The 114,144-nt window shown below is 72.0% G+C and carries 100 protein-coding genes, 1 tRNA gene, 1 pseudogene and 1 riboswitch (1 of these 103 only partly in view); of the genes and pseudogenes, 61 read left to right on the top strand and 41 right to left on the bottom strand.

The window, feature by feature from the left end; all coding sequences use genetic code 11:
* Window positions 1–1,653: the 3' portion of a transcription-repair coupling factor gene (gene mfd, locus ACIP2X_RS35205; RefSeq protein ID WP_401681509.1), read on the top strand. Its footprint begins 1,881 nt before the window's first position; only the last 1,653 of its 3,534 coding nucleotides appear in the window; its start codon lies off the left edge, out of view; its stop codon occupies window positions 1,651–1,653.
* Window positions 1,654–1,719: 66 nt separating this feature from the next.
* Here the strand turns inward: mfd and ACIP2X_RS35200 are convergent, their stop codons facing one another.
* Window positions 1,720–1,905 (bottom strand): antitoxin, encoded by a 186-nt coding sequence (locus ACIP2X_RS35200; protein WP_401681506.1) that lies wholly within the window; start codon window positions 1,903–1,905, stop codon window positions 1,720–1,722.
* Between the two features lie 153 nt (window positions 1,906–2,058).
* On the opposite strand from ACIP2X_RS35200, the gene ACIP2X_RS35195 reads away from it, so the two are divergent.
* The 13 genes from ACIP2X_RS35195 (at window position 2,059) to ACIP2X_RS35135 (ending at window position 15,276) form a co-directional block, all read left to right on the top strand.
* A complete protein-coding gene (locus tag ACIP2X_RS35195; RefSeq protein ID WP_401681503.1) occupies window positions 2,059–2,778 on the top strand; it encodes an HNH endonuclease family protein in 720 nt (239 codons plus the stop codon).
* A gap of 66 nt (window positions 2,779–2,844) precedes the next feature.
* On the top strand, window positions 2,845–3,588 hold the full coding sequence (locus tag ACIP2X_RS35190; RefSeq protein WP_401681500.1) for an N-acetyltransferase: 744 nt from the start codon (window positions 2,845–2,847) through the stop codon (window positions 3,586–3,588).
* 177 nt (window positions 3,589–3,765) lie between these two features.
* Window positions 3,766–4,386 carry a hypothetical protein gene (locus tag ACIP2X_RS35185; protein WP_401681497.1) on the top strand — a complete coding sequence of 207 codons (621 nt, stop codon included), beginning with the start codon at window positions 3,766–3,768 and terminating at the stop codon, window positions 4,384–4,386.
* Between the two features lie 38 nt (window positions 4,387–4,424).
* Window positions 4,425–5,909, top strand: a complete 1,485-nt coding sequence (locus tag ACIP2X_RS35180; protein ID WP_401682105.1) for a serine/threonine-protein kinase — start codon at window positions 4,425–4,427, stop codon at window positions 5,907–5,909.
* A 143-nt stretch (window positions 5,910–6,052) separates the two neighbouring features.
* Window positions 6,053–6,694, top strand: coding sequence for a SurA N-terminal domain-containing protein (locus ACIP2X_RS35175; protein ID WP_401681494.1), 642 nt, complete (start codon window positions 6,053–6,055; stop codon window positions 6,692–6,694).
* A 79-nt stretch (window positions 6,695–6,773) separates the two neighbouring features.
* Window positions 6,774–7,739, top strand: coding sequence for a nucleoside triphosphate pyrophosphohydrolase (locus tag ACIP2X_RS35170; protein WP_401681491.1), 966 nt, complete (start codon window positions 6,774–6,776; stop codon window positions 7,737–7,739).
* A gap of 249 nt (window positions 7,740–7,988) precedes the next feature.
* A complete protein-coding gene (locus ACIP2X_RS35165) occupies window positions 7,989–9,278 on the top strand; it encodes a cytochrome P450 (RefSeq protein ID WP_401681488.1) in 1,290 nt (429 codons plus the stop codon).
* A 145-nt stretch (window positions 9,279–9,423) separates the two neighbouring features.
* Window positions 9,424–10,500 (top strand): transglycosylase family protein, encoded by a 1,077-nt coding sequence (locus ACIP2X_RS35160; RefSeq protein ID WP_401681485.1) that lies wholly within the window; start codon window positions 9,424–9,426, stop codon window positions 10,498–10,500.
* Between the two features lie 206 nt (window positions 10,501–10,706).
* A riboswitch (cyclic di-AMP (ydaO/yuaA leader) is annotated at window positions 10,707–10,886 on the top strand.
* 3 nt (window positions 10,887–10,889) lie between these two features.
* Window positions 10,890–11,588 (top strand): transglycosylase family protein, encoded by a 699-nt coding sequence (locus tag ACIP2X_RS35155; RefSeq protein ID WP_401681483.1) that lies wholly within the window; start codon window positions 10,890–10,892, stop codon window positions 11,586–11,588.
* Window positions 11,589–11,884: 296 nt separating this feature from the next.
* Window positions 11,885–13,165 carry a phosphopyruvate hydratase gene (gene eno / locus ACIP2X_RS35150; protein WP_401681480.1) on the top strand — a complete coding sequence of 427 codons (1,281 nt, stop codon included), beginning with the start codon at window positions 11,885–11,887 and terminating at the stop codon, window positions 13,163–13,165.
* Between the two features lie 110 nt (window positions 13,166–13,275).
* On the top strand, window positions 13,276–13,752 hold the full coding sequence (locus ACIP2X_RS35145; protein ID WP_401681477.1) for a septum formation initiator family protein: 477 nt from the start codon (window positions 13,276–13,278) through the stop codon (window positions 13,750–13,752).
* Between the two features lie 40 nt (window positions 13,753–13,792).
* Window positions 13,793–14,326, top strand: coding sequence for a DUF501 domain-containing protein (locus ACIP2X_RS35140; RefSeq protein ID WP_401681474.1), 534 nt, complete (start codon window positions 13,793–13,795; stop codon window positions 14,324–14,326).
* On the top strand, window positions 14,323–15,276 hold the full coding sequence (locus tag ACIP2X_RS35135; protein ID WP_401681471.1) for an exopolyphosphatase: 954 nt from the start codon (window positions 14,323–14,325) through the stop codon (window positions 15,274–15,276). Before ACIP2X_RS35140 ends, ACIP2X_RS35135 begins: the two co-directional genes overlap by 4 nt.
* 84 nt (window positions 15,277–15,360) lie before the next feature.
* Here the strand turns inward: ACIP2X_RS35135 and ACIP2X_RS35130 are convergent, their stop codons facing one another.
* The gene (locus tag ACIP2X_RS35130; protein WP_401681469.1) at window positions 15,361–15,591 is read right to left on the bottom strand and encodes a hypothetical protein; all 231 of its coding nucleotides are present in this window, start codon (window positions 15,589–15,591) and stop codon (window positions 15,361–15,363) included.
* 524 nt (window positions 15,592–16,115) lie between these two features.
* Between ACIP2X_RS35130 and ACIP2X_RS35125 the strand changes: the two genes are divergently transcribed.
* Window positions 16,116–17,516: an NAD(P)/FAD-dependent oxidoreductase gene (locus ACIP2X_RS35125; RefSeq protein ID WP_401681466.1), complete on the top strand. Its 1,401-nt coding sequence runs from the start codon at window positions 16,116–16,118 to the stop codon at window positions 17,514–17,516.
* 182 nt (window positions 17,517–17,698) lie between these two features.
* Window positions 17,699–18,991: a class I SAM-dependent methyltransferase gene (locus ACIP2X_RS35120; protein ID WP_401681464.1), complete on the top strand. Its 1,293-nt coding sequence runs from the start codon at window positions 17,699–17,701 to the stop codon at window positions 18,989–18,991.
* 68 nt (window positions 18,992–19,059) lie between these two features.
* Here ACIP2X_RS35120 and ACIP2X_RS35115 read toward each other — a convergent pair whose 3' ends face one another.
* Together ACIP2X_RS35115 and ACIP2X_RS35110 are read right to left on the bottom strand one after the other, a co-directional pair.
* The gene (locus tag ACIP2X_RS35115) at window positions 19,060–21,594 is read right to left on the bottom strand and encodes an ABC transporter permease (RefSeq protein ID WP_401681461.1); all 2,535 of its coding nucleotides are present in this window, start codon (window positions 21,592–21,594) and stop codon (window positions 19,060–19,062) included.
* The gene (locus tag ACIP2X_RS35110; RefSeq protein ID WP_401681458.1) at window positions 21,594–22,364 is read right to left on the bottom strand and encodes an ABC transporter ATP-binding protein; all 771 of its coding nucleotides are present in this window, start codon (window positions 22,362–22,364) and stop codon (window positions 21,594–21,596) included. Before ACIP2X_RS35110 ends, ACIP2X_RS35115 begins: the two co-directional genes overlap by 1 nt.
* 407 nt (window positions 22,365–22,771) lie before the next feature.
* On the opposite strand from ACIP2X_RS35110, the gene ACIP2X_RS35105 reads away from it, so the two are divergent.
* From ACIP2X_RS35105 to ACIP2X_RS35090, 4 genes are all read left to right on the top strand, one after another.
* Window positions 22,772–22,857 (top strand) — tRNA-Leu (locus ACIP2X_RS35105).
* A gap of 207 nt (window positions 22,858–23,064) precedes the next feature.
* Window positions 23,065–24,213, top strand: coding sequence for a hypothetical protein (locus ACIP2X_RS35100; RefSeq protein ID WP_401681456.1), 1,149 nt, complete (start codon window positions 23,065–23,067; stop codon window positions 24,211–24,213).
* 149 nt (window positions 24,214–24,362) lie between these two features.
* Complete coding sequence (locus tag ACIP2X_RS35095; protein ID WP_401681453.1) at window positions 24,363–25,538, top strand: 4-hydroxybenzoate 3-monooxygenase; 1,176 nt, start codon at window positions 24,363–24,365, stop codon at window positions 25,536–25,538.
* 214 nt (window positions 25,539–25,752) lie between these two features.
* Window positions 25,753–26,637, top strand: coding sequence for a Bax inhibitor-1/YccA family protein (locus ACIP2X_RS35090; protein WP_401681450.1), 885 nt, complete (start codon window positions 25,753–25,755; stop codon window positions 26,635–26,637).
* A gap of 96 nt (window positions 26,638–26,733) precedes the next feature.
* On the opposite strand, the gene ACIP2X_RS35085 is transcribed toward ACIP2X_RS35090, so the two are convergent.
* Entirely contained in the window at window positions 26,734–26,961 is a 228-nt protein-coding gene (locus ACIP2X_RS35085; RefSeq protein ID WP_401681447.1) for a DUF4287 domain-containing protein, read from the bottom strand.
* A 94-nt stretch (window positions 26,962–27,055) separates the two neighbouring features.
* On the opposite strand from ACIP2X_RS35085, the gene ACIP2X_RS35080 reads away from it, so the two are divergent.
* Window positions 27,056–27,367, top strand: a complete 312-nt coding sequence (locus ACIP2X_RS35080) for a hypothetical protein (RefSeq protein WP_401681444.1) — start codon at window positions 27,056–27,058, stop codon at window positions 27,365–27,367.
* Window positions 27,368–27,427: 60 nt separating this feature from the next.
* Here the strand turns inward: ACIP2X_RS35080 and ACIP2X_RS35075 are convergent, their stop codons facing one another.
* The 4 genes from ACIP2X_RS35075 to ACIP2X_RS35060 all read right to left on the bottom strand — a co-directional run bounded on the left by ACIP2X_RS35075 (window position 27,428) and on the right by ACIP2X_RS35060 (window position 32,081).
* Window positions 27,428–28,207 (bottom strand): hypothetical protein, encoded by a 780-nt coding sequence (locus tag ACIP2X_RS35075; RefSeq protein ID WP_401681442.1) that lies wholly within the window; start codon window positions 28,205–28,207, stop codon window positions 27,428–27,430.
* Window positions 28,208–28,486: 279 nt separating this feature from the next.
* Window positions 28,487–29,704, bottom strand: a complete 1,218-nt coding sequence (locus ACIP2X_RS35070; protein WP_401681439.1) for an acetyl-CoA C-acetyltransferase — start codon at window positions 29,702–29,704, stop codon at window positions 28,487–28,489.
* Window positions 29,705–29,742: 38 nt separating this feature from the next.
* A complete protein-coding gene (locus ACIP2X_RS35065; protein ID WP_401681436.1) occupies window positions 29,743–30,879 on the bottom strand; it encodes an acyltransferase family protein in 1,137 nt (378 codons plus the stop codon).
* 161 nt (window positions 30,880–31,040) lie between these two features.
* Window positions 31,041–32,081, bottom strand: a complete 1,041-nt coding sequence (locus ACIP2X_RS35060) for an SGNH/GDSL hydrolase family protein (protein ID WP_401681433.1) — start codon at window positions 32,079–32,081, stop codon at window positions 31,041–31,043.
* Window positions 32,082–32,346: 265 nt separating this feature from the next.
* Between ACIP2X_RS35060 and ACIP2X_RS35055 the strand changes: the two genes are divergently transcribed.
* On the top strand, window positions 32,347–33,735 hold the full coding sequence (locus tag ACIP2X_RS35055; protein WP_401681430.1) for a cystathionine beta-synthase: 1,389 nt from the start codon (window positions 32,347–32,349) through the stop codon (window positions 33,733–33,735).
* Between the two features lie 338 nt (window positions 33,736–34,073).
* Here the strand turns inward: ACIP2X_RS35055 and ACIP2X_RS35050 are convergent, their stop codons facing one another.
* From ACIP2X_RS35050 to ACIP2X_RS35030, 5 genes are all read right to left on the bottom strand, one after another.
* Entirely contained in the window at window positions 34,074–34,502 is a 429-nt protein-coding gene (locus ACIP2X_RS35050) for a hypothetical protein (protein ID WP_401682102.1), read from the bottom strand.
* A 74-nt stretch (window positions 34,503–34,576) separates the two neighbouring features.
* Window positions 34,577–35,518, bottom strand: a complete 942-nt coding sequence (locus ACIP2X_RS35045; RefSeq protein ID WP_401681427.1) for an ABC transporter substrate-binding protein — start codon at window positions 35,516–35,518, stop codon at window positions 34,577–34,579.
* An 11-nt stretch (window positions 35,519–35,529) separates the two neighbouring features.
* Window positions 35,530–36,192, bottom strand: a complete 663-nt coding sequence (locus ACIP2X_RS35040) for an ABC transporter permease (protein ID WP_401682099.1) — start codon at window positions 36,190–36,192, stop codon at window positions 35,530–35,532.
* Between the two features lie 2 nt (window positions 36,193–36,194).
* A complete protein-coding gene (locus tag ACIP2X_RS35035) occupies window positions 36,195–36,836 on the bottom strand; it encodes an ABC transporter permease (RefSeq protein WP_401681424.1) in 642 nt (213 codons plus the stop codon).
* The gene (locus ACIP2X_RS35030) at window positions 36,833–37,864 is read right to left on the bottom strand and encodes an ABC transporter ATP-binding protein (protein ID WP_401681421.1); all 1,032 of its coding nucleotides are present in this window, start codon (window positions 37,862–37,864) and stop codon (window positions 36,833–36,835) included. The genes ACIP2X_RS35035 and ACIP2X_RS35030 overlap by 4 nt, the downstream gene beginning before the upstream one ends.
* A gap of 142 nt (window positions 37,865–38,006) precedes the next feature.
* On the opposite strand from ACIP2X_RS35030, the gene ACIP2X_RS35025 reads away from it, so the two are divergent.
* The 3 genes and pseudogenes from ACIP2X_RS35025 (at window position 38,007) to ACIP2X_RS35015 (ending at window position 40,956) form a co-directional block, all read left to right on the top strand.
* Complete coding sequence (locus tag ACIP2X_RS35025; RefSeq protein WP_401681418.1) at window positions 38,007–39,518, top strand: aromatic amino acid ammonia-lyase; 1,512 nt, start codon at window positions 38,007–38,009, stop codon at window positions 39,516–39,518.
* Window positions 39,515–40,375 (top strand): MurR/RpiR family transcriptional regulator, encoded by an 861-nt coding sequence (locus ACIP2X_RS35020; protein WP_401681415.1) that lies wholly within the window; start codon window positions 39,515–39,517, stop codon window positions 40,373–40,375. The genes ACIP2X_RS35025 and ACIP2X_RS35020 overlap by 4 nt, the downstream gene beginning before the upstream one ends.
* 118 nt (window positions 40,376–40,493) lie before the next feature.
* Window positions 40,494–40,956, top strand: a pseudogene (locus ACIP2X_RS35015) (hypothetical protein).
* A gap of 8 nt (window positions 40,957–40,964) precedes the next feature.
* Here the strand turns inward: ACIP2X_RS35015 and ACIP2X_RS35010 are convergent.
* The 5 genes from ACIP2X_RS35010 to ACIP2X_RS34990 all read right to left on the bottom strand — a co-directional run bounded on the left by ACIP2X_RS35010 (window position 40,965) and on the right by ACIP2X_RS34990 (window position 44,911).
* Window positions 40,965–41,339, bottom strand: a complete 375-nt coding sequence (locus ACIP2X_RS35010) for a hypothetical protein (RefSeq protein ID WP_401681412.1) — start codon at window positions 41,337–41,339, stop codon at window positions 40,965–40,967.
* Between the two features lie 17 nt (window positions 41,340–41,356).
* A complete protein-coding gene (locus ACIP2X_RS35005) occupies window positions 41,357–41,842 on the bottom strand; it encodes a roadblock/LC7 domain-containing protein (protein ID WP_401681409.1) in 486 nt (161 codons plus the stop codon).
* Window positions 41,843–41,969: 127 nt separating this feature from the next.
* Window positions 41,970–42,980 carry a transcriptional regulator gene (locus ACIP2X_RS35000; RefSeq protein ID WP_401681406.1) on the bottom strand — a complete coding sequence of 337 codons (1,011 nt, stop codon included), beginning with the start codon at window positions 42,978–42,980 and terminating at the stop codon, window positions 41,970–41,972.
* Window positions 42,977–43,387 (bottom strand): hypothetical protein, encoded by a 411-nt coding sequence (locus tag ACIP2X_RS34995; protein WP_401681403.1) that lies wholly within the window; start codon window positions 43,385–43,387, stop codon window positions 42,977–42,979. Before ACIP2X_RS34995 ends, ACIP2X_RS35000 begins: the two co-directional genes overlap by 4 nt.
* Window positions 43,388–43,534: 147 nt before the next feature.
* On the bottom strand, window positions 43,535–44,911 hold the full coding sequence (locus tag ACIP2X_RS34990) for a diaminopimelate decarboxylase (protein ID WP_401681400.1): 1,377 nt from the start codon (window positions 44,909–44,911) through the stop codon (window positions 43,535–43,537).
* 192 nt (window positions 44,912–45,103) lie between these two features.
* Between ACIP2X_RS34990 and hutU the strand changes: the two genes are divergently transcribed.
* From hutU to hutI, 4 genes are all read left to right on the top strand, one after another.
* Window positions 45,104–46,768: a urocanate hydratase gene (hutU, locus tag ACIP2X_RS34985; RefSeq protein WP_401681397.1), complete on the top strand. Its 1,665-nt coding sequence runs from the start codon at window positions 45,104–45,106 to the stop codon at window positions 46,766–46,768.
* A 65-nt stretch (window positions 46,769–46,833) separates the two neighbouring features.
* On the top strand, window positions 46,834–48,036 hold the full coding sequence (locus ACIP2X_RS34980; protein ID WP_401682096.1) for an allantoate amidohydrolase: 1,203 nt from the start codon (window positions 46,834–46,836) through the stop codon (window positions 48,034–48,036).
* Window positions 48,033–49,367: a formimidoylglutamate deiminase gene (locus ACIP2X_RS34975; protein WP_401681394.1), complete on the top strand. Its 1,335-nt coding sequence runs from the start codon at window positions 48,033–48,035 to the stop codon at window positions 49,365–49,367. Before ACIP2X_RS34980 ends, ACIP2X_RS34975 begins: the two co-directional genes overlap by 4 nt.
* Window positions 49,368–49,399: 32 nt before the next feature.
* Window positions 49,400–50,647: an imidazolonepropionase gene (hutI, locus tag ACIP2X_RS34970; RefSeq protein ID WP_401681391.1), complete on the top strand. Its 1,248-nt coding sequence runs from the start codon at window positions 49,400–49,402 to the stop codon at window positions 50,645–50,647.
* A gap of 7 nt (window positions 50,648–50,654) precedes the next feature.
* Here hutI and ACIP2X_RS34965 read toward each other — a convergent pair whose 3' ends face one another.
* Together ACIP2X_RS34965 and ACIP2X_RS34960 are read right to left on the bottom strand one after the other, a co-directional pair.
* Window positions 50,655–52,262: a ricin-type beta-trefoil lectin domain protein gene (locus ACIP2X_RS34965; RefSeq protein ID WP_401681388.1), complete on the bottom strand. Its 1,608-nt coding sequence runs from the start codon at window positions 52,260–52,262 to the stop codon at window positions 50,655–50,657.
* 199 nt (window positions 52,263–52,461) lie between these two features.
* Entirely contained in the window at window positions 52,462–53,400 is a 939-nt protein-coding gene (locus tag ACIP2X_RS34960) for an RNA polymerase sigma factor SigF (RefSeq protein WP_401681386.1), read from the bottom strand.
* A 253-nt stretch (window positions 53,401–53,653) separates the two neighbouring features.
* Between ACIP2X_RS34960 and ACIP2X_RS34955 the strand changes: the two genes are divergently transcribed.
* The 6 genes from ACIP2X_RS34955 to ACIP2X_RS34930 all read left to right on the top strand — a co-directional run bounded on the left by ACIP2X_RS34955 (window position 53,654) and on the right by ACIP2X_RS34930 (window position 58,846).
* Window positions 53,654–54,037, top strand: a complete 384-nt coding sequence (locus ACIP2X_RS34955; protein ID WP_365447275.1) for an STAS domain-containing protein — start codon at window positions 53,654–53,656, stop codon at window positions 54,035–54,037.
* Between the two features lie 175 nt (window positions 54,038–54,212).
* Window positions 54,213–54,749 (top strand): ATP-binding protein, encoded by a 537-nt coding sequence (locus ACIP2X_RS34950; protein WP_401681383.1) that lies wholly within the window; start codon window positions 54,213–54,215, stop codon window positions 54,747–54,749.
* A gap of 120 nt (window positions 54,750–54,869) precedes the next feature.
* The gene (locus tag ACIP2X_RS34945; protein WP_401682093.1) at window positions 54,870–55,559 is read left to right on the top strand and encodes an LPXTG cell wall anchor domain-containing protein; all 690 of its coding nucleotides are present in this window, start codon (window positions 54,870–54,872) and stop codon (window positions 55,557–55,559) included.
* 58 nt (window positions 55,560–55,617) lie between these two features.
* Entirely contained in the window at window positions 55,618–56,475 is an 858-nt protein-coding gene (locus ACIP2X_RS34940) for a hypothetical protein (protein ID WP_401681380.1), read from the top strand.
* A 2-nt stretch (window positions 56,476–56,477) separates the two neighbouring features.
* Entirely contained in the window at window positions 56,478–57,527 is a 1,050-nt protein-coding gene (locus ACIP2X_RS34935) for a hypothetical protein (RefSeq protein WP_401682091.1), read from the top strand.
* Between the two features lie 35 nt (window positions 57,528–57,562).
* On the top strand, window positions 57,563–58,846 hold the full coding sequence (locus tag ACIP2X_RS34930) for a hypothetical protein (RefSeq protein ID WP_401682088.1): 1,284 nt from the start codon (window positions 57,563–57,565) through the stop codon (window positions 58,844–58,846).
* Window positions 58,847–58,903: 57 nt separating this feature from the next.
* Here the strand turns inward: ACIP2X_RS34930 and ACIP2X_RS34925 are convergent, their stop codons facing one another.
* The gene (locus ACIP2X_RS34925; RefSeq protein WP_401681378.1) at window positions 58,904–60,415 is read right to left on the bottom strand and encodes a peptide MFS transporter; all 1,512 of its coding nucleotides are present in this window, start codon (window positions 60,413–60,415) and stop codon (window positions 58,904–58,906) included.
* 490 nt (window positions 60,416–60,905) lie between these two features.
* Here ACIP2X_RS34925 and ACIP2X_RS34920 point away from each other — a divergent pair, with 490 nt between their 5' ends.
* A complete protein-coding gene (locus tag ACIP2X_RS34920) occupies window positions 60,906–61,583 on the top strand; it encodes a response regulator transcription factor (protein WP_141311399.1) in 678 nt (225 codons plus the stop codon).
* Window positions 61,584–61,637: 54 nt separating this feature from the next.
* Entirely contained in the window at window positions 61,638–62,906 is a 1,269-nt protein-coding gene (locus ACIP2X_RS34915) for an ATP-binding protein (RefSeq protein WP_401681375.1), read from the top strand.
* A gap of 27 nt (window positions 62,907–62,933) precedes the next feature.
* Here ACIP2X_RS34915 and ACIP2X_RS34910 read toward each other — a convergent pair whose 3' ends face one another.
* Window positions 62,934–63,446, bottom strand: coding sequence for a GtrA family protein (locus ACIP2X_RS34910; protein ID WP_401681372.1), 513 nt, complete (start codon window positions 63,444–63,446; stop codon window positions 62,934–62,936).
* 140 nt (window positions 63,447–63,586) lie between these two features.
* Between ACIP2X_RS34910 and ACIP2X_RS34905 the strand changes: the two genes are divergently transcribed.
* The 4 genes from ACIP2X_RS34905 to ACIP2X_RS34890 all read left to right on the top strand — a co-directional run bounded on the left by ACIP2X_RS34905 (window position 63,587) and on the right by ACIP2X_RS34890 (window position 67,813).
* A complete protein-coding gene (locus ACIP2X_RS34905; RefSeq protein ID WP_401681369.1) occupies window positions 63,587–64,726 on the top strand; it encodes a 5-(carboxyamino)imidazole ribonucleotide synthase in 1,140 nt (379 codons plus the stop codon).
* Window positions 64,723–65,247: a 5-(carboxyamino)imidazole ribonucleotide mutase gene (gene purE, locus ACIP2X_RS34900; protein WP_401681366.1), complete on the top strand. Its 525-nt coding sequence runs from the start codon at window positions 64,723–64,725 to the stop codon at window positions 65,245–65,247. The genes ACIP2X_RS34905 and purE overlap by 4 nt, the downstream gene beginning before the upstream one ends.
* Window positions 65,248–65,319: 72 nt before the next feature.
* A complete protein-coding gene (locus tag ACIP2X_RS34895; RefSeq protein WP_401681364.1) occupies window positions 65,320–66,498 on the top strand; it encodes a dipeptidase in 1,179 nt (392 codons plus the stop codon).
* A 193-nt stretch (window positions 66,499–66,691) separates the two neighbouring features.
* Window positions 66,692–67,813, top strand: coding sequence for a dipeptidase (locus ACIP2X_RS34890; protein WP_401681361.1), 1,122 nt, complete (start codon window positions 66,692–66,694; stop codon window positions 67,811–67,813).
* A gap of 59 nt (window positions 67,814–67,872) precedes the next feature.
* Here the strand turns inward: ACIP2X_RS34890 and ACIP2X_RS34885 are convergent, their stop codons facing one another.
* Both ACIP2X_RS34885 and ACIP2X_RS34880 read right to left on the bottom strand, forming a co-directional pair.
* A complete protein-coding gene (locus ACIP2X_RS34885) occupies window positions 67,873–68,265 on the bottom strand; it encodes a VOC family protein (protein ID WP_401681358.1) in 393 nt (130 codons plus the stop codon).
* 16 nt (window positions 68,266–68,281) lie between these two features.
* Window positions 68,282–68,641, bottom strand: a complete 360-nt coding sequence (locus tag ACIP2X_RS34880; RefSeq protein WP_401681357.1) for a VOC family protein — start codon at window positions 68,639–68,641, stop codon at window positions 68,282–68,284.
* An 84-nt stretch (window positions 68,642–68,725) separates the two neighbouring features.
* Between ACIP2X_RS34880 and ACIP2X_RS34875 the strand changes: the two genes are divergently transcribed.
* Entirely contained in the window at window positions 68,726–69,232 is a 507-nt protein-coding gene (locus tag ACIP2X_RS34875) for a CGNR zinc finger domain-containing protein (RefSeq protein WP_401681355.1), read from the top strand.
* 277 nt (window positions 69,233–69,509) lie between these two features.
* On the opposite strand, the gene ACIP2X_RS34870 is transcribed toward ACIP2X_RS34875, so the two are convergent.
* A complete protein-coding gene (locus ACIP2X_RS34870) occupies window positions 69,510–70,853 on the bottom strand; it encodes a UDP-glucose dehydrogenase family protein (protein ID WP_401681352.1) in 1,344 nt (447 codons plus the stop codon).
* A gap of 185 nt (window positions 70,854–71,038) precedes the next feature.
* Here ACIP2X_RS34870 and ACIP2X_RS34865 point away from each other — a divergent pair, with 185 nt between their 5' ends.
* Together ACIP2X_RS34865 and ACIP2X_RS34860 are read left to right on the top strand one after the other, a co-directional pair.
* Window positions 71,039–72,196, top strand: coding sequence for an acyl-CoA dehydrogenase (locus tag ACIP2X_RS34865; protein ID WP_401681349.1), 1,158 nt, complete (start codon window positions 71,039–71,041; stop codon window positions 72,194–72,196).
* Window positions 72,197–72,427: 231 nt separating this feature from the next.
* On the top strand, window positions 72,428–72,778 hold the full coding sequence (locus tag ACIP2X_RS34860) for a four-helix bundle copper-binding protein (RefSeq protein WP_401681347.1): 351 nt from the start codon (window positions 72,428–72,430) through the stop codon (window positions 72,776–72,778).
* A 26-nt stretch (window positions 72,779–72,804) separates the two neighbouring features.
* Here ACIP2X_RS34860 and ACIP2X_RS34855 read toward each other — a convergent pair whose 3' ends face one another.
* Both ACIP2X_RS34855 and ACIP2X_RS34850 read right to left on the bottom strand, forming a co-directional pair.
* Window positions 72,805–73,428: an HAD family hydrolase gene (locus tag ACIP2X_RS34855; RefSeq protein ID WP_401681344.1), complete on the bottom strand. Its 624-nt coding sequence runs from the start codon at window positions 73,426–73,428 to the stop codon at window positions 72,805–72,807.
* Window positions 73,421–74,719, bottom strand: coding sequence for an LCP family protein (locus ACIP2X_RS34850; RefSeq protein WP_401681341.1), 1,299 nt, complete (start codon window positions 74,717–74,719; stop codon window positions 73,421–73,423). The genes ACIP2X_RS34855 and ACIP2X_RS34850 overlap by 8 nt, the downstream gene beginning before the upstream one ends.
* 119 nt (window positions 74,720–74,838) lie before the next feature.
* Here ACIP2X_RS34850 and ACIP2X_RS34845 point away from each other — a divergent pair, with 119 nt between their 5' ends.
* Complete coding sequence (locus ACIP2X_RS34845; RefSeq protein ID WP_401681338.1) at window positions 74,839–75,405, top strand: acyl-CoA thioesterase; 567 nt, start codon at window positions 74,839–74,841, stop codon at window positions 75,403–75,405.
* Between the two features lie 231 nt (window positions 75,406–75,636).
* Here ACIP2X_RS34845 and ACIP2X_RS34840 read toward each other — a convergent pair whose 3' ends face one another.
* Window positions 75,637–77,100, bottom strand: a complete 1,464-nt coding sequence (locus ACIP2X_RS34840; RefSeq protein WP_401681335.1) for an LCP family protein — start codon at window positions 77,098–77,100, stop codon at window positions 75,637–75,639.
* Window positions 77,101–77,238: 138 nt separating this feature from the next.
* Between ACIP2X_RS34840 and ACIP2X_RS34835 the strand changes: the two genes are divergently transcribed.
* The gene (locus ACIP2X_RS34835; protein ID WP_401681333.1) at window positions 77,239–78,273 is read left to right on the top strand and encodes a glycosyltransferase family 2 protein; all 1,035 of its coding nucleotides are present in this window, start codon (window positions 77,239–77,241) and stop codon (window positions 78,271–78,273) included.
* 40 nt (window positions 78,274–78,313) lie between these two features.
* On the opposite strand, the gene ACIP2X_RS34830 is transcribed toward ACIP2X_RS34835, so the two are convergent.
* From ACIP2X_RS34830 to ACIP2X_RS34815, 4 genes are all read right to left on the bottom strand, one after another.
* On the bottom strand, window positions 78,314–79,990 hold the full coding sequence (locus ACIP2X_RS34830) for an LCP family protein (RefSeq protein WP_401681330.1): 1,677 nt from the start codon (window positions 79,988–79,990) through the stop codon (window positions 78,314–78,316).
* A 94-nt stretch (window positions 79,991–80,084) separates the two neighbouring features.
* Entirely contained in the window at window positions 80,085–81,854 is a 1,770-nt protein-coding gene (locus ACIP2X_RS34825) for an LCP family protein (protein ID WP_401681327.1), read from the bottom strand.
* A gap of 244 nt (window positions 81,855–82,098) precedes the next feature.
* A complete protein-coding gene (locus ACIP2X_RS34820; protein WP_401681325.1) occupies window positions 82,099–83,346 on the bottom strand; it encodes an LCP family protein in 1,248 nt (415 codons plus the stop codon).
* Between the two features lie 231 nt (window positions 83,347–83,577).
* On the bottom strand, window positions 83,578–84,345 hold the full coding sequence (locus tag ACIP2X_RS34815) for a TIGR03089 family protein (protein WP_401681322.1): 768 nt from the start codon (window positions 84,343–84,345) through the stop codon (window positions 83,578–83,580).
* 111 nt (window positions 84,346–84,456) lie between these two features.
* On the opposite strand from ACIP2X_RS34815, the gene ACIP2X_RS34810 reads away from it, so the two are divergent.
* Both ACIP2X_RS34810 and ACIP2X_RS34805 read left to right on the top strand, forming a co-directional pair.
* The gene (locus ACIP2X_RS34810; protein ID WP_401681320.1) at window positions 84,457–85,851 is read left to right on the top strand and encodes an N-acetylmuramoyl-L-alanine amidase; all 1,395 of its coding nucleotides are present in this window, start codon (window positions 84,457–84,459) and stop codon (window positions 85,849–85,851) included.
* A 198-nt stretch (window positions 85,852–86,049) separates the two neighbouring features.
* Complete coding sequence (locus ACIP2X_RS34805; RefSeq protein WP_401681317.1) at window positions 86,050–87,132, top strand: sugar phosphate nucleotidyltransferase; 1,083 nt, start codon at window positions 86,050–86,052, stop codon at window positions 87,130–87,132.
* 354 nt (window positions 87,133–87,486) lie between these two features.
* Here the strand turns inward: ACIP2X_RS34805 and ACIP2X_RS34800 are convergent, their stop codons facing one another.
* The 4 genes from ACIP2X_RS34800 to ACIP2X_RS34785 form a co-directional block, all read right to left on the bottom strand.
* Window positions 87,487–88,491, bottom strand: a complete 1,005-nt coding sequence (locus tag ACIP2X_RS34800; RefSeq protein WP_401681314.1) for a DNA-3-methyladenine glycosylase family protein — start codon at window positions 88,489–88,491, stop codon at window positions 87,487–87,489.
* A 62-nt stretch (window positions 88,492–88,553) separates the two neighbouring features.
* Window positions 88,554–89,849, bottom strand: a complete 1,296-nt coding sequence (locus ACIP2X_RS34795) for a coenzyme F420-0:L-glutamate ligase (protein ID WP_401681312.1) — start codon at window positions 89,847–89,849, stop codon at window positions 88,554–88,556.
* Window positions 89,846–90,805 carry a 2-phospho-L-lactate transferase gene (gene cofD, locus ACIP2X_RS34790; RefSeq protein WP_401681309.1) on the bottom strand — a complete coding sequence of 320 codons (960 nt, stop codon included), beginning with the start codon at window positions 90,803–90,805 and terminating at the stop codon, window positions 89,846–89,848. Before cofD ends, ACIP2X_RS34795 begins: the two co-directional genes overlap by 4 nt.
* Window positions 90,806–90,846: 41 nt before the next feature.
* A complete protein-coding gene (locus ACIP2X_RS34785) occupies window positions 90,847–91,338 on the bottom strand; it encodes a cysteine dioxygenase (protein ID WP_401681307.1) in 492 nt (163 codons plus the stop codon).
* A 715-nt stretch (window positions 91,339–92,053) separates the two neighbouring features.
* Between ACIP2X_RS34785 and ACIP2X_RS34780 the strand changes: the two genes are divergently transcribed.
* The 3 genes from ACIP2X_RS34780 (at window position 92,054) to ACIP2X_RS34770 (ending at window position 97,690) form a co-directional block, all read left to right on the top strand.
* Window positions 92,054–92,317 (top strand): WhiB family transcriptional regulator, encoded by a 264-nt coding sequence (locus ACIP2X_RS34780; protein ID WP_003975777.1) that lies wholly within the window; start codon window positions 92,054–92,056, stop codon window positions 92,315–92,317.
* Between the two features lie 181 nt (window positions 92,318–92,498).
* Window positions 92,499–96,233, top strand: coding sequence for a glycosyltransferase (locus ACIP2X_RS34775; RefSeq protein WP_401681304.1), 3,735 nt, complete (start codon window positions 92,499–92,501; stop codon window positions 96,231–96,233).
* The gene (locus tag ACIP2X_RS34770; protein WP_401681301.1) at window positions 96,230–97,690 is read left to right on the top strand and encodes a DUF5719 family protein; all 1,461 of its coding nucleotides are present in this window, start codon (window positions 96,230–96,232) and stop codon (window positions 97,688–97,690) included. Before ACIP2X_RS34775 ends, ACIP2X_RS34770 begins: the two co-directional genes overlap by 4 nt.
* Window positions 97,691–97,738: 48 nt before the next feature.
* Here ACIP2X_RS34770 and ACIP2X_RS34765 read toward each other — a convergent pair whose 3' ends face one another.
* Entirely contained in the window at window positions 97,739–98,188 is a 450-nt protein-coding gene (locus tag ACIP2X_RS34765) for a metallopeptidase family protein (RefSeq protein ID WP_401681298.1), read from the bottom strand.
* A gap of 294 nt (window positions 98,189–98,482) precedes the next feature.
* Here ACIP2X_RS34765 and ACIP2X_RS34760 point away from each other — a divergent pair, with 294 nt between their 5' ends.
* The 7 genes from ACIP2X_RS34760 (at window position 98,483) to ACIP2X_RS34730 (ending at window position 106,619) form a co-directional block, all read left to right on the top strand.
* Window positions 98,483–98,905: a DUF3499 domain-containing protein gene (locus tag ACIP2X_RS34760; RefSeq protein ID WP_401681295.1), complete on the top strand. Its 423-nt coding sequence runs from the start codon at window positions 98,483–98,485 to the stop codon at window positions 98,903–98,905.
* Between the two features lie 211 nt (window positions 98,906–99,116).
* Window positions 99,117–100,733: an L-lactate permease gene (locus ACIP2X_RS34755; RefSeq protein WP_401681293.1), complete on the top strand. Its 1,617-nt coding sequence runs from the start codon at window positions 99,117–99,119 to the stop codon at window positions 100,731–100,733.
* A gap of 102 nt (window positions 100,734–100,835) precedes the next feature.
* Window positions 100,836–102,200, top strand: coding sequence for a phosphomannomutase/phosphoglucomutase (locus tag ACIP2X_RS34750; RefSeq protein WP_401681290.1), 1,365 nt, complete (start codon window positions 100,836–100,838; stop codon window positions 102,198–102,200).
* A 609-nt stretch (window positions 102,201–102,809) separates the two neighbouring features.
* Window positions 102,810–102,980 (top strand): Trm112 family protein, encoded by a 171-nt coding sequence (locus tag ACIP2X_RS34745; RefSeq protein ID WP_401681287.1) that lies wholly within the window; start codon window positions 102,810–102,812, stop codon window positions 102,978–102,980.
* A 90-nt stretch (window positions 102,981–103,070) separates the two neighbouring features.
* Window positions 103,071–104,201 carry an SIS domain-containing protein gene (locus ACIP2X_RS34740; protein WP_401681284.1) on the top strand — a complete coding sequence of 377 codons (1,131 nt, stop codon included), beginning with the start codon at window positions 103,071–103,073 and terminating at the stop codon, window positions 104,199–104,201.
* A gap of 156 nt (window positions 104,202–104,357) precedes the next feature.
* On the top strand, window positions 104,358–105,509 hold the full coding sequence (gene manA, locus ACIP2X_RS34735; protein WP_401681281.1) for a mannose-6-phosphate isomerase, class I: 1,152 nt from the start codon (window positions 104,358–104,360) through the stop codon (window positions 105,507–105,509).
* Between the two features lie 132 nt (window positions 105,510–105,641).
* Window positions 105,642–106,619, top strand: a complete 978-nt coding sequence (locus ACIP2X_RS34730) for a cation diffusion facilitator family transporter (protein ID WP_401681278.1) — start codon at window positions 105,642–105,644, stop codon at window positions 106,617–106,619.
* 90 nt (window positions 106,620–106,709) lie between these two features.
* Here ACIP2X_RS34730 and ACIP2X_RS34725 read toward each other — a convergent pair whose 3' ends face one another.
* On the bottom strand, window positions 106,710–108,908 hold the full coding sequence (locus ACIP2X_RS34725) for a fructose-specific PTS transporter subunit EIIC (protein ID WP_401681276.1): 2,199 nt from the start codon (window positions 108,906–108,908) through the stop codon (window positions 106,710–106,712).
* A gap of 483 nt (window positions 108,909–109,391) precedes the next feature.
* On the opposite strand from ACIP2X_RS34725, the gene ahcY reads away from it, so the two are divergent.
* Window positions 109,392–110,849, top strand: a complete 1,458-nt coding sequence (ahcY, locus tag ACIP2X_RS34720) for an adenosylhomocysteinase (RefSeq protein WP_401681273.1) — start codon at window positions 109,392–109,394, stop codon at window positions 110,847–110,849.
* 175 nt (window positions 110,850–111,024) lie between these two features.
* Window positions 111,025–111,639: a hypothetical protein gene (locus ACIP2X_RS34715; RefSeq protein ID WP_401681270.1), complete on the top strand. Its 615-nt coding sequence runs from the start codon at window positions 111,025–111,027 to the stop codon at window positions 111,637–111,639.
* A gap of 50 nt (window positions 111,640–111,689) precedes the next feature.
* On the opposite strand, the gene ACIP2X_RS34710 is transcribed toward ACIP2X_RS34715, so the two are convergent.
* Window positions 111,690–112,655, bottom strand: a complete 966-nt coding sequence (locus tag ACIP2X_RS34710; protein ID WP_401681268.1) for an RDD family protein — start codon at window positions 112,653–112,655, stop codon at window positions 111,690–111,692.
* Between the two features lie 131 nt (window positions 112,656–112,786).
* Between ACIP2X_RS34710 and ACIP2X_RS34705 the strand changes: the two genes are divergently transcribed.
* Entirely contained in the window at window positions 112,787–113,794 is a 1,008-nt protein-coding gene (locus ACIP2X_RS34705; RefSeq protein ID WP_401681265.1) for a stage II sporulation protein M, read from the top strand.
* Window positions 113,795–113,923: 129 nt separating this feature from the next.
* Here the strand turns inward: ACIP2X_RS34705 and ACIP2X_RS34700 are convergent.
* On the bottom strand, window positions 113,924–114,144 hold a 221-nt coding region (locus ACIP2X_RS34700; protein WP_401681263.1), incomplete at its 5' end, for a hypothetical protein.

Here is a 114,144-nt window from a genome sequence, read left to right as displayed (position 1 = left end):
ACGCCGGACCAGCTGACGACCATCGCCGAGGTCAAGGAGGACATGGAGAAGTCCATCCCCATGGACCGCCTGATCTGCGGCGACGTCGGCTACGGCAAGACCGAGATCGCGGTACGGGCCGCCTTCAAGGCCGTGCAGGACGGCAAGCAGGTGGCGGTCCTCGTGCCGACCACGCTGCTGGTGCAGCAGCACTTCGGGACGTTCAGCGAGCGGTACGCGCAGTTCCCGGTGAGCGTGAAGGCGCTGTCCCGGTTCCAGACGGACACCGAGGCCAAGGCGGTCCTGGAGGGCCTGCGGGAGGGCTCGGTGGACGTCGTCATCGGCACCCACCGGCTGTTCTCCTCGGAGACCAAGTTCAAGGACCTCGGGCTCGTCATCGTCGACGAGGAGCAGCGGTTCGGCGTCGAGCACAAGGAGCAGCTGAAGAAGCTGCGCGCCAACGTCGACGTGCTGACGATGTCCGCCACCCCGATCCCGCGCACCCTGGAGATGGCGGTCACCGGCATCCGCGAGATGTCGACGATCACCACCCCGCCGGAGGAGCGGCACCCGGTGCTGACCTTCGTCGGCCCCTACGAGGAGCGGCAGATCGGCGCGGCCATCCGCCGTGAACTGCTGCGTGAGGGCCAGGTCTTCTACATCCACAACCGGGTCGAGTCCATCGACCGCGCGGCGGCCCGGCTGCGCGAGTTCGTCCCCGAGGCGCGGATCGCCACCGCGCACGGGCAGATGTCGGAGACGGCGCTGGAGCAGGTCGTCGTCGACTTCTGGGAGAAGAAGTTCGACGTGCTGGTGTCGACGACGATCGTCGAGTCCGGCATCGACATCTCCAACGCCAACACCCTCGTCGTGGAACGCGGTGACACCTTCGGCCTGTCGCAGCTGCACCAGCTGCGCGGGCGCGTCGGCCGCGGCCGCGAGCGCGGCTACGCCTACTTCCTGTACCCGCCGGAGAAGCCGCTGACCGAGACCGCCCACGAGCGGCTCGCCACCATCGCCCAGCACACCGAGATGGGCGCGGGCATGTACGTCGCCATGAAGGACCTGGAGATCCGCGGCGCCGGAAACCTCCTCGGCGGGGAGCAGTCGGGCCACATCGCGGGCGTCGGCTTCGACCTGTACGTCCGGATGGTCGGCGAGGCCGTAGCGGACTACCGGCGGCAGCTGGAGACCGGCGAGATCGAGGAGGAGCCGCCGCTCGAGGTCAAGGTCGAACTGCCCGTCGACGCCCACGTCCCGCACGACTACGCGCCGGGCGAGCGGCTGCGCCTGCAGGCCTACCGCGCGATCGCCTCCGCCAACTCCGAGGAGGACGTCAAGGCCGTACGGGACGAACTCGTCGACCGGTACGGCAAGTTGCCCGAGCCGGTGGAGAACCTGCTCCTGGTGGCCGGTCTGCGCATGCTCGCGCGCGCGTGCGGCGTAGGCGAGATCGTGCTCCAGGGGAACAACATCCGTTTCGCGCCGGTGGAGTTGCGCGAGTCCCAGGAGCTGCGCCTCAAGCGGCTCTACCCGGGGACGGTCATCAAGCCGGCGGTGCACCAGGTGCTGGTGCCGCGTCCGAAGACGGCGAAGGTGGGCGGCAAGCCGCTGGTCGGGCGGGAGCTGCTGGGCTGGGTCGGCGAGTTCCTCGCGTCGGTCCTGGGGTCCTAGCCGCCGGGGCCGGGCATGTGTCGCCGCCCGCGCGTGCTGCGCACCGCGGGCGGCTGCGCACGCCGGCTACGGCTGCTGGGGCCTGTCGCGGTCCATGCCCATCCTGCCCTCGATGTTCTGCTGGGCGCTGTCGACCTGACCCTCGTACTTGTTGCCCGTCCTGTCGTTGGCCTTCTTCTCCGCGGCGTCGGACATCTGCCGGGCCTTGTCGTGTGCTGCCTTGTGGCTCTTGAACCTGTCGAGGATGCCCATCCAGAGCTCCTTCCAGAGGTGTCCCAGATCCGACGATACGCCGGGAAGGGGACGTATGCCGGAAAAGAGGCCCTATGGTCTGGACCTCTCGACGGCTACCGTGTCCTCACGGACTGAGGCCGCGACGAGCACGACAAGGGGTGGGGACGCATCGTGAGGCGTCTGAGGGGTGGGGCGACGGCCGCGGGGATCGCCGCGGCGCTGTTCTTGACGGCGGGGTGCACGGAACAGGGCACCGCCACCGGGGGCCCGCGTGATGCGGCCGCCGGAGGCGCGGCCCTCACGGCGGCGGAGTCGCTGCCGGTGAAGGGCCGCGCGCCCCGCACGGGGTACGACCGGGACCGGTTCGGCTCCCCTTGGGCGGACACCGACTCCAACGACTGCGGCACCCGCGACGACATACTCAAACGGGACCTCGACGACGTGGAGTTCGGCGACGGCGGCTGCGAGGTGTCCTCCGGGACGCTGGACCCCGACCCCTACACCGGCAAGGACGTCGCCTTCGTACGCGGGCGCAGCCAGGTGGACATCGACCATGTGGTCGCCCTCTCGGACGCCTGGCAGAAGGGCGCCCAGCAGTGGGAGCCCGGCAAGCGCATCGCCTTCGCCAACGACCCGCTGAACCTGGTCGCGGTCGACGCCGGCACCAACCGCGCCAAGGGTGACGGCGACACGGCCACCTGGCTTCCGCCCAACCGGGCCTACCGCTGCGCGTACGTCGCCGCGCAGGTCGCCGTGAAGAAGAAGTACGGGCTGTGGGTGACGTCCGCCGAGAAGGCGGCGATGACCGGCGTCCTCGACGACTGCCCCGGGCAGCGGCTGCCCACCGGGGGCAACCCCACCGAGGCGCCGGCCCGCTTCCACGCCGACTGAGGGACCGGGAGCGAGGCCCTGGAAAACGCGTACCGCCCGGCGGGGCCCGCCGCCTAGCGTGATTCCATGGAGCTGAAGACGTGGAGCCTCGCCGACCGGCCCGACAGGACGGAGGCGGTGCTCGCCATGGCCGACAGCTGGCCCGAGTTCGTCGTCAACGACCTCGTCGGCAACGCCCACTACCCGCGGATCGCCGCCGAACTGCCGCAGTTCGTGCAGTTCGCCGAGGACGAGCACGGTGAGATCCTCGCGCACGCCCACAGCGTCCCCTTCGCGCTGCACACCGAAGGCCGGGGCGAACTGCCGGCCCGCGGCTGGGACGAGATGCTCGGGTGGGCCTTCTCCGACCTGCGCCACGCGGTCGACCCCGACACGGTCGGCGCCGTCTCCGTCGTGGTCGCCCCGCACGCCCAGGGCCACGGCCTGTCCGCCCTGATGCTCGCGGCGATGCGCGCCAACGCCGGCCGTCTCGGCTTCCGTGAGGTCGTCGCCCCCGTCCGCCCCAGCGCCAAGCACCTCGAACCCCGTACGCCCATGGCTCGGTACGCCCGCCGGCTGCGCCCCGACGGGCTGCCGCACGACCCCTGGCTGCGCGTGCACGCGCGCGCGGGAGCCACGTTCCACTCCGTGGCCCCGGCCTCGATGACGGTGGTGGCCCCGCCCGCGGACTGGCGCCGCTGGACCGGACTGCCCTTCGACACCGCGGGCGAGATCGAGGTTCCCGGAGCACTGGTACCGGTGCGGTGCGAGCCGGAGCGCGGCTACGCGGTGTACGTCGAGCCCAACGTGTGGATGCGGCACTCCCTTTGAGCCACGCGCGCCCGCGGGGACGCCCGTGGCCCGGGAAGTGATCAGTGTGGCAACGGTTCGGTACAACCCGTGACGGGTTGTCGGTCTCGGGCTATACGCTCGAAGCGACCCTCGAACGACCGGTGTCGGCCGACGCCGGCCGACTCCGTCACCGCACTTCAGGCACCAGGAGCAGCCATGCATGGCCACGGCTACACGCAGCCGGTGAAGCAACCGCCCCCGACGGCGTGGCTCGTGCTCGTGCGTGTGCTGTTCGTTGCGATCTCCGTCCTCAGCCTCGGCTTCCTGACCTGGACGATGCTGCTGCGCCTGGCCGTCGTCACCCGCAGGTCGCTGGACTGGGGCCTGTTCGTGGCCGTGCTGGCCGTCGACATCCTCGCGGTGGTCCTCCTCGGTACCGAACCCGGCGACGAGATCCACACGCCGGGCGGCTGGACCGGCCTCTTCCTGCTCCTGGGCACGCTGGTGGCGGTGCTGGCGTACTACCTCGCCGCCGAGGTACGCCACTTCCACCAGCTCCGCCTCGGCGGCGGGCACACACCCCTGCCCGGCTACGGCTACCCGCAGCCGCCGTACACCCATGCGACGACGGTGCCGCAGACACAGGCCCGGACCACGCCGCCCCGCCCCTCGCACGGCCCGAACCCCTCGCACACCCCGCCTCCGATACCCACCACGCCCCCGCAGCGCCCGGCGCCCGCGCGCATCGACCAGGTCCGGGCCGAGCTGGACGAGCTCAGCGACTACCTCCGCAAGCAGGACGGCCGGCGCGACGGTGAGCACGAGGGCGGCAGGTGACCGTGACGACAGGACGTGTCGTCGCCGACCGCTACGAACTGGCCACGCTCATCGGTCAGGGCGGCATGGGCCAGGTCTGGACGGCGTACGACCGTCGGCTGGACCGGCGCGTGGCGGTGAAGCTGCTGCGCCCCGACAAGGTGGCCGGACAGGAGGCCGACGAGCTGCGCCGGCGGTTCGTGCGGGAGTGCCGGGTGACCGCGCAGGTCGACCACCCCGGCCTGGTCACGGTGCACGACGCGGGCAGTGAGGCCGAGGAGCTGTTCCTCGTCATGCAGTACGTCGACGGCGTCGACCTCTCCGGCCATCTCGCCGGGCGCGACCCGTACCCCTGGCAGTGGGCGGTGGCGGTCGCCGCGCAACTGTGCGCGGTGCTGAGCGCGGTGCACGCCGTGCCGATCGTGCACCGCGACCTGAAGCCGCGCAACGTGATGGTGAAGCAGGACGGCACGGTCACGGTCCTCGACCTCGGCGTCGCCTCCGTCATGGACACCGACACCACGCGCCTGACGCACACCGGCTCGCCGATCGGCTCGCCCGCCTACATGGCGCCCGAGCAGGCGATGAGCGGCGCGGTCGGCCCGTACACGGACCTGTACGCGCTCGGCGTGGTGCTGCACGAACTCCTCAGCGGCGAGGTCCCCTTCGCGGGCTCCACGGCGCTCGGGGTGCTCCACCGCCACCTGTACGAGGCCCCGGTACCCGTGCGCCGGCTCCGCCCCGAGGTCCCCGAGGCCCTCGAAGCCCTGGTGCTGCGCCTGCTCGCCAAGGACCCGCAGCACCGGCCGGGCTCCGCGCAGGAGGTCTACGAGGACCTGTCGCCGCTGCTGCCGGCGCGCGGCACCCCCAGCGGGGCGGCCCTCGACCCGACGCGCCCCTTCGTCCGCCCGCACGCCCCCTGGCCGGACCGCGCCCGCACGCCCGCCCCGCAGCCCGCCCCCGTGCCGCCGGCCACCGGCAGGACGGACGTCGCGCGCGCCGTCGACGAGGTCAAGCAGCTGCTCGGCGAGGGCCGCATCACCCAGGCCGTCGACATCCTCGGGGCGATCCTGCCGACCGCGGCCGAGCAGCACGGCGAGCACTCCCCGGTCGTGCGCACCCTGCGCAAGCAGTACGCCGCGACGCTCATGGACGACGGCCAGTACCGGCGCGCCCTGCCCGAGCTGCGCCGCCTCGCCGACGAGCGTGCCGCGGAGGCCGGGCAGGCCGACCCGCAGTCCCTGCGGTTCCGCTACGAGGCCGCGCAGTGCCTCGAACAGCTCGGTGACCCGGCGGCGGCGCTCGCCGCGTACCGGGCCCTGCTGCCGTACTACGAGAACCAGTACGTCTCCGGCGACCCCCAGCTCGCCCACGACGTCCGCCGCCGCATCGGCCACCTGCTGCTGGCCCTCGGCGACCGCGCGGCCGCGCACGACACCCTGGCGCGGCTGCTGCACGACGTCGAACGCACGAGCGGTGTCGGACACCCGCTGGCGGCGGAGGTGCGCCGGACGCTGCAGTGGCTGGGACAGGTGCGCGGATAGTCCCCCGGGAGCCGGATGGCGCGGCGGTGCCCGAAGTCCTGGTGAATCGTTGGTCGAATGGGTTGGCCAAAGCCGGACTGCTGCCTACCATCGATCACCGCAAGACTTTGTGCACCGCCGCACAATCTCCTCGGGAGGTTTCCTTGCACCGCCGTCGTCGCCGCACCGCGCTTCTCCTCTCCGCCGCGATCGCCTCGGCGCCCGCCCTCGCCGCCTGCGGGAACGACGCGCATCCCGGCGCGGCCGCCGTCGTCGGCGGTCAGCGGATCACCGTGTCCCAGCTGGAGACCCGGGTCAACGAGGTGCGCGAGGCGCAGCGGGCGGCGGTGAGCGACGAGGCGCAGTACGCGCAGGTGATCGCCAAGACCGGCACCCTGACCCGCGACACCCTGCACGGCATGGTCCTCGACCGGGTGCTGCACCGCGCCGCCCAGGACGCCGGCATCTCCGTCAGCCGCAAGGAGGTCCAGGAGATGCGGGGCGGCCTGCAGGAGCAGGTCGGCGGCGCGAAGGCGCTGGAGACGACCTGGCTTCAGCAGTACGGGGTGGCGCCGGAGCGCCTGGAGGAGAACCTCCGCCTCCAGCTGGAGGCCCAGAAACTCGCCGCGAAGCTCGGCACCGACACCAGCCAGCCCGCCTTCTGGAAGGCCCTCTCGGACGCCTCCGAGAAGCTGAACGTCGACCTCAACCCGCGCTACGGCGACTGGGACGTCCAGAAGAGCAGCCGGGTGGACGCGAAGACGCCGTGGGTACGGGAGATCACCGCCGGGCAGCAGCCCGCCTAGGCCCTGTCGCCGACGGGCGGCGGACGGCCGCCCGCGGGCGGCTCACGGGCCTGTCGGTGAGGTGGGTTACGTTCGGATCGTGAACGCAACCAGCTCCGGCCGCATCGTCCTGCTCACCACCAGCCACCGCGTGGCCCCGGGTCTGCTCTCCTGGCCCGCGTGGCAGGCGCTGCACGCCGCGGACCGCGTGCTGTGCGCCGACGGGGCGCATCCGCAGCTGCCGTATCTGCGGGAGGCGGGCATACCGGTGGAGGAGGCGGCCCCGACCGCCGAGGACCTGATCGACGCGTGCGCCGGCGGGCGGACCGTGGTCGTCGTCGCCACCGGCGAGGGCGAGCCGGCCCTCACGGACGGTCTGGCGCGGCTCGCCGGCAGCGGGCGCTTCCACATGCCCGAGCTGGAACTGCTCCCCGCCTCCTACGACCTGCCCGGCGCCCGCCTGCTCGACCTCGTCCAGGTCATGGACCGGATCCGCACAGAGTGCCCCTGGTCGTCCCGGCAGACCCACCAGGGCCTGGTGAAGTACGGCATCGAGGAGGCGTACGAACTCGTCGAGGCGATCGAGGAGGGCGACCGCGACGAGCTCCGGGAGGAGCTCGGCGACGTGCTCCTGCAGGTGGTCTTCCACGCCCGGATCGCGGAGGAGGACCCCGAGGCCCCGTTCTCCGTCGACGACGTCGCGGGCACCCTCGTGGACAAGCTCGTCCACCGCCACCCGCACGTCTTCGGCGAGGAGAGCGCGGCCACCCCCGAGGAGGTCAAGGCGCACTGGCTGCGCACCAAGGCCGAGGAGAAGCGGCGGACCTCGGTGACCGAGGGCATCCCGCTGCACCAGCCCGGCCTGGCCCTCGCGGCGAAGCTGGCGTCCCGGGTGCGCACGGCAGGGCTGGACGTGCCCCCGCCGGCGGGCGAGGGCATCGGGTACGAGCTGCTGGCCCTCGCGATCCGCGCCGAGGCCGAGGGTACGGACCCGGAGACGGCCCTGCGCGCGGCGGCCCGCGCCTACCGCGACGCGGTACGCGCGACCGAAGGCGCCGACGCCTAGGGCCCGTCCGAGGATCCCAGTCCACCGCACGACGCCTTGCCCGCCGTGCGACGCCGCACGATGCCTTGCCCGCCGTGCGACGCCGTGCCCGCCGTGTCTGCCGTGCGACGCTGTGCCCGCCGTGTCCGCTGTGCGACGCCGTGCCCGCCGTGTCCGCCGCCCGACGCCGTGCCCGCCGGGACTGCTGCGGGGCGGGCCCGGCGGGCGGCTGTGCGGTGTGTGGTCCGGTGTGGCGGATACCGTCGGGGAGTGACCGACCAGCACCACCCCGACGCGCCCGCGCCCGCCCCGGCGCCCGAACTCTTCACCTGGGAGTTCGCGACCGACCCCTACCCCGCGTACGCCTGGCTGCGGGAGCACGCCCCCGTGCACCGCACGAGGCTGCCCAGCGGGGTGGAGGCGTGGCTGGTCACCCGGTACGCGGACGCCAAGCAGGCCCTCGCCGACCAGCGGCTGTCCAAGAACCCGGCGCACCACGACGAGCCCGCGCACGCCAAGGGGAAGACAGGTATCCCCGGTGAGCGCAAGGCCGAGCTGATGACGCATCTGCTCAACATCGACCCGCCGGACCACACCCGGCTGCGGCGGCTGGTCGCGAAGGCGTTCACCCCGCGCCGCGTCGCCGAGTTCGCCCCGCGCGTGCAGCGGCTCACCGACGACCTCATCGGCCGGTTCGCCGGCAACGGCTCCGCCGACCTCATCCACGAGTTCGCCTTCCCGCTCCCCATCTACGCCATCTGCGACCTGCTCGGCGTCCCGCCCGAGGACCAGGACGACTTCCGGGACTGGGCGGGCATGATGATCCGGCACGGCAAGGGCCCCCGCGGCGGGGTGGCGCGCTCGGTGAAGAGGATGCGCGGCTATCTCGCCGAGCTGATCCACCGCAAGCGCGAGTCCCTCCCCGCCGAGCCCGCCCCCGGCGAGGACCTCATCTCCGGCCTCATCCGCGCCTCCGACCACGGCGAGCACCTCACCGAGAACGAGGCCGCGGCGATGGCCTTCATCCTTCTGTTCGCCGGCTTCGAGACGACCGTGAACCTCATCGGCAACGGCACCTTCGCCCTTCTCACCCACCCCGCCCAACGCGCCCTGCTCCAGGAGTCGTTGGCCCGCGGCGAACAGGCCCTGCTGGAGACCGGTGTCGAGGAACTCCTGCGCTACGACGGCCCCGTCGAACTCGCCACCTGGCGGTTCGCCACCCAGCCGCTCACCATCGGCGGCCAGGACATCGCACCCGGCGACCCGGTCCTCGTCGTGCTTGCCGCCGCCGACCGGGATCCGGAGCGGTTCGCGGACCCGGACACGCTCGATCTCGCCCGCCGTGACAACCAGCACCTCGGTTACGGCCACGGCCTCCACTACTGCCTCGGGGCGCCGCTGGCCCGTCTGGAGGGCCGGACCGCGCTGGCCACCCTCCTGACCCGCCTCCCCGACCTGCGGCTCGCCGCGGATCCCGCCGAACTGCGCTGGCGGGGCGGGCTCATCATGCGAGGTCTGCGGACGCTGCCGGTGGAGTTCACGCCTGTGCGGGAAAAGTGACGGTCTTTCAACTATGTGATCTTCACGTGATCTGCGCGGCATGAACTTGTGACAAGTGATCGTCTGCCTATACCTTCACCCCTCAGCACGGCCTCTCGGTTTCACCGGCCGCGCAGGTCCCCGCTGTCACGCGAAAGGTCCCCGCATGCTCTCCGGGAACGGTCGTCACCGTCGCCCCCGTCAGGCGCCCGCACTCGTCGTCGCGGCCGGCGTGACCGGCTCCGCCATCGCCCTCCCCCTCCTCGCCGCCACCGGTGCGAGCGCGGCCAGCGGGACGACCTGGGACCGGGTCGCCGAGTGCGAGACCGGCGGCTCCTGGAGCGCCGACACGGGCAACGGCTCCTACGGCGGCCTCCAACTCTCCCAGCGGGACTGGGAGAAGTACGGCGGCCTCACCTATGCCGCGAGCGCGGATCTGGCCAGCCGTTCGCAGCAGATCGCCGTCGCCGAGAAGGTCCTCGAGGACCAGGGCGTCGGCGCCTGGGCTACCTGCGGCCCGCTGGTGGGGCTGGAGGCGGACTCCGAGTCGGCCACCGTCGACACGGGTGTGGTCGGTGACGCGTCCAGTACGCCGTCGTACACGAGAAGCAGCGATACGGGCAGTCTGTCCAACTCGCTCGGATTGTCCAACTCGTCCGGTCACACCTCCTCCGGTGCCTCCGACCGGGACGGTGACGCGAAGGGGTCCGGCAGCTCCCGGGGTGCCGGGGAGTCCCGCACGCCCACGAACTCCGCGAACCCTTCGGAATCCGGCGAATCCACCCCGTCCGGCGGCTCCAGCTCCCCGGGTGCCGAGGGCTCGACCTCGCCCGGCTCCGGCGAGTCCACCGGTTCCAGCGAATCCCCCGAATCGGGCGAATCCCCCTCAAGTTCCTCGCCTTCGGGCGTGCCTTCGAGCACCCCGAGCGCCTCGGACCTCACCGACACGGGCCTCCTCGGCACCGGCAAGCACCGGGGAGGCAGTGCGGACGAGGACGGCGAGCGCGCCGGCGGCTCCTCGGGGCGGCACGCCTCGCGGGACGGTGCCGCCGGGCGTCCGGGCCTCGACGACGCGTACACGGTCCGGGACGGCGACACCCTCTGGGACATCGCCGACTCCCTTGGCGTGCAGGGTGGATGGGCCGCGCTGTACGTCGTCAACCAGGACGCCCTCGGTGGCGACCCCGACCACATCGTCCCCGGTCAGTCGCTGGATGTCGGCGCGGAGTCGGCCGGCAGGTAGGGGCGGGAAACGGCCCGGGAACAGCGGGAGTTCACGTCACACTTCGAGTCGAATGTCCGATTTGGCGAAAGTGTGGGATGAGTCTCAGAAGCCCTGATCGTCTTTGAAATTCCGTCGATCGCCTGTCTACGGTCATGACCGCTCGTCACCACGAGCCCCGGGTGCCGCAACGCCGAATCCTGCCAGCGGCCCTCCGGGAACAGTCGTCGCGTCAAGCGCCGTAGGCAGGAGCGGGGGACCCAAGGTAGGTGCCGGACCCGGCAGTTGAGGAGACTCAGCGCCGGAACCGGCTTGGGGTGAAGCCACGCCTCCCAGTGAGGTGTGGCCGGGCAACTCAACCGGCCCGAACCCGACAGCTCACCTCGCAGGCGTCGGTGAGGGGATCAACCATGCTGTTTTCCAGCAAGGGCAAGCACCGTCGTGCGTCCAGGACCGTTCGCGCCATCGCCGCCGTCGGCGTCACCGGCGCCGCCGCCGTCGCCGCCCCGCTGATGGCGGCCGGCAGCGCCTCCGCCGCCACGGCCTCCGAGTGGGACGCCGTCGCCCAGTGCGAGTCCGGCGGCAACTGGTCCATCAACACCGGCAACGGTTACTACGGCGGTCTGCAGTTCTCCGCCTCCACCTGGGCCGCGTACGGCGGCACGCAGTTCGCCGGCACGGCCGACCAGGCCTCCAAGGAGCAGCAGATCCAGATCGCCGAGAAGGTGCTCGCGGGTCAGGGCAAGGGCGCCTGGCCGGTCTGCGGCACCGGCCTGTCGAACGCCACCTACACCGGCGGCGGCTCCGCCGGCAGCGGCTCCGCCGCCGACGAGTCGCAGAGCACCGGCACCGAGACGCGCGCGACCGAGGAGCAGCCGGCTTCGCGTTCCGCGGAGCGTCCGGCCGCGAAGGAGACCGTCACCACGCCGACCGGCGACAAGGTGAAGAAGGGCGACGGCGAGTACAAGGTCGTCGAGGGTGACACCCTCAGCACCATCGCCGCCGACCACGACGTCAAGGGTGGCTGGGAGAAGCTGTTCCAGCTGAACAAGGACATCGTCGAGGACGCCGACCTCATCTTCCCGGGTCAGCAGCTGCACCTGAAGTAGAACGGTCCGCCGCCGACCCGCCGGAGGCCCCCTGGCTCCCGTGAGGGTCACCCCCCCCCGTCCCCACGGGCTCCCCGCCCCGGTGCGTCTTCCCCCGTACGCACCGGGGCGGGGCTTTTTCGTGTGCCGCTCGCCGTGCGGTGCACCCCCGTCTTTGTTTCGTTCGGAAACAATTTACTCTCGGTTCGGTCCATGAGAGGGGCGACCGGCTGGCCGATCGCACGGAGCCGGTTAGGCTCGTCTCGCAGAGCCGCCGCGGTCCTGCTCATCGCGTCACATCCACGAAGGAGATGCTCGTGCCGTCCATCGACGTCGTCGTAGCCCGGGAAATCCTGGACTCCCGAGGCAACCCCACGGTCGAGGTCGAGGTCGGCCTCGACGACGGCAGCACGGGTCGTGCCGCCGTTCCGTCCGGCGCTTCCACCGGCGCCTTCGAGGCCATCGAACTCCGCGACGGCGACCCCAACCGCTACCTCGGCAAGGGCGTCGAGAAGGCCGTCCTGGCCGTCATCGAGCAGATCGGCCCGGAGCTCGTCGGCTACGACGCCACCGAGCAGCGCCTGATCGACCAGGCGATGTTCGACCTGGACGCCACCGACAACAAGGGCTCCCTCGGCGCCAACGCCATCCTCGGCGTCTCGCTCGCCGTCGCCCACGCCGCCTCCGAGGCCAGCGACCTGCCGCTCTTCCGCTACCTGGGCGGCCCCAACGCGCACCTGCTGCCGGTGCCGATGATGAACATCCTGAACGGCGGCTCGCACGCCGACTCCAACGTGGACATCCAGGAGTTCATGATCGCCCCGATCGGCGCGGAGTCCTTCTCCGAGGCCCTGCGCTGGGGCACCGAGGTCTACCACACCCTCAAGAAGGTGCTGAAGGGCAAGGGCCTGGCCACCGGCCTCGGCGACGAGGGCGGCTTCGCCCCGAACCTCGGCTCCAACCGTGAGGCCCTCGACCTCATCCTCGAGGCCATCAAGGAGGCCGGCTACACCCCGGGCGAGCAGATCGCCCTCGCCCTCGACGTCGCCGCGTCCGAGTTCTACAAGGACGGCGTCTACACCTTCGAGGGCAAGGACCGCTCGGCCGCCGAGATGACCGAGTACTACGCGGAGCTCGTCGACGCGTACCCGCTGGTCTCCATCGAGGACCCGCTGTTCGAGGACGACTGGGAGGGCTGGAAGACCATCACCGAGAAGCTCGGTGACAAGGTCCAGCTCGTCGGCGACGACCTGTTCGTCACCAACCCGGAGCGCCTGGCCCGTGGCATCGAGGACGGGGCCGCCAACGCCCTGCTCGTCAAGGTCAACCAGATCGGCTCCCTGACCGAGACCCTGGACGCCGTCGAGCTCGCCCAGCGCAGCGGCTTCAAGTGCATGATGTCGCACCGCTCCGGTGAGACCGAGGACGTCACCATCGCCGACCTCGCCGTCGCCACCAACTGCGGTCAGATCAAGACCGGCGCCCCGGCCCGCTCCGAGCGCGTGGCCAAGTACAACCAGCTGCTGCGCATCGAGGAGATCCTCGACGACGCCGCGGTGTACGCCGGCCGCAGCGCCTTCCCCCGCTTCAAGGGCTGAGCGACGCCCTCGTAGGAGGCGTCGTCCGTACGTCCCCGCACCCGGTCCCGTACCGTGTGCGGGGACGTACGCGCGTGTGCACCACGCAGGCATGGGGAGGCGAGAGCCAGATGGCCGTGAAGGAACGGGACCGTTTCTCCACCGCGACCAGGCTCAGGCTGCTGGGCGAGCAGACCGCGGCCCGGGTCTACCGGTCGCAGACCCGCCGCCAGGCCCGCCGCTCCCGGCTCACCGGCCGCGCCGCCCTGCTCGCCCTCGTCGTCTGCTCCCTCGTCGTCGCGCTCGCCTACCCGATAAGGCAGTACGTCGCCCAGCGGGCCGAGATCGCCGACCTGCGGGAGCAGCGGCAGCAGGCCGAGGCGCGGGTCGAGGAACTGCGCGACCTCAAGGCACGCTGGCAGGACGACGCGTACGCGGAGCAGCAGATCCGGCAGCGGCTGCACTACGTGATGCCGGGCGAGACCGGCTACGTCGTGATCGACCCGGAAGCCGCCCGGCAGTCGCGCACCGACCAGGGCACGACCGACCGCCCCTGGTACGCGAACGTCTGGGACGGGGTCGACAAGGCCGACGCCGCCCACCATTGAGCCGGACGCCTCCGGCCGGTGAACGCATAGAGAGACAGGTATGGAAACGCCCCCGCCGCCCACCCCGCGCACCGAGCCCACCGACGCCGACGTCGAGGCCTTCAAGCAGCAGCTCGGGCGGCCGCCGCGCGGACTGCGCGCGATCGCGCACCGGTGCCCGTGCGGGCAGCCGGACGTCGTGGAGACGGCCCCCCGGCTGCCAGACGGCACGCCCTTCCCGACGCTGTACTACCTGACGTGCCCGCGGGCCTCGTCGGCCATCGGCACGCTGGAGGCCGAGGGCGTGATGAAGGAGATGACGGCCCGGCTGGAGACCGACCCGGAGCTGGCCGCCGCGTACCGCGCCGCGCACGAGGACTACGTCCGGCGCCGGGACGAGATCGAGGAGCTCAAGGACTTCCCGAGCGCGGGTGGCATGCCGGACCGGGTGAAGTGCCTGCACGTGCTCGTCGCGCACAGCCTGGCCGCCGGACCGGGCGTCAACCCGCTCGGTGACGAGGCCCTGGCGATGCTGCCGCAGTGGTGGCGCAAGGGCGCGTGCGTGACCGCGGCGAACGAGGAGGACGTCACGTGACGCGCGTGGCCGCCGTGGACTGCGGTACGAACTCGATCCGGCTCCTCGTGGCCGACGTGGACGCGGCGAGCGGTGAACTGGCCGAGCTGGACCGGCGGATGACCATCGTGCGGCTCGGCCAGGGCGTCGACCGCACCGGGCGGCTGGCCCCCGAGGCGCTGGAGCGCACCTTCGCGGCCTGCCGTGAGTACGCCCGGATCATCAAGGAGCACGGCGCCGAGCGGGTCCGCTTCGTCGCCACCTCCGCCTCCCGGGACGCGGAGAACCGGGACGACTTCGTGCGCGGGGTGGTGGACATCCTCGGCGTCGAGCCCGAGGTGGTCACCGGCGACGAGGAGGCCGAGTTCTCCTTCGTCGGGGCGACCAGGGAACTGGCGGGGCGCGCGGATGTGCAACGGCCCTACCTGGTGGTGGACATCGGCGGCGGCTCGACCGAGTTCGTGGTCGGCGAGGACCACGTCCGCGCGGCCCGCTCGGTCGACGTCGGCTGCGTCCGGATGACGGAGCGGCACCTGGTCGTCGACGGGGTCGTCTCCGACCCGCCGGCCGAGGAGCAGATCGCGGCGATGCGGGCGGACATCGAGGCCGCCCTCGACCTGGCCGAGGAGACGGTGCCGCTGCGCGAGGCCAGGACGCTGGTGGGGCTGGCGGGGTCGGTCACCACGGTGGCGGCGATCGCCCTCGACCTGCCCGAGTACGACTCGGCGCGCATCCACCACGCGAGGATCGGCCGGGACCGGGTCCGCGAGATCACCGAGTGGCTGCTGCGCTCCACCCACGCCGAGCGCGCGGCCGTCGCGTCCATGCACCCCGGGCGTGTCGACGTGATCGCCGCGGGCGCCCTCGTACTGTTGTCGATCATGGAGCGGTCCGGCGCCGAGGAGGTCGTGGTCAGCGAGCACGACATCCTCGACGGCATCGCCTTCCACACGGCGGGCGAGAAGTTCTAGGCGGCGGCGGCGACGTGGAACGGCCCCGGTTCCTCTTGGCCAGGAACCGGGGCCGTTCGTGTGCGGCCCGCGGGGGCCGGGCGTTCAGTTGCAGAGCAGGACGATGACTCCGCTGCACTCCTCGTCGCCGCCCCCGCCGTAGCGGTGGTGGGCCGAGGCCGGCTGGACGGCCGAGGCCTCGGTGGCGACGTGGTGGGCGGGCGTGGCGGCCGCGGCGGAGCCGGCCGTCACCGCCCCCAGGGCGATACCCAGGGCAGCGCCGACCGGGATTATGCGCGAGGCGGCCCGCATGAGGGCCCTCTGTGAAGTGATCATGCTTGCACGCTATGGGCAGTTCCGGCCGTTTTCTCTCGGAGTGTGGCCGACCGGGTGACGGGCTTCCGGGCCGCCGCGCGCTACCGTCCGGTAGTCGTCGCTTGAGCAGGTCGACCGGCGTTTGAGCGTGGCGTGAGGGGTCCGTCGCCCCTGTGCCGGGGCCTTCGGGGCACCCGCCCGGGAAAGTTCGTGAAGTTCTTCACAAGGAATTCGGCCCGGTGGGAGCACGGAGGGGGGCCGACTGACCCTTCCGAGGGGTGAACAGGGTCTTGAACATGTTCAGATGGACCGTGTAAGGAGGGGCGTGCAGGCCTTCCGCGCGAGGGCTCCGGGTCGCCTCACGAAGGGCTCCAGCGGAAAGAGAGGCAGCTCACGCGGCATTGACAACGGGACGTAAGGGCGGCCGGTTCCTGATCGTGACCATGATCTGGCTCACGTGGGCCGGGGAGTGTAGCACGGGCCCTGTTAGTGCTTGTGAAGGGGCGCACGAGCTACCCCTCCGCACTGGGTGGATACTCGATGGCATGAGCACCACGGAGCGTCCCAGGATCCTCGTAGTAGGCGGTGGGTACGTAGGCCTGTACGCGGCTCGGCGCATCCTCAAGAAGATGCGCTACGGCGAGGCGACCGTCACGGTCGTCGACCCCCGGTCGTACATGACCTACCAGCCCTTCCTCCCCGAAACCGCCGCCGGCAACATCTCCCCGCGCCATGTCGTCGTCCCGCTGCGACGCGTGCTGCCCAAGGCGGAGGTCCTCACCGGCCGGGTCACCACGATCGACCAGGACCGCAAGGTCGCCACGATCGCGCCGCTGGTCGGCGAGGCGTACGAGCTGCCGTTCGACTACCTGGTCGTCGCGCTCGGCGCGGTCTCCCGCACCTTCCCGATCCCCGGCCTCGCCGAGCAGGGCATCGGCATGAAGGGCGTCGAGGAGGCCATCGGCCTGCGCAACCACGTCCTGGAGCAGCTCGACAAGGCCGACTCCACCACCGACGAGGAGATCCGCCGCAAGGCGCTCACCTTCGTCTTCGTCGGCGGCGGCTTCGCCGGCGCCGAGACCATCGGTGAGGTCGAGGACATGGCCCGGGACGCGGCCAAGTACTACAACAACGTGTCCCGTGAGGACATGCGCTTCATCCTCGTCGACGCCGCCGACAAGATCCTTCCCGAGGTCGGGCCCAAGCTCGGCAAGTACGGCAAGGAGCACCTGGAGAGCCGTGGCGTGGAGGTCTACCTCTCGACGTCCATGGACTCCTGCGTCGACGGTCACGTGGTGCTGAAGAACGGCCTCGAGGTCGACGCCAACACCATCGTGTGGACGGCCGGCGTCAAGCCCAACCCGGCCCTGGCCCGCTACGGCCTCCCGCTCGGCCCCCGCGGTCACATCGACTGCGAGCCCTCCCTCCAGGTCAAGGGCACCGACTACATCTGGGCCGCGGGCGACAACGCCCAGGTGCCCGACCTCGCCGCCCGCAAGGCCGGCGTGGAGAACGCCTGGTGCCCGCCGAACGCCCAGCACGCGCTGCGCCAGGCCAAGGTCCTCGGCGACAACGTGGTCTCCGGCATGCGGGGCTTCCCGCAGCAGGACTACAGCCACGCCAACAAGGGCGCGGTGGCGGGTCTCGGCCTGCACAAGGGCGTGGCCATGATCGTCATGGGCAAGATGAAGATCAAGGTCAAGGGCCGTCTCGCCTGGTACATGCACCGTGGCTACCACGGCATGGCGATGCCGACCTGGAACCGCAAGATCCGCGTCTTCGCCGACTGGACGCTCGGCATGTTCCTCAAGCGTGAGGTCGTCGCCCTCGGCGCGCTGGAGTCCCCGCGCGAGGAGTTCTACGAGGCCGCGAAGCCCGCGCCGGTCGCGGCGGCCGCCAAGACCGGGGAAGCTGCCAAGACCGAGGAAAAGGCCAAGGCCTCCTGACGCCTCAGCCCGGCCGAACCCCCGAAGGACCCCCTGCCATCCGTGGTGCAGGGGGTCCTTCGCCGTTCCCGCACGACGGGACCGGCCGAGGGTTTTGCCCAGACATAACGCGAACAGGGGACTGCGTTCGAGGCCTGTAGGTGTTTACGTGGTGTTGGATCACCGTCACGGAGGTGTGCGCCATGGCTGACGCCGCGTCGCGGCTGAAGGGGCTGCTCGAGCAGGTGGTGGGGAGTCCGCTCCCGGTGCGTATTCGCGCCTGGGACGGTTCGCAGGCGGGTCCGCCGGACACGCCGGTCGTCGTCGTACGCAACCGGCGTGCCCTGCGCCGGCTGCTGTGGAAGCCCGGCGAACTGGGCCTCGCCCGCGCCTGGGTGGCCGGGGACCTGGAGATCGAGGGCGATCTGTACGCGGTCCTCGGTCTGCTCGCCGGCCTGATCTGGGAGCGCGGCGAGGACGCCCGCGGTCTCACCGAGGCACTGCGCGATCCGGAGGTGCGCGCCGGCGTCCGCGGTCTGGTACGGCTCGCCAGTCTCGCGCCGCCGCCCGCCCCGCCCCGCGAGGAGGTGCGCAGGCCCCGCCGGAACCTGCACACCAGGCGCAGCGACAAGCGCGCCATCAGCCACCACTACGACGTCGGCAACGACTTCTACGAGCTCGTCCTCGGGCCGTCCATGGTGTACTCCTGCGCCTACTGGCCCAGCCCGGACAGCACTCTGGAGACCGCCCAGCACGACAAGCTCGAACTCATCTGCCGCAAGCTCGCCCTGACTCCCGGTCAGCGCCTGCTCGACGTCGGCTGCGGCTGGGGCTCCATGGCGATCCACGCCGCCCGCGAGCACGGCGTGGGCGTCGTGGGGATCACGCTCTCCCAGGAACAGGCCGCCTACGCCCGTAAGCGCGTCGCGGACGAGGGTCTGACCGACCGGGTGGAGATCAGGGTGCAGGACTACCGGGACGTCACCGACGGGCCGTACGACGCGATCTCGTCGATCGGGATGGCCGAGCACGTGGGCGCCGAGCGCTACCGGGAGTACGCCGAGGACCTGCACGCCCTGCTGCGACCGGGCGGGCGGCTGCTCAACCACCAGATCGCCCGGCGACCGCGGCGGGACGAATCCGCCTACCAGGTGGACGGCTTCATCGACGCCTACGTCTTCCCCGACGGCGAGCTCGCCCCCCTCGGCACCACCGTCACCCAGCTGGAGCGCGCCGGCTTCGAGGTGCGGGACGTGGAGTCGATCCGTGAGCACTACGCCCTCACCCTGCGCCGCTGGGTCGCCAACCTGGAGGCCGGGTGGACCGAGGCGGTCAAGCTGACCAGCCCCGGCAGGGCCCGCGTCTGGCGGCTGTACATGGCCGCCTCGGCGCTGGCCTTCGAGCGCAACCGCATCGGCGTCAACCAGGTCCTGGCGGTGCGGACCCCCGACTCCGGAGCCTCCGGAGTGCCGCTGCGCGCCCGTACCTGGGGCTGAGAGGCCGAGCCGCCGCAACAGGACGGGCCCCGCTCCCTCCCGGGAACGGGACCCGTCCGCTCGTACGGCTATTCCGTCTTGATCGCGTTCAGCATGTTCAGCCTCGCGGCGTTGCGGGCCGGCCACAGCGCGGCCAGCACGCCCACCAGTCCGGCCAGCACCAGGAAGATGCCGATCCGGTCCCAGGGGATGACCAGCACGTAGCCCGGGATCTGCTCCGCGATGGTCTCGCCGATCGCCCAGCCGAGGAACGAGCCGAGGCCGATGCCGACCACCGCGCCGAACACCGAGATGACCACGGCCTCCAGCCGGACCATCCGCTTCACCCGGCGCCGGTCGAGACCGATCGCCCGCAGCATGCCGATCTCCTGCTGCCGCTCGAAGACCGACATCGCGAGGGTGTTGACGACGCCCAGCACCGCGATGATCAGGGCCATCGCCAGCAGGCCGTACATGATGTTCAGCAGGGTGTTGATGGCGCCGCCGAACTCGTCCCGGATGTCCTGCCGGTCCATGACGGTGATGGCGGGGTTGTCGCCCAGCGCGTCGATGAGGACCTTCTCGTTCGCCGGGGACTGGCCGCCGTCCACCTTCACGAAGATCTGCCGGATGGACGGATTCACCTCGTGCGCGTCGACGATCTTCCTGTCGACGAGGACGGGCGAGAGGAACTCGCTGTCCTTGTAGAGCGCGCCGACCGTCAGCGTGGCCTTCTTGTCGTCACCGAAGGTGACCGGGACGGTGTCACCGGGCTTCCAGCCCTTGCTCCTGGCCGTCTTGTCGGCGACCGCGATCCGGCCCTGGGCGAGCGAGCCGATGTCGCCGCTGACGACGTCGACGGCGAGGACCTTCTCGATGTCGCCCGGGGTGACCGCCGAGGCCGACACGTAGTCTTCCTTGCCGGTCATGAAGTAGGCGTCCTGCTGCGGGGAGACGGCCGACACGCCCTTGGCCTTCTCCAGCGCGGTCAGCGCGGACCGGTCGAGATCCCCGCCGTTCGCCATCGAGACCATGTAGTCGGCCTTGATGTTGTCCGTGGTCATCTTGTCGATGGCCGTGCCGACCGTGATGCCGAGCACCGACAGGCCGGTCACCAGCGTCAGTCCGATGGCCAGCGCCGAGGCGGTGGCTCCGGTACGGCGCGGGTTGCGGACCGCGTTCTGGCCGGCCAGCTTGCCGGCCACCCCGAACGGGCCGACGAGCAGCGGACGGACGAGCGCGATCACCGGCCGGGACAGCAGCGGGATCAGAATGATCACGCCGATCAGCGCGAAGAACGCGCCCGCCCCGATGTACATCCGGCCGTCGTCGCCGCCGGTCGAGGCACCCGCCACGATGCCGGCCGCGCCGATGGCGGTGATGGCCGCGCCGATGGAGTTGCGTACCACCAGCGACTTGGTGGTCGCCGCCGCGTGGACGCTGTTCATGGCGGCCACCGGCGGGATCTTCGCGGCCCGGCGGCCGGGCAGCCAGGCGGCGAACATCGTGATCAGCACACCGACGCCGACCGCGGCGAGCACCGGGGTGGCGGACAGGACCAGCGGGCCGTCCGGGGTCTTCATCTCGAACGCGGCCATGCCGGAGCGCAGTCCGACCGCGAGACCGACGCCGAGGACGAAGCCGATCACCGAGGCGACCAGGCCCACCACCGCGGCCTCGGCGAGCACCGAGCGGGTGATCTGCTTGCGCGACGCACCGACGGCCCGCATCAGGGCGATCTCCTTGGTGCGCTGGGCGACCAGCATGGTGAAGGTGTTGGAGATCAGGAAGATGCCGACGAACAGCGCGATGCCCGCGAAGCCGAGCAGGACCTGCTTGAGGTTGCCCATGCCCTGCTCGATCTGCTTGGCCTGCTCGTCCGCGAGCGCCTTGCCCGTCTGGGCCTCCGCGGACTTCGGCAGCAGCGGCTTGACCGCGTCAAGGATCTTCGCGTCGTCCGCGCCGGAGGCGGCGGTGACGGTGGCGCTTTCGAAGTAGCCCGGCTTGAGGTACTGCTTCTGGGCGACCGCGGTGTCGAAGAGGACGAGGCTGCCGCCGGCGTTGACGGCGCCGTCCTCGGTGGTGAAGACGCCGCTGAGGGTGAACTCCTTCACCGGCCCGTTGGTCGCGACCCGGACCCGGTCGCCGACCCGGTACTCGCCCTTGGCCGCGGACTCCTCGTCGAGGGCGATCTGATCGTCCTTCAGCGGGCCGGTGCCGTCGGTGAACGTGTAGGCGGGGTCCTTGCCGTCCTTGCCGGGGGCGAAGTTGGAGCCCTTGTTGGACCAGCCGACGCCGATCAGCTTTCCGTCGGGGTCGGCGACCCCGGCGAAGCCGTCGACGCGGCCGTAGGTGGCGGCGACGCCGTCCACCGTGGAGATCTTGTCGAGGGTCTTCCCGGTGAGACCGGGCTCCTCCTTCGGGTCGTCCGGGTCGGCGTAGGAGGTGACCGAGACGGCGACGTCGTCGTAGCTCTTCGCCGACTGGTTGCGGAAGGCGTTGGAGAGGGTGTCGGCGAAGACCAGGGTGCCGGAGACGAACGCGACGCCGAGCATCACGGCGAGCACGGTCATCAGCAGCCGGGCCTTGTGCGCGAGTACGTTGCGCAGGGCGGTGCGGAACATCAGCTGGTGCGGCCCTTCGCGTCGAACTGCTTCATGAAGTCGAGCACGTTGTCCGCGGTCGGCCCGTACATCTCGTCGACGATCCGGCCGTCCGCCAGGAACACCACGCGGTCCGCGTAGGCCGCGGCCACCGGGTCATGGGTCACCATCACCACGGTCTGCCCCAACTCCCGTACGGAGTTACGCAGAAAGCCCAGCACCTCGGCGCCGGAGCGCGAGTCGAGGTTTCCGGTCGGCTCGTCGCCGAAGATGATCTCGGGCTTGGAGGCCAGCGCGCGGGCCACGGCGACGCGCTGCTGCTGGCCGCCGGAGAGCTGGGCGGGGCGGTGGCCGAGCCGGTCGGCGAGGCCGACCATCCCGATGACCGATTCCACCCACTGCTTGTCGGCCTTGCGGCCCGCGATGTCCATCGGGAGGGTGATGTTCTCCAGGGCGGTCAGGGTCGGCAGCAGGTTGAACGCCTGGAAGATGAAGCCGATCTTGTCGCGGCGCAACTTGGTGAGCTGCTTGTCCTTCAGGGAGCCCAGCTCGGTCTCGCCGATGCGCACCGAGCCGGAGGAGAAGGTGTCCAGGCCGGCCACGCAGTGCATCAGCGTGGACTTGCCGGAGCCGGAGGGACCCATGATCGCGGTGAACTCGGCCTGCCGGAACTCGACGGAGACCCGGTCCAGGGCGACCACCTGGGTCTCGCCCTGTCCGTAGATCTTCGACAGATCCGTGGCGCGCGCGGCCACGGCGGTGGTCCGGCCGGCGACGGGTGTGGTGGTCACGGGGTGGCGCTCCTGTGGGACGACGGGGGTGGTTCTCGGGACGTGCTCCATCGTCCCGGCCGAACGGCGCCGTGTAGTCAGCCGCTGTTCCGGTTCCTGGGGCAGTCTCCAGTCGCACTACGGGTGCCCGTCTCATACCTGGGGATGACGGCCGGGCCCTACGGGATCCGTCGGGGGGACCATCTGCCGGGAACAGGTGGAGCGCCCTCGTCCGGGCGGTGAAATTCCGTCATTCCGCATACGCGGCCGAGACTCGCACGCAAGGCTGTTGGCAAGTGCGGACGGCCTGTTCCGAGTGCTGATGCACCCTCAGACATCAATAAAATAAGACAACATGGGGCCGACCTGCCGCTGTCCGGGGGACGCGTCCCGATAGGCTCGGGGCCTCGACGCGGAGCCCACGGCCTGCCCGGATGGTGGAATGCAGACACGGCGAGCTTAAACCTCGCTGCCCCTCGCGGGCGTACCGGTTCAAGTCCGGTTCCGGGCACCACCCCGCCCGCCCGACCCCCGTCCCCTCTGCTGGGGAGCCGGGGGTCTGTTCGTTTACCTCTGCTGCGTGGCGCTGTCAAGCCCCGAATTCCCGGAACGTGACCCTGCGGGGCGATTCCGGCGTACTTGAAGTGCGGGCCTCACCGGGACCACCCGGAATTACGGCCGACATTCCCCACCGATATCCCGATCGTGCAGGAGCAGAGAAATGACTAAGAACATCAGCAGCAACGAGAAGGCGACCCGCAGGCGCCGGATGATCATCGGCACGACGGTCGTGTCGGCCGCGGCGGTCGCCGGGGGCGTGTTCCTGCCCGCCGCGGCGGCTTCGGCCGCGCCCATGCACGAGACCGCGGCGGTGTCCCTGGTGGACGGCGACCACAGGGACAAGCACAAGGGCAAGCACAAGAAGAAGGGCAAGAGCAAGGTCAAGGTGTACTGCTGGAAGAAGAAGAGCAAGCGGGCCTGGGATGCGAAGCACAAGCAGTGGTACTGCTGGGGCAAGTCCAAGGTCAAGTTCTATTGGGACGAGCATTTCGAGGTCTACTACGTCTGGAAGGAGCACAAGCGGTACTTCTGCTGGGAGACGCGTAACGACTACTACTTCTGGGAGCGCCACCAGGTGTCGGACAAGTTCTGGCACCCCGACAACCACGACCACTGGAAGCCGGGCAAGCACGAGTGGCCGGAGCACCCGGACGACCCGAAGCACCCGGACGAGGGCAAGCACGAGGGCAAGCACCCTGACGAGGGCAAGCCGGAGGACGGCAAGACCGAGGAGGGCAAGACCGAGGAGGGCAAGCCGGAGGAAGGCAAGGCCGAGGAGGGCAAGACGGAGGACGGCAAGCCGGAGGAGGGCAAGCCGGAGGAGGGCAAGACCGAGGAGGGCAAGACCGAGGAGGGCAAGCCGGAGGAAGGCAAGACCGAGGAGGGCAAGACGGAGGACGGCAAGCCGGAGGAAGGCAAGACCGAGGAGGGCAAGGCCGAAGAGGGTGAGCAGGCGGGCGGAGACAAGCTCGCTGAGGAGGAGCCCGCCGACGAGGCCCCGGCCGAGGAGACCCGGCCGCAGGAGGAGCCCGCGCAGGAGGCCCCGGCCGAGGAGGCCCCCGCCGAAGAGGCTCCGGCCGAGGGGACCGAGCCGCAAGGTGTCCAGCCCGAGGAGGACCCGGCGGAGGAAGCTCCCGCCGAGGAGGCCCCCGTCGAGGAGGCCCGGCCTGAGGAGGCGCCGGCCGAAGAGGCGCAGCCGGAAGAGGCACCCGCCGAGGAGGCGCAGCCCGAGGAGGCCCAGCCCGAGGAGGTCCAGCCGCAGGAGGCCCCCGCCGACGAGGCGGCGTCCGACGAGGCCATGGCCGAATGAGGACCGGCGAGGCCCCGTCACCGAGAGGTGGCGGGGCCTCGTGCCGTGCGTGCACGGCCGTTGACACCGCCGACTCCGCGGAAGCAGACTGACGGTCGGTCGATATGTGAAAGAAATTTCACCTGACGAACAAACGAAGGGACCGCCCGATGCGTACCACCGTCGGCATCATCGGAGCCGGCCCCGCCGGCCTGCTCCTCGCGCGACTGCTGCACCGGGCCGGCATCGACTCGGTCGTCCTGGAGAGCCGCGACCGGGCCTACGTCGAACGCCGGCAGCGGGCCGGGATCCTGGAGCAGGGGACGGTGGACGTGCTCCGTGCGGCCGGGGCCGCCGAGCGGATGGACCGGGAGGGGCTGCGGCACGACGGCGTCGAGCTGCGCTTCGACCGGCGCCGCCACCGGGTCGACTTCCCCGCCCTGACCGGTGGCCGCTCCGTGATGGTGTACGCGCAGACCGAGGTGTGCAAGGACCTCATCGCACTCCAGTTGAAGGAGGGCGGCCCCCTGCTGTTCGAGGCCGAGGCGCTCGCCGTCGAGGACCCCGCGGGCGCGCGTCCCCGGGTGCGCTTCCGGCACGAGGGGGACGAGGCCGTGCTGGAGTGCGACTACGTCGTCGGCTGCGACGGCTACTGGGGCGTGGCCCGCACGGCGGTGCCGGCGTCGCTCTCCCGCACCTTCGAGCGGACGTACCCGTTCGGGTGGCTCGGCATCCTCGCCGACGTACCGCCCTCGCACGACGAGCTGGTCTACGCCCGGCACGACCGCGGCTTCGCCCTGCTGTCCATGCGGTCGCCTTCGGTCTCGCGCCTCTACCTCCAGGTGCCGGACGGCACGGACGCCGACGCGTGGGACGACGAGGAGATCTGGGCGGAACTGGAACGCCGCACGGAGACCGCCGACGGCCGGCGGCTGCGCCGCGGGCCCGTCACCCAGAAGTCGGTGACCCCGATGCGTTCCTTCGTGCACGAGCCGATGCGCCACGGGCGGCTCTTCCTGGCCGGTGACGCCGCGCACATCGTGCCGCCGACCGGCGCCAAGGGGCTCAACCTCGCCGTCGGCGACGTCGTCACCTTCGCGCGGGCCCTGGTGCACCAGCGGGAGACGGGCTCCGCACGCCTGCTCGACACCTACTCGGAGACCTGCCTGCGCCGCGTCTGGCAGGCCGAGCGGTTCTCGTACGACATGACAACTCTCCTGCACCGGGCCCCCGGCGCCACGCCCTTCGAGGACCGGCTCCAGCTGGCCCGGCTGGAACGGATCGCCTCCTCGCGGTCCGCGGAGACCGACCTCGCCGAGGCGTACACGGGCCTGCCCTTCCCGTGACCTCGCGCACCGGCCGGCGGCATTGATCACCGCCCGGTTCCGGGCATGTACCGAGTTCGTCAGGAATGACGCCCTCCGCTGGCGGGAATCACGCACCCGGCTAGCGTGTTGCGCAGCACGAGGGGGGAAGATCCTCCCCAAGCACTAGGGTCATTCCTTTGCCTGTCCATTACCCTTGAGCCAAGGCTACGCAGGGTGGCCATGGAGGAGTGAAATGAGGAGCAGCAACCCGGTCTTCTCGCGACGGGGGTTCAGCCGCGACAACGGCTACGCGGGCTTCAACACCGCGCCGCAGGCCGGGGGCGCAGCTGTGGGCACCCAGGGCAACCCGTACGCCCAGCCGGGCGCCGGCAACCCCTACGCCCAGAACCCCTACGCGCAGCAGGACCTGCAGCACGGCGCGCCGCCGCAGGCCCCCGCCGGCACCGGCCGGATGACGATGGACGACGTCGTCATGCGTTCGGCGATGACGCTCGGCACGGTCGTCGTCGGTGCCGTCCTCGCCTGGGCGCTGCTGCCGGTGTCGTCCAGCAGCTACGGCCTGGCGATCGGCGCGGCGCTCATCGCCTTCGTCCTGGCGATGGTCCAGTCGTTCAAGCGCAAGGCCTCGCCCGCGCTGATCCTGTCGTACGCCGCGTTCGAGGGTGTCTTCCTCGGCGTGTTCAGCGAGATGTTCAACGCCCGGTGGTCCGGCGCGCCCTTCCAGGCGGTGCTCGGCACGATGGCGGTGGCCGGCGCCACGCTGCTCATCTACAAGGCCGGCTGGATCCGTGTCACGGCGCGGTACGCCCGCATCGGCATGGCGATCGCCATCGCCTTCGTCCTGGTCACGGCGGTCAATCTGCTGCTGGTCGTCTTCGGCGTCGCCGAGAACGGCGGTCTGCGCAGCATGGGCCCGCTCGGTGCGATCGTCGGCATCATCGCGATCATCCTCGGCGCCTTCTTCCTGACCCTCGACTTCAAGCAGATCCAGGACGGCATCGCCTACGGCGCGCCGCGCGAGGAGTCGTGGCTGGCCGCGTTCGGCCTGACCATGACGCTGGTGTGGATCTACGTCGAGATGCTGCGTCTGGTCGCCATCTTCAGCGGCGACGACTAGTCGCCGAGCGGCACCGCGCGGCTGACGCCGACGGGTGACGACGGATGAAGGGGCCCCGGGTTCTCCCGGGGCCCCTTTCGCTGTCCTCGTGCGCGCTCACACCAGTTTGCGCGCGGCCCTCCTCAGGTCGTACTCATGGATGATCGCTTTGGCGTGGCCGTACGCGAGGTCGTATTCGTGGCGCAGCCAGCTGACCTTCTCCTCGAAGCGGAGAGCAGGGCCTTCTTCGACGGTCCGCAGCCAGTCGGCGACTTCACGACCGGTGCAATGGGGGATGCGGGCGAGCAGATTGCGATGGGTCTCCTCGGAGAAGACTTGGGACATCGGCGCCTCCGGGTGCAATCGGGTGTAAGCCGGTCCTTCAGGTCACCGTGCCTGAGCGTTCGTCTGTTGGCAACAGTGCGGGTAGCCTGCCGCCGTGGTGGATACGACGCGTCTGATCAGTGCGGTTGATCAATTTGCCGATCGATTGAGGGCGGCACCGCAGAGCCGGTTGCAGCGTGGGGCCGCGGCCGAGGCGTTGGCGCTGGCCAGGGAGCTGGCCCGCTGGACGCAGTCGGTGGAGGAGCCGGGCAGCGAGCCTCGGGAGATGCCGGACGCCGGGATGTTCGCGGCGGCCGATCAGATCGGCGTCGCGGCGCGCGATCTGGCCGTCGTACTGACGAGCGAGGCCGAGGTCGAGGAGGCCGTACGGGTGGTGGGGGAGGCGCAGAAGCGGGCCGGGGTGTGACCCGGAGGCAGGCGCACCCCTCGACCCGGCACCGTCCCGCGGGGCCGGGTCGCCGTGCGTCTAGAGCGACGCGATGACCCGGTCCGCCAGGATGTACACCGTCTCCTCGCCGCAGGTGAACGTCAGCGTGTAGGCGCCCGAGATGCCCGAGCCGCCGAGGAGGGTCGGGGTCTCGCCGGAGCGCAGGGCGGCGGCGAGGCGCTCGGCCGTCTCGCGGTGACCGGGGGTCATGCACAGGGTGGTGCCGTCGGCGAAGACGTAGACGTCGAGGGTGCCCAGGGGGCCGGGGCGGACGTCGGTCAGTTCGACGTGGGAGTCGGCCAGCTCCTCCAGCACGGACACCGTGCGCTCGTGGTCGCCGACGACCGGTGACGGGTTCGGGGTGAAGTCCGGGTGGGACGGGTGACGGCGGCGGGCGGCGGCCAGTTCGGGCGAGTCGCCGGCGAACTCCTCGGGCTCCGCGCCGGGCTCGGACACCGGCTCCAGGCCCGCGAAATCGGCCTGCCGCGGCAGGAACAGGTCGTTCTCGGTCAGGCCCAGCAGCGATGGCGCGTCGGAGACGTCACGGGCTTCCTGGGCGGCCCAGAAGGCGCGCGCCTCGGCCAGCTCCCGCTCCCGCTCCTCGGCCAGCGCCTCGGCGACGGCGCTCCGTATCTCCTCGGCGTCGGCCGCGGTGCGAGCCGCCGGCACCAGGGCGGGGGCGGCGGTGCGGCCTGCGGCAAGCTCGCGGTGCAGGGCCGCGACCTGGCGGCGCAACTGCATCAGGGTGCGCAGGACGGCAACGCCCACGGCGCCTGTGGCGGCCGTGGTGACCAGCAGGGCGATCGGCATGGCGCTCACTGACGTACTCCCGGTTCAAGGTCGACCCCCGACTTCCTACATCAGCTTGATGGGTGAACTAACCAGCTGTCAGTGCGTAACGTCACGAAACGGACAGGTCTTTGGGTCAAATGTTTCGCCTGGAACTGCCCTGACCTGCGGTTCTCCCTGTGGCGAGGGAGATAGGTCACATCCTGGGGGAGATCGGGTCACAAAACGGCCCAGAACCCCGCTGGTTGCGGGGTTCTGGGCCAATGCATGACGCCGGGTGCCGTGCCCGTCACGCAGGGGGTCCGAGGATCAGCTGAGGCGCTCGATCACCATCGCCATGCCCTGGCCGCCGCCGACGCACATCGTCTCCAGGCCGAACTGCTTGTCGTGCCACTGGAGGGAGTTGATCAGCGTGCCGGTGATCCGGGCGCCGGTCATGCCGAAGGGGTGGCCGACGGCGATGGCGCCACCGTTGACGTTCAGCTTTTCCAGCGGGATGTCCAGGTCGCGGTAGGAGGGGATCACCTGGGCGGCGAACGCCTCGTTGATCTCGACCAGGTCGATGTCGCCGATCGTCAGGCCGGCGCGGGCCAGGGCCTGCCGCGACGCCTCGACGGGGCCGTATCCCATGATCTCGGGGGACAGGCCCGAGACGCCGGTGGAGACGATGCGGGCCAGCGGGGTCAGGCCGAGCTCGCGGGCCTTGGTGTCCGACATGATGATCAGGGCCGCGGCGCCGTCGTTGAGCGGGCAGCAGTTGCCGGCGGTGATCATGCCGTCGGGGCGGAAGACCGGCTTCAGGCCGGCGACGCCCTCCAGGGTGACGCCGGCGCGCGGGCCGTCGTCCTTGCTGACGACCGTGCCGTCGGGGAGCGTCACGGGCGTGATCTCGCGCTCCCAGAAGCCGTTCTTGATGGCTTCCTCGGCGAGGTTCTGCGAGCGGACGCCGAACTCGTCCATGTCCTGGCGGGTCACGCCCCACTGTCGGGCGAGGTTCTCGGCGGTCTGGCCCATCGCGATGTACGGGTCGGGGACCAGGCCGTCCTCGCGCGGGTCGTGCCAGGTCGAGCCCTCGGACTCGGCGACCGCGGCCGTACGGGCCTCGGCGTCGGCGAAGAGCGGGTTGCGCGCGGTCGCGATGTCGGAGCTGCCGTTCGCGAAGCGGGAGACCGTCTCGACGCCGGCCGAGATGAAGACGTCGCCCTCGCCGGCCTTGATGGCGTGCAGGGCCATGCGGGAGGTCTGGAGCGACGAGGAGCAGTAGCGGGTGATCGTGCAGCCCGGCAGGTGGTCCATGCCCATCTGCACGGCGACGATCCGGCCGAGGTTGTGGCCCTGCTCGCCGCCGGGCAGACCGCAGCCGAGCATCAGGTCGTCGATGTCCTTCGGGTCCAGCTCGGGGACCTTGGCGAGGGCGGCCTGGATGATCGTGGCGGTGAGGTCGTCGGGCCGCAGGTCCTTGAGGGAGCCCTTGACGGCGCGGCCGATGGGGGAGCGGGCGGCAGAGACGATCACGGCTTCGGGCATCACGGCTCCAGACGACGAGGGAAGGGCTACGGGGGAAGTTACCCGTACGTAGGCTGCCGGTCACCGGCATCCTCGTGTGACGCGGAACTCTTTTCCAAGCGCTTGCTTAGCGTAGCGGACGCGTCCGTCGCCGTCTGCTGGGCGGGCTGCCGGGCGAAGAGCCACTTCACCGGCGGCCGGGTCAGCGGCTGCGCCAGCCGCCGTACGAACGGGGAGCCCAGTACCGCCGCGAGCAGCACGCCGCCCAGCATCAGGGCGGCCAGCTCCAGGCGGGTGTCGGCGCGCTGGATCCAGCCCATCTCCCGCACCGGCAGGATGACCAGCGGGTGCAGCAGATAGATGGTGAAGCCGCCGGAGCCGAGCGCGGAGATCAGGGGGAGCCGCTTCCTCGGCATGATGCGCAGCAGGCACAGGGCGAGACCCAGGGCGATGGCCAGGATGGCCAGCCGGATCAGCCAGGCGCCTTCGAGGCCCAGCCGGGTGTCGGCGACGTAGGGGTGGCGCATCGACGTCCAGTTGCCCTTGACGTCGGCGTGCCACAGCCAGGACACCACGCCCCAGGTGAGAATTCCGGCGACGGCCACCGGCAGGCTCCAGCGGCTGTCGAACCACTCCCGCAGCGCGCCCTGGCCGAGCCGCCAGCCGACGTAGAACAGCGGCATGTACACGAGGGTCCGGCTGGCCGAGTACATCAGGCCGAACTCCTCCAGGTACCCCACCCCCAGCGACACGAGCGTGGTGATCAGCAGCGGGTGGCGCAGCTGGACGACCAGGGGCAGGAGCAGCCGCCAGAAGAAGAGCGACATCAGGAACCACAGCGTCCACGGCAGCTGGGCGATGTGCAGCTTGAAGGGGCTGCCGAGCGCGTACACCTCCAGGGAGAACAGCAGGCTGCACAGGAGGGCGGGTATCGCGATGTTGCGTATGAGCGTGCGCAGATGGCGTGCGCCGAGCGGGCCCGCGCTGCTGAAGACGCCGGCCAGCACGACGAACATCGGCACGCGGAAGGCCCAGGTCGCCACGTTGAAGACGTGCAGCGAGTCATGACGGCTCATGATGCTGCCGATGGTGTGAAGGACCACGATCAGGGCGGCGGAGACGAACCGGGTGTTGTCCCACCAGGGGTCTCGGGACCGGCTCTGGGAGCCTTCGGTTCTCGGAAGCGGCTTTTCCATCGCGGCGTTGTGCTCCTGACAGGCGCATGACGGTGAAGGGGGGAGTGAAAACGTCACCTTCGCCCCGGCCGGAAGTGCTGAGGTTACGTCAGGAGACTCGTGTGGTGAACGCTGCGTGTACGGAAGGGGGTGCGGCCCAGGCTGGGCCGCACCCCCTTCCGTCAGGGCCCTGACGTGTGGCTCGTCGGCTCCGTCGGGGCCGTCTCCGGCTCCTGCACCCGGCGCCGGCGGCGCCGCTTCAGCAGGGCCCACGGTCCCCTGGGTCCCGTCGGCAGCGCCGCCGTGACCTCCGTGCCCGCCTCGGAGGCCGCTTCGGCGGCGGCCCGGGCCACGGGCAGGAAGCCCTCGCGGCGGGAGACGTCCGGGCGCTCCTCCTCCTCCGGCCACAGGCCGAGCGCGGCGCAGAGCGTGGGGAGCACGGCCATCGCGGCCGTCGCGTAACCCTCGGCGGAGGGGTGGTAGTTGTCGGGCCCGAACAGCTCACGCGGGTTGGCCGCGAACTCGGGGCCCAGCAGGTCGCCCAGCGACACGGTGCGGCCGCCCTGCTCGACCACTCCGATCGTCTGGGCGGCCGCCAGCTGGCGGGAGGCGCGTCTGGCCAGCCAGCGCAGCGGCTGCTGCACCGGCTCGATCGTGCCGAGGTCCGGGCAGGTGCCGACGACCACCTCGGCGCCGGCGGTGCGCAGGCGCCGTACCGCCGACGAGAGGTGGCGCACCGAGCGGGTGGCCGGGATGCGATGGGTGACGTCGTTCGCGCCGACCATGATCACGCAGATGTCGGGGATCCGGCCCTGGTCCGCGAGGGCCAGCGTCACCTGGCGGTCCAGGTCGTCGGACATCGCGCCGGGCAGCGCGACGTTTCGCAGGTCGACCGGGCGTTCGGCGACCGCCGCGAGGCCCGAGGCGAGCAGCGCGCCCGGGGTCTGGCCGGCCCGGTGGACGCCCTGGCCGGCCGCGGTGGAGTCGCCCAGTATGGTCAGCCGCAGGGGCGGGCCGCCCGGGTTGTCGTACGTCCGTCCGTACCGCCCTTCCGCGTTCGGCACGTACGGCGTGGAGCCGTTGCCCACCTGGCGCCGGGCCAACTGCACCTCCGCCAGCACCAGGCCGACGGCCGCCGCACCGGCCAGGCCGATGCCACCACCGCCGTATGCCGCACCGGCCGCGATGCGCCGGGCCACCCTCGCCCTAGACATCCTGGTCATCCGTCGCCGCCACCTCCTCGCACCCGTACATCCACTCCTTGCCCCGAAGCGAGCCCCCGCCAATCTCAACGAGGAGTGAACGCCGGTGACGGACCGCGGCCGGCGCCCGGCGCGGGTGCGGCCGTCGCACGCGCGTTCCGGCCCGCCGGACCCCGCTCACCTGCGTGATCACCGGCTCCGCCGTTCCTGAGGCCCGATCAGCCGGGCAGGCCCTAGGCTGGCCGCATCACCCAGACCACTACTTCTGCGGCATCCGGAGACAACGGTGCAGTTCCACGACTCGATGATCAGTCTCGTCGGCAACACCCCGCTGGTGAGGCTCAACAACGTGACCAAGGGCATCAGGGCGACCGTCCTGGCCAAGGTCGAGTACTTCAACCCCGGCGGTTCCGTGAAGGACCGCATCGCGCTGCGCATGATCGAGGCCGCCGAGGACAGCGGCGCGCTCAAGCCCGGCGGCACGATCGTGGAGCCGACCAGCGGCAACACCGGGGTGGGGCTGGCGATCGTGGCGCAGCAGAAGGGGTACAAGTGCATCTTCGTCTGCCCGGACAAGGTGTCCACGGACAAGATCAACGTGCTGCGGGCGTACGGCGCCGAGGTCGTGGTCTGCCCGACGGCCGTCGCTCCCGAGCACCCCGACTCGTACTACAACGTCTCCGACCGGCTGGTGCGTGAGACGCCGGGCGCCTGGAAGCCGGACCAGTACTCCAACCCGCACAACCCGCTGTCCCACTACCACTCGACCGGCCCCGAGCTGTGGGAGCAGACCGAGGGGCGGATCACCCACTTCGTGGCCGGCGTCGGCACCGGCGGCACCATCTCCGGGACCGGCCGCTACCTGAAGGAGATCAGCGACGGCGCGGTCAAGGTGGTCGGCGCCGACCCCGAGGGCTCGGTGTACTCCGGCGGGTCCGGGCGGCCGTACCTCGTCGAGGGCGTCGGCGAGGACTTCTGGCCGACGGCCTACGACCGCACCGTCGCCGACGAGATCGTCGCCGTGTCCGACAAGGACTCCTTCCAGATGACCCGGCGCCTCGCCAAGGAGGAGGGCCTGCTGGTGGGCGGCTCCTGCGGCATGGCCGTGGTCGCGGCGCTGCGGGTGGCCGAGCGGCTCGGCGAGGACGACGTGGTGGTGGTGCTCCTCCCGGACAGCGGCCGCGGCTACCTCAGCAAGATCTTCAACGACGAGTGGATGGCCGACTACGGCTTCCTGGAGGACGCCGGCCCGAGCGCCCGCGTGGGCGACGTGCTCAGCGACAAGGCGGGCGGCGCCATCCCCTCCCTGGTCCACATGCACCCGGACGAGACGGTCGGACAGGCCATCGACGTGCTGCGCGAGTACGGCGTCTCGCAGATGCCGATCGTCAAGCCGGGCGCCGGGCACCCGGACGTGATGGCCGCCGAGGTCGTCGGCTCGGTCGTGGAACGGGAGCTGCTGGACGCGCTGTTCACCAAGAGCGCCTCGCTCGACGACCCGCTGGAGAAGCACATGTCGGCGCCGCTGCCGCAGGTCGGCTCCGGCGAGCCGGTCGCGGACCTGATGTCCGTGCTGGGTTCGGCGGACGCGGCGATCGTCCTCGTCGAGGGCAAGCCGACCGGTGTGGTCAGCCGGCAGGACCTGCTCGCCTTCCTCGCCAAGGGCGCGAAGTAGCGGCGAAGTGGCGGTGAACGGGCCGTGTCGGCGGCGAACGCACGATGACGTGCGCGTTTGTGGTCTTCTCGGAAGTGGTACGAGCGCGTCACGTCGTCGCAGCACCCGCTTAACACGGCTCCGGCACAGTGGTGGGTGTCGGCAGGGCGGGAGCGGCTCCCCGCCCCGGCCGGCCCGTACGGCGCCAGGGAACCTCCGGAGCGGCTCCCGGACCTCCATGGACGCCACGGACGCGCGCGTCCGGCCTGACCGGCCCGCGTCCTTCGCGGGGACCGCCGTCGTCCCGCCCCCCGGCAACGGGGGTGCGGCGGTCCCCGCGCACACCCTTCCCCCGGAGGTCAGTCCTCCCAGTCGCTGTCCTGCCCGGACCTGCGGCGCCGCCATCCGAACAGTCCCGGGTTGACCCGGGACGCCTGGAAGGCGTTGACGCCGACGATGCCGGCCCAGGCGACCAGCAGTCCGGGCAGGTCGGCCACGCCGCCGCCGATCGCGGACAGCGGCACCGCGAGCACCAGCGAGACGATCCCGAAGCCGAAGCGCTCGCCCCAGGAGTCCGTCGGCCTCGGGGACCGCGAGTCCCGGGCCGCGACCATCTGCTGCTCGGCCAATTGGCGCCGCACCCGGCGGTCCACGGCCCCGTCGATGCGCTGCTCGACCTTCTCCAGGAACGAGTCGACCAGCGCGGAGTCGTACTCCTCGCCCAGTTCCCTGCGCGCCTGCAGGGTGGCGTCGAGTTCCTTCTTCAGCTCGGTGTCCCGCGCGTCCATTCCGCTCATGCGCCTCACGGTAGGGAGCGCGGACGACGGCCGCACTGGGGTTAGCCCCCCTGTCGCGGGCGGGGTCAGCCGGTGGCCGCGAGGCCCTTGCGCGCCGCGTAGTCGTCGGCCACGTCCTGGGGGTCCTTCTTGTCCTTGTCGACCAGGCGGTTGAGCTCGGTGAGGTCGGCCGTCGTGAGGACGTTGCCGAGTTCGGCGAGCGCCTTGCGGACCGTGGCGTCGGCCTTGCGGTCGGCGACGAGGGGGACGACGTGCTGGCCGGGTATCAGGTTCTTGGGGTCGGTGAGCACCACCCAGCCGTTCTCCTTGATGTCCGTGTCGGTGGTGAAGAGGTTCGCCACGTCGACGTCACCCTTCTTCAGGGCGCCCTTGACCAGCGGCCCGGAGGAGTCGAGCGACTTGAACTCCTTGAACTCGACGCCGTAGACGTCCTTGAGGCCGACGGCCCCGACCTGCCGCTTCTTCACCTCCGGTGCGGCGCCGATGACCAGCTTGCCGTTGTGCCTGCGCAGGTCGGCCAGGGAGGCAAGCCCGTACTTCTCGGCCGTCTGCCGGGTGACCGCGAAGGCGTCGGAGTCCTCCGCCCTGCCGTACGGCAGCACCTGGAGGCCGGCCGGGAGGGCCATGGTGAGGGCGTTCTGCATCTCGCCCTCCTCGGTCGCCGTCGCCTTGGGGTCGACGTAGTGCAGGAGGGCGCCCTGGTACTCGGGGAGCAGGTCGATGTCGCCGCCGCGCAGGGCGGGGATGAGGATCTCGCGGGTGCCCAGGTTGGGGCGGACGGTGACCTCGACGCCGGCCGCCGAGAGCACCGCCGCGTACAGGTACCCGAGCACCTGGTTCTCGGTGAAGTTGGCGGTGCCGATGGTGAGGCCGCCCTTGCTGGAGCCGCCGCCCGGGCCCGCGGCGCCGCCCTCGCCTTCGAGGGAGGTGATGCCGCCGGAGCAGGCGGAGAGGGCGGTGACGGAGCCTGCTGCGAACAGGCCGCCGAGAAGCGTACGACGGTTCATGTCAGGGGTCCCTAAGCGGTGCGGTGTCGGAAGAGGGCGCGCTGGAGGGCGGACAGGGCGAGGTCGAGGGCGACGGCGATCAGGGCGACCAGCACCGCGCCGCCGAGCACCTGCACGAGGTCGCGCTGGGCGAGGCCGTCGAAGACGTACCGGCCGAGGCCGCCGAAGGAGACGTACGCGGCGATGGTCGCCGTGGCCACGACCTGGATGAGGGCCAGGCGCAGGCCGGTCATGATCAGCGGAAGGGCCAGCGGCAGCTCGACCTGGAGCAGCACCTGGTGTCCGCGCATGCCCTGGCCGCGGGCGGCGTCGCGGACGTCCGGATCCACCGCCGTCATCCCGGCGTAGGTGTTGGTGACGATCGCCGGGACCGCGAGGGCGACCAGGGCGACGTAGACCGGCCACATCGACAGGCCGCTGGCCAGGAAGACCAGCACGACCAGGCCGACGGTGGGCAGGGCGCGGCCGAAGGAGGCGAGGTTGATGGCGAGGAAGGCGCCCCGGCCGGTGTGGCCGATGAGCAGGCCCAGCGGGAGACCGATCGCCGCGGCGATGAGGGTGGCCAGGAGCGAGTACTGGAGGTGCTCGGCCAGGCGGTGGGCGATGCCGTCCGGGCCGGACCACTGCTCGCCGCTGGTCAGCCAGGAGCCGAGGTCGGTGAGGAGTTCGTACATCGTCAGGCTCGCCGCCTCGTCCATGGGGTGAGTACGTACTGGACGGCGACCAGCAGCGCGTCCGCCACGACCGCGAGCAGCAGCGTGAGGACCACGCCGGCGATCACCGGGGTCGGGAAGTTGCGCTGGAAGCCGTCGGTGAAGAGCTGGCCGAGGCCGCCGTCGCCGATGTAGGTGGCGACCGAGACCAGGGAGATCGACATGACCGTGGCGATGCGGACGCCCGCCATGATCACGGGCAGGGCCAGCGGGAGTTCGACCGTGAGGAGGGTGCGCAGTGGGCGGGTGCCCATCGCCCGCGCCGCCTCCTTGGTCTTCACCGGGACCGAGTCCAGGCCCTCGACCGTGTTCCGGAGCAGCACGACCAGGGTGTAGATCGTCAGGCCGATGACGGTGGTGGTGCGGGTGAGGCCGCTGACCGGGAGCAGCAGCACGAACACCGCGATCGAGGGGATGGTGAACAGGACGTTCGACATCCCGAGCAGGAAGCCGCGCAGCGGCCGTACCCGGTGCGCCACGACGGCCAGCGGGAGCGAGATCAGCAGGCCGAACAGGACCGCCGACAGGGCCGCCTGGAGGTGGGAGACGGTCAGGGCGGTGAGGTCGTCGGTGTGGTCGGATATCCACGACCAGTCGATGGTCATGCCGCCCGCACCTCGCCGTGGGCCCGGTTCGCGTGCTCGTGGATGTCGTCCCGGGACGTGACGCCGGTGAGGACGCCGTCCGCGTCGACGCGGGCGACGAGGCCGGTGGGGGAGGCGACCGACTCGTTGAGCGCGGACAGCAGCGAGTCCTCGTCCTTGAGCGGCCGCACGGGCAGGGTCGTGTCGTCCGCCGCCCAATGCAGCGGCCTGCGCGCCTCGTCGAGGGCGAGGGTCCAGGTGCCGCCCTCGGGGGCCCGGCCCTGCGGGACGGCCGCGAGGGTCCGGAGCGAGAGCAGCTTCAGGCCGCGCTCGGCGCCGAGGAAGTCCGCCACGAAGTCGTCGGCGGGGCGGGCGAGGAGTTCGGCGGGCGGGGCGCACTGCACGAGGTGGCCGCCGGTGCGGAAGATAGCGATCCGGTCGCCCAGGCGGACGGCCTCGTCGATGTCGTGGGTGACGAAGACGATGGTCTTGTTCAGCTCCCGCTGGAGGCGCAGCAGTTCCTGCTGGAGCTGGTTGCGGACCACCGGGTCGACCGCGCCGAACGGTTCGTCCATCAGCAGCACCGGCGGATCCGCGGCGAGCGCGCGGGCGACGCCGACGCGCTGCTGCTGGCCGCCGGAGAGCTGGTGGGGGTAGCGGCGGCCGGTCTCGGCGGGCAGGCCGACGGTCTCCAGCAGTTCGGCCGCCTTCGTCCGGGCCTTGCGCCGGCCCCAGCCGAGCAGCAGCGGGACGGTGGCGATGTTGTCCAGCACCGTGCGGTGCGGGAAGAGCCCCGACTGCTGGATGACGTAGCCGATGGAGCGGCGCAGTTCGGCGGCGTCCTGCTGCTGGACGTCCTTGCCGCCGACCCGGATGGTCCCGGCGGTCGGTTCGACCATCCGGTTGATCATCCTCAGGGTGGTCGTCTTGCCGCAACCGGAGGATCCGACGAGGACGGTCACGCCGCCTTCCGGCATCCGGAGGGTGAGGTCGTGGACTGCGGTGGTGCCGTTCGGGAAGCGCTTGTGGACCGCGTCGAACTGGATCATGAGATGTCCCTTGCCCGGCCTGTATAACGTCATGCAGAGTTCTTGGTGTCTGAATAGGTTGTCAATGCTCCGGCGGTAATCCGCGGTGGCGGATGGCCGGTAGGCAAGACGAGCTGTCCGGTTTGAGGAGGGTTTGCGCGTGATGTCGTCTCGGATCGTGGACGCCCCCGAGGGCGCGATGACCGCCCTCGTGGTGCTGGACGGACGCGGGATGGGCGTCGCCGACGTCGTCCGGCTCGCCGACGGGGCCGCGCGGCCGGTGCCGGGGACCGAGGCGATGAAGCGCGCGGAGGAGTCCTGGGACGCCGCCCGCATGATCGCCGCGACCGGGCGGGTCTACGGCCGCTCCACCGGGGTCGGCGCCAACCGGAACGAAGACGTCCCCACCGAGGCCGCCGCCGCGCACGGGTTGCGGCTGCTGCGCAGTCACGCCGGCGCCATCGGCGAGGAACTGCCCGCGCGCCAGGTGCGGGCGATGCTCGCCGTGCGGGCAAACCAGTTGCTCGCGGGCGGCGCCGGGCTGCGTCCCTCCGTCGTCACCGCGCTGTGCGAGGCACTGGAGGCCGGGGCGCACCCGCAGGTCAACGAGTTCGGCTCGGTCGGCACCGGCGACATCGCCGCGCTGGCCCAGATGGGACTCGCGCTGGCCGGCGAACACCCCTGGCGGGGCACGGGCGGCGCCCCCCAGCCGCAGCCGCTGGACAACAACGACGCCCTCGCGCTGATCAGCAGCAACGCCCTCACCCTCGGCCAGGCGGCGCTCGCCCTGCACGAACTGCGCGGCCTGCTCGCCGCCACCCAGGTCGTCGCCGCGCTGTCCCTGCTGGCCGTCGACGGCTCGCACGAGGCGTACGCCGCCCCTGTGCACACCGCCCGCCCGCACCGGGGCTCGGCCGACGTCGCCCGCCGGATGCGGCAGCTGATCGGCGCCGCCGACCGGCCGCACCCGCCGCTCGGCCGGCTCCAGGACCCCTACGGCTTCCGCTGCCTGCCGCAGATCCACGGCCCCGCCCAGGACGCCGCCGACGCCCTGGAGGACGTCCTCACCGTCGAGATCAACGCGGCCGCCGAGAACCCGCTGATCTCCCCCGAGGACATGGCGGCCTACCACCACGGCGGCTTCTACCAGGCCCAACTCGCCCTCGCCCTGGACCACTTCCGGCTGGCCATAACCCAGGTGGCGCGCCTGTCCACGTCCCGGCTGTCGACGCTCAACGAGCCCGCCTACACCCGGCTGCGCCCCTTCCTCGCCGACCACGAGGCCGCCTCCTCCGGCGTGATGATCCTGGAGTACGCCGCCGGGGCCGCCCTCGGTGATCTGCGGGCCTTCTCCGCGCCCGCTTCGCTCGGCCACGCTGTACTCTCCCGGGGCGTCGAGGAACAGGCCAGTTTCGCCTCGCTCGCCGCACGTCAGACACTGCGCCTCGGCGACGCGTACCGTCTGGTCGTCGGCTGCGAACTCGTCGCCGCCGTCCGGGCGTTGCGCCAGCGCGGACTGCGCCCCGAACCGGACCTGCCGGCCGGCCGGGCGCTGGAGCTCGCCGAGTCGGTGCTGGACGCGGACCCGGCCGACCGGCCGCTCACGCACGACGTGACGGCGGCGGCCGGGCTGCTGAGCCGGTTCACGGACATCTGGAGGGGGAGTACGTCATGACCGGCGACACGAACACGGGAGTGCCGGACAGCCCGGCCGCACGGCTGCAGGCGCTGTTCGAGGGGCACCGGCTGACGCCGACCCAGCGGCGCATCGCGCACAGCATGGTGCGGCGCGCCGCCGACGTGCCGTTCCTGTCCAGCGTGGAGCTGGCCGAACTCGCCGGGGTCAGCCAGCCCTCGGTCACCCGCTTCGCCGTCGCCCTCGGTTTCGACGGCTACCCCGCGCTGCGCCGGCACCTGCGCGAGGTCGCGCCCGCCGAACAACCGGCCGACGCGGCCTCGTACAACGAGTACCAGCAGGCCGTCGAGGCCGAGATCGAGAACCTCAGGCACCTCGCCGAACTGCTCGCCGATCCCCGGCCCGTGCACGCGGCCGGGCGGCTGCTGGCCGCCTCCCGTCCGCTGCCGGTGCTGGGACTGCGCGCGGCGGCCTCCCAGGCGTACGGCTTCGCCTACTTCGCCGCCAAGGTCCATCCCGACGTCCGGCTGCTCCACGAGGGCGGCACGATGATCCACGACCGGATCGACGGGACCGTACGGGCGGGCGCCTCGGCGCTGCTCTGCTTCGCGCTGCCCCGGCATCCACGGGAGGTCGTGGACACGCTGGCCTACGCCAAGGAGGCCGGGCTGACCGTGGTGACCGTCGCCGACTCGGCGTTCGCGCCCGTCGCCAAGGTGTCCGACCTGCTGCTGCCCGCCGCCGTCGGCACGGGGCTCGCCTTCGACACGGCGTGCGCGCCCATGCTGCTGGGGCGGGTGCTGCTGGAGGCGATGTGCGACGACCTCCCGGACGCGCAGGCGCGCCTGGAGGAGTTCGACGCGCGGGCGGTGGCGCGGGGGCTGTTCGTGGAGTGAGCGGGCGGCCCCGCCCGCCGTCGCTCACTGCTTCTCGGACTCGTCTCAGCTTCCCTCGCCAGCCTGCCCGTTCCCGGAACGGGGCACGACAGGGGACAGGCGGGACGGGAGGCGGGACATGGTGCGCGCAGAACGCGGAGGGCGGGGCGAACGCGGAGAACGCGGAGAACACGGAGAACACGGAGGCGTGGGTCCGGCCCGGGTGGCCTGCGTCGTGCGGGCGGGGGCCGCGCTCTTCGTCCTCGCCGTGGCCCTCGTGGCCGGCACCCGCCGCGCGCGGTACACCGCCCTCGCCCGCGACGCCGCCCGCGCCGCCAGGCACGACGTCCTCCAGGACCGCGCTGTGACCGTGCGCAACTGGCGGCGCGCCCGCCGGGTGCGGTGCGGGCCTGTGGCTGAAGGCGGCCTGGCTCGGGCGGCGCGAACGCGCCGGCGAGACGCTGCTGTGGGTGCCCGTCGACCGGCTGCGCGGCGGCGGCCGCCCGGCCGGCAAGGCGGTCGAGGCGTACCGCGGTACGGGTGTCGCGGCGGGCGACGCGGCACCTGGTGGGTCGCGTCGCCGTACCGCCACGCCGGTCTGAGCCGTGGCTCAGACCTCGAGGTCCTCCTCGATCCGCCGCAACTGGTGGCGGGCCATCGCCAGGTTGGAGCGCTTGGCGTCCAGCACGAGGTAGAGGAAGAGCCCGTTGCCGCTGCGGCCGCTCAGCAGGCGGATCAGGTGGTACTGGTCCGACAGCGTGATCAGGATGTCCTCGATCTGACCCTTGAGCCCGAGGTGCTCCATGGTGCGCATCTTGGCGCGGACCACGTCCGTGTTGCCGGCGGCGGCGACGTTCAGGTCGAAGGTCTTGCCGCCGCCCATCGTGCCCAGCGCCATGCCGGTGGTGTAGTCGACGAGGGCGACTCCGGTGGCGCCCTCGATCGAGGCGAGGGCTTCCTTCAGGGTGGTCTCGGTGTTCGCCATGGTGGTGGTGTTTCCTCTCAACTTTCCGTGGTGGTGGATGTGTTCGTGGGGGTGCGGGGAGTCCGGCGGACGGGCTTCTGGCGCGTCGTGGGGGCCGTCTCCGGTTTCACGGGCAGTACGGGCGGGGCCGGTGGCAGGGCGTCGACGAGCTCGCCGATGCGGGCTCCGGTGCGGCGGCCCTCCAGGTGCAGCCGGCCGACGTTGACACGATCCTCGGCGAGCAGCGTCAGTACGGCGGTGTCGCCCGCGGCGTACGTCGCCACATAGCCGCGCATGCCGCGCACCAGCAGCTCGCGCAGTTCGCCCCGGCCGGTCGCGTCCGTGATCCGTACCGCGACGCCGAGCGCGGCGGCGGTCAGCGCGGCGAGGCCCTCCGGCTCGACGCCGGGGGTGTCGTGCGCGATGACCAGGCCGTCCACGCTGGCGGCGAGGGCGCCGGTCAGCTGGGGGACGCGGGCTCTGAGCCGGTGCAGTTCGTCGAGGATCGGGGGTTCCACCGCCATCAGGGCTCTCCTCTCGGCGGGCGGGCGAGGCGGTTGCCGCGGCGTCGCTTGTCGTGGTGCGAGCTGTCCTTGCGCGGGCTGTCCCTGCGCGGGCTGTCCCTGCGCGGACAGTCGCGGTTGCTGCCGTTCAAAGGGCCTCCAGCGCATCCCTGACCCTTTTCAGCAGTGCGATGTCGGGGTGGTCGAGGGTGCCCGGCCCGAGCGAGGTGCCGGGCAGCGTGCCGCCGGGGGTGCGAGGCGTGAGCGCGTCGGCTGGTGCGGGGCCGACGGGGGGAACGGGAGCGGCGTGGCCGAGGGCGGCGGGGTCGTCGGCGGCTGGATGTCCGAGGGCGCCGGGGTCGTCTGGGACCGGGTGTTCTGTGCCGGTGGGGGCGGCCGGGGCCGCGTGCGCGGGCCGGGGGCGGCCTTTTGCGCCCGGCGGGCGCGTGCGCGGTGCCACCAGACCGGCCGCCGCCAGCCGGCGTATGGACACCAGGGTGTGGAAGGCCGGTCTGCCCAGGTCGCGGGCTATGTCCGTGGCCGTGCGCAGTCCGTCCACGCGGGCCAGCACCGCGCTCTGCCGGGGCGGGACCGCCGGGGCGGCGGCGGTGTCGAGGCGTTCCAGGGGCGCGCTGTCGGTCGCCGGGTCCGGCCAGATGCGGTGCAGCAGGGCGCGGCGGCGCAGCGTCTCCTGCTCCACGGAGCCGACCGGCACCGGGTGCACCGAACCGAGCCAGTGCGTGGGGCCGTACCGGAAGCGCCCCGGGGTGCTGCTGGGCGCGAGGGCGAAGTAGGCGGCGTCGTAGAGCGCGCTCAGATGGCACAGCTCCAGCGCGCCCGGCGCGAGCCGCCCGCCGTCCAGGAGGGCCCGGTCGGCGCCCCGCGGCTCGTCGGCCCGCTCGACGGCGTCCTGCCAGTCCCGGGCGTCCAGGGTGCCGTGCGCCGTGAGGAGGATGTCGAGGCCCGGCGCGTACGGGCTCTCGGCGTGCACCACCCGGCCCTCGGCGAGGTACAGGGTGCCGCTCGCGCGGACCAGGACGCCGGTGGCGTGCTCGGCGGCCAGCCGGGTCAGCATCGGGGAGACGCCACCGGTCCGGTGCCGGGCCACCTTGTCCCGTATCGGCAGTCTGGGAGGCGGTGTGGTGCCGACCATCGTCATCCCAGCACCAGCCGTCCGGCCATCTCGCCCAGCCGGATCCGGGCCAGCGCGAGGTTGCCGTCCGCCCGGCCGAGCCACAGATGCAGGAACACGCTGCTGTCGAACGACGTCCGCACGAACCGCAGCACGTGGTAGCTGTCCCGGTTGCTGAGGATCAGGTCCTCGACCGGGGGGTCGGCGGCGTCCGGCGCGTCCTCGCCGGCGCCGCCGCCGGCCGGCGCGAACGCCCGCTGCTCGGCGGCCAGCCGGGCCAGCTCCGCGGCCTCGGCGGCCGCCGCCTCGTGGTCACCGCCCGGCGCCTCGCCGACGGTGCCCAGTGCCAGTCCGCTCGTCCAGTCGACCAGCGCGGCCCCCCGGGCGCCGGGCAGCCGCATGGCTTCCAGTAAGCACTCGTCGATTCCGGGCACCCTGGACTCCCCTCCTGCCTGGGTTCGGCTGAGTGACCCAGAGACTACGCAACGTGTGTGCGGCAGGTGAGCGTTCTGGCATTTTCCGGTGGAACATGCGACGAGTGGCTAGTGTGGGTCAACTGTCGCCGTTTCCGGGCAAGTTGATCACTCCTTCGCGGGCGCCGGAAGCGCGCTCAGCGTGCCCGCGTGCGCCCCGCCCGACTCGGCCACGATCTCGTCGAGCGGCTGGGGAGTGCGCACGGTCGCGAAGGACACGCCCCCCGCGCCGTCCGGCACGAAACCGTAGACGCCCGGCCGGGCCAGGGAGTTGTACGCGTAGTGGTGGGCGAAGTAGTACGCGCCCGTGTCGAGCGCCGCCGCGTAGTCCCCCTGCTCCAGCAGCGGCAGCTCGCGGCCCTCGGCCAGCAGATCGCCCGCGAAACACGCCGGTCCCGCCACGTCCTGCGGCACGGCCGTCCCCTCCTTGGGGCGCCCCTTGCCGTCGTACGCGGCGATCCGCAGCGGCCACAGCTCCGGCGCGTACACCGTCCGCGTGGCCACCTGCACGCCCGCGTGCGTCACCGCCACCGGGCGGCCGCCCGCGCTCTTGGCGTACTCCACCCGCGCCACCACCGTCCCGTGCTTGGCCAGCAGCGACCGCCCGAACTCCGTCACCAGCCCGTACCGGCCGTCGAACAGCCCCGGCACCGCCTCCTTCAGTGTCCGCGCGTACTGCGCGTACGTGGGAGTCGTGACCTCCGAGGCGAAGTTCACCGGCAGTCCGCCGCCGATGTCGAGCGTGTCGACCTGGGGCCGCCCGATCCGCCGGTTGATCTCCTCCGCCAGCGCGTACGTCGCCGCCACGCCCTCGGCCATCCGGGACAGCGCGATGCCCTGCGACCCGGTGTGCGCGTGCAGCCGGGTCAGCCAGGGACGCTCGGCGTACGCCCGTATCACCCACTCGCGGGCCCCCTCGTCCCGCAGCGCCACGCCGAACTTGGAGGTCGCCGTGGCCGTGGAGAGCGCCTCGATGGAACCGCCGCCGACCTGCGGGTTCACCCGGAGCCCGAGAGGGGAGCGGCTCGGCGCGGACCGCATCAGGGCGTCGAGGCGGTCCAGCTCCTGCGGGTTGTCCGCGTTGACGGCGACGCCCAGGGCCAGCGCCTCCCGAAGTTCCGCCGGGGTCTTGGCGGGCGAGTCCAGCACCGTCCGCTCCGGCGTCACGCCGGCGGCCCGGGCCAGCGCCAGCTCGCCGGGGCTCGCCACCTCAGCGCCGACGCCCTCGTCGCGGAGCAGCCGCAACACCGGGACCAGTGGGGACGCCTTCACCGCGAAGGCGTGCAGCACGGGCGTGCCGGGTGCCACCACGGCGTCGAACGCCGCCCGCAGCTCCGCCGCCGACTCCCGGATGCCGGTGACGTCGAGCAGTCCGGCGAGAGGGGCGTCGGGCCCCAGCAGCCCCTGCTCCACGGCGGCCCGTACCGCCTCGTCGCGTCGCATCGACCGCTCCCGGCCCGCCTGGGCCTCCTGGGTGTCGTCCATGTGTTCCCCCGTCTCCTCGGTCGTCCTGTCGCTTCGCCGCTGCGCGTGGTCCATACATCCAGCCAAACATCCGTCCCGGCGCCGTGTCGGGCCACCCCCTATTGACTAGCTCTATTCATGTCGCCAGGATGTGAATAACGGCAGCACATTCCGCAGGGAGCTCCGAGCGAGCAGTCACCCAGGAGGCAGACCATGTCAGGACCCCGCCCCGTCCGAGCGCCGCGCGGTACGCAGCCGAGCGCCCTGGGCTGGCAGCAGGAAGCCGCCCTGCGGATGCTGCAGAACAACCTCGACCCGGAGGTCGCCGAGCACCCCGACAAGCTCGTCGTCTACGGCGGCACCGGCAAGGCGGCCCGTGACTGGCGGTCCTTCGACGCGATGGTCCGCACCCTCCAGGGGCTGAAGCAGGACGAGACGATGCTGGTCCAGTCCGGCCGCCCCGTCGGTGTCATGCAGACCCACGAGTGGGCGCCCCGGGTCCTCATCGCCAACTCCAACCTCGTCGGCGACTGGGCCAACTGGGAGGAGTTCCGCCGCCTGGAGGCCCTCGGCCTGACCATGTACGGGCAGATGACCGCCGGTTCCTGGATCTACATCGGCACCCAGGGCATCCTCCAGGGCACCTACGAGACCTTCGCCGCCGTCGCCGCGAAGAAGTTCGGCGGCACGCTCGCCGGGACGATCACCCTCACCGCCGGGCTCGGCGGCATGGGCGGCGCCCAGCCGCTCGCCGTGACCATGAACGACGGCGTCGCGATCTGCATCGACTGCGACCCGCGGGCCATCGACCGGCGCATCGAGCACCGCTACCTCGACGTCCGGGCCGACTCCCTCGACCACGCCCTCCAGCTCGCCACCGAGGCCCGCGACGCCCGCCGCCCGCTGTCCGTCGGCGTCCTCGGCAACGCCGCCGAACTCGTCCCGCAGCTGCTCGCCATGGGCGCCCCGATCGACATCGTCACCGACCAGACCTCGGCGCACGACCCGCTGGCGTACCTGCCGGTCGGCGTCGCCTTCGACGAGATGGCGGCCTACGCGGCCAAGGACCCGGCCGGCTTCACGACGCGGGCCCGCGAGTCCATGGCCCGGCACGTCGAGGCGATGGTGGGCTTCATGGACGCCGGCGCCGAGGTGTTCGACTACGGCAACTCCATCCGCGGCGAGGCCCGGCTCGCCGGATACGACCGGGCCTTCGCCTTCCCCGGCTTCGTCCCCGCCTACATCCGCCCGCTGTTCTGCGAGGGCAAGGGCCCCTTCCGCTGGGCGGCCCTGTCCGGCGACCCGGCCGACATCGCCAGGACCGACAAGGCGATCCTCGACCTCTTCCCCGAGAACGAGTCCCTCGCCCGCTGGATCAAGATGGCCGGCGAGCGGGTCCACTTCCAGGGCCTGCCCGCCCGGATCTGCTGGCTCGGCTACGGGGAGCGGGACAAGGCCGGAGAGCGGTTCAACGACATGGTGGCGAGCGGGGAGCTGGCCGCGCCGATCGTCATCGGGCGCGACCACCTCGACTGCGGCTCCGTCGCCTCCCCCTACCGCGAGACCGAGGCGATGCTCGACGGCTCCGACGCGATCGCCGACTGGCCGCTGCTGAACGCCATGGTGAACGTGGCGTCGGGCGCCTCCTGGGTCTCCCTGCACCACGGCGGTGGCGTCGGCATGGGCCGCTCGATCCACGCCGGCCAGGTGACGGTGGCAGACGGCACGGCGCTGGCCGGCGAGAAGATCCGGCGCGTCCTCACCAACGATCCCGGGATGGGCGTCATCCGGCACGTCGACGCGGGCTACGACATCGCCGAGTCGGTGGCCTCCGACCGGGGCGTGCGGGTCCCGATGCGCGAGGGTGACCAGGCGTGACGCGCACCGAGGACGGCCAGGCGGACGGCACGGCCGCCGCCCGGCACGGCGCCTCCTTCCACGAGATGTGGCGGGAACTGCTCCCCGTCGGACGGCACCCCGGCACCCGCGGCTACCGCCGCTTCGCCTGGACCGGGGCCGACGCCGAGTGCCGGGACTGGTTCCGGGCGCAGGCCGAGGCGCGGGGGCTGCGCTACGAGCTGGACCGCAACGGCAACCAGTGGGCCTGGCTCGGGGACCCCGCCCAGGGGGACGCCGTCGTCACCGGGTCGCACCTCGACTCCGTGCCCGACGGCGGGGCCTTCGACGGGCCCCTCGGGGTCGTGTCGTCGTTCGCCGCGCTCGACGAACTCCGCGGCCGCGGGGTGCGCTTCGCCAGGCCCCTGGGCGTCGTCAACTTCGGTGACGAGGAGGGCGCCCGCTTCGGGCTGGCCTGCGTCGGCTCCCGGCTCGCAGCCGGACAGCTCACCGTCGAGCAGGCGCACCGTCTGACCGACGGCGAGGGGACCACGCTGCCGCAGGCCATGGAGGCCGCCGGGTACGACCCCGACGCCATCGGACCGGACCCGGAGCGGCTCGCCCGCATCGGTGCCTTCGTCGAGCTGCACGTCGAACAGGGCCGCGCCCTGGACCTGTCCGGCGACCGGGTGGGCATCGCCAGCGCCATCTGGCCGCACGGCCGCTGGCGGTTCGACTTCCGGGGCGAGGCCAACCACGCCGGCACCACCCGGCTCGTGGACCGGCGCGACCCGATGCTGCCGTACGCCGAGACCGTCCTCGCCGCCCGCCGCGAGGCCCACCTCGCACAGGCCGTCGCGACCTTCGGCAAGATCGCCGTCGAGCCCAACGGTGTCAACGCCGTGCCGTCCCTGGTGCGCGGCTGGCTCGACTCCCGCGCCGCCGAGCAGGAGACCCTCGACACCGTCGTGACCGGCATCGAGCGGGCGGCCCGCGAGTACGCCGACGCGCACGGCGTCGATCTGGACGTCGTACGCGAGTCGTTCACCCCGGTCGTCGAGTTCGACCACGCGCTGCGTGACGAACTCGCCCGCATCCTCGGCAAGGACGCCGGCCTCACGGTGCCGGTCCTCGGCACCGGCGCCGGACACGACGCCGGAATCCTGTCCGGGACGATCCCGACCGCCATGCTGTTCGTGCGCAACCCCACCGGTGTCTCGCACTCCCCGGCCGAGTTCGCCGCCGAGGACGACTGCGTGGCCGGAGTGAGCGCACTCGCCGACGTACTGGAAGGGCTGGCCCGCGCGTGACACGGACGTACTGGCTGGAGCACGCCTGGCTCGGCACCCACGTCGAGCCGGGCGTCGCCGTCGACACGAAGGACGGCCGGATCACCGCCGTCCACCAGGACACCGGGACCCCGCCGCCCGGCGCGGAGATCCTGCGCGGGCTCACCCTCCCCGGCCTCGCCAACGCCCACAGCCACGCCTTCCACCGCGCCCTGCGCGGCGTCGTGCAGGTCGGCTCCGGGACCTTCTGGACCTGGCGCGAGGTCATGTACGCCACCGCCGACCGGCTCACCCCGGACACCTACCACGCGCTGGCCAGGGCGGCGTACGCCGAGATGGCCCTCGCGGGGATCACGGCCGTCGGCGAGTTCCACTACGTCCACCACGCCCACGGCGGCACCCCCTACGCCGACCCCAACGCCATGGGTGAGGCGCTCGTCGCGGCGGCCGCCGAGGCCGGGATCCGCATCACCCTCCTCGACACCTGCTACCTCTCCGCCGGCTTCGGGCAGCCGCCCAACGCACACCAGCTCCGTTTCTCCGATCGGACGGCGCAGGAGTGGGCCGAACGCTGTGCACTTCTCAAGGAACGGGATCACGCACGGATCGGCGCGGCGATCCACTCCGTACGGGCCGTGCCCGCCGACCAGTTGGCGACCGTCGCCCGGTGGGCCGAGGAGCGGCGGGCCCCGCTGCATGTGCACCTGTCCGAGCAGACCGCGGAGAACGACGCCAGCCGGCGGGCGCACGGCCGCACCCCCACCCAGCTCCTCGCCGACCACGGCGTGCTCGGCCCCCGCACCACGGGCGTCCACAACACGCACCTCACCGACGAGGACATCGCCCTGATCGGCGGCAGCGGCACCGGCACCTGCATGTGCCCCACCACCGAGCGCGATCTCGCCGACGGCATCGGCCCGGCCGTGGCCCTCCAGAGGGCGGGCTCCCCCCTCAGCCTCGGCTCCGACAGCCACGCCGTCGTCGACCTGCTCGAAGAGGCGCGCGCGATGGAGCTGAACGAGCGGCTGCGCACCCGCACCCGCGGCCACTGGACGGCCGCCGCCCTGCTGCGGGCCGCGTCGGCGGACGGGCATGCCGCGCTCGGCTGGGCGGACGCGGGCACCCTGGAGCCCGGCGCGCTCGCCGACTTCACGACGGTCGCGCTCGACTCGGTCAGAACCGCGGGGCCGCTGCCCAGGCTCGGCGCCGAGACGGCCGTATTCGCCGCGACGGCAGCGGACGTGCGCCATACCGTCGTGGGCGGGCGGCATGTCGTACGCGACGGGGCGCACACCCTCGTACCCGATGTGCCGCAGGCACTCGCGCGGGCCGTCGACGCCCTGCGTGCCTGACGACCGCCGAACCGAGCCCCCACGAGGACGCCATGAACAGCAGCACCAGCGCCACTCCCGGCGCCACCCCCGGCACCGCTTCGCGGACCAGTCCCAGCGCCACCCCCGGCACGACCACCGCCATCACCAACATCGCCGCACTGGTCACCAACGACCCCTCCCTCGGTGACGGTTCCCCTCTGGGCCTGATCCGGGACGCGGCCGTCGTCATCGACGGCGACCGCGTCGTGTGGACCGGTGAATCAAGCAAAGCACCCGCCACTGACAACCGGGTTGACGCCGGCGGCCGCGCGGTGATCCCCGGCTTCGTCGACTCGCACTCCCACCTGGTGTTCGCGGGCGACCGCACCGAGGAGTTCAACGCCCGTATGTCGGGCCGCGCGTACAGCGCGGGCGGCATCAGGACCACGGTCGCCGCCACCCGCGCCGCGACCGACGCCGCGCTGGAGGCCAACCTCACCCGGCACCTCGCCGAAGCCCTCCGCCAGGGCACCACGACCTTCGAGACCAAGTCGGGCTACGGCCTCACCGTCGAGGACGAGTCCCGGGCCCTGCACATCGCCGCCGCCCACACCGACGAGGTCACCTACCTCGGCGCCCACATCGTCTCCCCCGACTACGCCGAGGACCCGGCGGCCTACGTCGCCCTCGTCACCGGCGAGATGCTGGACGCCTGCGCCCCGTACGCCCGGTGGATCGACGTCTTCTGCGAGAAGGGCGCCTTCGACGGCGACCAGGCCCGCGCGATCCTCACGGCGGGCAAGGCCAAGGGCCTGCACCCGCGCGTCCACGCCAACCAGCTGACCTACGGCCCCGGCGTCCAGCTCGCCGTCGAACTCGACGCCGCCAGCGCCGACCACTGCACCCACCTCACCGACGCGGACGTCGACGCGCTCGCCGGCGGCTCCACCGTCGCCACGCTGCTGCCCGGCGCCGAGTTCTCCACGCGCGCCGAGTGGCCCGACGCCCGCCGGCTCCTCGACGCGGGCGTCACCGTGGCGCTGTCCACGGACTGCAACCCGGGCTCGTCGTACACCTCGTCGGTGCCGTTCTGCGTCGCGCTCGCCGTGCGGGACATGGGGATGACCCCGGACGAGGCGCTCTGGTCCGCCACGGCGGGCGGCGCCCGGGCCCTGCGCCGCGACGACGTCGGCCGGCTGAGCCCCGGCGCCCACGCCGACCTCGCCGTGCTCGATGCCCCGAGCCATGTGCACCTGGCCTACCGGCCGGGGGTCCCTCTGGTGACCGAGGTGTGGCGGCGCGGCGTACGCGTGGCCTGACGCCCGCTCAGGCCGCTCCCGCCCGCCACCGCTGGGCGGGGGTCCCGTCGGTGTCGTCCAGCCACCGGAACCCGAGCCCGCCCTCGCCGTCCGGCGTCACCGCCGTGCCCGGGTCGACGGCGGGCCGGATGAGCCCGGCGTCGTCGACCGCGAACATGAGGTTCTCCGCGTTCCTGCCCTCCACGGACGAGCAGGTCCAGATGCCCACGCCCCGGTCGGTGGAGCCCCGGCTGTCCAGGCAGAAGTCCGGGTCGGCGGCCGACTGGAGCACGCCCCGGCCGTCGTCGACCCGCCAGCGCTGGGTGGCGGCGCCCGAGCAGGGGGCCGTGACGACGTCCACGCCCTTGTCCAGGTCGCCGTCCCGGATGTCCAGGCACAGCCCCGAGGCGACGTTGACGACCTGCGCGTAGGCGCTGCCCGGCGGGTGTACGGGCGGCGGCGCGGTCACGGACGGCTTCGGGGGGTGGGTGGCGCGGGACGGGGAGGGACTCGCCGTCGGGGAAGCGGACGCGGACGGCTTCGGGGACTTCGAGGGCTCCGACGGCGTGGCCGAGGGCGACGCGGGGGTTCCCGGCACGGTCGCCGTCACCGTCACCGCGGGCGGCGGCGTGGCGCCGACCTGCTGCGAGGCGTTCCCGCCGGGGGAGTCGGCCGGGGAGAGCAGGAAGAACAGCAGCGGAGCGAGGGCCACCCCCAGCCCCGCCGAGGTCAGCGCGACCCGCCGGGACGGCGCCCAGGCCCGCTCCCGCGCGGCACGGCCGTCCGCGCCCGGTGCGCCCGCAAGCCGCGTCGCGTGCCCGGCGTCCGGTGCGCCGCCGGTCCGCGCCGCGTATGCCGCGCCCGCCCACGGCATCAACCCCTCCGCAAGCGCGGTGCGGGGCGTGTCGCGCAGGGCGGTCAGTTCCTCATGGGCGGTCGTGCAGTGCGGGCAGTGCGTCATGTGGGCGGCCAGGTCGGGACTGTGCCGGGGCGACCGCGGCCGTACCGACTCCTCGATCAGCCGCCGGAAGTCCTGGCAGTCCGGGTCGTCGGAGGCGGCCAGCCGGGAACGCAGCAGGGACCGGCCGAGCGCGCCCAGCGCGGGCTCGGTGCCGTACGTCACGTCCTCGCGGGTGATGCCGAGCAGAACGGCGGTCCGCTCGGCGCTCTCCCGCTCCACAAGGCTGTACCAGATCAGGCCGCGGGTGCGTTCGGGCAGCGTCCGGTAGGCGCCGAGCATGGGCGGCAGGGGCCCGTCGGGTCCGGCCGTGTTGAGGACGAGCAGCAGTCCCGCGTCGAGTGCCGCCGAGCGGTCGCCCTCGGCCCAGCTCGCGGCCACCCGGCCGGTCAGCAGCAGGAGTTGGTGCCGCCACGGGGCGGCCGGATCGGTGCCGCGTGCCGTCCTGCGGGCCGCCAGGGTGAAGGCCTGCGCCGCCAGTTGGCGGGCCGCCGCGTCGCCGGTGGTGCACAGCCGGGCGTAGGTGAGGACCGGCGCCTGGTGACGGGCGCGCAGTTCCTGGAGCGCGGGGTAGGCGGCGGCCGTGCCGGCGCGCAGCAGTTCGGTCAGCCGCGCGTCGGACGCGTCGGAGTGCGCCTCGTGCGCCGCGTCGTTGTCGGTCCCCTCGGGCCGGGCCATCCACCCGCCTCCTCGCGTTCCCGCCGGAGCCGGCCAAGTCACTGACGTACCGGCCAGTTTGGAGGTTGACCATAGTGGTGGAGCGAGGCCTGTGGGGAAAGGTGTTACCGAGGGTAATGAGGTGGCTGGCGCGGTGGAGTCGCACAGGCGCGTCCGGCGCCCGAAGGCGCCGGACGGAAAGCCTGTGGGTGGGCCGGTCTCAGTCCTCGACCGTCAGCCCCTTGCGCAGCCGCCCCAGCGTCCGGGACAGCAGCCGCGACACGTGCATCTGCGAGATGCCCAGTTCCTCGCCGATCTCGGACTGGGTCATGTTGGCGACGAAACGCAGGGACAGGATCTTCCGGTCCCGGTGCGGGAGTTCCGCGATCAGCGGCCGCAGGGACTCGACGTACTCGATGCCCTCGATGCCGTGGTCCTCGTACCCGATGCGGTCCGCGAGGGCGCCCTCGCCGTCGTCCTCCTCGGGCTGCGCGTCCAGCGAGGAGGCGGTGTAGGCGTTGGAGGCGGCCATGCCCTCGACGACCTCGTCGCGGGAGAGCCCGAGCCGCTCGGCCAGTTCCGCCACCGTGGGCGCGCGGTCGAGCTGCTGGGCCAGCTCGTCGCCGGCCTTGGCCAGGTCGAGCCGGAGCTCCTGCAGCCGGCGCGGGACGCGCACGGACCACGAGGTGTCACGGAAGAAGCGCTTGATCTCGCCGATGATGGTTGGCATGGCGAAGGTGGGGAACTCGACGCCCCGGCTGAGTTCGAAGCGGTCGATCGCCTTGATGAGGCCGATGGTGCCGACCTGGATGATGTCCTCCATCGGCTCGCTGCGGGAGCGGAACCGGGAGGCGGCGAACTTGACCAGCGCGAGGTTGAGTTCGACGAGCGTGTTGCGCACGTAGGAGTACTCGTGCGTGCCTTCCTCGAGCGATTCCAGCCGCTCGAAGAGGGTCTTGGACAGGGCCCGCGCATCCACGGGACCGACCTCGTCGTACGGGGGGATCTCCGGAAGTCCGGCCAGTACGTCGTCCTGGACGCCGAGGGCGTCCTCCTGGACGGCGAACGTCTCGCTGTCCGGTGCGATGGGATCCAGATGTTCCGAAGGGAGTGTCGACGTCGCCGTCCGGGTATGCGATGCGTCGAGCCGGGGTGACATGATGTCCTCCATCGTTCTCGGCATATGGCTGCCGAAGCCAGTTACGTGCACTGCGGTGTGCGGCGCCTCCAAAGCCGGCCGTGTCGGTTTACGTGTCTCTACTAGCCCTACCCGCTTTGCCGAACGCTTCGCAAGTGCGTTCTGTGTGTATATGTCCGTTTCTGGGCGGATGTTCGGCTGTCGAAGGGCGTAGGGAAGGCGTAGTGTTCGTGGGCGACAGTCAGCAGCCACGACCTCGGGAGAGAGAGACGGCATGGACCACGGGACGGTCGGCAGCGCACAGTCGGGCCGGCTTCTGGTGGAGGTGCGGGAAGAGGGTTCCAGTGCCGTGGTGACACCGGCGGGTGAGCTCGATCACCACACCGCCGACCTGTTGCGCGAACCACTGGACGCGTGCCTCGCCAAGGGTTTCAGCCGTTTGGTCGTCGACTGCTCACGGCTGGAGTTCTGCGACTCCACGGGGCTGAACGTGCTGCTCGGCGCCCGCCTGAAGGCGGAGGACGCCGGGGGCGGAGTGCATCTGGCGGGCATGCAGCCCGTGGTGGCTCGGGTGTTCGAGATCACGGGAGCGGATGCGGTCTTCACCGTGCACGACACGGTCGAGGCGGCCCTGTCCGGCGAGGGCGATGCCGACTGAGCATCCCGGTCGTCCCGAAGTAAGGGGTGTTCTCCCGGATCGGTCGGGCAGGAGACATCCTGAACATGTCGCCGGCAAACATGATCGAGCGTGCGGACTGTGAGTACTGAGCACCGACCTATTCGTAACTGAAATCTTGAAACGTGAACTGGTGAATCGGTGAGGTGAAGCGCTGATGAGCACCACCCGGCCCTACTCGCCGGGCGACCGCGGCCCGGAGCCCAGCGGCGCTTCCGGGGCGTCCGAGGGGGGCGTGCCAGGGACCGGGGCGTCCGCAGGGGGCGCGACCGTGTCGCCGGGGGCAGGTCAGGTACGCAGGCTGACGTTCGAGGGCGAGAGCGGCGTCGTGCCGCTGGCCCGTGATTTCGCCCGTCAGGCGCTGTACGCGTGGGGCTGGCTGCCGGCCGCCACCGCGGATCAGCGGGCGGCCGCCGAGGACGTACTGCTCGTCGTCTCGGAGCTGGTCACCAACGCGTGCCTGCACGCGGAGGGGCCGGACGAGATGTTCCTCACGTGCGACAACAAGGTGATCCGGATCGAGGTCGCCGACCGCGGGACGGGGCAGCCCTCGCCGCGGACGCCGCACCGGGCCGGACGGCCGGGCGGGCACGGCATGTTCATCGTGCAGCGCCTCTGCCTGGACTGGGGCGTCGTACGGGCCCCCGGCGTCGCCGGCAAGAAGGTGTGGGCGGAGCTGGGAGCGCCCGCCTAGGGCGTCGCGCATCCCCACACTTCCGACACGCCTCACGTCTTCCTTCCTCAACCCCTCGGGCGTACCTTGACGGCCCGATCTGATGTGCCGTCAGGAAATGAGGGGGCGACGATGTCCACCGTGTCGTACCGGAGACGAACCGCGGCGCTCGCGTCCGCCGCTGCCCTGGCCGGCTCCGCCGTGCTGCTCGCCGCCCCGGCGGCCCACGCCGAGGTCGTCGACGTCGACTACCGGTGCAAGACGCCGATCGGCGACAAGAGCGCCGTCTCGCCCATCGACATCAAGGGCGTCAGGAGCGGATCCGGCTACCGGATCACCATGTCCTGGCAGAAGGGCGTCTCCTCCAGCCCCGTCGAACTCGGCAAGGGCGCGATGAACCCGAGCGCCACCGTCGCGCTCGGCGGCGCCGACAGCGGCACGCTGACCGTGACCGGCCCCGCCAACCAGGCCGCCATCCCCGCCGACACCCCCATCAAGATCAACGACCTGTCGGGCACCTACACGCCGAAGAAGACCGGCAAGGTCACCTTCACGGCGGGCGTCCTCACCATCAAGGCCCTCGGCACGACGACGACCTGCACCCCGAACAACGACCCGGGGCCGTCGCTCACCTTGGACGTCACCGTCCCGGCCGGCGGGGGAGCGCCCCAGCAGGGCGGCGGCGGCGACTCCGGCGCGGAACTCCCGCAGACCGGCCCCGAGGACTCCGCGATCGCCCTCGGCACGCTCGGCGGAACGGTCCTGCTGGCGGGCGCGGCGGGCGCGCTGTGGCTGACCCGGCGAAGCCAGGCGGCACGCGTGCGCCGTTGAGCCGCCGGAACCGGGCGGTACGCCGCCGACCCACCGGAGTACGACCGCTGGAGCCGCCGTGTCGTGTCCCACCCGTGCCGTGCAGGCCGTCTACCTCTCGCTCCTCGCCCTGCTGGGCGCCGCCCCGGCGGCGGCCGCGGCGGGCGGGGGCTGGTCCGTCGCGCCCGCCGGGGGCGGCCGTCCCTCCTTCTACGCCGAGGGCGCTCCTGGCACGGTGCTGCGCGACACGGTCTCCGTGACCAACCGCACACGGCACCCGGTCACCGTCCGCCTGACCGGGACCGGGGTGCAGGTCACTTTCGCCGAGGCCGAGATACGCGTGCCCGCCCGGACCCGCGCGGACGTCCCCCTCACCGTGACCGTGCCCGAGGGAGCCGCGCCCGGTGACCGCACCGGGACGCTCTTGGCGCGGGACGGCGACGGCGGGTCGATGTCCGTCCCCGTACTGCTCCGGATCGGCGGCCCCGAGTTGTCCGCGCTCACCGTCGAGCGGGTCGCCGTACGCGGTGACCGCATCGGCTACGACCTCGTCAACCGAGGCACCACCGCTCTCGTCCCCACCCTCTCCGTGCGCGCCGAGGGCGTCTTCGGCACCCTTCTCGACCGCGCCCCGCGCACCCTGCCCGTCGAACTCGCCCCCGGCCGCCGCCTGCACCTGAGCGAACCCTGGCCCGGCCGGCCCGCGCTGGACGCGGTCGACGTGCGGTTGACGGTGACCGCGGCGGGCGGGGCAGGGGACACCGCGACGGCCTCGGCGCGGTTCGTGCCGTGGGGCGGGGTGGCGGCGGGCGGAGCCGCCCTGGCTCTCGGCGCGGCGGCACCGACGCTCGTCCGGCGGCGCAGGCGCCGCGCGACACCCGGGCCCTCGCCCGAACCGGTCCGTGAACCGGCCGAGTTGACGGGAGTGGCGAGGTGAGGATGCGTTTCCTGGTGCCGGCCTTCGCGGCGCTGCTGCTGCTCGTGCCGCCGCCCGCCGCCGTCGCCGCCGACGGACCCGGCGTGAAACTGTCCACGTCGCAGGCGGGGACCGGGGGTTCGGTCACCGTGACCGGCAGCGGGTGGCGCGGGCGGGCGCTGCTGATGATCCTCATCTGCGGGCAGTCCGTGCCCTCGCGCGGCGTCGTCGGGGGCACCAACTCCTGCGCCAACGCCGACGGACGGGCCGTCACCACCGACGCCGAGGGCCGCTTCCGCAAGGAACTGCCGGTCGCCGAACCGCCCGTGCCCTGTCCGTGCGTCGTGCACGTCGCCACCGTCACCGGGCCCGAGGCAGGGGCCGACGCGATCTTCCAGGTGGCCGGGCACAGCGTCGAACCGCTGCCGGCACAACCGGCGGGCGGGCGCCTGTCGGTGCTCGACGACACCCGGCTGGAGGGCTCCGGCGGCCTGCTGACCTGGTTCGGCGCGCCGCCCGCCCGCACCCTCGTCCTCACCGTCGGCAACGTGGGCACCTCCGCCGTCGTCGACCCCGTCTTCCAGGTCGGTACCGCGCACGGCGTGTTCGCGCCCGAGTGGCAGGAACAGCGGTGGCGCGGCACGATCGCGCCGGGCCGCAAGGCGCGGATCCGGCTGCCGGCCGAACTGGCGGCCGGGGCGCACGGCGACTACACCGTCTCCCTCAAGTACGGCGGGAAGGTCCTCGCCGAGCAGCCCTGGGCCGTGGGCCGGCCCTGGGGCGTGACGCTGTTCTGGATCCTGGCCTGCCTGGTGGTGCCGGCGGCGGTGTTCCGCGCCGGGATGGCCGTGGTGGACCGGGTACGGCCGCGCCGGCCGGGCGGCGTACGCCATCGCGGACTCCCCTTGCGGCTGCCCGCCCCGAGCGCCCGCCGATCCCCCCGGCCCTCCTCCGACTCGACCCTGCCGTGGTTCACCCCGGACGCGGATCCGGGCACGGCCGGTCGGCTCTCCGCACCGCACGACGACAGCCCGCCGAGTCGTACGACTCCGTTCAGAAAGGGACCCACGTGAGAACGCGAAGGAGAGTCACACCGGCCGCCCTGGCGATGCTGGTGGGCGGTGCCGGGGTGCTGCTCGGCGTGGCCGCGGTGCCCGCGCAGGCCGCCGAGGTGTCGTACCGCACGGAGTGCGTCCCGCCGCCCATCTCGGGGCTGCCGCCCGTGCAGGGCACCACGACGGTGGCGGTGACCGCGCCGGCGGCGGCGAAGGTGGGGGAGGAGGTGGAGGTGGTCTGGACGTTCGTGCAGGCGGCCTCCAAGAACCCCGACCTCGTCGACCTGCCCGCCAACTCGGTGCAGCCGAGCGGCACCCTCAAGGCGGCCGGTGCCCAGGCCGCGGACATCGCGATGCGGGGGCCGCGGGAGAACCCGCCGATCCCCAAGGGCGGCGCCATGGTGCTGTCCGCGATGAAGGGCACGCTGAAGCTGACGACTCCCGGCGCGGTGACGCTCACGCCCGGCGCCTACGCCATCAACGCGATGTCGACGGACACGAAGTGCGCCCCGCAGGAGGCCGTGCAGGCGGCGGCGACCATCAATGTGACGCCGGCCGACGGCGGCTCGGGCACGAGCAGCCCCACACCGGGGCCCACGGGCAGCGGATCGCCGTCCCCGTCGCCGACGGGCGGTCCGGGGCCCTCCGGCAGTCCTGCGCCCTCCGGTACCCCGGCACCCACGACGAGCGGGCAGACCGACTTCACCGGCAAGGAGGTCCAGGTCCCCTACAAGTGCAAGACGCCCATCGGTGACAAGGAGGCCACCTCGCCGGTGCAGATCGACGCCCGCAGGAACGGCGGGAGCTTCGACCTCACCGTGCGGTTCAAGGAGTCGGTGATGGACAGCCCGGCCGAGATCCCCGCGGACTCGGTGAAGCCGTCGATGGAGGTGGTGCTCGGCGGGGCCGACACGGGCACGGTCCATGTCGAGGGGCCCACCAACGCCGAGCCGATCAAGGCGGGCGACCCGATCGAGATCCCCGATCTGACGGGTACCTACAAGCCGGGCGCGAGCGGTGAGTCGACCCTGTCGCCGGGTGTGCTGACGGTGGAGGCCCTGGGCACGACCACGACGTGCACCCCGGCGAAGACCGAGGTGTCGCTCACCCTGGACACCACCCAGCAGCCGGGCGGCGCGGCGGGCGGCTCCTCCTCGGGCGGTTCGTCCTCGGGTGGCTCCGCGGCGGGCGGTTCGGCGGGCGGTTCGGCCTCCGGCGGCGGCCTCGCCGAGACGGGCGCCGAGGACGACGCCACGCTCAAGGCCCTCGCCCTGGTCGCCGGCACGGCGGTCCTCCTGGGCGGCGCGGTCTTCACGTTCCTGCCCCGCAGGCCCTGACACACGAGAGGGCCGCCGCACCCGGGAAGGATGCGGCGGCCCCCAAGGCCGGCGGGACTACCTCACGTCGCCCATCAGGGCGCGGATCTTGCGGCCGGCCATCATGAAGGCCAGTCCGGCGGCGACGGCGACGACGGCCCACATCGTGTAGTAGACGGCGTCGCCCAGCGGCGCGTTGAGCTTGGTGGTCCAGCCGTTGAGGGCGTTGCCCGTCGCGGTGGCCAGGAACCACAGACCCATGATCTGGCCCACGAACTGCTTCGGCGCGAGCTTCGTCGACAGGGACAGGCCCACCGGCGACAGGCACATCTCGCCGAGGGTCTGCACCAGGTAGACGCTCAGCAGCCAGAAGACGGTGACCTTGCCCGTCTCGCTGTTCGCGGCGGCGGCGCCGGCCAGCCCCATGATGCCGAAGGAACCACCGATGAGGAGCATCGCCAGGGCGAACTTCATCGGCGTGCTGGGCTCACGGTCGCGCTTGGCCAGCTTCACCCAGAGCGCGGCGAAGATCGGGGCGAGCACGATGACCATGGCCGGGTTCACGGACTGGTACCAGGAGGCCGGGAACTCCCAGCCGCCGATCGTGCGGTCGGTCTTGCCGTCGGCGAAGATCGTCAGCAGCGAGCCGGACTGGTCGTAGATCATCCAGAACAGCACGGCGGTGGCGAAGAACCAGGCGAAGGCCTTGATCTTGGGCTTGTCCTGGCTGCTCAGGGCCGGGTTCCGGTACATCGTCACGAAGTAGACGATCGGCACGACGATGCCGAGGACCGCGAGCACGTTGACGATGTGCTCTATGTCGTACGTGCCCAGCGCGATGTCCAGGACCAGCGCGGCCAGGGCGGCACCGCTCCACAGCACGACCTTGCGCAGCGCGGACCGCTTCTCCTCCGGGGAGGCCGGGGTGCCGGGGTGCTTGCCGATGTCACCCAGGTGACGGCCGCCGAGGACGTACTGGATCACGGCGAGGGTCATGCCGACGCCGGCGACACCGAAGCCGAGGTGCCAGTTGACGTTCTCACCGAGGTAGCCGACGACCAGCGGGGCGAGCATGCCGCCGATGTTGATCGCCATGTAGAAGAGCGTGAAGCCGGCGTCCCGGCGGGCGCTGGACTGACCCTCGTAGAGGCCACCGACCATCGCGGAGATGTTCGGCTTGAGCAGACCGGTGCCGATCGCGATCAGACCGAGACCGCAGAAGAAGGCGATGTCGGAGGGGATCGCCAGGGTGAAGTGACCGAGGGCGATGACGATGCCGCCGACCAGCACGGCCTTGCGGGCGCCCCAGAGGCGGTCGGCGACCCAGCCGCCGGGCATGGCGGCCATGTACACGACCGCGTTGTACACGCCGTAGATCGAGGCGGCCAGGGCCTCGCGGCCCTCCAGGGGGCCGTCGAGGACGCCCGCGATCAGATAGAGAACGAGGATGCCGCGCATTCCGTACCAGGAGAAGCGCTCCCACATCTCCGTCATGAAAAGCGTGGCCATACCGCGGGGGTGGCCGAAGAAGGTCTTCTCGGAGCCGGGGGTGCCCGGGGAGGCCGAGTCCTTCGTCAGGCTGGACGCCATGGTCGATCCTTGCTGGTCGGGACGCGCTCATAGAGCGATGCGCGCCCGGTGGGGGTACGGCCGGCACCGGCGGATCGGTCGTCCACCCCACGCCCACGGGGAGTCCGCCCCGGATCTCGGAGCGGTGGACGACGCCCACCGGGATCCACGCCGCGGGTGCCTCGATGCGCGCGCGGCCCGGCCACAGGTCATTCCTTTCGCGGCCGGCGGGAAGCCGGCCCGCACACAAAAGTGACCTTTGGCGACAGACGTTCGCCAAAGGTCCCCGCGGTGCTACAGGCGTTCAATCACCATACGACAGGACACTGCCGGAAATGGAAGGACTTGAGACACGGATCACAGGTGTCGCGGGAACCGCGCTCGCCCTTTCCAAGGTCTTCAGCCGGATCCCACGCTACAGACCCAGGTTCGTACCAAAGCACGGCCGGGTAAGAATCCCGGCCTCGCCGTCGCGCCCCGGCCCAGGCCACAGGCGGACTACCATCAGCTCATGACCCGTGTACTGCTCGCCGAGGACGACGCGTCCATCTCGGAGCCGCTGGCGCGCGCACTGCGCCGGGAGGGTTACGAGGTCGAGGTGCGTGAGGACGGACCCACCGCGCTCGACGCGGGCATCCAGGGCGGCGTCGACCTGGTCGTCCTGGACCTCGGGCTGCCCGGCATGGACGGCCTGGAGGTGGCCCGCCGACTGCGTGCCGAGGGCCACACCGTGCCCATCCTGATCCTCACGGCGCGCGCCGACGAGGTGGACACCGTCGTGGGGCTCGACGCCGGCGCCGACGACTACGTCACCAAGCCCTTCCGGCTCGCCGAGCTGCTCGCCCGGGTCCGGGCCCTGCTGCGGCGCGGCGCGGCCGAGCCCCAGCAGCCGCCCGCCACCCACGGGGTGCGGATCGACGTCGAGTCGCACCGCGCCTGGATGGGCGACGAGGAGCTCCAGCTCACCGCGAAGGAGTTCGACCTGTTGCGGGTCCTGGTGCGCGACGCCGGCCGGGTCGTCACCCGCGACCAGCTGATGCGCGAGGTCTGGGACACCACGTGGTGGTCGTCCACGAAGACCCTCGACATGCACATCTCCTGGCTGCGCAAGAAGCTGGGCGACGACGCGGCGAACCCCCGCTACATCGCGACCGTACGCGGCGTGGGCTTCCGCTTCGAGAAGAGCTGATCCCGCGCCGGGCTCCCCGGGGTAAGCCGCGGGTAACACACGGGTAAGAGGGACATGCGCCGCCGACTGATCCAGTCCACGCTCGCCGTGGTGCTCGTCGTGATCGCCGTCTTCGGCGTCTCCCTCGTCGTGGTGGAGACCCGCACGATCAGCACCAGCGCCCAGGAGCGGGTCGAGTCCGAGGCGGTGCGGCTGACCGGCATCGTCGACAGCCGGATCCTCGGCGACGAGCAGATCACCTCCGAGATCCTCGTCGACCAGGTCGGCGACGAGCGGTACGCGGTGGTCCACATCCCGGGCCAGCCGCCGATCGAGATCGGCCAGAAGCCGTCCGGCGACGTCATCGAGTCGACCCGGCAGGGCGAGGAGGGCGAGACGGTCACCGTCCAGGAGCCGCGCTCCGCGGTGACCCGGGAGGTCGGCCGCACCCTGCTGATGATCGGCGCGGTGGCCCTGCTGGCCGTGATCGCCGCGGTGCTGCTCGCGCTGCGGCAGGCCAACCGCCTCGCCTCCCCGCTCACCGACCTCGCGGAGACCGCCGAGCGGCTCGGCTCCGGGGACCCTCGCCCCCGCCGCAAGCGCTACGGCGTCCCCGAGCTGGACCGCGTCGCCGACGTCCTGGACGCCTCCGCCGAACGCATCGCCCGGATGCTCACCGCCGAGCGCCGCCTCGCCGCCGACGCCTCCCACCAGCTGCGCACCCCGCTGACCGCGTTGTCCATGCGGCTGGAGGAGATCACCCTCACCGACGACCCGGCCACCGTGAAGGAGGAGGCGACCATCGCGCTCACGCAGGTGGAACGCCTGACGGACGTCGTCGAGCGGCTGCTCACCAACAGCCGCGACCCGCGCACCGGCTCCGCGGTCACGTTCGACCTCGACGAGGTGATCCAGCAGCAGCTCGCCGAGTGGCGCCCGGCCTACCGCAGCGTGGGCCGCGCGATCGTCAGCTCCGGCAAGCGGCATCTGGAGGCGGTGGGCACACCGGGGGCGGTCGCGCAGGTGCTGGCGGCGCTGATCGAGAACTCCCTGATGCACGGGGGAGGCACGGTGGCCCTGCGCACCCGCGTCACCGGCAACCAGGCCGTGATCGAGGTCACGGACGAGGGCACCGGCGTCCCGGCCGACCTCGGCGCCCGCATCTTCGAGCGGGCGATCAGCGGCCGCAACTCCACCGGCATCGGGCTGGCCGTCGCCCGTGACCTGGCGGAGGCCGACGGGGGCCGCCTGGAGATGCTCCAGACCCAGCCGCCCGTCTTCGGGCTGTTCCTGTCGCGTACGCCGCTGGCCAAGTCCTCGGACGAGGAGCGGACGGTCCGCTGAGGCGGGCGTGGCCCGCGCTCCCGGAGGTCACACCCGGGCGCGCTGCGGCGGCCGTACCGGCTCGGGGGTCTCCAGGAACGATTCGGCGTCGGCAAGGGCCTCCACCGGCTCCCGTGCGGGCAGCGCCCGGAACACCCAGGAGCGGTAGGACCAGAACCGGAAGAGCGTGGCGACGCCGATGCCGAGGAACTTGAAGACGTTGCTCTGCAGCGGGCTGTCCCAGCCGAAGCCGTACGTCGCGGCGTAGAGCACACCGTTCTCGATCACCAGGCCGACCGCGCTGAACAGCAGGAACAGGGTCAGTTCCCTGGTACGGCCGCTCTTGTCGCGGTCGCGGTAGGCGAAGTAGCGAAAGCCCACGTAGTTGAAGGCGATCGCGACCACCGTCGCGATCACACTGGCGCGCACCACCTGGAGGTCGGTCACATGCCGTACCAGGTTGAACACGAGGAGGTTGACGAGGAGGCCCGCGCCGCCCACCGCCCCGAATCTCGCGACCTCCCGTACGAGCCTGCGCAGCCCTGCGGAACCACGTCCCATGGTCGTACAGGCCCCCAGTCGGTCGGTTTCGTGAACTCCGCCATGCTAACCACCGCCTTCCCGTGATCGCCTGTGTATGTCCTCACGCCCGTCGAAGAGGCGGAAACCGGCCGACCTGGCGTGGCCGATACCCTGGGGGCGTGACGTTCCCGGTAGTCGGCATGGTCGGCGGGGGTCAGCTCGCGCGTATGACGCACGAAGCAGGCATCCCGCTGGGCATCAGGTTCAAGCTCCTCAGTGACACCCCTCAGGATTCCGCGGCGCAGGTGGTGAGCGATGTCGTGATCGGCGACTATCGCGACCTCGACACGCTGCGTGACTTCGCGCGCGGGTGCGACGTGATCACGTTCGATCACGAGCACGTACCCACCGAGCATCTCCGGGCCCTGGAGGCGGACGGCATCCCCGTGCGCCCCGGCCCCGAGGCGCTCCAGCACGCCCAGGACAAGGGCGTGATGCGGGCGAGGCTCGAAGCGATCGGCGTGCCGTGCCCGCGCCACCGCCTCGTGAGCGACCCGCAGGACGTGGCCGCCTTCGCGGCCGAGGGCGAGGGCTTTCCCGTCGTCCTCAAGACCGTCCGCGGTGGCTACGACGGCAAGGGCGTGTGGGTCGTGGACTCCGTCGAGGAGGCCGCCGAGCCCTTCCGCGCCGGCGTGCCCGTGCTCGCCGAGGAGAAGGTCGACTTCGTACGGGAACTCGCGGCGAACGTCGTCCGCTCCCCGCACGGCCAGGCCGTCGCCTACCCGGTGGTCGAGTCCCAGCAGGTCGGCGGCGTCTGCGACACGGTGATCGCGCCCGCCCCCGGCCTCGACCAGGCGCTCGCCCTGCGCGCCGAGGAGATGGCGCTGACCATCGCCAAGGAACTCGGCGTCGTCGGCCACCTCGCCGTCGAGCTGTTCCAGACCCGCGACGGGCGGATCCTGGTCAACGAACTGGCGATGCGCCCGCACAACTCCGGCCACTGGTCGATGGACGGCGCCGTCACCTCCCAGTTCGCCAACCATCTGCGGGCCGTCCTCGACCTCCCGCTCGGCGACCCTCGCCCACGCGCCAAGTGGACCGTGATGGTCAACGTCCTCGGCGGCGACTACCCCGACATGTACTCCGCGTTCCTGCACTGCATGGCCCGGGACCCCAAGCTGAAGATCCACATGTACGGCAAGGACGTGAAGCCCGGCCGCAAGGTCGGTCATGTCAACACCTACGGCGACGACCTCGACGACGTGCTGGAACGCGCCCGTCACGCTGCCGGCTACCTGAGAGGCACGATCACCGAATGAGCCCTGTTGTAGGCATCGTCATGGGGTCGGACTCCGACTGGCCCGTCATGGAGGCCGCCGCCAAGGCGCTCGACGAGTTCGAGATCGCCTACGAGGTCGACGTCGTCTCCGCGCACCGGATGCCGCGCGAGATGGTCACGTACGGCGAGCGGGCCGCGGACCGGGGCCTGAAGGTGATCATCGCCGGTGCGGGCGGCGCCGCCCATCTGCCGGGCATGCTCGCGTCCGTGACGCCGCTGCCGGTGATCGGTGTCCCGGTGCCGCTGAAGTACCTGGACGGCATGGACAGCCTCCTGTCCATCGTCCAGATGCCGGCCGGCGTGCCGGTCGCGACGGTCTCGGTCGCGGGTGCCCGCAACGCCGGACTGCTCGCGGCCCGCATCCTCGCCACCCACGACGAGGACCTCCTGGGCCGGATGCGGGACTTCCAGCAGGAGCTGAACGACCAGGCCACCGAGAAGGGCAAGCGGCTGCGCGCCAAGGTCGACGGCGCGGGCGGCGGCTTCGGTTTCGGCACCTGACGGCGAAGGCCCGTTCGGCACCTCACACGAAGGACGTTTCGGCAACTGATGGCGACAGACAGGGGGGCGGCCATGACCGCACTGGACGAGGCTCGGGAACTGCTGCGCGAGTTCCCGGTGGCCGACGGGCACAACGACCTGCCCTGGGCGCTGCGTGAGCAGGTCCGCTACGACCTCGACGCCCGGGACATCGCCGCTCCCCAGGGCGCCCATCTCCACACCGACCTGCCGCGGCTGCGCGAGGGCGGGGTCGGAGCGCAGTTCTGGTCGGTCTACGTCCGCTCGGACCTGCCCGACGCGGTGCCCGCGACCCTGGAACAGATCGACTGCGTACGGCAGTTGCTCGTGCGCTACCCCAAGGTGCTCGCGCCCGCGCTGACGGCCGGCGACATGGAGGCGGCGCGCGCGCAGGGCCGTATCGCCTCCCTCATGGGGGCCGAGGGCGGCCACTCCATCGCCAACTCCCTCGCGACGCTGCGCTCGTTGTACGCGCTCGGCGTCCGCTATCTGACCCTCACCCACAACGACAACGTGGCCTGGGCGGACTCCGCGACCGACGAGCCCGGCGTCGGCGGCCTGTCGGCCTTCGGCCGCGAGGTGGTGCGGGAGATGAACCGCGAGGGCATGCTGGTCGACCTCTCGCACGTGGCCGCCACCACCATGCGGGACGCGCTGGAGACCACCGCCGCGCCGGTGATCTTCTCGCACTCCTCCGCCCGTGCCGTCTGCGACCATCCGCGCAACATCCCCGACGACGTCCTGGAGCGCCTGCCCGCCAACGGGGGCGTCGCGATGGTGACGTTCGTGCCGAAGTTCGTGCTCCAGGCGGCCGTCGACTGGACGGCCGAGGCGGACGCCAACATGCGCGCGCACGGCTTCCACCCTCTCGACGGCACCGCCGAGGCGATGCGGGTGCACCGGGAGTTCGAGGAGCGCACCCCGCGCCCGGTGGCGACCGTGGCCACCGTCGCCGACCACCTGGACCACATGCGGGAGGTGGCCGGCGTCGACCACCTGGGCATCGGCGGCGACTACGACGGCACCCCGTTCACCCCCGAGGGCCTCGACGACGTCTCCGGTTACCCGAACCTCGTCGCGGAACTCCTTGAGCGCGGCTGGTCCCGGTCCGACCTGGCCAAGCTGACCTGGCGGAACGCCGTACGGGTCCTCGGCGCGGCGGAGGACGTGGCCCGCGACCTCCAGTCCACGCGAGGCCCGTCGAACGCGACGATCGAGTCGCTGGACGGCTGAACCGCGAGGCGGGGGAGCGGCCCCGGCCGGCCGGGGCCGACGCCCGGTCCCGGCGGGGCCGGGACCGGTCTCATCGGGGGCGCCCGGCGGCTGTCGCCGCGGCTCCCCCGAACGCCGCGCCCACCAGGAGCCCTCCGGTGGCCCGTGCGACGGTGGCCGTACAGCGATCGCCCGCGCACGTACGGAGCCCGCCATGGCCGATCTCCAGAACGACCTGCACACCACCGCTGAGATCGGCGACCTCGACGCCCTGACCCTGGACCCCCCGTTCCCGCCGGATCCGTACACCGGCGCGGACGAGCCGGACGCCGACCTGCTGGGCCGGGCGCACGCCCTGCTCGCCGCCCACCCCGTCGCCGACGGCTACAGCGGACTGCCGTGGGCGCTGCGCCATCTGCCCTGGTACGACCTGGAGCTGGGCGAGGTCGCCGTAGACACCGACGTCCCGCGGATGCGGCGGGGCCACGTCGGCGCGCTGCTCTGCTCGCTGCACCTGCCGGAGGGCCTGGCCGCCGACCGGGCCGTCGCCGCCACCCTGGAGCAGCTCGACCTGGTCCGCACGGTGATCGGCAACCACCCCGAGGGTCTGCGGCTGGCCCGCACCGCGGGACAGGTCATCGACGCCCGCCACTGCGGACGCACCGCCGTGCTGCTAGGTCCGGCCACCGCCGCCGCGCTGGACGACTCCGTGAGCCTGCTGCGCGTGCTGCACACCCTCGGCCTGCGCATCGTCACCCTCACCGGCACCTCCTGGGCGAGCGAGGCGGGGCTGACCCGGTTCGGCGAGGAGGTCGTGCGCGAGATGAACCGCCTCGGTGTGCTCGCCGATCTCTCCGGCGCCTCCGAGCGGACCGTCGAACGCGTCCTCGCCGCCTCCAAGTCGCCGGTCCTGTGCACCCGCTCCGGTGCCCGCGCCCTGCGACCCCACCCCGCCAACCTCCCCGACGAGCTGCTCGCCGCGCTGGGCGGGGCGAAGGGCCTGTGCATGGTGCCGCTGACCGCGGAGCAGACCGGGCCGACCATCCGGGACGTCGCCGACCATCTCGACCATGTCCGTGCGGTCGCCGGGCCCGGCAGCGTGGCCCTGTCCGGCACCTACGACGCCGGCTGCGCCCATCCGCGGGAGCTGTCCGACGCCTCCTGCTATCCGCACCTCGTCGCCGAGCTGCTGCGCCGTGGCTGGCCGGAGTCCGATCTGGCCCTGCTCACCTGGGGAAATCTCCAGAGGGTGCTGCGCACGGCCGAATCCACCGCCCGCGCGGCCCAGGAGCGACGCGCGCCCTCGACCGCCCGGATCGCCGAGCTGGACGCCTGAGCGGGCGAGGGAAGGGACCGCCGATGTCAGGGTCGCCCGCCGGAAACCGGCGCCCGGTGTCAGTCGTGCTCGATCCGGCAGAGACAGAAGGGGTGCCCCGCCGGGTCGGCGTAGACCCGGAAGTCCTTGGTCTCGTAGTCCTCGGCGTCCAGCACCCGGGCGCCCAACTCCAGCACCCGCTTCTCGGCCTCGTCCACCTCTTCCCAGGTCGACCCGGCGTCGAAGTCGATGTGGAACTGCTGCGGATTGCGGTCCGCGCGCGGCCACTCCGGCGGGGTGTAGCCGTCCACGCGCTGGAAGGCGAGCCCCGGGCCGCCGGGCACTCGCAGGACGACCCACTCGTCGTCCTGCTCCTGCGGGGTGCCGCCCAGGAGCCCGGCGTAGAAGCGCGCGAGCGGAAGGGGTTCGGGACAGTCGAGGACGACGAAGCGGAAACGGATTCCGGGTGCCATGGGGTTGCCTTCCGGGTCAGCAGGCGCAGAGGCAGAACGGGTGCCCCGCCGGGTCCGCGTACACACGCCACGTGCGTGAACGGTCCTCGGCGTCCAGCACCCGGGCGCCCAGCGCCAGCACGCCCGCCTCGGCCGCGTCCAGGTCCTCGACCGTGAGGTCCAGATGGAACTGCTGGGAGTCCTCGGCCGACGGCCACTTCGGTGCCGTGAAGCCGGGCGCGGCCTGGAAGGCCAGTCGCGCTCCGCCCGGGACCTTCAGATCCGTCCATTCCCCGTCGCCCTCGACGGTGCCGCCGAGCAGTTCGGCGTAGAAACCGGCCAGTGCGCTGGGGTCGGGGCAGTCCAGGACGACGACGCCGAGCTGTGCGAGAGCCATGACCACTCCTCGGGGGTTACCCGTAGATGGGTTCAAGCGGTAACGGTTACCTCATGGTCCCGCAATGGCGGTAACGTCGCAAGCATGAATGCCAGATCGCCCGCGCCCGGTGGCCTCGCCCTGGTGGAGGCCCTGGTCAACAGCGTCGACCTGGAGTCGGGCGCCGACGCCCTCGACTCGGCCGAGGGGCGGGCCACGTTCGGGATCGGAGAGCGGGACCTGCCGGAGGTGCGCGCACTGCGCGAGTCGCTGCGTGCCACCTGTCTCGCGCACGCCGGGCACCCGCCGCACCGCGCGGTGACACCCCTCGGCGAACTGCTGGCGCGGGCGCCGCTGTACGTCGCGGTCGACGAGCGGGACGGGTCGGCGCGCCTCGCTCCCCTCGACGGGGAACCGCTGCTGTCGCGGGTGGCGGCGGCGGTGGCGCAGGCGCTGACCGAGGGCACCTGGCAGCGGCTCAAGGCCTGTGAACTGCCCGACTGCCACTGGGCGTACTACGACCGCAGCCCGGCCGGCCGGGGCCGCTGGTGCTCCATGTCGGTGTGCGGGGCGCGCGCGAAGATGCGGCGGTACCGGGCGAAGGGCGCCTGAGCGACGGGGCCGTGGTGCAGAATGCGTGAAGGCGCCGGTTCGGCCGACTGAGCCTCGGCCGAACCGGCGTCGCCTTCCGATCCGGCCCGCGCTGGGTCCGACCCCGGGTCGCCTTCCGGTTCGGCTCGCGCTGGGTCCGACCCCGGGTCGCCTTCCGGTTCGGCTCGCGCTGGGTCCGACCCCGACCCCGACCTTGCGTCGCCTGGCGGTTCGGCTCGCGCCGGGCCCGACCTCGCAGGCCTCGGGTCGCCGTCAGGGTTCGGCTCGTGCCGGGGGCTCAGGCGGTCGGCCGGCCCATCGCGCGGTAGGTCCAGCCCGCCCGCCGCCACAGCTCGGGGTCGAGGGCGTTGCGGCCGTCCAGGATGACGCGGGACGTCACGGCCTCGCCCAGCGCCGCCGGGTCCAGCTCGCGGAACTCGCGCCACTCGGTCAGGTGCAGCACCACGTCGGCCCCCTGCACCGCCGCCCGCGCGGAGTCGGCGTACCCCAGCGTCGGGAAGAGCCGGCGGGCGTTGGCCATGCCCTTCGGGTCGTACACCGTCACCTGGCCGCCCTGGAGGTGGATCTGCCCGGCGACGTTCAGCGCGGGCGAGTCACGGACGTCGTCGGAGTCGGGCTTGAACGCGGCGCCGAGCACGGCCACCCGCCTGCCCAGGAAGGAGCCGCCGCCGAGCGCCTCGCGCGCCATTTCGACCATCTGTCCGCGCCGGCGCATGTTGATGGAGTCGATCTCGCGCAGGAAGGTCAGCGCCTGGTCGGCCCCCAGCTCGCCGGCGCGTGCCATGAACGCCCTGATGTCCTTGGGCAGACAGCCGCCGCCGAAGCCGATCCCGGCCCGCAGGAACTTCCTTCCGATCCGGTCGTCGTACCCGATCGCCTCCGCCAGCTTCAGCACGTCGCCGCCCGCGGCCTCGCACACCTCCGCCATCGCGTTGATGAAGGAGATCTTGGTGGCCAGGAAGGAGTTCGCGGAGGTCTTCACCAGCTCGGCCGTCGGGAAGTCGGTCACCACGAACGGCGATCCCGCGGCGACCGGCGAGGCGTACACCTCGCGCAGCAGCTTCTCGGCCCGGTCGCTGCGCACCCCGACCACGATGCGGTCCGGGTGCAGGGTGTCCTGGACGGCGAAGCCCTCGCGCAGGAACTCCGGGTTCCAGGCCAGCTCGGCGTCCCCGCCGGCCGGCGCGTGCTCGGCGAGGTAGGCGGCGAGTCGCTCGGCGGAGCCCACGGGCACGGTGGACTTGCCGACGACCAGGGCCGGACCGGTCAGATGGGGTGCGAGGGAGGCGAAGGCGGAGTCGACGTAGCTCATGTCGCAGGCGTACTCGCCGTGCTTCTGCGGGGTGTTCACGCAGACGAAGTGGACGTCGCCGAACGCCGCCACCTCGGCCCAGTCCGTGGTGAACCGCAGCCGTCCGCTGGATCCCTCGATCCCGGCGACGTGCTTGCGCAGCAGGTCCTCGAGGCCGGGCTCGTACATCGGGACCTCGCCCCGGCGGAGCATCTCGATCTTCTCGGGGACCACGTCGAGCCCCAGCACCTCGAACCCGAGCTCGGCCATCGCCGCGGCGTGGGTGGCGCCGAGGTAACCGGTACCGATCACGGTGATCTTGAGGGCCATGGGGGACTCCACTGGGTAGCGTCGGTAGTGCGGGGCCGAGCATAGCTGTCGGTGTCGACGGGCAGTTTTCCCGCTGTCGTCAAGCTCACGTACCCCTGGGCGTGGGCGGACCTCTAAAATTTGGGTTACTTAACGGTAATTAGCGCCAGCAGCATCACAGCGTCTTCCTTGGAGCGTGAGAGACCTTGGCCGGATCGGCTGACTTCGACCTGTACCGCCCGTCCGAGGAGCACGAGATGCTCCGCGACACCGTTCGTGCGCTGGCCGAGGCGAAGATCGCGCCCCACGCCGCCGCGGTCGACGAGGACGCCCGCTTCCCGCAGGAGGCCCTGGACGCGCTGGTGTCGAGCGACCTGCACGCGGTCCACGTGCCCGAGTCGTACGGCGGCGCGGGCGCGGACGCGCTCGCCACGGTGATCGTCATCGAGGAGGTGGCGCGGGTCTGCGCCTCGTCCTCCCTGATCCCCGCGGTGAACAAGCTGGGCTCCCTGCCGGTCATCCTGTCCGGCTCCGAGGCGCTGAAGAAGAAGTACATGACGCCGCTCGCCAAGGGCGACGGGATGTTCTCGTACTGCCTCTCCGAGCCCGACGCCGGCTCCGACGCGGCCGGCATGAAGACGCGCGCGGTCCGCGACGGCGACTTCTACGTCCTCAACGGCGTGAAGCGCTGGATCACCAACGCCGGCGTCTCCGACTTCTACACGGTGATGGCCGTGACGGACCCCGAGAAGCGCTCCAAGGGCATCTCGGCCTTCGTCGTCGAGAAGTCGGACGAGGGCGTCTCCTTCGGCGCCCCCGAGAAGAAGCTCGGCATCAAGGGCTCGCCGACCCGCGAGGTCTACCTCGACAACGTGCGCATCCCCGCCGACCGCATGATCGGCGAGGAGGGCACCGGCTTCGCGACGGCGATGAAGACCCTGGACCACACCCGGATCACCATCGCCGCGCAGGCCCTCGGCATCGCCCAAGGCGCCCTCGACTACGCCAAGGGCTACGTCAAGGAGCGCAAGCAGTTCGGCAAGCCGATCGCCGACTTCCAGGGCATCCAGTTCATGCTCGCCGACATGGCCATGAAGATCTCGGCCGCCCGCGCCCTGACCTACCAGGCCGCCGCGGCCTCCGAGCGCGGCGACGCCGACCTCACCTACCTGGGCGCCGCCGCCAAGTGCTTCGCCTCCGACGTGGCCATGGAGGTCACCACGGACGCCGTGCAGCTCCTCGGCGGCTACGGCTACACCCGCGACTACCCGGTGGAGCGCATGATGCGCGACGCCAAGATCACCCAGATCTACGAGGGCACCAACCAGGTCCAGCGCATCGTCATGGCGCGCAACCTGCCGTAGCCGCGCTTTCGCCCACGGCGTCGGTCGTTCGGCGTATCGGCACACGAGCCCCCGGAGCGAATCCGGGGGCTTTTGTCGCTTTGCGGGGGCTTCGTCCTGTTCTGGCGGCGTCGTATTCGTGGCGAATCGGGGTCGTTCGCCCGATGGCGCGCGATGGCCGGGAGGCGTACGACGGAAGGGCACGGGGTCCCTCCGGGACCCCTCCCGCCCTCACCCACCCCAGGAGGAGCCATGACCCAGCCCGGAACCATCACGGCGATGAGCAAGGCGATGCAGGACTGCGTCGACGCGTGCATGTCCTGCCACTCGGTGTGCGAGGAGACCATGAGCTCCTGCATGCAGAAGGGCGGTCAGGCGCAGATGCAGATCATGCGCGCGCTGATCGACTGCTCCGAGATGACCCGCATGTGCGCCGACATGATGATGCGCCGCTCACCGCTGTCGGCCGAGATGTGCGCGATGTGCGCCAAGGCCTGCGACATGTGCGCCGAGGCGTGCATGTCCATGCCCGACGACCCGCAGATGATGCGCTGCGCCGAGTCCTGTCGTCGCTGCGCCGACATGTGCCGCGCGATGGCGTAGGCCGCAGTGGCGGGCCCGGGCGCCGCTCAGAGCAGCGGCGCCAGGGCCCGTTCGAGATCGGCCGCTTCCCGGAAGTGCACGGGCGTCATGCCGAGGGCGGCCGCCGCCTCCACGTTCTCCAGGCCGTCGTCCACGAAGAGGCACCGGTCGAGCGGAACGCCCGCCAGGTCGGCGGCGATGCGGTAGATCCGCGGGTCCGGCTTGACCAGCCCGACCCTGGCGCTGCTGACGACGTGGTCGGCGAGATCGGACAGGCCGAGCGTGTCCAGGTCCGCCTCCAGGGTCACCGAAGCGTTGCTGACCAGGACCAGCGGCATGTGGGCCCGGACCCGGCGCAACAGCGACACCACGTTCGCGTCGGCGTGGAAGGGTGCCTCGGCGAGCGCCTGGCCGAGGCCGTACGCCACCTGACCCGGCGCGATCCCGGCGAAGCCGGCCACGATCTGCTCGACCCACTCGCACATGTCGATCCGGCCCAGCATCAGGGGCAGGTCGGTCTCCGGAGCGAACGCCACCTTCATCGTGATGCCCTCGGAGAGCCCCGCGGCGCGCTCCAGCGCGGTCACCCGGGAGGCGTCGTAGAAGCGGATCACGTTGTCGACGTCGCAGAGCACCGCGTCGAAGGGCCGCCGCCCACGGGTGTCAGTCACCGGAGACAGTGACCTTCTCGTCGTTCTTCAGCTGCTCCACCAGCGTCTTCACCTTGTCCTTGTCCCACAGCAGGTTGCCGCCGGAGCTGCCCGCGAGGGGCATGTTCATCGACTTGCCGTCGCCGCCGCTGACGCCCTTCATCGCCCAGAACATGTCGGCCAGTCCGAACAGGCTCATGTCCTTGTCGACGACGAGCGAGTCCAGTCCGGCGCCCATGGTCGGGTACAGCTTGAAGGGGTTGAGGACCGTGCTCGGCGTGGCCACCTGGCCGGCGAGCGCGGAGAGGAACTTCTGCTGGTTCTTGGTGCGGTCCAGGTCGGAGCCGGCCAGCGCGTAGCGGGTGCGGACGAAGGCGAGGGCCTGCTGGCCGTCGAGGACCTGCTTGCCCTTCTTCAGGTCCGCGCCGGACTTGCTGTCCTTGATGTCCTGCGGGATGTCGATCTCGACACCGCCGACCGCGTCCACGATGTTCGCGAAGCCCGCGAAACCGATCTCGACGTAGTGGTCGATGTGCAGCCCGGTGTTGAACTCGACGGTGCGCACGAGCAGTTCGGGGCCGTCCTCGGCGTACGCCGCGTTCAGCTTCACATGCCGCCCGGTGCCCTGGTACGTCTTGCCGGACTCGGAGCCGACGAAGGTCGGGATCTCCACGTCCGAGTCACGCGGCAGCGAGATCAGCGTCGGGGCGCCGCCGCCGGTGTGCAGGATCATCATCGAGTCCGTGCGCTTGCCCTCGGCGGAACCGGTGTGCAGGTTCTTCTTCTGCTCGTCGGTCATGCCCGCACGGCTGTCGGAGCCGACGATGAGGTAGTTCGTGCCCTCGCCCGCCTCCGGCCGGTCGATCACCTTGGAGAGGTCGACCTCGCGGTTGAGCTTGGAGTCGGCCCAGAAGTAGGTGCCGACCAGGGTGACGACCAGCACGGTGACCAGGGTGATCGATGTCACCTTGATCCGGCGCCGCCAGTTCGGCGCGGGCCGCGGGGCACCGCCGCCGTAACCGTCGCCGGGGCCGCCGGGACCCCGGCCGCCCGGAGTGCCGTAGACCTGGCCGGTGTTGTAGCCGCTGTCGTAACCGTTGTCGTAGGGGTCCTGGGGGTCGTGCCCCTGCCCGTCGAGGTACGACGGCTGCTGCGGGACTCCGTAGGGCGGTGCCTGGCCGCCGGGCGGTGCCGCCGGGCCGCGCCGGACCTGGCGCATCACGCGGGCGCTCTCAGGCTGCGCGCCTGCGCTGCCGCGTCCGTACCGGTTGCCGCGGGCGTCGTCGGACCATCCTTGGGGCCAGTCATTCATGCGCCCCAGTGTGCAGGGCAGGGACATGTGCCTTACAAGGTTCGGCGGAAAATCACAGCGGTGCTGTTGCCAAGCTGACACAAATTCCGCGCCTCCGACCTCGGCATAAGGTGGAGGCCATGACAGACCAGGCCAGCGCCCCGGAGCCGGAGACCCCGGACACTGCGGACATTCCGGGCAAGCCCACCTCGGCGTCCCGGACCACTCTCAGCCACATCATGACCCACAGCGACACCAACCTGCTGGGCACGGTGCACGGCGGTGTGATCATGAAACTCGTGGACGACGCGGCGGGCGCGGTGGCCGGCCGGCACAGCGGCGGCCCCGCCGTCACCGCGTCCATGGACGAGATGGCCTTCCTGGAGCCGGTCCGCGTCGGCGACCTGGTCCACGTCAAGGCCCAGGTCAACTGGACCGGCCGGACCTCGATGGAGGTCGGCGTCCGGGTCCTCGCCGAACGCTGGAACGAGTCCGCGCCGGCCACCCAGGTCGGCTCCGCCTACCTGGTCTTCGCCGCCGTCGACGCCGACGGCAAGCCCCGCCGGGTGCCGCCGGTCCTGCCGGAGACGGAGCGCGACAAGCGCCGTTACCAGGAGGCCCAGATCCGCCGCACCCACCGGCTGGCCCGCCGCCGGGCCATCATGGACCTGCGTGCCAAGCGCGCCGCGGACGGCATAGCGGACTGACGGGCCACAAGGCCCGACGGGACACCGCCCCCGGGCGACGACGCCAAGCGCCGGACGGGCCCTCAGGGTCGGTGGCGAATGCGGCGTCTGCGGCGCGCCCGGCACGCCCCTCTCGCCGCACCGCCCGACAGCCCGAGTACGCCCCGTACGAGGACTTCCGGACGGCAAGCCGGACGCGCCGGACCGCGCGCTGCCGTCCTTCGGGCGGCGACGCAACGTTCGCGACGGGCCCTAGGAGCACTTCACCTCGTCGCCGCGCACCACCCCGAACTCGCCCTCGCGCACGTCCGCCGCCTTCACCTTCCGCACCTGCCGGTAGTCCGTTCCGACGATCACCTTGAGCGTGGCCCCCTGCCCCCTGACCGCCCGCAGTTCGCTGCCCGGCAGGGCGGCGGCGAGCGACTTCGCGGAGCGGTCCCAGCGGGGGTCGTAGGCGACGATCGTCCGACGCACCGACTGCGTGGCGGAGTTCGTCGGCCGGCGGGTGGTGCCGAAGCCCGTCGCGGCGAGCGCGGCGTCGGCGCGGCGGCCGAGGCCCGGGGTGCTCGTGCCGTTCTCCACCTGGACCCGGATCTGCTGGGGCGCCACGTCCACGCGCAGCGTGGTGTCCCTCGGCCGGTCCGCGGCCAGCGGCTTGTCGTCGCGCAGGGCGGTGAAGAGGCGGCCGGACTTCACCGGGTCCCACTTCAGCGTCGAGCCGATGCCCTTCACCGCGTATCCCATCCGGCCGATGGGGACCGTCGTGAACTCCGAGGAGGACGGGGAGAAGTTGCGCATCGCCCGCCCCAGGTCGAGCAGTTCGTCCGTGCCGAAGCCCTTGTCCGCGCGCACCGAGCCCAGCACCGCCCGGGTCACGTCCCGGAACTTCATCGGGTTGAGGAGCACCCCCGAGGACGTCGACTGGTCGATCAGCCCGGCCAGGAAGTGCTGCTGGCGCTGCATCCGGCCGAGGTCGGAGGCCCCGTCGACGTAGCGGGCGCGGACGTACTGCAGGGCCTCGCCGCCCGAGAGCCGGTGCGTGCCGGCCGTGAGGTCCAGGCCGGTGTGGGAGTCCTTCAGCGGGCGGGCGGTGCAGACCTTCACCCCGCCCAGGACGTCCACGGTCCGCATGAAGGTGGTGAAGTCGATCTCCAGATAGTGGTCGATCTTCAGCCGCGTCATGTGCTCGACCGTCCGCACGGTCAGCTGCGGCCCGCCCTCCGCGTAGGCCGCGTTCAGCTTCACCGGGTGCGCCGCGTGCGGTTTGCCGCTGTTGCGGTCCGTATGCGGGGGCAGTTCGGCGTACGAGTCGCGCGGCAGGCTCACCACGCTGGCCCGCTCCCGGTCCTCCGAGATGTGCACGATCATGATCGTGTCCGTGCAGTGGCAGGGCGCCCCGCCGAGGCGGTATCTGCGCCGCTCGGCCTCGGAGATCTTGTCCCGGCCGTCGGTGCCGACCAGCAGCACGTTCATCCCGTGCCCGGCACGCGGCCGGTTCTTCATGTCCTTGAACGGGTCGACCCGGGCGATCCCCGCGTCCAGGCTGCTGACCACCGCGTGCCCGATCCCGGCCGAGGCGAGAATCACCACCGAGAGCGTGGTCACCGCCCGCATGGCCCAACGCGGCTTCCTGCGCCGTACGGGTGGCCGCACCGCACGGCGCGGCTGCGGACGGTGCTGCGGGCGGGCAGGGGACCGAGGCGGCGAGGCGGGCATGCGAAAACCTCCGCTGGAGCGGGCGCTACGGCCGTACGTGGGATCATCAGCACCGTAGGCCCATACGATCTGTGGACCGGTGCACCGCCACGGGCGGGGCGGCTCGCTGTCCCCCGTTCGCGGTAACGTGAGCCCCCTATGAACGCGAAGCCCGACGTGCAGCTCCCCGCCGTGTCCGTGATCATGCCCGTCCTCAACGAGGAGCGGCATCTGCGCGGCGCCGTCCACGCGATCCTCGCCCAGGAGTACGCCGGCGAGATGGAGGTCGTGATCGCCCTCGGTCCCTCCGCGGACCGCACGGACGAGATCGCCGCCGAGCTGGTCGCCGAGGACCCCCGTGTGCACACGGTCCCGAACCCGACCGGCCGCACCCCCGCCGCGCTGAACGCCGCGATCAAGGCCTCCCGGCACCCGGTCGTGGTCCGCGTCGACGGCCACGGCATCCTCTCCCCGAACTACATCGCGACCGCCGTACGGCTCCTGGAGGAGACCGGCGCGCAGAACGTCGGCGGCATCATGCACGCCGAGGGCGAGAACGACTGGGAGCACGCCGTCGCCGCCGCGATGACCTCGAAGATCGGCGTCGGCAACGCCGCGTTCCACACCGGCGGGCAGGCGGGCCCCGCCGAGACGGTGTACCTCGGCGTCTTCCGCCGTGCGGCCCTCGAACAGCAGGGCGGGTACAACGAGGAGTTCATCCGCGCGCAGGACTGGGAGCTCAACTTCCGTATACGCGAGGCCGGCGGGCTGATCTGGTTCTCGCCCGAGCTCAAGGTGTCCTACCGGCCGCGGCCCAGCGTCCGGGCACTGGCCAAGCAGTACAAGGACTACGGCCGCTGGCGGCACGTCGTCGCCCGCTACCACTCCGGCTCCATCAACCTGCGCTACCTCGCGCCGCCGACCGCCGTCTGCGCGATCGCCGCGGGCCTGGTCGTGGGCGCCGCCCTGACGCCGTGGGGGTTCCTGATCCCCGGCGGCTACCTCGCGGCGATCGCGCTGGGCTCCGTACCGGCGGGCAAGGGCCTGCCCCTGAAGGCCCGGCTCCAGATCCCCCTCGCCCTCGCCACGATGCACATGTCGTGGGGGTACGGCTTCCTGACCAGCCCCAGGTCCCTGGCCAAGCGGGTCATCGCGTCCCGCCGCCCGGCCGTGCGGGACTCCGCCACCGCGTGACCGTCGGGGGGCGTGCCCGCGGGCCCGCCCCCGGCCACGGCTACCAGCGGTAGGGCGCGTAGACGTCCATGCACTGGCTGCGGTCCGACCCGTTGACCGCGTCCGCCGACTCGGGCAGGTCCCCCGCCTCGGGCTTGCGCTGCTTCGGGTACGTCGTGCCCTCGCGCCAGTCGGCGCCCACGACGAGCGTGACCCCGCTGACGTCGGTCGACTTCTGCACCGAACCCGGGGGGATGCCGAGGGACTCGGCGACCCGCGCGGCGTCGCCCGCCAACTCGGCGCTCGGATACCGCACGACGGTCTTCTCCACGGACAGCCCGCCCGTCATGTCCGCCGACGCCCGGGTGAAGCCCTCGGCCACCAGCGCCGCCGCGAGCGTGCCGGCCCGCCCGTCGACCGCGCCCCCGGACGTGGACCGGGTCGCGTTCTGCACCAGGACGCCGATCTCGGCGTCGTCGGCGGCCGGGTCGCCGGACGGCTCGGCGGAGCTCCCGCCCTTGTCCGCGGGCTTCTTCGCGGTCGGCTTGCCGTGCTTGTCGAAGGGCACGTCGTCGCGGACCATCGACCAGATCTGCTCGGCGTCCGCCCCGGCCGGCACCAGATGGTTGGCGTCCTGCGGGTCGGTGACGGTCGGCATGGTCGTCATGGTGATGCGGTTGGTCGGCACCGTCTTCAGTTGCATGCCGAGGTCGTACAGGTCCTTGACCGTGCCGATCTCCTCCGAGACCTTGAGCGCCTTCGTGGCCGTCTCGGCGAGGTTCATCAGCCGGCCCGTGTCAGTGAAGACGTTCTGCTGCTTCAGGGTGCGGATCATCGAGTTCATGTACATGTGCTGGGCCTTGGAGCGGCCCAGGTCGCTGTAGAAGGCGTGCCGGGTGCGCAGCCACTGCAGGGCCTGCTTGCCCTGCACCTTCTGCGTGCCCTTCTCCAGCTTCAGTCCGGAGCCGCCGGGCACGCCCGGCAGCGGGCGGTCCCACACGTTCTGCTCCACGCAGACCTCGACGCCGCCGACCGCGTCGGCCATGTCCACCACGCCCGCGAAGTCGATCGTCATCCAGTGGTCGATGTAGACCCCGGTGAGGTTCTCCCAGGTGGTCAGCGTGCAGCCGGGGCCACCGCGGGCGAGGGACTCGTTGATGATCCGGTTGGTCGCCTGGTAGGTCTCGCCGGTCTCCGGGTCCGTGCACGCGGGGATGTCGACCCGGGTGTCACGCGGGATGCTCACGACCGACGCGTTCTTGCGGTCCGCCGAGAGGTGCACCAGCATCTGCACGTCCGCGAGCGGCTTGCCCCCGACGCTGCTCCTCGAACCGCCGAGCTTCAGGTTCTCCGCCGTGTTCCGGCTGTCGGAGCCGATCAGCAGGATGTTCAGCGGCGTCTGTCCCGCGGCGTTCGGCCGGGGCCGCTCGGCCTTCGAGTCGCCGCCGCTGCGGCGGCCGGTCTCCAGGTTGTCGTTGAGATGCCGGTAGTAGAGATATCCCGCGCCCGCGGTCGCGAGTATGACCACCGACAGCACTGTCGCCGACCAGCGCAGCACCCGCCGTCTGCGAGGCCGCCGCGGGGTGCCGCGGCGCCCCCCGCGCCCTCCGCCCCCGCCGCGCTTCCCCTGGCCGTCCGCCCCCGGCGGGGTCGTGGTCTCCTCGTCCCGCGTGGCGAGGGCCCCCGTGCCCGTGCCCTCCACCGCCGGCACGTCCTTGCGCACGCTGCTCTGCGCCACTTGCCTGCCCTCCCACCCCTGCGCCCATCGAGAACGGGTCCGCCCCGCGCCAAGTCAGACGCACGACGGACCCGTTGGGTTACCCCTCAATTTTCTATTCGGCGCACTTGACCTTGTCCGCCGTGGACTTCTCGACGTCCGGCGCCTTGGCCGGACCGGAGACGGGGGTGCCCGCGCCCTTGAAGTCCTTGCCGAGCGTCAGCGTCATCGCCGGGAGGCCCTGGGCGTTGGTCACGCTCTCCCCGGGCTTCATCGCCGAGCCGGACAGCCCCAGGATCTCGGCCAGCCTGCGCGCCTGGTCGGCCTGGTCCGGCGCGTACTCCAGAGTGGTCCTGCCCAGCTCCTGCTCGGCGTTCCCGGCGTTCTCGGACTTGGACACGCCCTCCTCCAGCTGCAACCAGCTGAGGGTCTCCGAGGCGCTGCCCGAGGGGGCGCCGCCGTTGAGGATGCGCACGCGCACCTCGGACGGTTCGGACTTGCTGCCCTTGAGCCGGGCTGCCACGGCGGCCTTCTCCTTGGCCTTCTGCTGCTTCACCGCGGTGAAGGAGACGTCGTTGTCGATGGCGTCGAAGACGGCGGGCGCCTTCGACTCGTCGACCACGACGGTCGCCTTCACCGTCTCGGCCGGGTTGTCGACGACCGGCACCGTGGTGAACGTCAGGTTCTTGGTGTCGAGCTTGCCCAGCTCCAGACCGAGGTCCTTGAGCTTGCCGATGCTGTCCAGCTGGGAGTCGACGGTCAGCGCCTTGGTGCCCGTCTCGGCCAGCTTCAGCATCTTCGACGGATTGGTGAGCGTGTCGTTGGACTTCAGCTTGCGCATCAGCGCGCTGAGGAACTGCTGCTGGAGGTTGATGCGGCTCAGGTCGCCGCCGGTGCCGACGGAGTGCCGGGTGCGGACGAAGGCGAGTGCCTGCTCGCCCTGGATCGTGTGATTGCCTTCCGACAGCTTGAGCTTGGAGTCCGGGTCGTCGATGTCCTTGGCCAGACACACCTCGACGCCGTCGACCGCCGTCGTCAGCGTCTTGACCGCGTTGAAGTCGGCGACCATGAAGTTGTCCGGCGTGATCCCGGTCAGCTCGGTCACCGTGCGCATGGTGCAGGACGGCGTACGACCGCTCTGGCCGAGGCTCGTGTTGAAGCGGACGCCCTGGGTGCCCGGGATCACCTCGGAGCTGCCGTCCTCCTGGGTGGTCGGGCAGTCCGGCACGTCCACGATCAGGTCACGGGGGATGCTCAGCGCGGTGGCGTTCGAGCGGTCCTTGGAGACGTGCAGCAGGATCGTGGTGTCCGCGTGGCCGGGGCTGCCCGAGTCGCCGTAGGCCTCGTTGCCCGCGCCGGTGCGCTTGTCGGTGCCGATCAGCAGAATGTTGATGGCCTTGTCCTTCTGGAAGCCACCGGTGCTGGCACCGTCGTCGGCGACGGAGGTGATGTTGCCGTTGAGGTGCTCGATGTAGAGGTATCCGGCACCTGCCCCCGCGACGAGCAGGAAGGCCAGGACGCCGCCGGTCCACAGCATGGCCTTCCGCGTCCTGGTCTTCTTCGCGGGCCGGCGTCCGCGCCGCCCGGCCGCCGGCTCGGGAGCCGGGGTGCGGCGTCTGCGCTGCCCCGGCACCTCACCGCGGTCCGGCGCGTTCTGCTTCTCGGCTCCGGCCTGCTCCCGCGCGCTCTTCTCCCGCCCGGCGGGCGACGTCCGGGCGCGGGGTGCTCCGCCGGAACCGCGGGTGCCTGCTCGGCGCGGGCCGGGAACCGTCGACTGCGGTGCGGAAGGGCTCAGTCGCAGTTCGTATTCGCCGGTGTTCGGATTGAGTACCCACTGGTCTGCGGGATCGATGTTCTCCGCCCGCCCACGGCCTTGCGCGTCCACGGTTGCCTGAATCCTCCGTCGGGGCCACGCGGCGCCCTCCCCCTTGAGGCGCTCGGTCTCGTACAAACCTCGTACACAGTGCGCGACCCCGGAATGACTGCGTGGCCGGGGGCCGGGTGCACCGAAGCGCTCACACTATCCGCCCAGTTCAACGTCGAGCGACGACGGTGACAAATTCCACGTCCCTACAACTGGGCAATCCGCCCATTTCCCGGAACTAATGTCCTACGGCACTGCCCTCGCCTTACCGGCAGTCGTCCTCGGCGGCGGTCTTCCCGCTGAACGTGGGTGCCGGAGAAACGGGAGAAAGGACGGAATCGGCGTACGCACCGTAACCGTTCGACTGCGAAACCGTACCGCCGTTCCCCTCGTACGTGCTTCCGGCGAAATCCAGGACGGTTTTTCCGGAGACCTGCACCGGCGCGTCGGAACGGAGCCGCTCGAAGAGGCGCTCGGCCGCGGGCTCCATCAACTGGTCGCGATTGGCATTGCCCTCGTACGACTCCCGCGGCACCGTGAGGAACTGCACCTGTTCCGTGGGGATGTCGCGCAGACCCCGGACAAGGTCGTACAAACCACGCAGACTTGCCAGCCCCGGGTCCGTGGTGAGCGCCGACGTGGCCGCGTCCAGGACGGGATACAGCTTCACGGGGTTCAGCAGCACGTCGTTGCCGCGCAGCTTCTGCACCAGGGCCGCGAGGAATTGCTGCTGGCGCTCCATGCGATCGGTGTCGCTGCCGTTGCCGAGCGACTTGCGCACCCGGACGTAACCGAGGGCCTGCTCGCCGTCGAGCGTCACGAGGCCGGCCGGCAGCCGCAGCTTGGCCTCCTTGTCGACGATCGGCTCGGCCACACAGATCCGTACGCCGCCCACGGCGTCGACCAGCTTCTTGAACCCGGCGAAGTCGACGACCACGTGGTGATCGATCCGGATGTCCGTCATCTGCTCGACGGTGCGGATGGTGCAGGCCGACCCGCCCGTCTCGAAGGCGTAGTTGAACATCGCGAACATCGGCTCGCTGCGTTTGCCGTCCGGGCGCCGGCAACCGGGCACGTCCACCATCAGATCGCGGGGGATGGACACCGCGGTGGCGCTGCTCCGCCCGGCCGACAGGTGCAGCAGGATGGTGGTGTCCGAGCGCTCGGTCCCGGTGTCCCGGCCGTACGCGCCGTTCTCCTCGCCCGCCCGCGAGTCCGATCCGATGAGCAGGATGTTCTGCGCGCCCCGCACCAGCGCGGTCGGCCGCTCCCGCTCGTAGCGCGCGAGCTCGGCGGCCGCGGCCTCGTCGGGTGTGATGTTGCCGTCGAGCTTCGTGTAGACGATCCAGCCGGCGACCAGCGCGCCGGTCAGGATCCCCACCATCCCCACCGTCCCCCCGCAGGTCCAGCGCCGTCGGCGCCTGCGTATGAGCCCGTCGCCGCTCGCGGAGGCCCCGGCGCCCGGCCCCAGGGACACCGCCGGCGTGTTGTCGTCCGGGCCCCCGGATGGCATGCCTGCGGTGTCCCTCACGACGGAAGCCACCCCTCATGGAGTACGAGCGTGTACGAACGGTCCAGCGTGTCGTGCTGCCCTTACTGCTCCTACGACCATGACCCGGATGGGGTGGGGACGCGGGTGGTGGTGGGCCGATCGGGTGACGCCCGCCTGCCCGGGGAGAGCGCCGCGAGGAGGTGGCGGAAGGGTCGTTCCCGCAGGTGGCGTGAGGGGTGCGCGCCCGGCCCGCTAGGGCTTGTCCTGGCGGGCGGTCGCCGTGACGCGTTCGGCCTCGATGCGCTTGGCCAGGGGCTCGCCGTCCAGCCGGTCGAGATTCCTGCAGAGCACCAGGGACCCCCCGGCCGAGAGCGGGGCGTACAGCCCGGCGCTCAGTCCCTCCCAGGTGTCGTACGGCAGGGCGGACAGGATCCGCGAACCGGGCCCCGTCAGATCCAGCCCGGGTGCGTCGGCGGACGCCCGCTCCACGACCTCGGCCCCGGTGTACTCCGCCCCGGCCACGATCAGCGCGGGCGCCTCCGGGTCGACCGGCGCGTACGGCGCGAACCGGTCGCCGTGGCTCGGCACGTCCACGGCGTAGTCGGCGTACCCCTCGGGCGGCGAGGGGAAGCGCCGGCCCAGCGGGGCCAGCGACAGCGCGTACCGCTCGCCGCGGCAGGCGAGACCGTCCTCGAACCGGCCGGGGCCGGCCACCACGAAGTCCGCCCGCGACGGATCGCCGTCCATGTCCGCGAGCACGCCCGCCGACGAACACGCCAGCAGCCACACGGCCGTCTGCCAGTGCGCGGGCAGCAGCAGCGCGATCCGGTCGCCGGGCTCCGCCGACAGCCCGTCCTGGATGAGGTTCGCCGTCTTGGCCACCCAATTGGCGAAGGTGGCCACGGACAATTCGACCCGTTCTCCGGTGGCGTCGTCGTAGAAGGTGACCAGGGGGCGCGCGGGGTCCGCGGCGAGCGCGGAACGCAGCAGGTCGGCAGGGGTGCGATCGGTGGCGTTCACCCGCGCAAGCGTACGCGCGCGGCCGGGCGAGGATCGAGTGGCGGGGCCACCGGATCGGGCGAATGACTTCCGACGGCGTGTCAATTCCGCGATGGACAGATTTGTAGGGCTATGTCCAGGATCAGGAGCATGCGTGGACTCCTTGCTTCCTCCATCGGCGTGACGTGTGCCGCCGCCCTCTCCCTTCCTCTGACCCTGCCCGCCACCGCCGTTGCGGCGCCGGGCACCGAGCCCGGCCGACTCGTCGGCCGGTCCGTGCAGCCCGGAGCGCCGGGCAGCACCCAGTCCCTGCCCCTCGCCCCCCTGACCGATGAGCGTGCCCCCGGCGCGCCCGCCGCACAGGGTCTGCCCCGCCAGGACGTACGGCGGTTCTCCCTCGTCGGCGTCGTCTGGGACGACCCGGGCGCCGCACTCCAGGGCCGCGTCCAGGTCCGTACCCGGGCGGCCGGAACCGGCGCCTGGTCCGGCTGGCAGGACATCGAGACCCACACCGGCGAGCACGCCCCCGACCCGGGCAGCCCCGAAGCCACCTCCGGCCGCCTGCGCGGCGCCACGGCACCGCTGTGGGTCGGCGACTCCGACGGTGTCGAGGTGCGCGTCCGGCCCGAGGCCCCGGCCGGGCGCACGGCCGCCGCGCTCCCCACCGGCCTGCGCCTCGAACTCGTCGACCCCGGCCGGGCGGAGAGCGCCGGCACCACGGCCCCGCGCACCGACACCGACGACGACCCCCCGCTCACCGGGCCCCTCAGCGCGGAGACCGCCGCGTCCGCGGAGCCCAACGCCCTGCTCGCCCCGCTCGGCGCCACCGAGATCCCGGCGCTCGGCCGGGCGGACACCGAGGACGAGCTGTTCGTGCTGCGCGCCAACGAGATGACGCAGGAACAGCTGGCCCAGCCCTACATCGGCCCGCGTCCGCGCATCACCACCCGGCACGGCTGGGGCGCGGACGAGAAGGTGCGCGAGAAGGGGTTCCTCTACACCAAGACGGTCAAGGCGGCCTTCGTGCACCACACGGCCACCGGGAACAACTACACCTGCGCACAGGCCCCGTCCGTCATTCGCGGTATCTACCGCTACCACGTCGTGAGCATGGGCTGGCGGGACCTCGGCTACAACTTCCTCGTCGACAAGTGCGGAAACATCTACGAGGGACGCGCCGGGGGCGTGGCGAAGGCGGTCATGGGAGCTCACACCCTCGGGTTCAACAACGACAGCACGGGCATCGCCGTTCTCGGCACGTTCAACACCGCTTCACCGTCTGCGACGACGGTGAAGGCCGTGGGGCAGTTGGCGGCCTGGAAGCTCGGGCTCTTCGGAGCCAATCCGGGAGGGAAGACATCTCTGAAGTCCGGGGGTGGCAACCTCTACAAAAAAGGTACGAACGTACGACTGAACGTCATCTCGGGGCACAGGGACGGTTTCGCGACGGACTGCCCTGGAGGGGTTCTGTACGGCAAGCTCGGATCCATCCGTGAGCAGGCGTCACGTCTCCAGGGGCGGCCGTGAGGGTCGGGAGGCGTGTCGCGGGGTTTCACGGATCTCACGGATCTCACGGATCCAAGGGACCAAGACATGGGGCGGACGTGTTCTCAGGGGGGCTTTCGGTGAGGGCGTACGGCCGTCGAAGGCACCGGACATCGGTCTGCATACACTGGCCGGCCGAAAGACAGTTCGGCCGGTCCCGGCAGGAAGCAGAGACGACAGGTGACAGAAGCGATCCTCCTGGTCGGCGGCAAGGGCACCCGGTTGCGCCCGCTCACGGTGCACACGCCCAAGCCCATGGTCAGGGCGGCGGGGGTGCCGTTCCTCACGCACCAGCTGGCGCGGGCGAGGGCGGCGGGCGTGGAGCACATAGTGCTCGCCACGTCCTATCTGGCGGAGGTCTTCGAACCGCACTTCGGGGACGGCTCGTCGCTGGGGCTGCACATCGAGTACGTCACGGAGGACGAGCCGCTCGGCACGGGCGGCGCGATCCGGAACGTGGCGTCACGGCTGCACTCCGGTCCTGACGATCCGGTCCTCGTCTTCAACGGCGACATCCTGACCGGGCTGAACATCAGGGCGCTGGTGCGCACGCACGAGACGACCGGCGCGGACGTGTCCCTGCACCTGACGCAGGTGACGGACCCGCGGGCCTACGGGCTGGTGCCGACGGACGAGACGGGGCGGGTGACGGCGTTCCTGGAGAAGCCGCAGACGCCGGAGGAGATCGTCACCGACCAGATCAACGCGGGGGCGTACGTCTTCCGCCGGTCGGTCATCGACACGATCCCGGCGGGTCGGCCGGTGTCGGTGGAACGCGAGACCTTCCCCGGCCTGTTGTCGGCGGGCGCGCATCTGCAGGGGATGGTCGACTCCACGTACTGGCTCGACCTCGGCACGCCGGCGGCGTTCGTACGGGGCTCGGCGGACCTGGTGCTGGGGCGGGCGCCCTCGCCGGCGGTGCCCGGGCGCTGCGGCGACCGGCTCGTCCTGCCCACGGCGCGGGTGGCGCCGGACGCGAAGCTGGCCGGCGGGACGGTGGTGGGCGAGGGGGCGTTCGTCGCGGAGGGCGCGCGCGTCTTCGGCAGCACGATCCTGCCGGGCGCGGTGATCGAGCCCGGCGCCGTTATCACCGACTCCCTCATCGGGAACCGCGCCCGCGTCGGCCGCCGCTCCGTCCTGACCGGCGCGGTCATCGGCGACGGCGCGGTGGTCGGCCCCGACAACGAACTCCGCGAGGGCGCACGCGTGTGGTGCGACGTGCGGATCCCGCGGGGGGCGGTGCGCTTCTCCTCGGACCAGTAGACGCGCCGGCGCCGTCCGTTTGGGGGTGGGTCGGGGGCGGGCCGGGGGGTGTCCGTCCACGGAACGGCGCGGAATCGGTCACTTACCGACGCACCCCTGTCGACGCGCCAACCGCTGCGGTCGGACCCCCCCCGACCCACCCCCTTCGCGCCGCGAGCGGGTACCGGCCCGTGCACGACGGTGAGTGAACCGCGGGCGGCGGCGCCGTCCTGCCCGTGCGCGACTGTGCGTGATCCGCGGGCAGGCGTGCCGCCTGGGGCGGCACGGGTGGGCGCGGGCGGCACCCCGTCGCGCCGGGCTGCGCCACGCCCCGGCCCCGCACCGGTGCCGGGGCACGCCTCAGGTCCGCGCCCGCTACAACCGGCCGATGTCGACGCGAGGCATCTTCGGTGCTCGCCTCGGAGGCACCCTGCCGCTCAGCAGGATGAGCCGGGCGGCCCGGTGCCGTTGCCCGGCGTAGGGCTCCAGCAGGGACAGCATCACGGAGTCGTCGGCGTCCCGGTCACCCGCAAGCGCCCAGCCGACGATCCCCGGCAGGTGCAGATCCCCGACGGTCACCTCGTCCGGCGCTCCATGGCTGCGCTGCACGGTCTCCGCCGACGTCCACGGCCCCACCCCGGGGACGACCTCCAGACGGGCCCGCGCGGCCGCCGGTTCCATGCCCGTCGCCTGTTCCAGCCGCGCGGCGACCCGTACCGACCGCAGGATCGTGGACGCCCGCTTGTCGTCGACCCCGGCCCGGTGCCACTCCCAGGAGGGGATCAGCGCCCACGTCCGCGGCGCCGGCATCACATGCATGCCCCCGGGCACCGGCCCCGGCGCGGGCTCGCCGAACTTGCGGACGAGCAACCGCCACGCCCGGTACGCCTCGTCGGTCGTGACCTTCTGTTCCAGGATCGACGGGATCAACGACTCCAGCACCAGCCCGCTCCGCCCCAGCCGCAGCCCGGGCCGCCGGTGCCGGGAGACGGCGACGATCCGGTGCCGCGGCGCGAAGAGGGACGGGTCGTCCGAGGCGCCGAGGAGGTCGGGCAACTGGTCGAGGAGCCAGTCCGCACCGGGGCCCCACGCCTCGCCGCGCACCTGGCCGTCGCGCGCCGACACCCGCAGCGTCCCCGGCCCGGCCGGCGTGCGGCATGCCCGCCACACCGACCCGTCGGGCGTCGTGCGGAACGTCGGGTCGCCGGGGCCCCGCCGCAGCGGTCCCAGGGCCAGCCCCAGTTCCAGCGGCCCGTCGGGCGTCCAGGTCCGGACCCGGGCGCTCGCCCGCGCCGCCTGCCGCGGCACGCCCGCGGGCACGGCGACCTCCCCGCCGCGCACTGTCGTACGCGTGGGACGAGGAGCGAAGCGGCCGGCCACGGATGATCCCAGGGGAGAAGGGGACTAGGTGCCCTATGAGGGTAGGCGCCCGAGGGGCATGGTCACCGCACCTCGATGAACCCGCCCGCGTCCCGGTCCGGTCGCGGGCGCGGCGCCTGCGCCGGATGGCCGACCGCCACCGCACCCATCGGGTCCCAGTCGCCGGGCAGCCCCAGCACCTCGCGGACCACGTCCCGGCAGAACATCGTCGACGACACCCAGGCCGAACCCAGCCGCTCCCCGGCCAGCGCCACCAGGAAGTTCTGTACGCCCGCCCCGGCGGCGACGACGAACATCTCCCGCTCGGCGCCGTCCCGCCGCGGATCCCCGTAGGTGTGCGAGCCGTCCATGACCAGACACGGGACCACGAGGTAGGGCGCGTTGCGCAGGACGTCCCCGCGCTTGACGCGCTTGGCGACGGACTCCTCGCTCTTGCCGTCCCGCCGCAGGTCCGCGATCCAGGCGTCCCGCATGGCGTCCAGCAGTCCGGCCCGAGCGCCGGGGGACTCCAGCAGCACGAAACGCCACGGCGTCGTGTGGTGCGGCGCCGGTGCCGTCACGGCCGCGGCGACCGCCCGGCGTACCGCGCCGGGGTCCACGGGCTCGTCCGTGAACGACCGGACCGTACGCCGCTGGGTCACGGCCTCGCGCACCGCTTCCGAGGTGCCCAGCCGGAACATGTCGTCGCGTGCGCCGCGCACCAGGGCCCGCGCCCCCTCGCCGTCCTCCTCGGACACGGTGTGCGCCAGGCCGCGGACGACGGCGACCGGCAGCCCGGCCGCCTTGCCCTTGACCAGGTCGCCCGCGGCGGCGAGTTCGTCCGCGGTGGCGACGACGGTGGCGTTGAGCGGATTGCCGTGCGTGTCCACGCCGCCGCGCAGGTCGTCGAGCACCCGCACACCGGCGGCGCCGATCGCCACGTCCGTGAGCCCCGCGCGCCAGGGCCGCCCGGAGGTGTCGGTGACGACCACGCCGACGTCGACACCGAGCGCGTCCCGCAGGCCCTCGCGGATCTCCCGCGCCGAGGCGTCCGGGTCCTCCGGGAGCAGCAGCACCGTCCCGCCGGGGGTGTTGGAGGCGTCGACGCCGGCGGCCGCCATGACCAGGCCCTGCCGGTTCTCCACGATGCGCAGCGGTCCGCGCCGGGCCACCACCCGCACCGTCTCCGCGTCGATCGCGGCCTCCCGGTCGTCCGCCTGGACGATCCGGCCCTCCGCCTTGGAGACGATTTTCGAGGTGACCAGGAGCACGTCCCCGTCGGCCAGGGACGGTTCGGCGGCGGCGATCAGTTTGGCGAGGTCGTCGCCCGGCGCCACCTCGGGCAGGCCGGGCACCGCCCAGACCCGGTAGCCGGTCATGGGGTCCGCACCTCCTGGGCCAGCGCCAGCGCGTCCCGCGCCATCTGCGCGGCCGCCTCCTCGTCGGTCATCATCAGCGGTACGGCCCGGCAGCGGATGCCCGCCGTCTCGACCCGCTCCACGACGCCCGCGTCCACGGTGTCCACCAGCCAGCCGTCGAGCAGCCCGGAGCCGTAGTGCTCGGCGACCGCCGCCGCCGTGGCCTCCACGCCGACCGCGGCGAGCACCTTGTCGGCCATCCCGCGCACCGGCGCGTCCCCGACGATGGGGGACAGGCCGACCACCGGCACGCCCGCGTCGGCGATGGCCTCCCGGATGCCGGGCACGGCCAGGATCGTGCCGATCGAGACGACCGGGTTGGACGGCGGGAAGAGGATGACGTTCGCCTCCGCGATCGCCTCCAGCACGCCCGGCGCCGGCTTGGACTGCTCGGCGCCGACGGGCACGACGGCGTGGGCGGGGACCGAGGCCCGCAGCCGGACCCAGTACTCCTGGAAGTGGATCGCCTTGCGCTCGCCGTCGAGTTCCACGGCGACGTGCGTCTCGACACGGTCGTCCGTCATCGGGACGAGCCGTACGCCGGGCTGCCAGCGGTCGCACAGGGCCTCGGTGACCGCGCTGAGCGGGTATCCGGCGCCGATCATCTGCGTCCGCACGATGTGCGTGGCGAAGTCCCGGTCGCCGAGGCCGAACCACTCCGGCCCCACGCCGTACGCCGCGAGCTCCTCCTTGAGATGGAAGGTCTCGTCCGCCCGCCCCCAGCCCTGCTCCTCGTTTATCCCGCCGCCGAGCGTGTACATCACCGTGTCGAGGTCCGGGCAGACCTTCAGCCCGAAGAGGTGGATGTCGTCACCGGTGTTGCCGATGACGGTGATGTCCGCGTCCGGCACGGCCCGCTTCAGACCGCGCAGGAACCGGGCACCGCCGATGCCGCCTGCCAGAACCACAATCCGCATGGAGCAAGTGTTGCAGGCGGGTACGACAGCGTGGCACGCGGTTACGGGAGCTCGGCGAGGGCCGTGCACTGCGGGGTGTGCATCGGCATCGCGGTGAGGCCCGGGTGATAGACGTGCAGGCTGACCGCCGGTTCGAGGGCGTCGTTCAGCACCTCGTGCACATAGCCGGGCGCGAACACCCGCTGCGCCCCCGGCTCCCACGCGCGCGCGGTGTGCTCGGTCCGCTCGGTGAGGGTGCCCTCCAGGACGGTCAGGACGCCGGAGGAGGAGCCGTGGTCGTGCAGTCCGCTGCGCTGGCCGGGCAGCCAGGACAGCAGCCAGACCTCGTATCCCGGGCCGGTGCGCAGCCGGTGGTACCAGCGGCTGGTGGCGTCGTACCGGACGAGGTGCTCCCACTGGGCGCGGTCGGCCGCGACGGAACGGGCCAGGCCGACGAAGTCGGCGACGGTGGCCGGGTGCTCGCGCGGGGCCTGGAGCAGGTGCGGGACTTCGAGGATGTCGCCGGCGATCTGGAGGTCGCTGTCGCTGTTCATGGATGCGGTGGTTCCTCGGCGGGGGAGAGGTGCGGGGGCTGGATGTCACGACCGTCCGCCCGGGTCACGGGCGGGAGGGGGCGCCCGGGTGCGGGCGTGGGGAACAGCAGCCGAGTCGCGGTGGGACTCAGGGGCAGCCGGAGCGCGTGGGGCTCAACAGCTGGAACAGCGACAACAGCTACAACGAGCGTGGGCAGCACCGAGGGACCCGGCGGAGCGGGTCGAGGTGGGCACCAAGTTCGCGAGCATGCCCACTAGGACAGCGGGTCACACCACCACTGTCAACTCGACGCCCGATATGTGGGACATGTTTCACCTCTTCCGGTTCATCGTCCAGATGAAAGGTTTGCTCATGCGTTGACCGGGACACATGGCGCACAACCGGGCGCGCATGCCTCGAAGCGATCCCGTGATCCGAATGTGATCCGGTTCGCTTCGATGCGCGTGTCGGAACGAGATCGAGCCACTGGGCGTCCTTCTCCGTACAGGGTGCGCGTGGGGCCGACGGCCTCCCGGGCCCCGAAAGCGTGTCAAGGTTTATGGCGATTTGAACACTTTCCGCATGGCCTTGGTTCCGCAGAGTGAATAAGGGGCTCAATAGCAGATCTCGGCTTGACTCGCCCGGAGCAGCACACTTGTAATTTCACTCGTGTCGTTCAGCCGGAATCGGTAACGGCTACATCACGGGGACGCGAAAGACAGACGAGGGGCGCACATGACCGAGCTGGTGCAGCAACTGCTGGTCGACGACGCGGACGAGGAACTCGGCTGGCAGGAGCGCGCGCTGTGCGCCCAGACCGACCCCGAGTCCTTCTTCCCCGAGAAGGGCGGCTCGACCCGCGAGGCCAAGAAGGTCTGTCTCGCCTGCGAGGTCCGCTCCGAATGCCTTGAGTACGCCCTGGCCAACGACGAGAGATTCGGCATCTGGGGCGGTCTGTCCGAGCGTGAGCGCCGCCGACTGAAGAAGGCGGCCGTCTGACACAACGGCACACGTCGTCCTCGTGCACACGGGGCGAACGGCCCGTCGCGGGTGGGTTGTCCACAGGCGGCGGGCCCTCGTCATGGGCAGCCGATAGTGTGGGCGCTCGTCCGAGACACCCCGCCGCCCCCAAACGGCTCAGGTGTCCACCGCAGTCCACCGAACCGGGGCCCGTACCTCGATGTCCGTGCACAGCCACACGGCAGCCCACCACGATGCCGCTGCCACACCAGAGTTCCCGCGTCATGTGGTGACCGCGGTCCTCGTCTCCCACGACGGCGCCCGCTGGCTGCCCGACGCGCTCGCCGGACTGCTCGGCCAGGAGCGCCCGGTCCAGTTCGCCATGGCCGCCGACACCGGCAGCGCCGACGACTCGGCGCAGCGGGTCGGCGACGCCCTCGGCCCGGAGCGGGTGCTGCACCTCGCCCGGCGCACCGGCTTCGGCCAGGCCGTCGAGGAGGTCAACCGCGCGGCGCCGCTGCTCACGCCGCAGGAGCTGCCGTACCTGAAGCGGCCGAGCGGCTGGGACCCCGTCACGCGCAGCTGGCGCGACGACGCCTACGACATGCCCGAGCTGCCGCACGGCGAGCCCGTGCAGTGGCTGTGGCTGCTGCACGACGACTGCGCACCGGAACCCGACGCGCTGGCCGAGCTGCTGCGGGTGGTGGAGAACGAACTCGAACTCGGCCGCGACGACGTGGCCGTCGTGGGCCCGAAGCTGCGCGGCTGGTACGACCGCAGGCAGCTCCTCGAAGTCGGCGTCAGCATCGCCAACTCCGGCCGCCGCTGGACCGGCCTGGACCGCCGTGAGCAGGACCAGGGCCAGCACGACCACGTCCGGACCGTGCTGTCCGTGTCCACCGCCGGGATGCTGATCCGGCGTGATGTCTTCGACGAGCTCGGCGGATTCGACCGCCGGCTGCCGCTGATGCGTGACGACGTCGACCTGTGCTGGCGCGCCCAGGCGGCCGGGCACCGCGTCCTCATCGCCCCCGAGGCGGTCGTACGCCACGCCGAGGCGGCCTCCCGGGAGCGGCGCGCCGTCGACTGCGCGGGCCGCACCACCGCCTCGCCGCACAAGGTCGACAAGGCCGGCGCCGTCTACACCCTCCTCGTCAACGCCCGCTCGGCCACGCTGCCCTGGGTGCTGCTCCGTGTGGTGCTCGGCACCCTGCTGCGTACCGTCGCCTACCTCGTCGGCAAGGTGCCCGGGCAGGCGGTCGACGAGATCCGCGGTCTGATGGGCGTCCTGCTGCGGCCCGAGCGGATCGTCGCCGGCCGTCGCAGGCGCGGCCGGCCCGTGGTCGACAAGGGCGAGCTGCGCCCCCTGTTCCCGCCGCCCGGCGCGACGGTGCGGGCCACCGTCGAACAGGTCGCGGGCAGCGTCCTGAGCAGCTCCGACCCGGAGGTGACCTCCGGCGCCGGACGGCACGGCGGCGCGGTCGAGTCCGGGCCCGGCGGCGACGACGCGGAATTCCTGGAGATCGAGCAGTTCGCCCGCCTGAAGCGCATCGCCCGCAACCCCGCCCCGATGCTCTTCCTGGTCCTGCTGTTCGTCTCGCTGGCCGCCTGCCGCGAACTCCTCGGCGGCGGCTCCCTCGCGGGCGGCGCCCTGCTGCCCGCACCCGCCGACTCCGGTCAGCTGTGGTCGCGCTACCTCGACTCCTGGCACCCGGTGGGCGCCGGCGGTGACGGCTCCGCGCCGCCGTATCTCGCGCTGGTGGCGATGCTCGCCTCCACGCTGTTCGGCTCCACGGGCCTCGCGATCACGGTGCTGCTGGTCTGCTCGGTGCCGCTGGCCGGACTCACCGCGTACTTCGCCTCCCGCCCGCTCGTCGAGTCCCGGCTGCTGCGCGCCTGGGCCGCCGTCGCGTACGCCTTCCTGCCCGCCGTCACCGGCGCCCTCGCCGGCGGCCGGCTCGGCACCGCCGTCCTCGCCGTGCTGCTGCCGCTCCTCGCGCGCGCGGCCGTCGCCGCGAGCGGCCTCGCGAACACCTCCGGCGCGCGCGGCGGTTGGCGCGCCACCTGGGCCTACGCCCTGCTGCTGACGGTCACCACCGCCTTCACGCCGATCGTGTGGCCCGTGGCGCTGCTCCTCGGTGCCGGGCTGCTCGTCGTGCGGCGCGGCGACATCGCCGCCTACGGCCTGCGCTTCCTGACCCAGCTGGGCACGCCCCTGCTGGTCCTCGCGCCCTGGTCGCTGTCCCTGCTGCCGTTCGGCTTCTTCCGCGAGGCCGGCCTGGAGTACGGCGACTCGGCCGCCTCCGCCCTCGATCTGCTCGGCGCCAGCCCGGGCGGTCCCGGCACGGTCAGCGGCCTGATGCTGATCGGCATCGTGCTGGCCGCGCTGGCCGCCCTGTTGCGCGACGAGCGCCGGCGGGGCATCCGGTCGGCCTGGGTGGTCGCCCTGGTGGGCCTGGTCCTCGCGGTGCTGTCCAACGGCTCCGCCTGGGCAGGCCCCGCGACCCTCGTCTACGGCCTCGCGCTCCTGACGGCCGCCGTGCTCGGCGCCGAGGGGGCACGCACGCGCGTGGCGGAGCAGAGCTTCGGCTGGCGCCAGCCGGTCGCCGCGCTGATCGCCTTCGCCGCGGCCGCGGGCCCGCTGCTCGTCGCCGCCGGCTGGATGCTGCGCGGCGCCGACGGACCGGTGGAGCGCCGCGACCCGGTGCAGGTGCCCGCGTTCGTCGCCGAGGAGAGTGGCACGCGCGACCAGGCCCGCACCCTCGTCCTCGACAGCGACTCCCCCGCCCACGTCGGCTATACCCTGGTCCGCGGCTCCGGCGCCCGCCTCGGCGACGCCGAACTCGCCGCGGCCGACGGCGGCAACGCCACGCTGGACAAGGTCGTCGCCAACCTCGTCGCCGGTTCCGGCGCCGACCAGGCAGACCAGCTCGGCGACTTCGCCGTGCGCTACGTCCTCGTGCACCAGGGCGCGCCCCGCGAGGTGAGCCGGGTCCTCGACGCCACGCCCGGTCTGAGCCGGCTCAGCCAGCAGGACGGCGGCGCCCTGTGGCGGGTCGACCGCCAGGTCGCGCGCGCGGTGGTCGTCCCGGCCTCCGGCTCGGGTGCCCCGCAGCCGGTGGCCGCCGGACCCGTCGAGATCCACACCGAGGTCCCCGCCGGTGCCGACGGCCGGATCCTGCGTCTCGCGGACGCCGCGTCCGACGGCTGGACGGCCACCCTCGACGGCGCGCCGCTGACCCGGACCACCGTCGACGGCTGGGCCCAGGGCTTCGAACTCCCCGCCGGCGGCGGCACCCTGGACGTCACCTACGACGACCCGATCAGCCACACCGCCTGGCTCTGGGCGCAGGGCTTCCTCGCCGTGGTCCTCGTGGTGCTCGCCCTGCCCGGGCGCCGCCGCGACGTCGACGACGACCTGCCCGAGGAGCCCGTGATCCCCGCGCAGGCGACGGAAGGCGAGGGCCGCCGCGCCCGCCGTCTGCGCGCGCAGGCCGAGGCCGAAGAGGCCGCTCGGGACGAGGAGTTCCCGCCTCCCGCCGAGGAGGAAACCCCGGTGCCGGTGCCCCGGCAGCAGTCCTACGACATGGGGGTCCCCCCGGACGAGGACGTTCGCGCCTGGGGCGGTGACACCACGAGCTACGCGGGCGCCGAGTACGGCACGTACGGCGGCGAGCAGTACCAGGACGCCGGCCCGCAGTACCCCGCCGACGGCTACGGGCAGCCGTACCAGAACGACCAGTACCAGAACGAGCAGTACCAGAACGACCAGTACCAGGCGGACCCCTACCAGGGCGGGCAGTACGACCCGTACGCGTACGGGCAGCAGCAGCCCGGGACGTACGAGCAGCCCTACGACCAGTACCCGCAGGGCTACGACCCGGCGTACGACCCGGCGCAGCAGCAACACCCGCATGGCAGCGGCAACGAGCGCCCCGACGGGAGTCAGCAGTGAACCGCACCACCCTGTCCCTGATCGCCGGCGTCGGCGCGCTCGCGGCCCTCACCGGGTTCGCCACGCTCGTCGCCCCGGAGGCGACCGGGAAGGACACCGCCAAGGCGGCGGCCCAGCTGCCCGTGGAGCGGTCGAGCCTGGCCTGCCCCGCGCCGAGCACGTCCGACCTCGCCGAGACGACGTACACGTCCTTCACCCCGGTCACCGAGGGCACGGGAGCCGAGGGGGCGGGCGAGCTGCTGCCCGCCACCGACGGCAAGGCCGCGAAGCCCGTGCTGAAGCCCAAGGAGCCGGGCTCGCCGGTGTCCGGGGACAGTTCGGGGGGCGAGGCGCCCGCGCTGATCGGCACCGCGGAGGGCAAGTTCGCGCCCGGCTGGACCGTGCAGCAGACGACCGAGGTCACGGCCGGCGCGGGACGCGGTCTGCTCGGGCTCAACTGCTCCGCGCCGGACACCGACTTCTGGTTCCCGGGGGCCAGTACGGCGGCCGGGCGGACCGACTACGCGCACCTGACCAACCCGGACGACTCCGCCGCCGTGGTGGACATCGAGCTGTACGGCAAGGACGGCGAGCTCCAGTCCACCGTGGGTGAGGGCATCACCGTCGCCCCCCGCTCCAGCGAGCCGATCCTGCTGTCGACGCTGACCGACGCCGAGGAGGCCGACCTCACGGTCCATGTGAACGTCCGCAGCGGGCGGGTCGGCGCGGCGGTGCAGGCGCTGGACGACGAGGCGGGCGGCGACTGGCTCGCGGCCGCCGCGGATCCGGCGGGGAGCCTGGTCGTCCCGGGTATCCCCAAGGACGCGACGTCGGTGCGGCTGATCGCGTTCACGCCGGGGGACAGCGACGCGGACCTCAAGGTGCGCCTCGCCTCGCCGAACGGGCTGATCACACCGGCCGGCAGCGAGACGCTGCACGTCAAGTCGGGCGCGACGACCTCCGTCGACCTCGGCGACGTCACGCGCGGCGAGGCCGGTTCCCTGGTCCTGACCCCCTCGGACCAGGCGGTTCCCGTGGTGGCCGCCGTGCAGGTGGTGCGCGGGAAGGGCGGCTCCCAGGAGACGGCGTTCATCCCCGCCGCACGGGCCGTGGGCACGCGCGCCACCTCGGTCGGCAACACCGCGAAGGGCGTGACCCTCTCGCTGGTCGCGCCGGGGGAGTCTGCCCAGGTCAAGGTCACGGCGTCGGCGGGCACCGAGGGCGGCGAACCGGTCTCGAAGACGTACGCGGTCAAGGCGGGCACGACGCAGGACGTCGAGGTGCCCGTGCCGAGCGGCCTGAAGGGTACGTACGCGCTCACGGTGGAGCCGGTCTCGGGCGGTCCGGTCCACGCCTCGCGGACCCTCACCGCGACGCAGGACGGCGTCCCGGCCTTCACGGTCCAGACCCTGCCCGACGACCGGGGGACGGTGGCCGTCCCGGAGGCCGAGCAGGATCTGTCGGTGCTCCAGAAGTGACGTGCAGGGCGCCGCGCGGGCCGTCCGGCAGCCGCCGTAGCGGGCTGGTCAGTCCTCGCCGTAGCGCGGGTCCACCGTCTCCGGCGTGAGGCCGAGCAGCTCGGCGACCTGTTCGACGACGACCTCGTGGACCAGGGCCGCGCGCTCGTCGCGGCCCTTGGTGCGGATCTCGACGGGACGCCGGTAGACGACCACCCGCGCGGGCCGTCCCTCACGTGCCGCGACGGTGCCGCCGAGGGGTACCGCCTCGTCGTTCCAGGACTGCCCCGGACCGTCCAGCCGGGGTACTTCGAGGACGAGGAAGTCGATGTCGGCGAGCTGCGGCCAGCGCCGTTCCAGGCGCTCCACGGAGTCCTGCACCAGATCGGCGAACGCCTCGGCGCGGCTCGCCGCGAGCGGCACCTGAGGGGGCGCGATCGGCCCACGCATGCCTCGGCCGTGACGATCGCGGCGACGGGGCCCGGGGCCCGTCGGCCGGGGCGGTACTCGGTTGTCCATCACTGGTGAAGCGTAGTCCTCGCGCACGGCGTGCGCCGGGTGTCCACGCCCCGTTCCGGCCTCGCGGTCGCCGCCGTACGGCATGTCGCCGGATGACCATTCCAGCCAAGATTGGGCTCGATTCCGTATCTCTCCGAGACCGGCGATCACGAGGCAATTGACGCCGTTTATGTGGAGTGTTGACCGCTTTCATGGTCGTACGGGACCCCGCCCGGGCATGTCCACGCAGGTCAGCGACGTGTGTCGGGAGGGGCCTGTGGGGCGTCTCACACCACGACACGGTGGAGTGACCTGGTGGAGAGTCGTCGCGGCCCGCTCAAGAGTGCGGTACCGTCCAACGTCGTGAGCCCTGTACGTCGCTGTTCGCGCACCGCTTGCGGCCGTCCCGCCGTAGCGACGCTGACGTACGTCTACGCCGACTCGACGGCGGTTCTCGGCCCGCTCGCCACCTACGCGGAACCCCACTGCTACGACCTGTGCGCCGAGCACTCCGAGCGTCTGACCGCCCCCCGTGGCTGGGAGGTCGTCCGCCTCCTCGACGGTTCCGCGCCGGCCCGTCCCAGCGGCGACGACCTGGAAGCGCTCGCCAACGCGGTGCGCGAGGCGGCCCGGCCCCAGGAACGCGCGGCCCGGGCCGGCGGCGGTGGCCGTGCGGCGGATCCGATGGAGGTCGCGCGCCGCGGCCACCTGCGGGTTCTGCGCTCCCCCGACAACTGAGCGGTCGGTCAGTTCCTCACAGGCCTCAGGGTCGATTCCTCACAGGCCTCAGGGCCGATTCCTCTCTGGTCCAGGGCCGGATCCCCTCTGGCCCCAGGGGCCTCATTTCGTTGAATGCTGCACACCCATTGACGCGCGCTTGTCGCGGACACGATCATTCCGTCACCCGTGAGAAATCGCTTTCCGCATCGCGGAATCCGGGGAGGCGCTCGTGTACGTCCAGGAACTGGCCCCCGTTGCCGGCTCGCTCGGTCTGTCCGCCCTGGTGGCGGCCCTACCCCTGGTGATCGTCCTGATCCTGCTCGGGGTTGTGCGCATGAAGGCCCATCTGGCGGGCCTGACAGGCTTGTTGGCGGCCGTCCTGGTCGCCGCGCTCGCCTACGGCATGCCGCTGGACCAGACGCTCTCCAGCGCCGTCCACGGGGCGGTGTTCGGGATCTTCCCCATCCTGTGGATCGTCGTCAACGCCCTGTGGGTGTACCGGATGACGGTACGGACCCAGCACTTCGACATCCTGCGCAGATCGTTCGGGCGGCTCTCCGACGACCCCCGCATCCAGGCGCTCGTCGTCGCCTTCTGCTTCGGTGCCCTGCTGGAAGCGCTTGCCGGCTTCGGCGCCCCCGTCGCGATCAGCGCGGTGATGCTCGTCGCCCTGGGCTTCGACCCGGTGAAGGCGGCCATCGTGGCGCTGGTCGCCAACACCGCCCCGGTGGCGTTCGGCGCCATGGGCACACCCGTGGTGACGCTGGCCCAGGTCACCGGGCTGCCCCTTGAGGACGTGGCGTCCGTGGTGGGGCGTCAGACCCCGCTGCTCGCCCTCGTGGTGCCGCTGGTGCTGGTCGGGCTCGTGGACGGAAAACGCGGTCTGCGCGAGACCTGGGTGCCCGCCATGGCGTGCGGAGTCGCCTTCGCCGTCGCCCAGTTCGCCGCCTCGAACTACTTCTCCGCCCAACTCGCCGACATCGCCGCCGCCTTGGCGGGCGCGGGCGCCCTGGTCGCCGTACCGCAGTCACGCAGGCCCGCCGCCGAGGTCGTGCGCACGTCCGTGCTGACCGGCGCCCGCAGCGAGGAGCTCGACGAGCGGGACCCGCGCGCGGAGGTCGTACGGGCGTACGCGCCCTACGCGCTGATTGTGGCCGTCTTCTCGGTGGCGCAGATCCCGGCGGTCAAGGACTGGCTGGCCGGTGCCACCCAGATGTACGACTGGCCCTTCCTGGACGTTCTCGACCCGGAGGGGGAGCGGGTCGGCGGCAACGTGTTCACCTGGCCGATCGTGTCCACCGGCGGCACCCTCGTGCTCCTCGCGGGCATGCTCACGGCGGTCGTGATCGGGGTGCACGCGCGCGTGGCGGTCAAGGAGTGGCTCGCGACCGTGTACGAACTGCGGTTCGCCATCCTCACGGTGACCTCCGTGCTGGCCCTCGCGTACGTCATGAACCTCTCCGGACAGGCGGCCACCATCGGTCACTTCGTCGCGGCGGCCGGCGCCGGGCTCGCGTTCCTGTCGCCGGTGCTCGGCTGGTTCGGGGTCGCCGTGTCCGGGTCGGACACCTCGGCAAACGCCCTCTTCGGGGCGCTCCAGGTGACCGCCGCGCGCGAGTCGGGACTGTCACCGGAACTGCTGGCCGCCGCCAACAGCTCCGGCGGCGTCCTCGGCAAGATGATCTCCCCGCAGAACCTCACCATCGCCTGCGCCGCGGTCGGCCTCGCGGGCCGGGAGGGGGACCTGCTGCGCAAGGTGCTGCCGTGGAGCCTGGCGCTGTTGCTCGTGATGTGTCTGATTGTGGTCGGCCAGAGTTCACCGGTGCTCGGCTGGATGCTGCCCTGACCTCAGGGTTACGGCTGGGGGACCAGTTTCGGTCCACGCCGTGCGTCGTCGGCCCGGGCGGGTAGTTTGGGGGTTCCGACAGTACTTCCAGGAGGGTTGGCCGTGGCTGCTGATCTGTCGCAGATCGTGAAGGCTTACGACGTGCGCGGCGTCGTCCCCGACCAGTGGGACGAGCCGCTGGCCGAGCTCTTCGGGGCGGCCTTCGCCCAGGTGACCGACGCCGACGCGATCGTCATCGGGCACGACATGCGGCCCTCGTCGCCGGGACTGTCCCGCGCCTTCGCGCGCGGGGCGGCGCTGCGCGGTGTCGACGTCACCGAGATCGGCCTGTGCTCCACCGACCAGCTGTACTACGCCTCGGGCGCGCTGAACCTGCCGGGCGCCATGTTCACTGCCTCGCACAACCCGGCCCGGTACAACGGCATCAAGATGTGCCGCGCCGGCGCCGCCCCGGTCGGCCAGGACACCGGCCTCGCCGAGATCCGCGAACTCGTAGAGCGCTGGAGCGACTCGGGCGCCCCCGAGCCCGCCGCGCGGCGGGGAACGATCACGCAGCGTGACACGTTGGAGGACTACGCGGTCCACCTGCGCTCGCTCGTCGACCTGACCTCCATCCGCCCCCTGAAGGTCGTCGTCGACGCGGGTAACGGCATGGGCGGCCACACGGTCCCCACGGTCTTCGAGGGCCTGCCCCTGGAGCTCGTGCCGATGTACTTCGAGCTGGACGGCACGTTCCCCAACCACGAGGCGAACCCGCTGGATCCGGCCAACATCGTCGACCTCCAGGAGCGCGTGCGCGCCGAGGGCGCCGACCTCGGCATCGCCTTCGACGGCGACGCCGACCGCTGCTTCGTCGTCGACGAGAACGGCGACCCGGTCTCGCCGTCCGCGGTCACCGCCCTGGTCGCCGCGCGCGAGCTGGCCAAGCACGGCGGCGAGGGCATCGTCATCCACAACCTGATCACGTCGTGGACGGTCCCGGAGGTCGTGAAGGAGAACGGCGGCACGCCGATCCGCACGCGCGTGGGCCACTCCTTCATCAAGGCCGAGATGGCCCGCACCGGCGCGATCTTCGGCGGCGAGCACTCCGCGCACTACTACTTCCGCGACTTCTGGAACGCCGACACGGGCATGCTGGCCGCCCTCCACGTCCTCGCGGCCCTCGGCGGCCAGAAGGGCACGCTCTCCGCGCTGGTCGAGGAGTACGACCGCTACGCGGGCTCGGGCGAGATCAACTCCACCGTCGACGACCAGCAGGGCCGCCTCGCCGCGCTCAAGTCGGCGTTCGAGGGCCGCGAGGGCGTCACCCTCGACGAACTCGACGGCCTCACGGTCACGGCCGCCGACTGGTGGTTCAACGTCCGCCCCTCCAACACGGAGCCGCTCCTGCGCCTGAACGCGGAGGCACGGGACGAGGCGACGATGGTGAAGATCCGCGACGAGGCGCTGGCGATCATCCGGGGGTGAAACCGGGGCGCGGCGGGGTGCTGGGCGGGGTGACCGCCGGGTGCGTGTGCGACGTCCTCGGACCGGCGTGCGCGGGGCCCGGGGTGCGAGTGCACGCCCTGCGCGGGCCACCGGTCGCTCGGTGTCAGGGTCTCGGGGCGCTGTTCGGGTCGTGGCTGCGGGTCCGGGGTATCGCCGCCGCGCGGGCGCGCGGTGCGGTGGCGATCCCGTCGCGCCGCGGTCGGCGAGCGCCCGGCGGTTCGCCGTGGACCACCGCCGCCCAGGCGCCCGCATCACGGGAGCCCGGCGCCCCGGGCTCCCGCTCACGGCCGCCCGGCGCCGCCCGCCTCCCGGGTTTCGCCGCCGACGGCTACGCGGCGCGCCCCGGACACGCCGGTGGCCGCGATGCCGCGGGCGACCGTGCGGCGGTTCCCGCGCCGGTCACCGCCGTCCCGACCCGCCTCGGCGCCGCCGCTCACGGCGGCTTCGGCCCACCCCGGCGCCCGACCCCCGTCACCATGCCCCCAACCCCCCACAACCCCGCCCGCACGGCGGTACCCTGACCAGGCACATCCGCACAACCGCACGTACCCGAACCGGTACACACAACCCGCCCCGAAGGGACCGCTCATGCCGCTCGAAGCCGGCCTCCTGGAGATCCTCGCCTGCCCGGCCTGCCACGCCCCCCTCGATGAGCGGGACACCGAGCTGGTCTGCACCGGCCAGGACTGCGGCCTGGCGTACCCCGTCCGCGACGGCATCCCCGTCCTCCTCGTCGACGAGGCCCGCCGCCCGGCGTAACGCCCCGCAGGCGTCCGCGCAGACCGGGCCCGCCGCAAGAGACCCGCCGCCCGCACAACCGCCGACCCCGGCGTTCGGAGGCTGCCGCACATGCTCGACGAAACGCTGCTCGACTCCCCGGAGGGCCTCGCAGAGGCCGACCAGCGCGGCCTGCTGCGCGGTGCCGCCGAGTCCGGTGCCCGCGTCCGCACCGCCGCCCGGCTCGCCGTCGAGGCCGGACTCGGCGAGCTGAAACCCGACGGCCGCCCCCGCGCCGTCCTCATCGCGGGCCCCGGCGCCGCCGCCACCCACGCCGCCGACTTCCTCGGCACGCTGGCGGGCCCCGGCAGCCCGGTGATCCGCCTCGCCCCGACCGGCGTCGCCCCCGTCGCGGGCGCGCTGCGCTGGGAGCTCCCGGGCTGGGCCGGCTCCGTCGACCTGCTCCTGATCGCCACCCCCGACGGCACCGAACCGGGCCTGTCCCTGCTCGCCGAGCAGGCCTACCGGCGCGGCGCCGCCGTCGCGGCCGTCTCCCCGGCCGGCACCCCGCTCGCCGAGGCCGTCGCGGGCGCCCACGGGCTCTTCGTACCGATGGCGACCGCCCCGTACGAGCAGGACGAGCAGCCGCTCGCCGCCTCCGCGCCCGGTGTCCTGTGGGCGCTGCTCACCCCGCTGCTGGCGCTGCTGGACCGGATCGGCCTGCTCACCGCGCCCCCGGACGCGCTGGAGAAGGTCGCCGACCGCCTCGACCACATCGCCGAACGGTGCGGGCCCGCCATCGAGGCGTACAGCAACGCCGCCAAGACCCTGGCCGGCGAGCTGGCCGACGCGCTCCCGGTGATCTGGACGGAGGGCACCTCGGCCGGACCCGCCGGACGCCGCTTCGCCGCCGCGCTCGCGGAACTGGCCGGCCGCCCCGCCCTCGTGGCCGAACTCCCCGAGGCGCTCGCCGCGCACAGCGCCCTGCTGGCCGGCCGGCTCGCCGCCGGCGCCGACCCCGACGACTTCTTCCGCGACCGCGTGGAGGAGCAGCCCGCGCTGCACGCGCACGTCGTGCTGCTGCGCGACCGCCCGATCGGCGGCCTCACCGCCGCCCCCGCCGCCCGCGAGCTGGCCCTGAGCCATGACACACCGATCAGCGAGCTGGAGCCGGAGCCCGGCGGCGAGCTGGAGACCCTCTCCGAACTGATCGCCGTCGCGGATTTCGCCGCCGTTTACCTGGCGCTCGCCTCAAGGGCCTGATCTGGCACAGGACGCCCCGGCCTCGATACGCGAGGAGAGCGGCGTCCGTACGCGAAGAGAACCGAAGGCGTACGAGGGGTGTGCGCACGACGTACGAGCCAGGTACGCCGTCCGCACGCCCGTCCGCTGCGCAGTTGAACCGGCAGAGAGAGTCGAATGGACCGCCTCGACAACACCGTCCGCCCCTACGCCTGGGGCTCCACCACCGCGATCCCGCAGTTGCTCGGCGTCGAGCCGACCGGCGAACCGCAGGCGGAGATGTGGATGGGTGCCCACCCGGGCGCACCCTCGCGCACCGACCGCGGCACACTCGTCGACCTCATCGCGGCCGGCCCCGAGAAGGAGCTGGGCGCGGCCACGGTGGCCAAGTTCGGCCCCGGGCTCCCCTTCCTGCTGAAGCTCCTTGCCGCGGGCGCCCCGCTCTCCCTCCAGGTGCACCCCGACCTGGCCCAGGCGAAGGAGGGTTACGAGGAGGAGGAGCGCCGCGGCGTCCCCGTGGACGCCCCGCACCGCAACTACAAGGACGCCAACCACAAGCCGGAACTGATCTGCGCGCTCACCGAGTTCGACGGCCTGTGCGGCTTCCGCGACCCGAACCGGACCGCCGACCTGCTCGCCGGCCTCGGCGTCGACTCCCTCAAGCCGTACGTCGACCTGCTGCGCGCCCACCCCGAGGAGGCGGCGCTGCGCGAGGTCCTCACCGCCGTTCTCACCGCGGACCGCGAGGAGATGGCCCACACGGTCGCGGCGACCACCGCCGCCTGCGCCCGCCTCGGCGGCGACTACGCCCCCTACGCCGTCCTCGCCCACCACTACCCGGGCGACCCCGGCGTGATCGCCGCGATGCTGCTCAACCACGTGCGCCTGCAACCCGGTGAGGCCCTGTACCTCGGCGCCGGCATCCCGCACGCCTACCTCAGCGGCCTGGGCGTCGAGATCATGGCCAACTCCGACAACGTGCTGCGCTGCGGCCTGACCCCCAAGCACGTCGACGTCCCCGAACTCCTGCGTATCGTCCGCTTCGAGGCGAGCGACGCGGGTGTCCTGCGCCCGGAGGCGTCCCCGGACGGCGAGGAGCTCTACGACACCCCGATCGACGAGTTCCGGCTGTCCCGGTACGTGCTCTCCGAGGGCGGCGCCCCCCGCGACCTCACGCGTCCGACCCTGCAGATCCTGCTCTGCACCGCGGGCACGGTCCGCGCGGGCGAGCTCGAACTGGCGCCGGGCCGCTCCGTGTTCGTACCGGCCGGCGAAAAAGCCGAAGTGTCCGGTACGGGAACGCTCTTCCGGGCGACCGTGGTGGCCTGATTCCCCGGGTGTGCCGACCTGGCGCACCCGTGTCGGACGGGGCTGCAACAATGGCCCACCGGCAAAGGACCGGCAAAGCCCGCGAGCGGGCCTAGCCCCGGTGGACGGCGTACGAAGGGACAACGCGAACACATGAGCGCGTCAGGCGGCACCAAAGCGATCGTGGCGGCACTGCTCGCCAATCTCTCGATCGCGGTAGCGAAGTTCGTGGCGTTCCTCTTCAGTGGCTCGTCGTCGATGCTGGCCGAGTCGGTGCACTCGCTCGCCGACTCCGGCAACCAGGGCCTGCTGCTCCTCGGCGGCAAGAAGGCCCAGCGCGACGCGACCCCGCAACACCCCTTCGGCTACGGCCGCGAGCGCTACATCTACGCGTTCCTCGTCTCGATCGTCCTCTTCTCCGTCGGTGGCATGTTCGCCATCTACGAGGGCTACGAGAAGATCAAGCACCCGCACGAGATCGAGCACTGGTACTGGCCGGTCGGCGTGCTGGTCTTCGCGATCATCGCCGAGACGTTCTCCTTCCGGACGGCCATCAAGGAGTCCAACGTCCTGCGTGGCCGCAGGTCCTGGAAGGAATTCGTCCGGCACGCCAAGGCGCCCGAGCTTCCCGTCGTGCTCCTGGAGGACCTCGGCGCCCTGGTCGGCCTGATCCTCGCCCTCGGCGGCGTCGGCCTCGCCCTGCTCACCGGCGACGGCATCTGGGACGGCATCGGCACCCTGTGCATCGGCGTCCTGCTCATCCTGATCGCGCTCGTCCTGGCCGCCGAGACCAAGTCGCTGCTGCTCGGCGAGGCGGCCGGCATCGAGGACGTCCGGAAGATCGAGGCCGCCACCGTCGACGGCACCACCGTCACCGGCATCATCCACATGCGCACGCTCCACCTCGGCCCGGAGGAGCTCCTGGTCGCCGCGAAGATCTCGGTGCGCCACGACGAGACCGCCGGCGAGGTCGCCGCCGCCATCGACGCCGCCGAGGCCCGCATCCGCGAGGCGGTCCCGATCGCCCGCGTCATCTACCTGGAGCCCGACATCTACAGCGAGTCGGAAGCGGCCAAGGGCCCGGACCGGGAGGCCTCACCGGGCGGCCCGAGCCAGACCACGGGGCACTGAGCTCCTCCGCTTTTCCCACGCCCGGGGGCCCGCCGATTCGTTCGGCGGCCCCCGAGGCGTTGGGGAGCCCGCGCCCACCCGGCGACGCGGCTACTCGCCCCCGCCCGCTCGGCGCGGCTCCTCGACCTCGCTCAGGACGCCCAGCGCCGCGCTCTTGTCCGACGCCGCCAGCAACCGTTCCCGGAACCCGGCGTCCATCAGCTTCCGCGACAGCAGCGCCAGGATCCGCAGATGCTCGTCACCCGCGGCGGCCTCCGGTACGGCGATCATGAACACGAGCCTCGCCCTCGTACCGTCCGGCGAGTCCCAGTCCACGCCCTCGTCCGACCGTGCGAAACCCACGACCGGCGCCTTCACCGCGTCCGTCTTGGCGTGCGGGATCGCGATCCCCTCGCCGAGCCCGGTCGTGCCCTGCTCCTCGCGCCGCAACGCCGTGCGCACCAACGCGTCGACGTCGGTGACCTTCCCGCTGCGCGCCAGCAGTTCGGCCATCTCACGGATGGCCGCGTCCCTGTCCCGCGCCCCGAGCCGGGCCCGCACGGTCTCCCCGGTCAGATAACCGGAGAGGACCTCGCCGTGCGCACCACGGTCCGGCTCCGCCTCGGACCGATCACCGCGCTCCGCCCCGGCGTCGGACCGCGCGTCCTCGGCGGGCTCCGCCTCGGAGGCGCCCGTGGGCCGCACCTCGGAACCGCCGACCACCGCTCGGGCCACCGCCTCTCCCGCCACGGCGGCCCCGGCGACCGGCGCCGCGATCCCCGCCCCGACGAGCGCGGCCTCGGGCCCGGCGGCGAACCCGCCACCGACGGGCGCCCCGTGCGCACGTGCCGCCCCCGTCCGCTTCCGCTCACCGACCCCGGCGAGCCCGACAGTGGTCACCGCCGTCACCGCCGTGCCCATCAGCACCGCCACGAAGAACATCGGCACGCCGCTCACCGCGCCCAGCACCGCGACGATCGGCCCACCGTGCGGGACGGCGTCCTCGACACCGGCCAGCCCCGCGACCGCGCCGGCCACCGCGCCGCCCAGCATGTTCGCCGGGATCACCTGCGCCGGCCGGGCCGCCGCGAAGGGGATCGCGCCCTCGGAGATGCCGAAGCACCCCATGAACAGCGCCGCCAGCCCGGTCTCCCGCTCCTGCTCCGTGTAGAGCCGCTTGCGTATCAGCGTGGCGAGGCCCTGCCCGAGCGGCATCACCGGAATCGCCGCCGCGCACATCCCCATCACGGTCTGGTTGCCCGTCGCGATGAGACCGGCACCGAACAGGAACGCCGTCTTGTTCACCGGCCCGCCCATGTCGAACGCGATCATCAGCCCCAGGATCGCGCCGAGCAGGATCGCGCTGGTCCCGGTCATGCCGCCGAGCCAGCTCGTCAGGTGCTCGAACACCCATGAGATCGGCCGACCGATGACGTAGATGAAGAACAGCCCAAGCACCGAGGTCGTCACGATCGGAATCACGATGATGGGCATGATCGGCTGCGCGAACTTCGGCACCCGGATCTTCTTGATCCACAACACCAGATATCCGGCGAGGAACCCGGTCACGATCGCCCCGATGAAGCCCGCCCCCGCCTTGGAGTCGTACAGCTCACCGGTGTTGGCGATCCACCCGCCGATCATCCCGGGCACCAGCGCGGGCCGATCGCCGATCGCGTAGGCGATGTAGCCGGAGAGGACGGGCACCATCAGCGTGAAGCCGATGACCCCGATGTTGTTCACGTCCATCCAGAAGGAGTCCTTCGGGATGACCAGACCGCCGGACGGATCCGTGTGCCCGCCCAGCGAGAGCGAGATCGCGATCAGCAGACCGCCGACCACCACGAACGGGATCATGTAACTGACCCCGTTCATGAGCGCCTTGTACGCGACGCTCCGCTCCTTGCCGCCGGCACCGGCGGACGCGGCCGTGGGGGAGCCGCCTTCCGCGTGCACCGGCGCCGACAGCACCTGCTCGATCAGCCGCTCGGGATGCCGGATGCCCTCGGCCACCCCGACCTTCAGAACCCGCTTGCCGTCGAAGCGGCTCAGGTCCACGTCCTTGTCGGCGGCGACGATGACACCGTCCGCCTGGCTGACATCGTTGTCGTCCAGGACGTTCTCGGCCCCGATGGAACCCTGCGTCTCCACCTTCATCTCGATACCGCGGCTCTCGGCGGCCTGCGCGAGCTTCTCCGCCGCCATGTACGTGTGCGCGATCCCGGTCGGGCACGCGGTGACCGCCAGCAGACGTATCCGCCTGCGCTCGTCACCGCCGCCCGTGGGGGGAGGACCGGCCGGACTCGTCACGTCTTTCTCCTCACAGCTTCGTCACACGGGAACGCCGCCCCGGACGCCCCGCACATGTGACCGGATGCCCCGATCACCCCCGCATCCTGCAACACCCTTTCCGCCACTCCAAGGCCGCTACGCGAAGCGAAAAGCCCTGATCGCACGGCCATGTCGCCCCATATGCGCTCCCTTCGCCGACCCGGTGCGCCAGCCGTCACGGCGCTCCGTCGCCGACAGTGACGGTGTGCCGCGTTCGGCTTGAATTGTTCGCAGGCGGACTGGGGACGGCTGGGCTGCCCGGTGTAGCTTGGGACGGAGCCAGACGTCGCTGCTGATGGCGGTCGGGCGGTCCCCAGGGGTCCGTCCGAGGGAGAGAGGGCCTCCGACGGACTGCGCTGCGCGCACGCGGGCCTGCCTGTGTGCTCTTCGGGCACGCCTGTGTCCGCCGCCGCGCAGATCAGCCGTACCCACCTCGACCCAAACCACCGAGGAGCAGCCCGCATGACCACTGTCGAGAACCGACAGGACTTCAAGGTCGCCGACCTCTCCCTTGCCGAGTTCGGCCGCAAGGAGATCACCCTCGCCGAGCACGAGATGCCGGGCCTGATGGCGATCCGCAAGGAGTACGCCGAGGCGCAGCCCCTCGCCGGCGCCCGGATCACCGGCTCCCTGCACATGACCGTGCAGACCGCCGTGCTCATCGAGACCCTGGCCGCCCTGGGCGCGCAGGTCCGCTGGGCGTCCTGCAACATCTTCTCCACCCAGGACCACGCGGCCGCCGCCATCGCCGTCGGCCCGAACGGCACGCCCGACAACCCGCAGGGCATCCCGGTCTTCGCCTGGAAGGGCGAGACCCTTGAGGAGTACTGGTGGTGCACGGAGCAGGCCCTGACCTGGCCGAACACCCCCACCGGCGGCCCGAACATGATCCTGGACGACGGCGGTGACGCCACCCTCCTGGTCCACAAGGGCGTCGAGTACGAGAAGGACGGCAAGGTCCCCTCGCCCGACACGGCCGAGTCCGACGAGCACCGCGTCATCCTCGAACTGCTCACCCGCACGGTGGGCGAGACCCCGCAGAAGTGGACCCAGCTGGCGTCCGAGATCCGCGGCGTGACCGAGGAGACCACGACCGGTGTCCACCGTCTCTACGAGATGCACCGCGACGGCACCCTCCTGTTCCCGGCGATCAACGTCAACGACGCGGTCACCAAGTCGAAGTTCGACAACAAGTACGGCTGCCGCCACTCCCTGATCGACGGCATCAACCGTGCCACCGACGTCCTCATCGGCGGCAAGACCGCCGTCGTCTGCGGCTACGGCGACGTGGGCAAGGGCTGCGCGGAGTCCCTGCGCGGCCAGGGCGCCCGCGTGATCATCACCGAGATCGACCCGATCTGCGCCCTGCAGGCGGCGATGGACGGCTACCAGGTCACGACGCTGGACGAGGTCGTCGACAAGGCCGACATCTTCGTCACCACGACGGGCAACAAGGACATCATCATGGCCGCGGACATGGCCAAGATGAAGCACCAGGCGATCGTCGGCAACATCGGCCACTTCGACAACGAGATCGACATGGCCGGCCTCGCCAAGATCCCCGGCATCGTCAAGGACGAGGTCAAGCCGCAGGTCCACACCTGGACCTTCGCCGACGGCAAGGTCCTCATCGTCCTGTCCGAGGGCCGCCTGCTGAACCTGGGCAACGCCACCGGTCACCCGTCGTTCGTCATGTCCAACTCCTTCGCGGACCAGACCCTGGCCCAGATCGAGCTGTTCACGAAGCCCGACGAGTACCCGACCGACGTCTACGTGCTGCCCAAGCACCTCGACGAGAAGGTCGCCCGTCTCCACCTCGACGCGCTCGGCGTGAAGCTGACCACGCTCCGCCCCGAGCAGGCCGAGTACATCGGTGTCGAGGTCGAAGGCCCCTACAAGCCGGACCACTACCGCTACTGAGTCCGCAGCCGGCCCGCTGGGCCGCCCGTCCGTGCACTGACGGGCAACTCGGTGGCAAGGTCCTCCGAGACAGGCCCCCGCACCCCCGTGCCGGGGGCCTGTCCCTTTGGCCGTGCCGGCCTGTCACCGCCTGGTCGCGGCGAACCGGACCAGCCCGTCACACCCCAGGACCCCCATGCCCCGCGGCCGTTATTCGCTCCACGATCCGCACGATCACACCCCCCTCGCAGAAGAGCACTTCCACTGCGCCCCCGGCCCGTCCGGCTGGCGCTACGTCTCCCAGCTGACCGCCCCCTCGGGTGATCACCGCGGCTCCGTCGACCTCGCCCTCGACGAACTCGGCCGCCCCATCCGTCTCGAACTGCACGCGGCGGGCTGGCAGGTGCGTGGCGCCGCTCTCGACGGCGTCACCTGGGTCCGGACCGATCCCACCGGAACCGATGCCACGGAAGGCAACGTGGGCGCCCACGCCTTCACCGGCACTTCCCCCGCGTTCCTCATCGCCACCACCCGTCTGCTGCGCCTCACCCCTTCCGCCTCCGCGACCCGCGTACGCCTGGTCGCCTTCACGGATCCGGTCCTCGCTCCGCGCACCGTGGACCAGTCCTGGGCTCTGCTGGAAAGAGAAGCACACGGCACTGACAACGACCCGCTGATCGTGGAGGAATACCAGGTCACAGCCCTGGACACGGGCGAGCAGCACGTCGTGCACATCGCCGGGGACGTGGTCCTCGCTGCGCCCGGAATCGAGCTGGAGGACCTGGAGTCGCCGCCGTCCGTCTTTCCCTGAGTCCCTCCGGCTTCTCGGAGCGGGACGCGGGCGGAGATGCTTCGACGGGCCTAGGCGGGCGGCGCGAACCCGGTCGACGGGCGATCCGCATCCGCCGACCCGGCGGCCGGCCTGCTCTTTCCGGCCTGCCGCCCCTCCTGTTCGGGACCGACGGGCGCGGGCGCGGTGCCTTCGGGAGATGAGGGAGGGGCCGGGTAGGCCTGGTAGGCGGGATAAGTAGGAGAAGCGGGATAGGCGGGATAGGTCGGCTGGGCGGGCTGGGTGGTCCCGTTCGCATGAGCCCGCCGGATTTCCCGTGCCTGCCGCTCCTGCACCACCGCGGCCAGATAGGCGGCCGCGGGTATCCCCTGAGGCACCGGAGTCCCGGTCCGCTCGGCCAGATCGGCGGCGAGCCGTTCGGCCATGGCCCCACTGACCTGGGGATCCAGTTGCTGCATACGTGTGAGGTACTGCCGTATGGCCAGCCACAGCCCATCGGGGACCGCCGACAGATCGAGTCCCGAGAAGCGGCCGGCGAGCCAGGGAGGCGGCGGCGGAACGAAACGCGCACGGGCGGTGGGAATCCTCTCCCGTACGACCAGGGTCCCGGCGAACACGTCCCCGAGCCGACGGCCGCGTGCCGACACGAGCGACGCGATACAGGCGATGACCCCGAGCGTCAGCAGAATCTCGACGACACCGATCGCGCCCCGCACCAGCGCGTGCCGGAACCGGATCGGCCCGCCGTCGTCGCGCACCACCCGCAGCCCCAACGCCAGCTTGCCCAGCGACCGCCCATGGCTGAGCGTCTCCACGGCGATCGGCGCGCCCACCAGAACGAGCAGGAACGTCGCGATGGAGACCGCGATCCGAGCGGCTTCGTCCAGGGAGGCCGTGGAGATCACCAGGACCACGCTCACGATCACGTACGCGGCAAAGGCCACGACCAGATCGAGCAGGACTGCCAACGCCCTGCTGGGCAGCCTCGCGGGGCGCAACTCCAGCGCCACCGCCTCGCCCGTCACCAGCTCACTCACGCCCGCCGTCCTTCCCCTGACCTGCCCTCGGAACGGCCAGTCTGCCAAGCTGAGGGCATTGAGCATCGCAGTACGACAAGCTGATGCTCACGACGGGCCCGCCGACGAGCAGCCGAGGAGCAGGCACACCGATGGACCTCGACGTCTTCGTCTCCGCCCACCGTGCGGAATGGGACCGCCTGGAGGACCTGCTCCGGCGCCAGCGCCGACTCTCCGGTGCTGAGACGGACGAACTCGTCGCGCTCTACCAGCGCACTGCCACCCATCTTTCCCTGATCCAGTCCAGCGCACCCGATCCCCAGCTGACGGGTCGCCTCAGCCAACTGGTCGCACGCGCGCGTGGTGCGGTGACCGGCACCCGACGTGCCTCGTGGCGCGACGTCACCCGCTTCCTCACCCACGGCTTTCCCGCCGCCGTCTACCGGGCGCGCCACTGGTGGGTGCCCACCGCACTGCTGTCGACGCTGGTCGCGGCGCTGCTCGGCTGGTGGATCGGCGTGCACCCCGAGGTCCAGGCCACCATCGCGGCCCCCAGCGAACTGCGCGAGCTCACCCGCCCCGGCGGCCAGTACGAGAGCTACTACTCCTCCCACCCGGCGGCGTCCTTCGCGGCCCGCGTCTGGACCAACAACGCGCAGGCCGCCGCCATGTGCCTGGTCTTCGGTGTCTTCCTGGGCCTCCCCGTCCTCTGGATCCTCTTCCAGAACATGCTCAACCTGGGCATCGGCTTCGGCCTGATGTCCTCGGCGGGCCGGCTCGACACCTTCCTCGGCCTGGTCCTCCCGCACGGTCTGCTGGAGCTGACCGCGGTCTTCGTGGCCGCCGGCACGGGACTGCGCCTCGGCTGGACGGTGATCGATCCAGGGCCACGCACGCGCAGGAAGGCCTTGGCCGAGGAGGGCAGAGCCGCCGTCGGCATGGCGATCGGCCTTGCCCTCGTACTCTTCGTCGCCGGCGCCATCGAAGGCTTCGTCACCCCGTCGGGCCTGCCGACCTGGGCCCGCATCGGCATCGGCGTCGTCGCCGAAGTCGCCTTCCTCGCCTACGTCTACGTACTGGGTCGACGTGCCGCCGAGACCGGCGAAACGGGTGACGTGGAGGCCTCCGAGCGGAGCGCGAACGTGCCGACCGCCGCCTGATGTGCGGACAGGCCCAGCGGACTGCTAGTCTCCTCTTCGCCCCACAGGAGCCGTTGACACGGAGCCGGTGGGGAGGTAGATTCAAACAGTTGCCTGGACTGGAGTTCATCCGGTCGGCACCTTGAGAACCTACTTGCTTCTTGCGACATCAGCTTCGAGAAGCTCCTCCCGATTAATCGGAATGGATGGCCGGTAAGTCCGGCCCGAAACTTCTGATAAAGTCGGAACCGCCGGAAAGGAAAGCGCGAAAGCGCAAACCTGGAAAGCACCGAGGAAATCGGATCGAGAAAAGATCTGATAGAGTCGGAAACGCAAGACCGAAGGGAAGCGCCCGGAGGAAAGCCGCGAGA

Source organism: Streptomyces sp. NPDC089424, from assembly GCF_044749345.1.
In the GTDB taxonomy this organism is placed as follows: domain Bacteria; phylum Actinomycetota; class Actinomycetes; order Streptomycetales; family Streptomycetaceae; genus Streptomyces.
The sequence above is the reverse complement of the archived record's forward strand: the minus strand, read 5'-3'. Positions and strand labels throughout refer to the sequence as shown.

Coding starts and splice junctions, on each gene's coding strand:
- ACIP2X_RS34730 (WP_401681278.1), top strand. CDS start 105,642: ATGAGCGCGTCAGGCGGCACCAAAGCGATCGTGGCGGCACTGCTCGCC.
- ACIP2X_RS34840 (WP_401681335.1), bottom strand. CDS start 77,100: ATGCCCGCCTCGCCGCCTCGGTCCCCTGCCCGCCCGCAGCACCGTCCG.
- ACIP2X_RS34835 (WP_401681333.1), top strand. CDS start 77,239: ATGAACGCGAAGCCCGACGTGCAGCTCCCCGCCGTGTCCGTGATCATG.
- ACIP2X_RS35010 (WP_401681412.1), bottom strand. CDS start 41,339: ATGGCGAACACCGAGACCACCCTGAAGGAAGCCCTCGCCTCGATCGAG.
- ACIP2X_RS35085 (WP_401681447.1), bottom strand. CDS start 26,961: ATGTCCCAAGTCTTCTCCGAGGAGACCCATCGCAATCTGCTCGCCCGC.
- ACIP2X_RS35025 (WP_401681418.1), top strand. CDS start 38,007: ATGTCGTCTCGGATCGTGGACGCCCCCGAGGGCGCGATGACCGCCCTC.
- ACIP2X_RS34965 (WP_401681388.1), bottom strand. CDS start 52,262: ATGGCCCGGCCCGAGGGGACCGACAACGACGCGGCGCACGAGGCGCAC.
- ACIP2X_RS35045 (WP_401681427.1), bottom strand. CDS start 35,518: ATGAACCGTCGTACGCTTCTCGGCGGCCTGTTCGCAGCAGGCTCCGTC.
- ACIP2X_RS35050 (WP_401682102.1), bottom strand. CDS start 34,502: ATGGACGCGCGGGACACCGAGCTGAAGAAGGAACTCGACGCCACCCTG.
- ACIP2X_RS34845 (WP_401681338.1), top strand. CDS start 74,839: ATGACAGACCAGGCCAGCGCCCCGGAGCCGGAGACCCCGGACACTGCG.
- ACIP2X_RS35100 (WP_401681456.1), top strand. CDS start 23,065: ATGACTAAGAACATCAGCAGCAACGAGAAGGCGACCCGCAGGCGCCGG.
- ACIP2X_RS34875 (WP_401681355.1), top strand. CDS start 68,726: ATGAATGCCAGATCGCCCGCGCCCGGTGGCCTCGCCCTGGTGGAGGCC.
- ACIP2X_RS35155 (WP_401681483.1), top strand. CDS start 10,890: ATGCTGTTTTCCAGCAAGGGCAAGCACCGTCGTGCGTCCAGGACCGTT.
- ACIP2X_RS34785 (WP_401681307.1), bottom strand. CDS start 91,338: ATGAACAGCGACAGCGACCTCCAGATCGCCGGCGACATCCTCGAAGTC.
- ACIP2X_RS34990 (WP_401681400.1), bottom strand. CDS start 44,911: ATGGACGACACCCAGGAGGCCCAGGCGGGCCGGGAGCGGTCGATGCGA.
- ACIP2X_RS34880 (WP_401681357.1), bottom strand. CDS start 68,641: ATGGCTCTCGCACAGCTCGGCGTCGTCGTCCTGGACTGCCCCGACCCC.
- ACIP2X_RS34915 (WP_401681375.1), top strand. CDS start 61,638: ATGCGCCGCCGACTGATCCAGTCCACGCTCGCCGTGGTGCTCGTCGTG.
- ACIP2X_RS34885 (WP_401681358.1), bottom strand. CDS start 68,265: ATGGCACCCGGAATCCGTTTCCGCTTCGTCGTCCTCGACTGTCCCGAA.
- cofD (WP_401681309.1), bottom strand. CDS start 90,805: ATGCGGATTGTGGTTCTGGCAGGCGGCATCGGCGGTGCCCGGTTCCTG.
- ACIP2X_RS34920 (WP_141311399.1), top strand. CDS start 60,906: ATGACCCGTGTACTGCTCGCCGAGGACGACGCGTCCATCTCGGAGCCG.
- ACIP2X_RS34960 (WP_401681386.1), bottom strand. CDS start 53,400: ATGTCACCCCGGCTCGACGCATCGCATACCCGGACGGCGACGTCGACA.
- ACIP2X_RS35060 (WP_401681433.1), bottom strand. CDS start 32,081: ATGACCAGGATGTCTAGGGCGAGGGTGGCCCGGCGCATCGCGGCCGGT.
- ACIP2X_RS35095 (WP_401681453.1), top strand. CDS start 24,363: ATGCGTACCACCGTCGGCATCATCGGAGCCGGCCCCGCCGGCCTGCTC.
- ACIP2X_RS35120 (WP_401681464.1), top strand. CDS start 17,699: ATGGCTGACGCCGCGTCGCGGCTGAAGGGGCTGCTCGAGCAGGTGGTG.
- ahcY (WP_401681273.1), top strand. CDS start 109,392: ATGACCACTGTCGAGAACCGACAGGACTTCAAGGTCGCCGACCTCTCC.
- ACIP2X_RS35090 (WP_401681450.1), top strand. CDS start 25,753: ATGAGGAGCAGCAACCCGGTCTTCTCGCGACGGGGGTTCAGCCGCGAC.
- ACIP2X_RS35200 (WP_401681506.1), bottom strand. CDS start 1,905: ATGGGCATCCTCGACAGGTTCAAGAGCCACAAGGCAGCACACGACAAG.
- ACIP2X_RS35160 (WP_401681485.1), top strand. CDS start 9,424: ATGCTCTCCGGGAACGGTCGTCACCGTCGCCCCCGTCAGGCGCCCGCA.
- ACIP2X_RS34890 (WP_401681361.1), top strand. CDS start 66,692: ATGGCCGATCTCCAGAACGACCTGCACACCACCGCTGAGATCGGCGAC.
- ACIP2X_RS34765 (WP_401681298.1), bottom strand. CDS start 98,188: ATGGACAACCGAGTACCGCCCCGGCCGACGGGCCCCGGGCCCCGTCGC.
- ACIP2X_RS34810 (WP_401681320.1), top strand. CDS start 84,457: ATGTCCAGGATCAGGAGCATGCGTGGACTCCTTGCTTCCTCCATCGGC.
- ACIP2X_RS34740 (WP_401681284.1), top strand. CDS start 103,071: ATGCTCGACGAAACGCTGCTCGACTCCCCGGAGGGCCTCGCAGAGGCC.
- ACIP2X_RS35005 (WP_401681409.1), bottom strand. CDS start 41,842: ATGGCGGTGGAACCCCCGATCCTCGACGAACTGCACCGGCTCAGAGCC.
- ACIP2X_RS35070 (WP_401681439.1), bottom strand. CDS start 29,704: ATGCCCGAAGCCGTGATCGTCTCTGCCGCCCGCTCCCCCATCGGCCGC.
- ACIP2X_RS35140 (WP_401681474.1), top strand. CDS start 13,793: ATGGAAACGCCCCCGCCGCCCACCCCGCGCACCGAGCCCACCGACGCC.
- ACIP2X_RS34775 (WP_401681304.1), top strand. CDS start 92,499: ATGTCCGTGCACAGCCACACGGCAGCCCACCACGATGCCGCTGCCACA.
- hutU (WP_401681397.1), top strand. CDS start 45,104: ATGTCAGGACCCCGCCCCGTCCGAGCGCCGCGCGGTACGCAGCCGAGC.
- ACIP2X_RS35000 (WP_401681406.1), bottom strand. CDS start 42,980: ATGACGATGGTCGGCACCACACCGCCTCCCAGACTGCCGATACGGGAC.
- ACIP2X_RS34795 (WP_401681312.1), bottom strand. CDS start 89,849: ATGACCGGCTACCGGGTCTGGGCGGTGCCCGGCCTGCCCGAGGTGGCG.
- ACIP2X_RS34820 (WP_401681325.1), bottom strand. CDS start 83,346: ATGCCATCCGGGGGCCCGGACGACAACACGCCGGCGGTGTCCCTGGGG.
- ACIP2X_RS35130 (WP_401681469.1), bottom strand. CDS start 15,591: ATGATCACTTCACAGAGGGCCCTCATGCGGGCCGCCTCGCGCATAATC.
- ACIP2X_RS35145 (WP_401681477.1), top strand. CDS start 13,276: ATGGCCGTGAAGGAACGGGACCGTTTCTCCACCGCGACCAGGCTCAGG.
- ACIP2X_RS34950 (WP_401681383.1), top strand. CDS start 54,213: ATGAGCACCACCCGGCCCTACTCGCCGGGCGACCGCGGCCCGGAGCCC.
- ACIP2X_RS34850 (WP_401681341.1), bottom strand. CDS start 74,719: ATGAATGACTGGCCCCAAGGATGGTCCGACGACGCCCGCGGCAACCGG.
- ACIP2X_RS34715 (WP_401681270.1), top strand. CDS start 111,025: ATGCCCCGCGGCCGTTATTCGCTCCACGATCCGCACGATCACACCCCC.
- ACIP2X_RS34935 (WP_401682091.1), top strand. CDS start 56,478: ATGCGTTTCCTGGTGCCGGCCTTCGCGGCGCTGCTGCTGCTCGTGCCG.
- ACIP2X_RS35040 (WP_401682099.1), bottom strand. CDS start 36,192: ATGTACGAACTCCTCACCGACCTCGGCTCCTGGCTGACCAGCGGCGAG.
- ACIP2X_RS34780 (WP_003975777.1), top strand. CDS start 92,054: ATGACCGAGCTGGTGCAGCAACTGCTGGTCGACGACGCGGACGAGGAA.
- ACIP2X_RS35020 (WP_401681415.1), top strand. CDS start 39,515: ATGACCGGCGACACGAACACGGGAGTGCCGGACAGCCCGGCCGCACGG.
- hutI (WP_401681391.1), top strand. CDS start 49,400: ATGAACAGCAGCACCAGCGCCACTCCCGGCGCCACCCCCGGCACCGCT.
- ACIP2X_RS34870 (WP_401681352.1), bottom strand. CDS start 70,853: ATGGCCCTCAAGATCACCGTGATCGGTACCGGTTACCTCGGCGCCACC.
- ACIP2X_RS35115 (WP_401681461.1), bottom strand. CDS start 21,594: ATGTTCCGCACCGCCCTGCGCAACGTACTCGCGCACAAGGCCCGGCTG.
- purE (WP_401681366.1), top strand. CDS start 64,723: ATGAGCCCTGTTGTAGGCATCGTCATGGGGTCGGACTCCGACTGGCCC.
- ACIP2X_RS34745 (WP_401681287.1), top strand. CDS start 102,810: ATGCCGCTCGAAGCCGGCCTCCTGGAGATCCTCGCCTGCCCGGCCTGC.
- ACIP2X_RS35185 (WP_401681497.1), top strand. CDS start 3,766: ATGCATGGCCACGGCTACACGCAGCCGGTGAAGCAACCGCCCCCGACG.
- ACIP2X_RS34910 (WP_401681372.1), bottom strand. CDS start 63,446: ATGGGACGTGGTTCCGCAGGGCTGCGCAGGCTCGTACGGGAGGTCGCG.
- ACIP2X_RS35035 (WP_401681424.1), bottom strand. CDS start 36,836: ATGACCATCGACTGGTCGTGGATATCCGACCACACCGACGACCTCACC.
- ACIP2X_RS34895 (WP_401681364.1), top strand. CDS start 65,320: ATGACCGCACTGGACGAGGCTCGGGAACTGCTGCGCGAGTTCCCGGTG.
- ACIP2X_RS35125 (WP_401681466.1), top strand. CDS start 16,116: ATGAGCACCACGGAGCGTCCCAGGATCCTCGTAGTAGGCGGTGGGTAC.
- ACIP2X_RS35065 (WP_401681436.1), bottom strand. CDS start 30,879: ATGGAAAAGCCGCTTCCGAGAACCGAAGGCTCCCAGAGCCGGTCCCGA.
- ACIP2X_RS34980 (WP_401682096.1), top strand. CDS start 46,834: ATGTGGCGGGAACTGCTCCCCGTCGGACGGCACCCCGGCACCCGCGGC.
- ACIP2X_RS35030 (WP_401681421.1), bottom strand. CDS start 37,864: ATGATCCAGTTCGACGCGGTCCACAAGCGCTTCCCGAACGGCACCACC.
- ACIP2X_RS34860 (WP_401681347.1), top strand. CDS start 72,428: ATGACCCAGCCCGGAACCATCACGGCGATGAGCAAGGCGATGCAGGAC.
- ACIP2X_RS34705 (WP_401681265.1), top strand. CDS start 112,787: ATGGACCTCGACGTCTTCGTCTCCGCCCACCGTGCGGAATGGGACCGC.
- ACIP2X_RS34925 (WP_401681378.1), bottom strand. CDS start 60,415: ATGGCGTCCAGCCTGACGAAGGACTCGGCCTCCCCGGGCACCCCCGGC.
- ACIP2X_RS34955 (WP_365447275.1), top strand. CDS start 53,654: ATGGACCACGGGACGGTCGGCAGCGCACAGTCGGGCCGGCTTCTGGTG.
- ACIP2X_RS35190 (WP_401681500.1), top strand. CDS start 2,845: ATGGAGCTGAAGACGTGGAGCCTCGCCGACCGGCCCGACAGGACGGAG.
- ACIP2X_RS34930 (WP_401682088.1), top strand. CDS start 57,563: ATGCTGGTGGGCGGTGCCGGGGTGCTGCTCGGCGTGGCCGCGGTGCCC.
- manA (WP_401681281.1), top strand. CDS start 104,358: ATGGACCGCCTCGACAACACCGTCCGCCCCTACGCCTGGGGCTCCACC.